Annotated in this window: 102 protein-coding genes, 4 tRNA genes and 2 pseudogenes (2 of these 108 running past the window's edge); 54 read left to right on the top strand and 54 right to left on the bottom strand. The window is 66.4% G+C overall.

Annotation, left to right across the window (positions count from 1 at the left end; translation table 11 throughout):
• The 5 genes in view from B9C43_RS03730 to B9C43_RS03710 are tightly spaced (at most 2 nt apart) and all read left to right on the top strand, a layout consistent with a single transcriptional unit that may run on beyond the window.
• On the top strand, positions 1-544 hold the final stretch of the coding sequence (locus B9C43_RS03730) for an ABC transporter substrate-binding protein (protein ID WP_084424591.1). Its footprint begins 674 nt before the window's first position; the window shows 544 of its 1218 coding nt (coding positions 675-1218); the start codon falls outside the window, past its left edge; it ends in the stop codon at positions 542-544.
• 2 nt (positions 545-546) lie between these two features.
• Positions 547-1437, top strand: a complete 891-nt coding sequence (locus tag B9C43_RS03725) for a branched-chain amino acid ABC transporter permease (RefSeq protein ID WP_084424590.1) — start codon at positions 547-549, stop codon at positions 1435-1437.
• Positions 1434-2414, top strand: a complete 981-nt coding sequence (locus B9C43_RS03720) for a branched-chain amino acid ABC transporter permease (protein ID WP_084424588.1) — start codon at positions 1434-1436, stop codon at positions 2412-2414. The genes B9C43_RS03725 and B9C43_RS03720 overlap by 4 nt, the downstream gene beginning before the upstream one ends.
• Positions 2411-3160, top strand: a complete 750-nt coding sequence (locus B9C43_RS03715; RefSeq protein ID WP_084424587.1) for an ABC transporter ATP-binding protein — start codon at positions 2411-2413, stop codon at positions 3158-3160. The genes B9C43_RS03720 and B9C43_RS03715 overlap by 4 nt, the downstream gene beginning before the upstream one ends.
• Positions 3157-3861, top strand: coding sequence for an ABC transporter ATP-binding protein (locus B9C43_RS03710; protein ID WP_051897658.1), 705 nt, complete (start codon positions 3157-3159; stop codon positions 3859-3861). Before B9C43_RS03715 ends, B9C43_RS03710 begins: the two co-directional genes overlap by 4 nt.
• On the opposite strand, the gene B9C43_RS03705 is transcribed toward B9C43_RS03710, so the two are convergent.
• The 5 genes from B9C43_RS03705 to B9C43_RS03685 all read right to left on the bottom strand — a co-directional run bounded on the left by B9C43_RS03705 (position 3858) and on the right by B9C43_RS03685 (position 9972).
• Positions 3858-4676 carry an amidohydrolase family protein gene (locus B9C43_RS03705; protein WP_235038419.1) on the bottom strand — a complete coding sequence of 273 codons (819 nt, stop codon included), beginning with the start codon at positions 4674-4676 and terminating at the stop codon, positions 3858-3860. The genes B9C43_RS03710 and B9C43_RS03705 overlap by 4 nt on opposite strands.
• A gap of 7 nt (positions 4677-4683) precedes the next feature.
• Positions 4684-6252, bottom strand: a complete 1569-nt coding sequence (locus tag B9C43_RS03700) for a benzoate-CoA ligase family protein (RefSeq protein ID WP_235038418.1) — start codon at positions 6250-6252, stop codon at positions 4684-4686.
• Positions 6253-6311: 59 nt separating this feature from the next.
• Positions 6312-7733, bottom strand: a complete 1422-nt coding sequence (gene boxB / locus B9C43_RS03695) for a benzoyl-CoA 2,3-epoxidase subunit BoxB (protein WP_033392831.1) — start codon at positions 7731-7733, stop codon at positions 6312-6314.
• 1 nt (position 7734) lies between these two features.
• Positions 7735-9390 (bottom strand): 2,3-epoxybenzoyl-CoA dihydrolase, encoded by a 1656-nt coding sequence (gene boxC, locus B9C43_RS03690; RefSeq protein ID WP_143446092.1) that lies wholly within the window; start codon positions 9388-9390, stop codon positions 7735-7737.
• 63 nt (positions 9391-9453) lie between these two features.
• Complete coding sequence (locus B9C43_RS03685; RefSeq protein WP_160096299.1) at positions 9454-9972, bottom strand: YceI family protein; 519 nt, start codon at positions 9970-9972, stop codon at positions 9454-9456.
• A 108-nt stretch (positions 9973-10080) separates the two neighbouring features.
• Between B9C43_RS03685 and B9C43_RS03680 the strand changes: the two genes are divergently transcribed.
• Together B9C43_RS03680 and B9C43_RS03675 are read left to right on the top strand one after the other, a co-directional pair.
• Positions 10081-11190 (top strand): sensor histidine kinase, encoded by a 1110-nt coding sequence (locus B9C43_RS03680; protein ID WP_033392833.1) that lies wholly within the window; start codon positions 10081-10083, stop codon positions 11188-11190.
• Positions 11187-11831 (top strand): response regulator transcription factor, encoded by a 645-nt coding sequence (locus tag B9C43_RS03675; protein ID WP_084425570.1) that lies wholly within the window; start codon positions 11187-11189, stop codon positions 11829-11831. Before B9C43_RS03680 ends, B9C43_RS03675 begins: the two co-directional genes overlap by 4 nt.
• Positions 11832-12122: 291 nt before the next feature.
• Here the strand turns inward: B9C43_RS03675 and B9C43_RS03670 are convergent, their stop codons facing one another.
• The 3 genes from B9C43_RS03670 to B9C43_RS03660 form a co-directional block, all read right to left on the bottom strand.
• Positions 12123-12491 (bottom strand): YciI family protein, encoded by a 369-nt coding sequence (locus B9C43_RS03670; RefSeq protein WP_033392839.1) that lies wholly within the window; start codon positions 12489-12491, stop codon positions 12123-12125.
• A gap of 124 nt (positions 12492-12615) precedes the next feature.
• The gene (locus B9C43_RS03665; protein WP_084424578.1) at positions 12616-15342 is read right to left on the bottom strand and encodes an ATP-binding protein; all 2727 of its coding nucleotides are present in this window, start codon (positions 15340-15342) and stop codon (positions 12616-12618) included.
• Positions 15343-15436: 94 nt separating this feature from the next.
• Positions 15437-16261 carry a DUF72 domain-containing protein gene (locus B9C43_RS03660; RefSeq protein WP_084424576.1) on the bottom strand — a complete coding sequence of 275 codons (825 nt, stop codon included), beginning with the start codon at positions 16259-16261 and terminating at the stop codon, positions 15437-15439.
• A gap of 200 nt (positions 16262-16461) precedes the next feature.
• On the opposite strand from B9C43_RS03660, the gene B9C43_RS03655 reads away from it, so the two are divergent.
• Positions 16462-17565, top strand: coding sequence for an alpha/beta hydrolase family protein (locus tag B9C43_RS03655; protein ID WP_084425569.1), 1104 nt, complete (start codon positions 16462-16464; stop codon positions 17563-17565).
• 37 nt (positions 17566-17602) lie between these two features.
• Entirely contained in the window at positions 17603-18046 is a 444-nt protein-coding gene (locus tag B9C43_RS03650; protein ID WP_033391345.1) for a GNAT family N-acetyltransferase, read from the top strand.
• Here B9C43_RS03650 and B9C43_RS03645 read toward each other — a convergent pair.
• A complete protein-coding gene (locus B9C43_RS03645; RefSeq protein ID WP_160096297.1) occupies positions 18015-18854 on the bottom strand; it encodes a class I SAM-dependent methyltransferase in 840 nt (279 codons plus the stop codon). The genes B9C43_RS03650 and B9C43_RS03645 overlap by 32 nt on opposite strands.
• A gap of 78 nt (positions 18855-18932) precedes the next feature.
• Between B9C43_RS03645 and B9C43_RS03640 the strand changes: the two genes are divergently transcribed.
• Both B9C43_RS03640 and B9C43_RS03635 read left to right on the top strand, forming a co-directional pair.
• Positions 18933-19517 (top strand): TetR/AcrR family transcriptional regulator, encoded by a 585-nt coding sequence (locus B9C43_RS03640; RefSeq protein ID WP_200825413.1) that lies wholly within the window; start codon positions 18933-18935, stop codon positions 19515-19517.
• 50 nt (positions 19518-19567) lie between these two features.
• Complete coding sequence (locus B9C43_RS03635; RefSeq protein ID WP_235038417.1) at positions 19568-20479, top strand: alpha/beta fold hydrolase; 912 nt, start codon at positions 19568-19570, stop codon at positions 20477-20479.
• On the opposite strand, the gene B9C43_RS03630 is transcribed toward B9C43_RS03635, so the two are convergent.
• The 3 genes from B9C43_RS03630 to B9C43_RS03620 are packed head-to-tail and all read right to left on the bottom strand — an operon-like array spanning position 20468 to position 27450.
• Positions 20468-23521, bottom strand: coding sequence for an ATP-binding protein (locus B9C43_RS03630; RefSeq protein WP_235038416.1), 3054 nt, complete (start codon positions 23519-23521; stop codon positions 20468-20470). The genes B9C43_RS03635 and B9C43_RS03630 overlap by 12 nt on opposite strands.
• Positions 23518-26565, bottom strand: coding sequence for an ATP-binding protein (locus B9C43_RS03625; protein ID WP_084424573.1), 3048 nt, complete (start codon positions 26563-26565; stop codon positions 23518-23520). The genes B9C43_RS03630 and B9C43_RS03625 overlap by 4 nt, the downstream gene beginning before the upstream one ends.
• Before the next feature lie 9 nt (positions 26566-26574).
• A complete protein-coding gene (locus tag B9C43_RS03620; RefSeq protein ID WP_084424571.1) occupies positions 26575-27450 on the bottom strand; it encodes an AraC family transcriptional regulator in 876 nt (291 codons plus the stop codon).
• An 81-nt stretch (positions 27451-27531) separates the two neighbouring features.
• Between B9C43_RS03620 and B9C43_RS03615 the strand changes: the two genes are divergently transcribed.
• Complete coding sequence (locus B9C43_RS03615) at positions 27532-28389, top strand: NAD(P)H-binding protein (protein WP_200825412.1); 858 nt, start codon at positions 27532-27534, stop codon at positions 28387-28389.
• 57 nt (positions 28390-28446) lie between these two features.
• On the opposite strand, the gene B9C43_RS03610 is transcribed toward B9C43_RS03615, so the two are convergent.
• Both B9C43_RS03610 and B9C43_RS03605 read right to left on the bottom strand, forming a co-directional pair.
• A complete protein-coding gene (locus tag B9C43_RS03610; RefSeq protein ID WP_084424568.1) occupies positions 28447-29154 on the bottom strand; it encodes an anti-sigma factor family protein in 708 nt (235 codons plus the stop codon).
• A complete protein-coding gene (locus B9C43_RS03605; RefSeq protein WP_033391328.1) occupies positions 29154-29699 on the bottom strand; it encodes a sigma-70 family RNA polymerase sigma factor in 546 nt (181 codons plus the stop codon). The genes B9C43_RS03610 and B9C43_RS03605 overlap by 1 nt, the downstream gene beginning before the upstream one ends.
• A 152-nt stretch (positions 29700-29851) precedes the next feature.
• Between B9C43_RS03605 and B9C43_RS03600 the strand changes: the two genes are divergently transcribed.
• A complete protein-coding gene (locus B9C43_RS03600; RefSeq protein WP_235038415.1) occupies positions 29852-30733 on the top strand; it encodes a DUF1996 domain-containing protein in 882 nt (293 codons plus the stop codon).
• Between the two features lie 109 nt (positions 30734-30842).
• On the top strand, positions 30843-31679 hold the full coding sequence (locus B9C43_RS03595) for a hypothetical protein (protein WP_033391327.1): 837 nt from the start codon (positions 30843-30845) through the stop codon (positions 31677-31679).
• 18 nt (positions 31680-31697) lie between these two features.
• Here the strand turns inward: B9C43_RS03595 and B9C43_RS03590 are convergent, their stop codons facing one another.
• The 5 genes from B9C43_RS03590 to B9C43_RS03570 are packed head-to-tail and all read right to left on the bottom strand — an operon-like array spanning position 31698 to position 36701.
• Positions 31698-32597 (bottom strand): endonuclease/exonuclease/phosphatase family protein, encoded by a 900-nt coding sequence (locus tag B9C43_RS03590; RefSeq protein WP_235038414.1) that lies wholly within the window; start codon positions 32595-32597, stop codon positions 31698-31700.
• A 19-nt stretch (positions 32598-32616) separates the two neighbouring features.
• A complete protein-coding gene (locus tag B9C43_RS03585) occupies positions 32617-33087 on the bottom strand; it encodes a MarR family winged helix-turn-helix transcriptional regulator (RefSeq protein ID WP_084424566.1) in 471 nt (156 codons plus the stop codon).
• Positions 33088-33122: 35 nt separating this feature from the next.
• The gene (locus tag B9C43_RS03580) at positions 33123-33974 is read right to left on the bottom strand and encodes an LLM class flavin-dependent oxidoreductase (RefSeq protein WP_084425563.1); all 852 of its coding nucleotides are present in this window, start codon (positions 33972-33974) and stop codon (positions 33123-33125) included.
• Between the two features lie 7 nt (positions 33975-33981).
• Positions 33982-35493, bottom strand: coding sequence for an alpha/beta hydrolase (locus B9C43_RS03575; RefSeq protein WP_235038413.1), 1512 nt, complete (start codon positions 35491-35493; stop codon positions 33982-33984).
• Positions 35494-35531: 38 nt separating this feature from the next.
• The gene (locus B9C43_RS03570) at positions 35532-36701 is read right to left on the bottom strand and encodes a cytochrome P450 (RefSeq protein ID WP_235038412.1); all 1170 of its coding nucleotides are present in this window, start codon (positions 36699-36701) and stop codon (positions 35532-35534) included.
• A gap of 71 nt (positions 36702-36772) precedes the next feature.
• On the opposite strand from B9C43_RS03570, the gene B9C43_RS03565 reads away from it, so the two are divergent.
• Positions 36773-37384, top strand: coding sequence for a TetR/AcrR family transcriptional regulator (locus B9C43_RS03565; protein ID WP_084424563.1), 612 nt, complete (start codon positions 36773-36775; stop codon positions 37382-37384).
• Here the strand turns inward: B9C43_RS03565 and B9C43_RS03560 are convergent.
• Together B9C43_RS03560 and B9C43_RS03555 are read right to left on the bottom strand one after the other, a co-directional pair.
• On the bottom strand, positions 37370-38257 hold the full coding sequence (locus B9C43_RS03560) for a hypothetical protein (RefSeq protein WP_084424561.1): 888 nt from the start codon (positions 38255-38257) through the stop codon (positions 37370-37372). The two genes, B9C43_RS03565 and B9C43_RS03560, sit on opposite strands and share 15 nt — an antisense overlap.
• A 10-nt stretch (positions 38258-38267) precedes the next feature.
• Positions 38268-39377, bottom strand: coding sequence for an HAD-IA family hydrolase (locus B9C43_RS03555; RefSeq protein ID WP_084424559.1), 1110 nt, complete (start codon positions 39375-39377; stop codon positions 38268-38270).
• A gap of 285 nt (positions 39378-39662) precedes the next feature.
• Between B9C43_RS03555 and B9C43_RS03550 the strand changes: the two genes are divergently transcribed.
• Genes B9C43_RS03550 through B9C43_RS03540 form a run of 3 tightly spaced genes read left to right on the top strand, consistent with a single transcriptional unit; the run spans position 39663 to position 41525 of the window.
• Positions 39663-40454, top strand: coding sequence for an NAD(P)H-binding protein (locus B9C43_RS03550; protein WP_084424557.1), 792 nt, complete (start codon positions 39663-39665; stop codon positions 40452-40454).
• The gene (locus tag B9C43_RS03545; RefSeq protein WP_200825411.1) at positions 40451-41254 is read left to right on the top strand and encodes an NAD(P)H-binding protein; all 804 of its coding nucleotides are present in this window, start codon (positions 40451-40453) and stop codon (positions 41252-41254) included. The genes B9C43_RS03550 and B9C43_RS03545 overlap by 4 nt, the downstream gene beginning before the upstream one ends.
• A gap of 55 nt (positions 41255-41309) precedes the next feature.
• Positions 41310-41525 carry a putative signal transducing protein gene (locus B9C43_RS03540; protein WP_033391321.1) on the top strand — a complete coding sequence of 72 codons (216 nt, stop codon included), beginning with the start codon at positions 41310-41312 and terminating at the stop codon, positions 41523-41525.
• Between the two features lie 17 nt (positions 41526-41542).
• Here B9C43_RS03540 and B9C43_RS03535 read toward each other — a convergent pair whose 3' ends face one another.
• The 3 genes from B9C43_RS03535 to B9C43_RS03525 all read right to left on the bottom strand — a co-directional run bounded on the left by B9C43_RS03535 (position 41543) and on the right by B9C43_RS03525 (position 43606).
• On the bottom strand, positions 41543-41947 hold the full coding sequence (locus B9C43_RS03535) for an STAS domain-containing protein (protein WP_084424555.1): 405 nt from the start codon (positions 41945-41947) through the stop codon (positions 41543-41545).
• A 173-nt stretch (positions 41948-42120) separates the two neighbouring features.
• Positions 42121-42735 carry a DUF305 domain-containing protein gene (locus B9C43_RS03530; protein WP_084424553.1) on the bottom strand — a complete coding sequence of 205 codons (615 nt, stop codon included), beginning with the start codon at positions 42733-42735 and terminating at the stop codon, positions 42121-42123.
• Between the two features lie 70 nt (positions 42736-42805).
• Complete coding sequence (locus B9C43_RS03525; RefSeq protein WP_084424552.1) at positions 42806-43606, bottom strand: lytic polysaccharide monooxygenase; 801 nt, start codon at positions 43604-43606, stop codon at positions 42806-42808.
• Positions 43607-44224: 618 nt separating this feature from the next.
• Here B9C43_RS03525 and B9C43_RS03520 point away from each other — a divergent pair.
• The 3 genes from B9C43_RS03520 (at position 44225) to B9C43_RS03510 (ending at position 47458) form a co-directional block, all read left to right on the top strand.
• Entirely contained in the window at positions 44225-44851 is a 627-nt protein-coding gene (locus B9C43_RS03520) for a DUF4360 domain-containing protein (RefSeq protein WP_033391315.1), read from the top strand.
• Positions 44852-45078: 227 nt separating this feature from the next.
• Positions 45079-45216, top strand: a complete 138-nt coding sequence (locus B9C43_RS56580; protein WP_160096295.1) for a hypothetical protein — start codon at positions 45079-45081, stop codon at positions 45214-45216.
• 202 nt (positions 45217-45418) lie between these two features.
• Positions 45419-47458, top strand: coding sequence for a peroxidase family protein (locus B9C43_RS03510; protein ID WP_160096293.1), 2040 nt, complete (start codon positions 45419-45421; stop codon positions 47456-47458).
• Between the two features lie 162 nt (positions 47459-47620).
• Here the strand turns inward: B9C43_RS03510 and B9C43_RS03505 are convergent, their stop codons facing one another.
• Positions 47621-48259, bottom strand: a complete 639-nt coding sequence (locus tag B9C43_RS03505) for a response regulator (protein WP_033392332.1) — start codon at positions 48257-48259, stop codon at positions 47621-47623.
• Positions 48256-49341 carry a sensor histidine kinase gene (locus B9C43_RS03500; RefSeq protein WP_143446088.1) on the bottom strand — a complete coding sequence of 362 codons (1086 nt, stop codon included), beginning with the start codon at positions 49339-49341 and terminating at the stop codon, positions 48256-48258. Before B9C43_RS03500 ends, B9C43_RS03505 begins: the two co-directional genes overlap by 4 nt.
• Before the next feature lie 97 nt (positions 49342-49438).
• On the opposite strand from B9C43_RS03500, the pseudogene B9C43_RS03495 reads away from it, so the two are divergent.
• Together B9C43_RS03495 and B9C43_RS03490 are read left to right on the top strand one after the other, a co-directional pair.
• Positions 49439-50104 (top strand): annotated as a pseudogene (locus tag B9C43_RS03495) (ABC transporter ATP-binding protein); the annotation flags it as partial.
• A gap of 41 nt (positions 50105-50145) precedes the next feature.
• Entirely contained in the window at positions 50146-50892 is a 747-nt protein-coding gene (locus B9C43_RS03490; protein WP_084424542.1) for an ABC transporter permease subunit, read from the top strand.
• Between the two features lie 120 nt (positions 50893-51012).
• Here B9C43_RS03490 and B9C43_RS03485 read toward each other — a convergent pair whose 3' ends face one another.
• The 7 genes from B9C43_RS03485 to B9C43_RS03455 form a co-directional block, all read right to left on the bottom strand.
• Positions 51013-53184: a TerD family protein gene (locus tag B9C43_RS03485; RefSeq protein ID WP_084424540.1), complete on the bottom strand. Its 2172-nt coding sequence runs from the start codon at positions 53182-53184 to the stop codon at positions 51013-51015.
• A 30-nt stretch (positions 53185-53214) separates the two neighbouring features.
• A tRNA-Ser gene (locus B9C43_RS03480) sits at positions 53215-53303 on the bottom strand.
• A gap of 11 nt (positions 53304-53314) precedes the next feature.
• Positions 53315-53398, bottom strand: a tRNA-Leu gene (locus B9C43_RS03475).
• A gap of 17 nt (positions 53399-53415) precedes the next feature.
• Positions 53416-53488, bottom strand: a tRNA-Gln gene (locus B9C43_RS03470).
• 12 nt (positions 53489-53500) lie between these two features.
• Positions 53501-53573 (bottom strand) — tRNA-Gly (locus tag B9C43_RS03465).
• A 237-nt stretch (positions 53574-53810) separates the two neighbouring features.
• Positions 53811-54548, bottom strand: a complete 738-nt coding sequence (locus B9C43_RS03460; protein WP_084424538.1) for an endonuclease/exonuclease/phosphatase family protein — start codon at positions 54546-54548, stop codon at positions 53811-53813.
• Positions 54549-54802: 254 nt separating this feature from the next.
• The gene (locus tag B9C43_RS03455) at positions 54803-55570 is read right to left on the bottom strand and encodes a helix-turn-helix domain-containing protein (RefSeq protein WP_160096291.1); all 768 of its coding nucleotides are present in this window, start codon (positions 55568-55570) and stop codon (positions 54803-54805) included.
• 59 nt (positions 55571-55629) lie between these two features.
• On the opposite strand from B9C43_RS03455, the gene B9C43_RS03450 reads away from it, so the two are divergent.
• From B9C43_RS03450 to B9C43_RS03435, 4 genes are all read left to right on the top strand, one after another.
• Entirely contained in the window at positions 55630-56454 is an 825-nt protein-coding gene (locus B9C43_RS03450; RefSeq protein ID WP_084424535.1) for an NAD(P)H-binding protein, read from the top strand.
• A gap of 37 nt (positions 56455-56491) precedes the next feature.
• Complete coding sequence (locus B9C43_RS03445; RefSeq protein ID WP_033392336.1) at positions 56492-57418, top strand: threonine ammonia-lyase; 927 nt, start codon at positions 56492-56494, stop codon at positions 57416-57418.
• Positions 57419-57640: 222 nt separating this feature from the next.
• Entirely contained in the window at positions 57641-58555 is a 915-nt protein-coding gene (locus tag B9C43_RS03440) for a GGDEF domain-containing protein (RefSeq protein ID WP_051897515.1), read from the top strand.
• A 172-nt stretch (positions 58556-58727) separates the two neighbouring features.
• Complete coding sequence (locus B9C43_RS03435) at positions 58728-60446, top strand: coagulation factor 5/8 type domain-containing protein (RefSeq protein WP_235038411.1); 1719 nt, start codon at positions 58728-58730, stop codon at positions 60444-60446.
• Here the strand turns inward: B9C43_RS03435 and B9C43_RS03430 are convergent.
• On the bottom strand, positions 60443-62041 hold the full coding sequence (locus B9C43_RS03430; RefSeq protein ID WP_084424534.1) for an FAD-binding oxidoreductase: 1599 nt from the start codon (positions 62039-62041) through the stop codon (positions 60443-60445). The genes B9C43_RS03435 and B9C43_RS03430 overlap by 4 nt on opposite strands.
• An 11-nt stretch (positions 62042-62052) precedes the next feature.
• Positions 62053-63651 carry an FAD-binding oxidoreductase gene (locus tag B9C43_RS03425; RefSeq protein ID WP_084424533.1) on the bottom strand — a complete coding sequence of 533 codons (1599 nt, stop codon included), beginning with the start codon at positions 63649-63651 and terminating at the stop codon, positions 62053-62055.
• Positions 63652-63751: 100 nt separating this feature from the next.
• On the opposite strand from B9C43_RS03425, the gene B9C43_RS03420 reads away from it, so the two are divergent.
• Together B9C43_RS03420 and B9C43_RS03415 are read left to right on the top strand one after the other, a co-directional pair.
• The gene (locus tag B9C43_RS03420) at positions 63752-66523 is read left to right on the top strand and encodes an AfsR/SARP family transcriptional regulator (RefSeq protein WP_160096289.1); all 2772 of its coding nucleotides are present in this window, start codon (positions 63752-63754) and stop codon (positions 66521-66523) included.
• 114 nt (positions 66524-66637) lie between these two features.
• Positions 66638-67132 (top strand): metallophosphoesterase family protein, encoded by a 495-nt coding sequence (locus B9C43_RS03415; RefSeq protein ID WP_084424531.1) that lies wholly within the window; start codon positions 66638-66640, stop codon positions 67130-67132.
• Here B9C43_RS03415 and B9C43_RS03410 read toward each other — a convergent pair.
• Both B9C43_RS03410 and B9C43_RS03405 read right to left on the bottom strand, forming a co-directional pair.
• On the bottom strand, positions 67113-68297 hold the full coding sequence (locus tag B9C43_RS03410; RefSeq protein ID WP_084424530.1) for a cation:proton antiporter: 1185 nt from the start codon (positions 68295-68297) through the stop codon (positions 67113-67115). The genes B9C43_RS03415 and B9C43_RS03410 overlap by 20 nt on opposite strands.
• Positions 68298-68320: 23 nt before the next feature.
• Positions 68321-68803 (bottom strand): cation:proton antiporter regulatory subunit, encoded by a 483-nt coding sequence (locus tag B9C43_RS03405; protein WP_033392346.1) that lies wholly within the window; start codon positions 68801-68803, stop codon positions 68321-68323.
• Positions 68804-68943: 140 nt separating this feature from the next.
• Here B9C43_RS03405 and B9C43_RS03400 point away from each other — a divergent pair, with 140 nt between their 5' ends.
• The 5 genes from B9C43_RS03400 to B9C43_RS03380 all read left to right on the top strand — a co-directional run bounded on the left by B9C43_RS03400 (position 68944) and on the right by B9C43_RS03380 (position 73520).
• Entirely contained in the window at positions 68944-69711 is a 768-nt protein-coding gene (locus tag B9C43_RS03400; RefSeq protein ID WP_084424529.1) for a siderophore-interacting protein, read from the top strand.
• 38 nt (positions 69712-69749) lie between these two features.
• Complete coding sequence (locus B9C43_RS03395; protein WP_084424528.1) at positions 69750-70169, top strand: TOBE domain-containing protein; 420 nt, start codon at positions 69750-69752, stop codon at positions 70167-70169.
• 47 nt (positions 70170-70216) lie between these two features.
• Positions 70217-70978 carry an AfsR/SARP family transcriptional regulator gene (locus tag B9C43_RS03390; RefSeq protein WP_084424527.1) on the top strand — a complete coding sequence of 254 codons (762 nt, stop codon included), beginning with the start codon at positions 70217-70219 and terminating at the stop codon, positions 70976-70978.
• A 115-nt stretch (positions 70979-71093) separates the two neighbouring features.
• A complete protein-coding gene (locus B9C43_RS03385) occupies positions 71094-72041 on the top strand; it encodes a LysR family transcriptional regulator (RefSeq protein WP_084424526.1) in 948 nt (315 codons plus the stop codon).
• Positions 72042-72137: 96 nt separating this feature from the next.
• Positions 72138-73520 carry a hypothetical protein gene (locus tag B9C43_RS03380; RefSeq protein WP_084424525.1) on the top strand — a complete coding sequence of 461 codons (1383 nt, stop codon included), beginning with the start codon at positions 72138-72140 and terminating at the stop codon, positions 73518-73520.
• 52 nt (positions 73521-73572) lie between these two features.
• Here the strand turns inward: B9C43_RS03380 and B9C43_RS03375 are convergent, their stop codons facing one another.
• Entirely contained in the window at positions 73573-73923 is a 351-nt protein-coding gene (locus tag B9C43_RS03375) for a hypothetical protein (RefSeq protein ID WP_084424524.1), read from the bottom strand.
• Between the two features lie 218 nt (positions 73924-74141).
• On the opposite strand from B9C43_RS03375, the gene B9C43_RS03370 reads away from it, so the two are divergent.
• Positions 74142-74666 (top strand): ATP-binding protein, encoded by a 525-nt coding sequence (locus tag B9C43_RS03370; protein ID WP_143446082.1) that lies wholly within the window; start codon positions 74142-74144, stop codon positions 74664-74666.
• Between the two features lie 49 nt (positions 74667-74715).
• Here B9C43_RS03370 and B9C43_RS03365 read toward each other — a convergent pair whose 3' ends face one another.
• A complete protein-coding gene (locus B9C43_RS03365; protein WP_084424522.1) occupies positions 74716-75648 on the bottom strand; it encodes a sporulation protein in 933 nt (310 codons plus the stop codon).
• 389 nt (positions 75649-76037) lie between these two features.
• On the opposite strand from B9C43_RS03365, the pseudogene B9C43_RS03360 reads away from it, so the two are divergent.
• A pseudogene (locus tag B9C43_RS03360) lies at positions 76038-76620 on the top strand (DUF1684 domain-containing protein).
• Here B9C43_RS03360 and B9C43_RS03355 read toward each other — a convergent pair.
• Positions 76614-79283 (bottom strand): ATP-binding protein, encoded by a 2670-nt coding sequence (locus tag B9C43_RS03355; RefSeq protein WP_160096287.1) that lies wholly within the window; start codon positions 79281-79283, stop codon positions 76614-76616. The pseudogene B9C43_RS03360 and the gene B9C43_RS03355 overlap by 7 nt on opposite strands.
• Before the next feature lie 92 nt (positions 79284-79375).
• Between B9C43_RS03355 and B9C43_RS03350 the strand changes: the two genes are divergently transcribed.
• Both B9C43_RS03350 and B9C43_RS03345 read left to right on the top strand, forming a co-directional pair.
• A complete protein-coding gene (locus B9C43_RS03350) occupies positions 79376-79675 on the top strand; it encodes a hypothetical protein (RefSeq protein ID WP_033392361.1) in 300 nt (99 codons plus the stop codon).
• 10 nt (positions 79676-79685) lie between these two features.
• Positions 79686-80195 (top strand): YceI family protein, encoded by a 510-nt coding sequence (locus B9C43_RS03345; RefSeq protein ID WP_084424520.1) that lies wholly within the window; start codon positions 79686-79688, stop codon positions 80193-80195.
• On the opposite strand, the gene secD is transcribed toward B9C43_RS03345, so the two are convergent.
• Genes secD through B9C43_RS03330 form a run of 3 tightly spaced genes read right to left on the bottom strand, consistent with a single transcriptional unit; the run spans position 80192 to position 83462 of the window.
• The gene (gene secD / locus B9C43_RS03340) at positions 80192-82372 is read right to left on the bottom strand and encodes a protein translocase subunit SecD (protein ID WP_084424519.1); all 2181 of its coding nucleotides are present in this window, start codon (positions 82370-82372) and stop codon (positions 80192-80194) included. The genes B9C43_RS03345 and secD overlap by 4 nt on opposite strands.
• Positions 82373-82408: 36 nt before the next feature.
• Positions 82409-82813 carry a hypothetical protein gene (locus B9C43_RS03335; RefSeq protein WP_084424518.1) on the bottom strand — a complete coding sequence of 135 codons (405 nt, stop codon included), beginning with the start codon at positions 82811-82813 and terminating at the stop codon, positions 82409-82411.
• Between the two features lie 13 nt (positions 82814-82826).
• A complete protein-coding gene (locus B9C43_RS03330) occupies positions 82827-83462 on the bottom strand; it encodes a TetR/AcrR family transcriptional regulator (RefSeq protein WP_084424517.1) in 636 nt (211 codons plus the stop codon).
• An 86-nt stretch (positions 83463-83548) separates the two neighbouring features.
• Between B9C43_RS03330 and B9C43_RS03325 the strand changes: the two genes are divergently transcribed.
• From B9C43_RS03325 to B9C43_RS03290, 8 genes are read left to right on the top strand one after another with little or no spacing between them, the layout of a single operon-like run.
• Positions 83549-84268, top strand: coding sequence for an enoyl-CoA hydratase/isomerase family protein (locus B9C43_RS03325; protein WP_084424516.1), 720 nt, complete (start codon positions 83549-83551; stop codon positions 84266-84268).
• The gene (locus tag B9C43_RS03320) at positions 84261-85649 is read left to right on the top strand and encodes an AMP-binding protein (protein ID WP_084424515.1); all 1389 of its coding nucleotides are present in this window, start codon (positions 84261-84263) and stop codon (positions 85647-85649) included. Before B9C43_RS03325 ends, B9C43_RS03320 begins: the two co-directional genes overlap by 8 nt.
• On the top strand, positions 85646-86038 hold the full coding sequence (locus B9C43_RS03315; RefSeq protein ID WP_033392367.1) for an acyl-CoA thioesterase: 393 nt from the start codon (positions 85646-85648) through the stop codon (positions 86036-86038). The genes B9C43_RS03320 and B9C43_RS03315 overlap by 4 nt, the downstream gene beginning before the upstream one ends.
• Complete coding sequence (locus B9C43_RS03310) at positions 86035-87588, top strand: amidohydrolase (protein ID WP_143446079.1); 1554 nt, start codon at positions 86035-86037, stop codon at positions 87586-87588. Before B9C43_RS03315 ends, B9C43_RS03310 begins: the two co-directional genes overlap by 4 nt.
• Positions 87585-88187: a GNAT family N-acetyltransferase gene (locus B9C43_RS03305; RefSeq protein ID WP_084424513.1), complete on the top strand. Its 603-nt coding sequence runs from the start codon at positions 87585-87587 to the stop codon at positions 88185-88187. Before B9C43_RS03310 ends, B9C43_RS03305 begins: the two co-directional genes overlap by 4 nt.
• A 20-nt stretch (positions 88188-88207) precedes the next feature.
• Positions 88208-88732: a GNAT family N-acetyltransferase gene (locus tag B9C43_RS03300; RefSeq protein ID WP_084424512.1), complete on the top strand. Its 525-nt coding sequence runs from the start codon at positions 88208-88210 to the stop codon at positions 88730-88732.
• Positions 88733-88775: 43 nt separating this feature from the next.
• Positions 88776-90029: a threonine ammonia-lyase IlvA gene (gene ilvA, locus B9C43_RS03295; RefSeq protein WP_084424511.1), complete on the top strand. Its 1254-nt coding sequence runs from the start codon at positions 88776-88778 to the stop codon at positions 90027-90029.
• Positions 90030-90060: 31 nt separating this feature from the next.
• Entirely contained in the window at positions 90061-91821 is a 1761-nt protein-coding gene (locus tag B9C43_RS03290) for an alkaline phosphatase D family protein (protein WP_033392370.1), read from the top strand.
• Here B9C43_RS03290 and B9C43_RS03285 read toward each other — a convergent pair.
• The 3 genes from B9C43_RS03285 to B9C43_RS03275 form a co-directional block, all read right to left on the bottom strand.
• Positions 91818-92222, bottom strand: a complete 405-nt coding sequence (locus B9C43_RS03285; protein ID WP_084424510.1) for a hypothetical protein — start codon at positions 92220-92222, stop codon at positions 91818-91820. The genes B9C43_RS03290 and B9C43_RS03285 overlap by 4 nt on opposite strands.
• Positions 92219-93346 (bottom strand): VanZ family protein, encoded by a 1128-nt coding sequence (locus B9C43_RS03280; protein ID WP_084424509.1) that lies wholly within the window; start codon positions 93344-93346, stop codon positions 92219-92221. Before B9C43_RS03280 ends, B9C43_RS03285 begins: the two co-directional genes overlap by 4 nt.
• Positions 93347-93843: 497 nt before the next feature.
• Complete coding sequence (locus B9C43_RS03275) at positions 93844-95073, bottom strand: styrene monooxygenase/indole monooxygenase family protein (protein ID WP_084424508.1); 1230 nt, start codon at positions 95071-95073, stop codon at positions 93844-93846.
• A 165-nt stretch (positions 95074-95238) separates the two neighbouring features.
• Here B9C43_RS03275 and B9C43_RS03270 point away from each other — a divergent pair, with 165 nt between their 5' ends.
• Positions 95239-98247: a discoidin domain-containing protein gene (locus B9C43_RS03270; RefSeq protein WP_235038410.1), complete on the top strand. Its 3009-nt coding sequence runs from the start codon at positions 95239-95241 to the stop codon at positions 98245-98247.
• 38 nt (positions 98248-98285) lie between these two features.
• On the opposite strand, the gene B9C43_RS03265 is transcribed toward B9C43_RS03270, so the two are convergent.
• On the bottom strand, positions 98286-98813 hold the full coding sequence (locus B9C43_RS03265) for an AMIN-like domain-containing (lipo)protein (protein WP_143446077.1): 528 nt from the start codon (positions 98811-98813) through the stop codon (positions 98286-98288).
• Between the two features lie 101 nt (positions 98814-98914).
• Positions 98915-101665 (bottom strand): AfsR/SARP family transcriptional regulator, encoded by a 2751-nt coding sequence (locus tag B9C43_RS03260; RefSeq protein ID WP_235038520.1) that lies wholly within the window; start codon positions 101663-101665, stop codon positions 98915-98917.
• Between the two features lie 291 nt (positions 101666-101956).
• On the opposite strand from B9C43_RS03260, the gene B9C43_RS03255 reads away from it, so the two are divergent.
• Positions 101957-104086 carry a BTAD domain-containing putative transcriptional regulator gene (locus B9C43_RS03255; RefSeq protein ID WP_084424504.1) on the top strand — a complete coding sequence of 710 codons (2130 nt, stop codon included), beginning with the start codon at positions 101957-101959 and terminating at the stop codon, positions 104084-104086.
• 240 nt (positions 104087-104326) lie between these two features.
• Complete coding sequence (locus tag B9C43_RS03250) at positions 104327-104719, top strand: winged helix-turn-helix transcriptional regulator (RefSeq protein WP_051894676.1); 393 nt, start codon at positions 104327-104329, stop codon at positions 104717-104719.
• On the opposite strand, the gene B9C43_RS03245 is transcribed toward B9C43_RS03250, so the two are convergent.
• Positions 104658-105992: a GGDEF domain-containing protein gene (locus tag B9C43_RS03245; protein ID WP_143446076.1), complete on the bottom strand. Its 1335-nt coding sequence runs from the start codon at positions 105990-105992 to the stop codon at positions 104658-104660. The two genes, B9C43_RS03250 and B9C43_RS03245, sit on opposite strands and share 62 nt — an antisense overlap.
• Positions 105993-106159: 167 nt before the next feature.
• On the bottom strand, positions 106160-107341 hold the full coding sequence (locus B9C43_RS03240; protein ID WP_160096281.1) for an MFS transporter: 1182 nt from the start codon (positions 107339-107341) through the stop codon (positions 106160-106162).
• Between the two features lie 68 nt (positions 107342-107409).
• Here B9C43_RS03240 and B9C43_RS03235 point away from each other — a divergent pair, with 68 nt between their 5' ends.
• Positions 107410-107793 carry a hypothetical protein gene (locus B9C43_RS03235; protein WP_084424501.1) on the top strand — a complete coding sequence of 128 codons (384 nt, stop codon included), beginning with the start codon at positions 107410-107412 and terminating at the stop codon, positions 107791-107793.
• A gap of 70 nt (positions 107794-107863) precedes the next feature.
• A complete protein-coding gene (locus B9C43_RS03230; RefSeq protein ID WP_084425559.1) occupies positions 107864-109597 on the top strand; it encodes a DUF2264 domain-containing protein in 1734 nt (577 codons plus the stop codon).
• Here B9C43_RS03230 and B9C43_RS03225 read toward each other — a convergent pair.
• Positions 109594-110082, bottom strand: a complete 489-nt coding sequence (locus B9C43_RS03225) for a DUF305 domain-containing protein (RefSeq protein WP_084424500.1) — start codon at positions 110080-110082, stop codon at positions 109594-109596. The genes B9C43_RS03230 and B9C43_RS03225 overlap by 4 nt on opposite strands.
• 31 nt (positions 110083-110113) lie before the next feature.
• Positions 110114-110260 (bottom strand): hypothetical protein, encoded by a 147-nt coding sequence (locus B9C43_RS56575; RefSeq protein WP_160096279.1) that lies wholly within the window; start codon positions 110258-110260, stop codon positions 110114-110116.
• Positions 110261-110366: 106 nt separating this feature from the next.
• On the opposite strand from B9C43_RS56575, the gene B9C43_RS58325 reads away from it, so the two are divergent.
• A complete protein-coding gene (locus B9C43_RS58325; RefSeq protein WP_160096277.1) occupies positions 110367-111527 on the top strand; it encodes a GAF domain-containing sensor histidine kinase in 1161 nt (386 codons plus the stop codon).
• Here the strand turns inward: B9C43_RS58325 and B9C43_RS03215 are convergent, their stop codons facing one another.
• Entirely contained in the window at positions 111528-112169 is a 642-nt protein-coding gene (locus B9C43_RS03215; RefSeq protein WP_084424498.1) for a response regulator, read from the bottom strand.
• Positions 112170-112890: 721 nt separating this feature from the next.
• Here B9C43_RS03215 and B9C43_RS03210 point away from each other — a divergent pair.
• Positions 112891-113295, top strand: a complete 405-nt coding sequence (locus B9C43_RS03210; RefSeq protein WP_200825410.1) for a pyridoxamine 5'-phosphate oxidase family protein — start codon at positions 112891-112893, stop codon at positions 113293-113295.
• 36 nt (positions 113296-113331) lie between these two features.
• Here B9C43_RS03210 and B9C43_RS03205 read toward each other — a convergent pair whose 3' ends face one another.
• Positions 113332-115089: a sigma-54-dependent Fis family transcriptional regulator gene (locus B9C43_RS03205; RefSeq protein ID WP_084424497.1), complete on the bottom strand. Its 1758-nt coding sequence runs from the start codon at positions 115087-115089 to the stop codon at positions 113332-113334.
• Between the two features lie 123 nt (positions 115090-115212).
• Here B9C43_RS03205 and B9C43_RS03200 point away from each other — a divergent pair, with 123 nt between their 5' ends.
• Positions 115213-115343: the 5' portion of a hypothetical protein gene (locus B9C43_RS03200; RefSeq protein WP_033379812.1), read on the top strand. It continues 100 nt past the right edge of the window; only the first 131 of its 231 coding nucleotides appear in the window; it begins with the start codon at positions 115213-115215; its stop codon lies beyond the right edge, outside the window.

Raw genomic sequence — 115343 nt, 5'->3', positions numbered from 1 at the left:
CTACCAGCCGTTCCTGTCCGGGATCCGGTCGTCCGGGGCCAAGGCGACCTTCTGCTTCTTCTCCGGCGCCGAGGCGATCGCGTTCGTCAAGCAGTACCAGCAGTTCGGGCTCGCCGGGTCGATCCCGCTCTACGGCTCCGGCTTCCTCACCGAAGGAAAAGTGCTTGAGGCGCAGGGCGACGCCGCGTTGGGCGTGCAGACTTCCTTGCACTACAGCGATCAGCTCGACAATCCGGCCAACAAGGCGTTCGTCGAGGCGTACCGGGCCAAGTACAACGAGTCACCGAGCTGTTTCTCCTTGCAGGCATGGGACTCCGCGAACGTGCTGAGCCGAGCGCTGAAAGCGGCGAACGCTGTGGACGGTGACTCGCTTGCCAAGGCGCTGGGCAGTATCGGGTCCATTGACGAGAGTCCACGCGGGCCGTGGACGTTCGAGAACCAGAACCCCAAGCAGAACATGTACTTGCGGACCGTGCAGCGCAAGGACGGCAAGCTGGTCAACGCGATCACCACCGACCTCGGCCCGACCGGCCAGTTCAGCTGATCATGGGTGCGTGGCTGGACGCCAACCTCGTCGGCGTCATCAACGGGTTCGCCATCGGGTTCCTGCTGTTCATCGTGGCGGTTGGGCTTTCGCTGGTGTTCGGCATGATGGACGTGCTGAACCTGGCACACGGCGCGATCTTCCTTGTCGGGGCGTACGTTGGGGCCGCCCTGATCGGTGGCGATGCCACGTGGGGCAGTTTCCTTGGCGCACTTGGCGTTGCGGCTGTCCTTGGGTTGCTGGGCGGTGGGTTGCTGTCGGCGATGACTGAGCCGCTGCGCAAGCGCTCGCATCTTGACCAAGCTCTGCTGACGCTCGGTGTCACGTTGGTCGTCGCCGAGATCCTCGTGATGGTGTACGGCGACGACCCGCTTCCCGTCGGGGCGCCGCCAGGTCTGGACGACTCCGTGCCGGTGCTCGGTGCCGCTTATCCCACGTACCGCCTGGTGTTGATCGGGATCGGCTTGGTGCTGGCCATCGCCGTGTACTTCACCGTCGAGCGGACGTCGCTCGGTGCGTTGGTCCGTGCGACTGTGGCCGACCGGGAGATGGTTGCCGCGCTAGGCGTGGACAACCGGCTGATCCGCGTTGGCGTTTTCGCCGTTGGTTCGATGCTCGCGGCGGTCGCCGGAGTCTTGGGGGGACCTATCTACGGGGCTCGGCCAGGGCTTGACTCGACCGTGCTGATCCTGGCGCTCGTCGTGGTTGTCATCGGCGGGCTCGGGTCGGTGCGCGGGGCGTTGCTCGGCGCGCTGGTCATCGGTCAGATCGATTCGCTGGGGCGGACGCTGTTCCCCGACGGCGCTTCGTTCATCTTGTTCGGTGCGTTGGCTTTGGTGCTCGTGCTCAGGCCGCAAGGACTCTTCGGTGGCAAGGTTGGGGTGCGGTCATGACTCGGACAGCAGAGGCACCCGTGACCGTCGAGCCCGTCACCGCTCGCCAGCGACGCTGGCTGACTCCGGCGATTCTCGCTTTGGTCGCGGTGGTTCTCGCGTTGGCGCCCATGTTCTTGGCGCCATTCGCTACGAGTACGTTGAGCCGGATCCTCGTGTTCGGCTTGCTCGCGGTGAGCTTGGACTTGTTGGTAGGCGTTTCCGGTCTGCCGTCGCTGGGACATGCGGCGTACTTCGGCATCGGTGCGTACGCCGCCGGATGGGTGTCGATCAACGTCACCAGCGCGATCCCGGTCCCGTTGCTTGTCGGTGCCGTGGCTGGGGCTTTGGGTGCCGCTCTCACCGGGTGGATCACGGTCCGTGCTCACGGTGTGTTCTTTCTGATGCTCACGCTTGCCATCGGCGAGTTGCTGCATCAGCTCGCGCAGACTTGGGAGACCGCGACCGGCGGTGCCAACGGTATGGCCGGGATCCCGCCTGCCCGTGCCGGCGGTGAACCGCTGCTGCTTGCGGGCTATATCTACTGGTACGTGTTCGCGGCCTTCGTTGTGGGCTTCGTGATCGTCTGGATCGTCAGCAGGTCGCCGTTCGGGGCGGCGCTTCGAGGCATCCGCGACAACGAACCTCGCATGCGCGCGCTGGGCTATCCGACGCGGGTCTACAAGTACGCGGTGTTCGTGTTCGCTGGGTCGATCGCGGGGATGGCCGGTGCTTTGCTTGCGGCGCAACAACGTCTCGTCACGCCCGCCGATCTCGGCTTCGCCACGGCCGCGCTGGCATTGCTCGCGGTGATCATCGGCGGTGCCGGAACACTGTGGGGACCCGTGCTCGGAGCAGCGCTCGTGATAATTATCCGAGACGCGATCGGACCCAGTCTCGACGGCCATGGCGCACTCTTGCTCGGCATAGTGTTCATCGCCGTTGTCTACGTCCTGCCGCGTGGCGCTGCGGGAATCTTGAGGAGGCGGCGCAAATGACCCTGCAGTGCCACGGTTTGCGCCGCCAGTTCGGCGCCCTCAAAGCCGTCGATGATGTCTCGCTGGCTGTGTCCGACGGCGCCCGGCACGCGCTGATCGGCCCGAACGGCGCCGGCAAGAGCACACTGTTCAAGCTGATCACCGGTCTGCTGCGAAGCGACGGCGGCCGGGTCGAACTAGCCGGTCAGGACGTCACGAAAGCATCCGAGGTGCGGCGGTGCCGCCTGGGCATCAGCCAGACGTTGCAGCACGCCAGCCTCTTTCCCACGATGTCGGCCGCAGAGAACGTCGTGCTCGCAGTGCAACGGCACGAGAGCCGGATCTCCTGGCTTCCACGCAGGCAACGGTCAGTCCACGACCGCGCCGCGCTGCTTCTTGACCAAGTGGGCCTGGCCAGCCGCGGATCAGTGACCGTCAGTTCGTTGTCACACGGCGAACGTAAGCAACTAGAAGTAGCTCTGGCCTTGGCCTGTAGGCCCAAGCTGTTGTTGCTCGACGAACCAGCGGCCGGGATGTCCGCGGCCGAACGGGCCAGGCTCGTGACACTCATCGCGGGCTTGCCTTCGGAGATAACGGTTTTGTTCGTCGAGCACGACCTTGACCTGGTGTTCGAGCTCGCGGACACCGTGACTGTGTTGAACCTCGGGCGAGTGCTGCTCTCGGGCGAACCGTCCGAGGTACGGGCCAGCGAGGAAGTGCGCCAGGCCTATCTTGGTGCGGGCAGCCGGGAGGAGTTGTTCCGATGAACCCACTGCTCGAAGTCCACCAGCTGCGCTCCGGCTACGCAGGCAGCACAGTGCTCGACGGCGTCGACCTAACCCTGAACGCAGGCGCGACGCTCGGACTGCTCGGCCGAAACGGTGTCGGCAAGTCTACCCTGATCATGACGCTGATGGGCCTCGTCCCGATGAGTTCAGGAACTGTGCGCCTAGACGGATCACCGATGCCGCACCGTCCACATAAGATCGCCCGCGCCGGCGTCGCCCTTGTCCCCCAAGGCCGCCGCGTCTGGCCACCTCTCACAGTCGGCGAACACCTCAAGCTCGCCACCCGCCACGCCCAACCCGGCACATGGACCACCAAGACGGTACTCGAACTCCTCCCCCGGCTCGCCGAACGCATCCGACAACCCGCAGGCTCCTTGTCCGGCGGCGAACAGCAAATGCTCGCCATCGCCCGAGCCCTGCTGACCAACCCACGCCTCGTCCTGCTCGACGAACCTTCCGACGGCCTCGCCCCCGCGATCATCGAGTCCATCATGGACGTCATTCACCGGATGCGAACCGAAGGCGTTGCCGTGCTGTTGGTCGAACAGGACCTGCACTTGGCTTTCTCGGTGTGTGATGAGATCGCGGTGATGGATCGCGGCGTGATAGTCCACCGAACCGACACCGAATCCTTCCGCTCCGACCCAACCACCGCCCACCGATTGCTGGGCGTAGCCTAGAGGCCGGGGAAGACCTTCGTTGCGTTGCCGGACAGGACGCCTTCGAGGACGTCGTTGGGCAGGCCGATCTCGGCGATGGCGTCGGCGTTGCGATTGATGCCGGGGACGCCGGGCCAGTCTGTTCCGAAGATCCACTTGGTGGCGAGTCTTGTCAGGTCGAAGCGGGCGTAGTACTCGGGGAGTTTCTTGGGTGGCAGGCCTGCGAGGTCGAGCCATACGTTGGGTTTGGCCAGTGCGAGGAATGCCGCTGTGTCGTACCACCAGCCTCGACCGCCGTGGGCGAACACGAAGTTCAGGCCGGGGAACTCCTCGACCACGTCCAGCATCAGTTCCGGGTTGCCGTATTTGGACTGCGATCCGGGAAAGCTGGACACTCCGGAATGGATGATCACCGGCACGCCACGTTCGACGCATACGGCGTACGCGGCGCGCATTTGTGGGTCGTCGGGTGAGAACCCGGCGTGCACTGGGTGGATCTTCAGCGCGACCGCGCCTAGGTCAAGCTGTCGTTCTACTTCGGACGCGATGGGGTGGTGCAGGTGTGGGTTGATGTTGGCCACCAGGCGGAACCTGTCCGGGTTGTGGTCCCTGATCGGGAGCAGGTCCTCGATGGTCTGGATTCCCGTCGCGCGTGGGCTGTACTCGCAGAACAACAGCGCTCGGTCGACACCCTCGGTTTCCAGCAACGCATCGAGCTTCGCTGGAATCGGATCACCGGAGTCGTCGTACGTGTCGCGCCACGCGTAGCCGCGGGAGAACTCGGCAGCCCACTCCATCCACGCCGGCTTCAGTGTGGACAGTCTAGGAACGTGCATGTGCGCGTCAACGAGCATGGGCTGGAGCCGTCGTCAGCGTTCCGTACACGTGCTCGCGCAACACATTGCGCCGGATTTTTCCGGTCGCGGTCTTCGGCAACTCCTCGACGTGGACCACCGCGCGCGGCCGCTTGAACGATGCCAGGCCCTCGCGGCACCAGGCGATCAGCTCATCGGCGTCGACCGTGGCCCCGGCGACTGGGACCACGCAGGCGACCGGCTTGTCGAGTCCGTCGGCGTCGGGTGCGGCGACCACGGCGACCTCGGCCACGGCCGGGTGCTCAAGCAGCCGCTCCTCCACCTCGGCGGGCGAAACCCAGATCCCGCCGGCTTTGAGCATGTCGTTGGAGCGTCCGAGACAGCTGTACGTGCCGTCCTCGTTGCGCATGTACGTGTCGCCCGTGCGCAGCCATTCGCCTTGGAACACCTGACGCGTGGTCTCCGCCCGGCACCAATATCCCGACGCCACCGAGGATCCACGCAAGTACAAGTCGCCGGGTTTGCCCGCCTCAGTGATCACCGCGCCCTGCTCGTCGCGCAACTCGACGTCGTAGCCGGGAACCGCGACACCCGACGAGCCGGGGTGTACCGCGCCGGGACGGTTGGACAGGAAGATGTGCAACGCCTCGGTCGAGCCGATCCCGTCGAGAACTTCAAGGCCGAACCGGTCACGGATGCGTTGGTACAGCACGGGCGGGAGCGCCTCGCCCGCCGAGACACCTTGCCGGACACCGGCGAACGTGTCGTCGGGGATGTCGCTGTGCAGCAACGCCGAGTAGAACGTGGGCACCGCGAAGAAAAGAGTCGGCTGCTCGGACTTGACGTGCTCGGCCACGACCTGCGGGGTCGGCCGCGCCCGCTCAAGGATCACACTGGCACCCACCGCGAACGGGAAGAAGCACGAATTGCCGATCCCGTAAGCGAAGAACAGCTTGGCCACGGACAGGCACCGGTCATTCGGCCCCATGTCCAGCACACCCTTGCCGTATGCCTCGGCGACCATCCGGATGCTGGAATGCCGGTGCATAGCGGCTTTCGGCAACCCGGTGGTGCCCGAGGTGTACAGCCAGAGGGCCGGTGAGTCCTGCCAGGTGTCGTACGGCCTGGCCGGGATGTCTCCCTCAAGGTCCAGCCACTGCTGGACGCGCACACCCCGGCGAACGGTGAACGGCACCTCGCCGTCCAGCAGGACATCGGTCACTTCGGGCGCCGCCGCCACGGCTGCCTGTGCTGCCTCGGCGAACTCGGTCGACACCGACAAGACCCTGGCCCGCGAGTCGGCAAGGACCTTACCCAGCTCGGCGCCGGTGAACATGGTCGACGTCGGGACCGGGACCGCCCCGATGTACATCGCACCCAGGATACCTGCCAGCAGCTGGATGTCGTCGGCCATGCAGAGCATCACGCGCTCCTCCGGCCGGACACCGATCGAGCGGAACGCGGCGGCGCTGCGCTTCACTTCCTCGGACAGCTCGCGGTACGTCAGGGTGCCCGAGCGCGCCACGACCGCGAGGCGCTCGCCGCGACCGGCCTTGACGTGCCTGTCCACCAGGTACTCCGCAGCGTTGAACGGCATACTGCTCGGCTTTACTGTTGATACAGCAGCTGGCAAAGCAGTCATGGTCGCCCGTCCTTCTAGTGGAAGTACACGTACTCGTAGTCGAACGGCTTGCCGTTGATCCCGTTGGTCGGCGGCGCGACCCAGCTGGCGATCTTGCCCCGCTCGTACACCGGGTGCATCAACGACCGGACGAACGCGAGGTCCTCGTTGGTCGGCAGCCAGTTCTTGCTGCCTTTCTGCCAGGTGGCCTCGTCCACGATCGACCCGTCGGGGGTGATGTGGAACCCGGCGTGCATGCCGACGTTGCGGTTGAACCCGACGTGCGGCAAGGCGAACCGGTACTCCAAGTCGGCGTCGGCCAGGATCTTGTTCCACCGCTTGATCCCGCTCTGGCAGTCCGAGATGTACTCGCCACGCAGGTCGAGGTTGAGCGCCAGCAGCGCCGAGAGCTCCTCGGTGGTCCACGTGCCGTCGGCGTTCGGCCGGTCCAGCGGCACACCGTGCTCGGTGAGCTGGTGATCGTCCTTGCGGCGCTCCTCCATCCACCGGCCCTTGAGCCCGGCGGTGAAGTAGTTGGCCGCGTTGGTGGACGTCTCGCTGCCGAACAGGTCCAGCGACACCGTGTAGTGGAAGTTGATGTACTTCTGGATGATGTCCAGCGGGATGCCGCCGTGCTTGCCGATGTCGAGGGTGTCGTGCTCGCGGATCAGCTGGGCGCTGCGCGCCACCACGCGGTCGACACCGGTGGTGCCGACGAACATGTGGTGCGCCTCCTCCTTCAGCATGAACTCGCACGTGCGCGACAGCGGGTCGAAGGCGCTCTCCTTCAACGTACCGAGCTGGTACTTGCCATCCCGGTCGGTGAAGTACGTGAACATGTAGAACGCCAGCCAGTCCGCAGTCTCCTCGTTGAACGCACCGAGGATACGCGGCGAGTCCGGACTTCCGGAATTGCGGACCAGCAACGCTTCCGCCTCTTCCCGGCCCTCTCTGCCGAAGTAGGCGTGCAGCAAGTAAACCATCGCCCACAGGTGCCTGCCCTCCTCCACGTTGACCTGGAAGAGGTTGCGCAGGTCGTACAGGCTTGGCGCGGTCAGCCCGAGCAGCTTCTGCTGTTCCACCGACGCGGGTTCGGTGTCGCCCTGGATCACGATCAGCCGCTGCAGGTCCGCGCGGTACTCACCGGGAACCTGTTGCCAGACCGGCTGTCCTTTGTGCTCACCGAACGCGATCCGCCGGTCCGGCTTGGGTTCGGCGAGGAAGATGCCCCACCGGTAGTCCGGCACGTTCACGTGGTCGAAGTGCGCCCAGCCGTCCCTGCCGACGCTGACCGCGGTGCGCAGGTAGACACCGTGGGTCTCCAACGCGGGACCCATCTCGCCCCACCAGTTCATGAACTTCGGCTGCCAGCCCTCCAACGCACGCTGCAGACGGCGGTCGGACGACAGATCGACGTTGTTGGGGATCTTGTCCTCGTAGTTGATCGAGGTGGTCATCTCAGACTCGTTTCCTGTCGAAGATCGCCTTCTGGCCGGTGCCGTAGCGGCGGAGCGCGCCTTCGTCGCCGGACGCGTTCGGCCGGTTGAAGATCCAGTTCTGCCAGGCCGACAGCCTGCCGAAGATCTTGGTCTCGATCGTCTCTGGACCGGTGAACCGCAGGTTGGCCTCAAGGCCGGTGCACGCGTCCGGGGACAGCGACGCCCGGCTCTCGATGGCGATCCGGATCTCGTCCTCCCAGTCGATGTCGTCCGGGATGTCGGTGACCAGGCCGAGCTCGTTGGCCTCCGCAGGGGTGAGCGGCCGATCGGTCTCCTTGCGCAGCCACTCGATGTGGTCCGGGTGGCCGTAGAACCGTGACTCCAGCCGGGAGATTCCGTTGCCCATCGGGAAAAGCCCGAAGTTGGCCTCGGTGAGCCGCAGCTGCGCCCTGAGCGGGCTGTCCTCGTCGTCGATCGGCGGACCGTCCAACATGTACTGGCGGTCGGCCGCGAAGGCGAGCTCGGCGAGCATCCCGGTGAAGCAGCTGCCCGGCTCGATCAGCGCGATCAGGCTCCGGCTGGTGACATCCAGCCGTTTGAGGGTGCGTTTGTAGTAGCGCAGGATCTCGTCGGCCAGCCAGTGGTCCTGGTTGCCGATCAGCAGCTTCTCGTAGGAGTCGACCGTGTCGGCGTCACCCTCGGTCTTGATGATCCACGTACCGAGCGTGCTCTGGTTGGTGCGCAGCCGCAGGATCAGGTCATCCAGTTCACGGGTGACCGCCAGCGGCCAGAAGGAAGCGTCCAGTTCGGACAACCCCAGATCGGGCGACCCGGGCGGCGCTGGTACCCGCGGGGCCCGGACAGTGATGGTCACCGAGGAGGTGGTGGCGTCGAAGTCCGCGGTGACGTGCTCGTAGCCAATCCCGTCCGCGCTGATCTCCCTGTTGAGCGGGGCGAGCTCGACGCCTTTCGCGTCCTTCGGCCGGTTCGACCTGGCTGCCAGTTCGGCCGCACGGGCGCGCGTGGTCTCCTCGAACTGGCGCGGCGCGGCGAGCTCGTCCACCAGGCGCCATTCGAGCGCGGTCTTGCCTTTCACCCCGTCGGGCCGGGTGGAGAAGACATCCGCCAGGTCTTTTCGGACCTTGCGTTTGTCCACCACCCTCGTCAGCCCGCCTGTCCCCGGCAGTACGCCGAGCAGCGGCACCTCCGGCAGCGACACCGCCGAGGAATTGTCGTCGACCAGCAGGATGTGTTCGCACGCCAGCGCCAGCTCGTACCCTCCGCCCGCGCAGGAGCCGTTGACCGCGGCCAGGTAGGTCTGCCCGGCGGAGTCCTCCATGGCATTGCGGGTCTCGTTGGTGAACTTGCAGAAGTTGACCTTCCACTCGTGCGCCGACGCGGCCAGCATCCGGATGTTCGCGCCCGCGCAGAACACCTTGTCCTTCCCACTGGTCACGATGACCGTACGGACCTCGGGATGCTCGAAGCGCAGGCGTTGCGTGGCGTCGTAGAGCTCGATGTCCACGCCGAGGTCGTAGGAGTTGAGCTTCAACTCGTAGCCGGGCACGATGCCGCCGGCCTCGTCGACGTCGAGGACCAGCCAGGCGATGTCCCCTTCGGTACGCATCTTCCAGTGCCGATAGCTGCCCGGGTGCGCATCGAAGGACACGTCCATGTCGCCTCCTCGGCTATGACCGTACCGCACCATTTTCTACAGAACTCAACCTAGTCGTCAATATTATGTAGAAAGATTTGCCACGATCTCGAGAGTGAAGGCCAGCCTGCGCCCGGTCAGTCCCCTCATCTTGGTGATGCCGAACTCGTAGCGGTCGACTACGCACGTGGCCGTGACACGTAGTCCTTCTCCTCCCACGGTAGTGATGTGTAAGTCGACAGGCCGGGTCTGACCGCAGACGGTCAACTGACCGTGCAGAACCCAGCCGTTGCCGGTGTTCTCCATTCCCGTCGACGTGAAGACGATGTCCGGGTGCCGTGCCACGTCCAGGTACTGCTGACAGACTGTCGTGTCTCGCACGGGGTTGCGCGTGTCGATACTGTCCGCCGCGATCGTCGCGCGCGCCGCGGACTCGTCAAGGGAATCGGCTACATAGATGTAGCCCTCGCGTAGTTGGAAGGTGCCGCGGACCTTGCCGAGGCCGAATACGTGCCGGGTGGTGAACTCGATCTTGGATCGGGTGTGGTCGATCCGGTAGTCGCCGACGACAGGAGTGTGGTGTGTGATGCCGCGATTTGTCATGCGACGAGCCTGGCGCCGGATGGCGCTCTGGCACATCGACCACGAGTCTGCCCCCATGTGAACTTTGGTCGGTGTCCCCCCATTGCCGCACGTCCTACGCTCGGTGACGTGGATCTCTGCGCCCGACACATCACCCTGGTCACCATTCTGCTCGGGGTGTGCACGGTGGCGACCGGGTACGGCGAGTACGCGTCCGGTTCTCTTGTCGCCCTCGACATCCCGATCGGGATCATCGCGTGTGCGTTGGTGCCATTGCTGTTCCGCTGGCCCGTCGGTTCCGCGCTCGTGCTCGCCGTGCTCGCGGCCATATCCCCAACGGCCACCCCGCCGTCGACCATAGGCACGCTGCAGGTCGCGTCGGGGCGGCGATTCCCTGTCGCCCTGGGGGTTGCTGCCTTCGGTATCGCCGCGCACGCGCTGAGGTTCATCTGGCATCCGATGCCAGGCCTGTCCTTCACGTGGTGGCTGGTGCTGGTGGTGGTCACCCACCTCGGGTTGCTGGGCTGGGGCGCGTTGGCCCAGGCACGTCGGCAGGTCATCGAGTCGCTGCGGGACCGAGCCGAGCGCGCGGAAGCCGAACAAGGCAGGCGCGTTCTCGAAGCACGAGCGGCGGAACGCACCCGGATCGCACGCGAGATGCACGACGTCCTTGCCCACCGATTGTCCCTACTGGCCACGTACGCGGGAGCGCTGGAGTACCGGCCGGATCTCGCTCCCGAGAAGCTGTCCCACGCCGCTGGTGTCATCCGATCGGGCGTACATCAGGCTCTGAACGAGCTTCGGGACGTGATCGCGGTGTTACGTGATACATCGTCGCCCGAGAACACGGACCGCCCTGTGCCCGTGTTGGACGACTTACCCGTACTGGTCGAGGAATCCCGCGCGGTCGGCACGCCGGTCGACGTCCATGGCGACGTCACCGCGGTCCCCGGCACAACCAGCCGCACGGCGTATCGAGTGCTGCAGGAAGCCTTGACCAATGCGCGCAAACACGCACCGGGCCAACCGGTGAAGATCGACATCAACGGCACCCCAGGACAGAACTTGATCATCGAAGTGACCAACCCCTTGTGCCACAGGGACGCGCCCGCGTTCCCCGGCACAGGCACCGGCCTCATCGGCTTGACCGAACGCGTGCGGCTCGCGGGCGGCAAGCTTGACCATCAACTGACAGCACGGGAATTCCGGCTGCACGCACTACTGCCGTGGCCCGCATGATCCGCGTGCTCATCGTCGACGACGACGCCGTGGTCCGCACCGGACTCACCATGATGCTCGACGGTTTCGAAGACATTTCCGTCGTCGCCGAAGCCGCCGACGGCGTCGACGTGCCTCGCGCGCTGGACGCTCACCCGGTTGACGTCGTGCTGATGGACATCCGGATGCCGAAAGTGAACGGAATCGTTGCCACACACCATGTCCGCGCCCGGCCCAACCCACCCGAAGTGATCGTGCTGACCACGTTCGACACCGACGACAACGTCCTCAGAGCCCTCCGAGCAGGCGCGAGCGGCTTCCTGCTCAAGGATGCGCTGCCGTCAGCCATCATCAACGCCGTCGTGCGCGTGGCGGCAGGCGAGCCGATCCTGTCGCCTCACATCACGCGCCGCCTGATGGACCGCGCCGCCACCTCAGCGGAGACCTACACCAAGGCCCGCACGACGCTGGCCAACCTCAGCCCACGCGAACACGAAGTCGCAGTCGCCGTCGGCCAAGGCAAAACCAACGCCGAAATCGGCGCCGAGCTCAACGTCAGCATCCCGACAGTGAAGGCGCATGTCACCCGGATCCTCACCAAACTGGACCTCGGCAACCGGACCCAGATCGCGCTACTCGCCCACGACGCCGGCCTGTGCTGAGGATGATCAACTAGGGGGACGGTTGCTGCGGGCGGTGGACCGGCGTGACTGCCCAGGTCGCCGAAACCCGGCCCTTGCCAGCGTTCCACGTCCGGTGTGCCGTGCGCGCTGGCACGTCGATCACATCTCCTTCCGTGGACACGCGAGCCGGCTTACCGCCGAGTTCGACGGTCGGAGTCGCTGAACATCCGTTGCCTGCTCCGAGCAGGTCTTCCGGTAGGAAAGCCGATGTGTTGGAGCGGGTGCATGTACTGAATCCGCGCCAACACATAAGGCTGCGAAGACTTGCCTTCAGCCCTGCGGTGCTTCCTGCAGTGCGCGGACCTCGACCCTGCTTCGCAGCGCACGCGAGGCCTGCTTGGCCCATTCGATCGCGACGTCGTCGTTTTCGGCCTCGATGATCCAGAAGCCGCCGAGGTACTCCTTGGCCTCGACGAACGGGCCTGGTGTGAGTACGGGGCTGTCACCGGAGTAGTCCACCGTGGTCGCGCTCGACGGCGGGTGCAGACCGCCAGCGGACACGAACGCGCCCGCCTCCTGAACGGCGGTGTTGAACGCATCGACTGCGGCCATTATCTCCTGCAGCTCCGCGGGGTCCATGCTTTCCATCGTCGGCTCCTCGGCGGAGTCGTGCGGGAGGCTCAGGAAATACTTCGTCATTGTCGTCTCCTCGTCGTACGGCCGACGGCCGCTGCCTGGATGCCGGAAACGCTAGGCGGGGCTCACCGCTGACGTATCAGTCATCGTGACTGGTGTCCGGGAAACCGACGACCGGCGTCGGCCACTAGACGAGGTCGGCCAGCTCGGCGCGACCGGTGACGCCGAGTTTCGGATACGCCTTGTAGAGGTGGTAGCCGACGGTCCGTGGGCTGAGGAAGAGCTGTGCGGCAATCTCCTTGTTCGTGTGACCGGTGGCGGCCAGCCGTACGACCTGCAGCTCCTGCGGGGTCAACAGGGTGAGCGGGCCGCTGCGCCGAGGCTCATCGCCCCGCTCGCCGAAGGCGGCCAGCTCGCCGCGCGCACGCTCGGCCCAGAGCTCCGCGCCGAGGTCCTCGAACGCGGACACCGCCGCCGCAAGATGGGCGCGGGCCTCGGTACGGCGGCGCTGGCGGCGCAGCCACTCGCCGTAGACCAGCTGGGTACGGGCACGCTCATAGGGGCCGCCGTGCCGCTCCTGGACCCGCAGCGCCTCGGCGTACAGCGCGTCGGCGTCGCCGTCATCGGCCAGCAAGGCCCGGCAGCGCAGTACGAGCCCGGTGGCGACCGGGCGGTCGACGTGCTCAGCCCAGTGCTGGAACTCTGCCAGTGGTCCGTGGGCACGATCCGGCTTGCCGCTGCGCACAGCAGCCTCCACCAGATCCGGCACCGCCCGGACCAGGAGGTCGCGGCTCGCAGGTCCCCGGGACACTCTCTCGAGCCGGTCGAATGCTTCCCCGAACCGCCGGGCGGAAAGGTCGAGCATGCCGAGACCCCAGTCCGCGATCTCCGCATTGACTTGGTGCCGGGCTCGGGCTCGTGGGAACACCTCCTCGGCAAGAGCTCGGCAGCGTGGCTCGTCACCCGACACGGCGTGCAACCACACCTCCACCGACCGGTGTGCCAGGCGCTCGGTCGTGTTCCCGAGTTCGGCGCTCACGGATGCGCCTTCCGCCACACACGCGCGGGCGTCCGCGAACTCACCGCGGAACAGCCGCGCCACGGCGAGCACGTTCAGGGTGTACGGGACCCACCCCAACGCCCCGGTAGCCCGCACCTCGGCCAGCATGTCCTCGGTCCCGGCGATGACGCCGTCGTCGTCCGCGATCATGAGCCCGCCGAACCCGGCCGTGATGCGATGCATCAGGTCGTTCCCGCCGCTGCGTGTGGCGGTGTAGAGATCGCGCATCGGGCCGACGGCCAGCTCCGGGCGTCCGGCGAAGAGCTCCACCCACCCGAGAAGGGCGGCGACAACCGGTGCCCAGTGCTCCGGCGGGGTGAACCCGCGCATCAGATCCGCCGCACGCTGCAGCAGGTCGTGCGCCGCTCCGTGCCGGGCGGCGTGCGCAGCCTCGAAGAACGTGAGCGCGGCGCGCTCTGGATCGGTGTCGCGCACCAACGCGGCGGCCTCGATCGTCAGCTCCGCATCGGCCCGCGGGGACGTGCGTTCGTACTCCACAGCGCCACGCGTGTAGATGGCGTCGGCCCGGATGCCGGGGTCGGTGGTGAGCGAGAGCGCTTCGGCCGCCAGCCGGGCGGCGCGGTCGGCCTTGCCGGCATCGAACGCGGCCTGGCTGGCCCGGGCGATACGCCGGGCCTTCAGTTCCCGGTCGGCGCTGAGTCGACCGGCGCGGTCGTAGGCAGCGGACACCGCCATCGCGCCGCCTCGGTGCCAGGCCCGCTCCGCCGCACCTTCGAGTTCGGCGGCCACCGCCTCGTCGGGGGTGGTGGTGGCAGCAGCGAGGTGCCACGCCCGGCGGTCCGCATCGGCCTCCGCACCCAGCGCATCGGCGTACGCGCGATGTACCTCGATCCGCCGGTGCAGCGGCGCGTCCTGGTAGGCGGCTGCTCGTACCAGAGGGTGGCGGAACGTGATCCGGCTGTCGATCCGGAGCAGCCGGTCGCGTTCGGCGGGCGCCAGGTCGCCGGGGGCGCCACCGAGGGCTTCGATCACGTGGAGGATCGTCGCGAGCGGCGCCGCCGTGTCAGCCGCCGCCGCCAGCAGCGCGCGTTGGGTGGGTTCGGGAAGCTCGACGATCTGGCGGCGGAATGCCTCCTGCACGCGGCGGGTCACCGGCAGCGGGCCGACCTGCTCGGCCGGGTCGGACTCGTCGACATCGCGTGCCGCGAGCCGCGACGACCCGAGCTCGATGATCGCCAGGGGATTGCCGCCGGACTCTGCGAGGACCCGGGTCCGCACCGGTTCGATGAGTTCCGGTGCGTGGTCGTCCAGCAGTCGGGCGGCATCGGGCGCGGCGAGGCCGGGCAGATCCACGACGTCGACGCCTGCGATTTCGAACGCCACCGACGTCTCGCGCACCGCGAACAGCATCGCGATCGGGTCGGCCACGAAGCGGCGGGCCGCGAACAACAGCGCCTCCACGGAACCCTGGTCGAGCCATTGCAGGTCATCGACCACGCACAGCAGAGGGGCATCCTCGGCCAGATCGGCGAGCAACGACAGGGTGCCTGCGGAGATCAGGAACCGATTGGCTTCGTCTCCCTCGGCTAGGCCGAAAGCGCACCGCAGTGCCGTGGCCTGGGGAGTGGGCAGGGCGTCCAACCGATCCAAGCGTGGAAACAGCAGTTGGTGCAGACCGCCATACGCCAGCTCGGAGTCGGACTCGACCCCTGCTCCGCGGACCACGCGCATGTTGCCCTCGGCTTCGGCGATCGACACAGCGTGGTCGAGAAGGACCGATTTCCCGATGCCCGCTGCGCCCCGCAGCACCAGCACGCCGCTGCGCGCGTCGCGCGCATTTGTCAGCAGGCGTTGAATCCGCGCTAGCTCGACGCCCCTTCCCACCAGCGACATGCGGTCACCCTAGATGGGCGGTGCGAACTCGGTCCCTGCGCCAGGTCCAGGATGAACCCGGCAGGGGACCTCAAGCCTTCGATCGCGACATCGCTCAGAACAGGGTCGCGGGCTCAACCGGCTCGGGCTCGGGCAGTGGGTCGAGGCCGGGCACGAGCTTTCGCACGTCGTCGTGGAATCGGCGGGCGAGCGCGGGCGCGTCGTCGTTGTCGGGGGTGTGCAGGAAAACCGTCGGCGACCGGCCCTCGCGCAGCCAGCCGGCGACCACCGCGGTCCAGGGCCGCCACCCCTCGACCGTCTCCTCGATCGAGTCCCGGCCCAGGTAGCGGACAATCGGCCGGTTGGTCAGTGCCCGTGTCCGCCGCGGCAGCCGTGGCTTCTTGACCCAGGCGTCCTGTTCAGCTTCGCTGGTCGGCGGGCTCTGGAAGAAGACCGTGGTGTCGAAGGGCAACCATTCGGTGTCCGCGTCAGTGAGAGTCCCCTCCAGCAACGCCGTCGAGCCGGCGTCGGTGAAGAACCCGGGGTGACGCACCTCCACGGCGCGCCGGCGGTCGGCGGGAAGCCTGCGCAGGAAGCGGCCGAGGGCGTCGACGTCCGCAGGGCCGAACGAGCCGGGCAACTGGGTCCACAGGACCGCCCGCTCGCCAAGGGGTTCGACCGCTTCCAGGAACGCCCGCATCTCGGCCTCGACACCGACCAACCGGCGCTCGTGCGTGACGACCTTGGGCAGCTTGACCACGAACCGGAAATCGGGATCGGTCTGCTGCGCCCAAGTCGCGACGGTGGTCCGGGCTGGGGTCGCGTAGAAAGTGGTGTTGCCCTCGACCGCGTTGCACCAGCCGGCATAGGCGCGCAGACGCTCCTTGGCCGGCAGCGACTGCGGCAGGAATCGCCCAGGCCACGCCTTGTGGGTCCACATCGCGCAGCCGACATGAAGACGTGCCACTCCACCAACTCCCATCGATCGTGAGTGAAGATAGCCTGAACGGCGGTAGCCGAACATCCGCCCTTGCCGCTGATCGAGCTTGTACGTAGTCCCAGACCCTGACGAGCCAACTCCGGGTGGCACTCCGGGCGTTGCCTGATGTTTCGGTCGCACGGGCCGGGCACAGTCGCGGCATGCGAAAACCTCGTGCCATGGTCGTTGCCGCAGCCGCCGCGCTGTGTGTGCCCGCGCTATTCATTCCTACAGCTGCTGCGGCCGCAGGAGATCTGTCGCTTCCGGCGCCCACAGGACACAACGCTGTCGGGCGGGCGACGCTCGCCCTCACCGACCGGACCCGGACGGATCCCTGGGTGCCCGAGGCTGGGCCGCGACAGCTCATGGTCACCATGTACTTTCCGGCGGTGCGTGGCACTGGCAGCCAGGCGCCGTACATGGATGTGGCTGAGGCAAGCGCACTCGTCGATCACTACGAGATCCGCGCGCAGCTCCCGCCCGAAAAGCTGGCCAGGGCCAGGACCTGGTCGCGCACCGACGCACGTCCGCTGCCTGGCAAGCGCCCGCTCGTCCTGCTCTCCCCCGGCTACACGGTCTCCCGCTACTCCCTCACAGCCCTGGCCGAGGACCTCGCGTCCCGCGGTTACATCACCGCGGCCGTCGACCATGCCTTCGAGTCGGTCGCTGCGAAGTTCCCTGGCGGAGTGCTTCCCTGCACGGCCTGCGAGCTGCCCGACAAGATCGGCCACGGCCCCATCGCGCTCAACCGGGCCACCGACCTGTCCTTCGTACTCAACGAGCTGCGCCACCACCCGCTGATCGATCAGCGCCACATCGCCGTCGTGGGCCACTCCATGGGTGGGGACGCCGCGGCCACCGTGATGCGCGCTGACTCCCGCGTCGACGCTGGGATCAACATGGACGGGCCGATGCTGCCGCCCGATCCGCTGAACCGCCCGTTCCTCCTGTTCGGCGGCCCTGAGCTGCATGACCCCGGCCATGCCAAGGACACCTCCTGGGACGCGGTGTGGCCACACATGTCCGGCTGGAAGCGCTGGCTGCACGCTCCCGATGCCGACCACTTCTCCTTCACGGACCTGAACCTGCTGATCCAGCAGGCCGGCATCGACCCGCCGACGCCATTGGACCCGGCCAGGGGGATCAGCTTGACCCGTACCTATGCCGCCGCGTTCGTCGACCAGCACCTGCGGGGCATCCCGCAGCGAGTGCTCAGCGGCCCCACGGCCGAGTTCCCCGAGATCAAGTTCCACAATCTGCGATAGCGTCGAAGCCGGAGCGAACACGATCACTGGGGAACGAATGATCACCATCGACGCACTGGCACCAGCCGACCGCCCGGGATGGGAGCGGCTGTTCGCGGGCTACAACGCCTTCTACGGACGCGAGACGATGCCGCCGGGTTTCTACGACAACGCGTGGGCGGAGTTCCAGTCCGGTGAACGGATGCACGCGTTGGGCGCGAAGCTCGACGGGGACCTCGTCGGCATCGTGCACTTCTTCGTCCACCCGAGCACTACCTCAGCGGACGTGTGCTACCTGCAGGACCTGTTCACGTCACCGGAAGCGCGCGGGAAAGGCGTTGCCCGCCAGCTGATCGCCGCGGTCAAGGACTGGGCGACCGGCCAGGGATGCGGACAGCTTTACTGGCACACCAAGCAGGACAACCACACCGCGCGTCTGCTCTACGACAAGGTCGCGGAGAACCGCGGCTTCATCCAGTACTCGATTCCACTCGAGCCGTGATCAGCACGACGTCGGAGCTCCACCGCACGCCTGACGATGTCTCGAGCGGACGGAGCGCCGACGTCACCGCGGCGCGGACTTCCGTTGTGTCACTGACGCAAGCCTGGTCCAACGCGTAACGCACCGGCCCCCACTTGAGGATGAAATCCGTCGCGTCGGCGGCGTTTTCGCCAACCACAGAAACGGTTTCCCGGGTTTGCACGGCAATGGCATCGAACCCCGCTTCGGCGAAGATCTTCCTGGCATACGAAGGATCTGCCAGTGAAGCGGGGTTCGGGCTGGTGTCGCCCGATTCGCGGGCCGGCCGCGGGACGAACTGCGACAACGCCTTGAACGCGACCATGCTGTCGCTGTCCGGTTTGAGTGCACCGCCCGCGATGAAGGCGACGCGCCCAGTGGGGCGCAGCGCGCGGCGGATGTTGCTGAACGCGGCCACCGGGTCGTCGAAGTACATGATTCCGCCACGGCTGATCGCCACGTCGAACTCGTTGTCCGGAATGGGATACGTCTGGGCATCCCCGTGGATGTAGGTGATGTTCGCCAGGTCCGACGAGGCAGCGCGGGCTTGGGCGAGCATCGGCCCGGACAGGTCGATTCCAGTGGCATGCGCGGCCAAGCCGGCGGCGATGCGAGTCGTTTGGCCTGCCCCGCATCCGACGTCCAATACCCGGTCGGTCGCGGTGAGCGCCGCGGCCGGGAACAGGTGCTCGTTCAGATCCGCGATCATCGCGTCGTACCGCGCGTGATGAGAGGCCCAGTGCTCGCCTTCGTAGCCGTTCCACGCCTTCGCTTGGTGTTCGTTCGCCATCAGACCCCCATCTGTATCGCAACTTGAAGTTGCGATAGCGTGGCAGACGATCGCCATCTAACGCAACCGGGAGTTGCAATGGAAGTCATCGGCCGAGGTGAGAAGGTGCGGACCGCGGTACTTGCGGCCACCCTGACCGAGCTCACCGAGAAGGGCTACGCCGGACTGACCGTCGACGAGATCGCGCGCCGGACCGGCGTGCACAAAACCACGATCTACCGGCGGTGGGGCGACCTGCGGACGCTGGTCCTCGACGCGATGACCGAGAACGCCACGATGGACATCCCCATCCCGGACACCGGCGAGATCGAACAGGACCTGCGCAGGCTCGCGGAATCGTTCGTCGACTGGATAACCAGCACGACCGGCCGCGCGATCGTCGCCGTCCTGCTGTCGGACGCGGCCGGCCTCCCCGAGATCGCCGACATCCCCAGGAAGCTGTACGAGGACGGCCCTCGGCGCGTCGCACCCATGATCGCCGCCGCAGTCGACCGGGGCGAACTGCCAGCCGACATCGATCCGGCGGGGCTGGTGAAGACCCTGCTCGCACCGATCTTCTTCGACCTGGTCATCACCGGTGTCGCGGTGGATGAGAAGACCGCGGCGCACGCTGCGGCCGTCGCTCTCGTGGCGGCACGGGAAGGTCTGCTGAAAGCTGTATGAAAGGTGGCGGCGGCACCCTCGTCCCAGTCGATCAGAACCAGGGAGCCGCAGTGCCTACGCCACCGCTTGGCCGGTTGTACGAGGTCAGTGGCCGGATGCTGGCGTTGCACAAGGACGGCGCCGGCGGGCCACCGGTGGTGTTCCTGCCCGGCGCGACCTTGGTCGGCTTGGACTACCTCAACGTCCACCGGCGGGTCAGCCAGTTCACCACCAGCGTGATCTATGACCGCGCGGGTACCGGCTGGAGCGACGCGGTCCGTCTGCCGCGCAACGCCACGGAACCGACCCTTGAGCTACGGACCCTGCTGAAGGCCGCCGAGGTCCGTGGGCCGTACATCTTCGTCGCGCATTCGCTTGGCGGGGTCTACGCACGCCGCTACTCGCAGCTTTTCCCTGACGAGGTCGCGGGTTTGCTCCTTCTCGATGTCCTGCACGAAGACTGGGACACCTACCTGCCCGAAGGGTCGCACCTGGCCGGCGTCCCCGAGCAGGACAGGCATCCGGACTTCGCCCCGGAACTGCTCGACTTCCTGCGAGACGTGCTCCGCCAGCGGCTCGTCGACTGGCCTCCGCGGGTGCGCGACCTGCTCATCGAGAAGCACCTGTCCGACGAGTGGTTCAAGATCGGCGCGACCGAGCGCAGCAACCTCGCGCAGCTCGCCGAGGAGATGCGTGGTCAGGGCGACTTCCCGGACGTTCCGTTGATCGTGATGTCCGCGCTTGGTGCCGACCCGGGACAGGAGCTGTTCGTCACCGAGGAGCAGGTCCAGCAGATCAACGACGGCAAGATGGCGCTCGACGACGCCATCGCCCGGTCAGTTCCACAGGGCGAGCACCGCGTTGTCCAAGCGTCGCAAAGCACGGTCACGATCGACGCCGCGGACGAGGTGGTGACGGCGATCCGCGACCTCGTTGAGCAGAGCCGTACCGTCTGCGCTGGGAACCGCTGCTCAGCGCCTTGAGCTGAGTAACGCCGCAACGGCTGACCGCAGCTCGTCATCCTCCAGCGCCGCGTACTGCTCGACGGCGTCGAGATACGCCGGTTTGTCCACGCGCTCGGCCAGTTCGCGGACCCGATGCGGTGCCATGGTCGGCTGGAAGCCACGGAGGTAACGACACCGTTCGGCCAATGCGATCATCCGGGGCGCGCGCTCAGGGTTGGCGGCGGCCAGCGCGACGAGCAACGCACCGATCACCTGGATGGTCCGGATAACCGGGGACGACGAGGTCGATCGCTCGGTCAGCAACTGGGCCAGGGTGTCCGGCAGACCTGCGGCCAGGTCAGCGACCAGGCCGAGTCTGCCGTGCTGCGCGTGCGCCACCACCGCGACGGCACGGCACTCCAGCACCCACAACTCCAGCCCTGGCGTGGTGGCGAGGAAGCCCTCCCCGCGCCGGCTGCCGAGCTGCTCGATCACGTGCCGCCATCGCCGCAGCCCAGTGTCGATGTCGCCACGGGCGAGCGCTATCTCCGCGCGCAGTCCCGGTCCGGGCAGCAGTTCCCCGGCGAAGTCGTCGACCCCGTTCAGCGCGGTGAGCGCCAGCCAACGCTCGGCCTCGTCGATCTCGTCGAGGCCGAGGCTGATCGCGACCATGGCCCAGCGAATCTGGGCGACGTGCCACGTGGATCCCATCTCCTGGAAGACCGGCAAAGTCTCGCGCATGTACGCCTTCGCCTGCGTCAACTGGCCGCTGTGGAAGTAACTGCTGGCAGCCAATGACAGCGCGGTGACGTGCAACCAGGGGTGGTCGGCCGCGGAGAACGACTCGATCGCGCGGTTCGCCGACGCGAGCACACGGACCGGATCGCTCACGGACCCGTTCCCGTAGCCGAACAGGATGTTGGCGAACCCGGCGATGTACGGATCGGGATCGGTGCACAGCTTCTCCAGTTCGCTGCGCTCGGTGCCCCAGAACTCAGGCGTGGCCGCCAGTACCTTCGCCCACGCTCGGACCAAGTTGTCAGCTGGGGCGCCGACTGACACCCTGCGCAGGGTGTACAGCGAACGTCCTGCGCGCGCACCCTTGGTGGCGAACGAGCCGAGGACGCACAACCCGGAAGCCGCCAACAGGACGTCGACGAATTCCGGCTCGGGCTGGTAATGCGACAACAGCCACGCTGTCTCATCGGTCAGCGCGGTCACTCGCTGATAGCTGGACTCGACCGTCCACAACGCGGCGAGCACAGCAGTTGTCGCGGCGACTGTCGGAGCGTCACCGCGTGTGACGCCTAGGCGCATCGCGTGCACCAGGTTGTCCTGTTCGGCCCGGATGATCTCGACGGCTGTCACGGGGTCGGCGTGGAACGGCAATTGGTAGTGTGCGCTGCCGAAGTCCTTGGCCCAGGCCAGGAAGGACGTGGTGACTGCCGGATCACGGCGCAGCGCACCGAACTCACGGACCGTCTCCAGCATCACGAACCGAGTGCCCGCCTTGGTTTCCCGTACCTTGAGCAGTGAATGGGCCACCAGCTGCTCGATCACGTCGTGCGAGCCGAGCACGTGCCGCGCCGCGGCCGCGGTGAACCCGCCAGGAAACACCGACAGGACCGGCAATGCCGTCTGTCCAGCCGGGTCCAGCAGCTGCCAGCTCCACTCGACGACCGCCTCCAGCGTGTGGTGCCGTTGTGGCAAGTCACGCGCTCCCCCGCGCAGCAACGTGAACCGATCGGCCAGCCGCCGCGCGATCTCCTCGACCGACATGACACGCACCCGCGCCGCAGCCAGTTCCAGAGCGAGTGGCAGGCCGTCGAGCTTGTGACACAACTGTTCCACGACGGCAGCGGGCAGCGTCACATCATGACGCGCGGCGCGTGCCCGCTGCGTGAACAGCTCGACAGCGGTCGGCAAATCCAGTTCCGGCAACGGATACACAGCTTCCGAGGACAACCCGAGCGGCGCGCGGCTGGTGGTCAGGACTCGAACGTCCTCGGTCTGCGTCACCACCGCGTGCACCAGGTCGGCCACCTCGTCCAGGACATGCTCGCAGTTGTCGAGAACCAGCAACGCGCGACTGCTGTCGAGGGTCTGCACCACGTCGAGCGTGTCCAATGTGGATTGGACTTCGGCGACGACTCCTTCGGTGATGCCCGCGAGCGGCACGAAATACACGACTCGCTGCTCGGCATGTCTGCTCACCACGTGCGCGAGCCGGGTCTTGCCCAAGCCGCCTGTGCCGACGATCGACGTCACTCGCGACGCGCTCAACAGCTTCGACACCGCGGTCACATCGTCATCCCTGCCCAGCAGTGGATTCGGATCGTGGAGTACGCCGTGCCGGACAGCCGGTGCCTGCGCTTGCAGCAAGTGCTGGTGCATCTTGCGCAGGGCGTGGCCGGGTTCGGTGCCCAGCTCGTCGCGCAGTGAACGGCGGTAGTCCTCGTACCGCCCGACCGCTGCGGAGGGGCCGATGACTGCGTCCTCGCAACGCAACAGTTCCAGCAGGAGTTCCTCGTCGCGTGGATGGCCGGCGACAAGCTCGGTCAACGGTGACAGGGCTTCGGCGTGACGGCCGAGACGAGCCAGCGACAACGCCCGCACCCGAACGAGCGATTGGTACGTCTGCGTTCGCTCGGCCCGCAGCACGGACAGCGGGTCGTCGGCTAACTCGGCCGGCGGCGGCTCGTCCCAGAAAGCCAGTCCCGCCTTGGCATCGCTCAGGGCGGCGGCGTGATCACCGTTCCGCGAGTGGTGAGCCGCCGCTGCTGCGCTGAGCACGACAGCCGAGGCGTCCACCTCAGTCTCGGGCAACGCCAGCCGGTAGCCCGTCGAAGTGTTGACGATGACGTCCGACCCCAGCTGTGCCCGTGCCCGCGACACCAGGACTTGGACCGCGTTGATCGGATTCTCCGGCCGCTTGTCCCGCCACAGGCCGTCGACCAGCCTGACGATCCCGCATCCGGTCTTCAGATCACCGGCAAGCATGGCGACCAGGCCGATCAACCGTGCGCCACTGAGCGATCTGCCCCGGAACTCCACCCGGGACAGCAGGACCAGGTCAGTCACCGCGCCTCCAACAGGGCCAGCGCGGCCGGGCGCAACTCGACCGTCCGCAAGGTGGCATACCGCGCGACTGCCTCTTCGTATGCCTCCAGGTCCACGCTCTCGGGCAGTTGACGCACGCGCGGGACGGACATCGTCGGCTGAAACCCACCCAGGTAATGGAATCGCTGGGCCAACGCCACTATCCGGGCTGCGTCGTGGCCGTCCACATGGGCCAAAGCGATGAGCATCACGCCGACGAGGGCGTGATCCACAACGTATGGCGAAGGCGCGGTGGCCGGGTTTTTCAGCAACGTCATCAGCTTGCCCGGCAACGCCTCGACTATGTCGGCCACCAGGTCAAGCCTGCCGTGCTGAGCGTGCGCCACGACGGTGATGGCTTCGTGTTCCAGGACCCACGGTTCCAAGCCTGGCGTTTCGACCTTGAAGGTCCGGGACTGGCGGTTGCGCATCTGGTCCACCGCACGCCGCCACTGCCGCAGCCCCGCGTCGATCTCACCGCGGGCCAGTGCGATCTCCGCGCGGGCACCTGCATCGGGTAGCAGCTCGTTCACCACGTCGTCCGCCTTGTTGAGCGCGGTCAGCGCCAGCCACCGTTCGGCTTCGTCGATCTCGCCGAGGTGCAGGTTGACCTGGACCATCCCCCACCGGATCTGAGCGACGTCAGACCAAGCGGCAAGCCCTTCCAGCAACGGCAACGCCATCTGCATGTAGGCCCGTGACTTGGCAGGCAAACCCGCCTGGAAGCACATCCCCGCGGCGATGCCGAGCGCGCCGAGTTGCAACCATGGCGAATCGGTCGTGGAAAGCACCTTGATCGCCCGGTCCACCGCCGTGACCGCGGCGTCGAGGTTGTTCAAGGCTCGGTACACGTAGCTGGCGACCCCGTTGGCGAATCCCGCCACGTACGGATTCACGTCCTCGCACAACGTTTTCAGCGCGGCCTGGTTGTCGCTCCAGTACTCCGGCGCCGCGGCGAACACCAGCGCCGCGGCTCGCAGCGGACTGTCACCCACCGGCTGCGGCGGCGGCAGCCTGCGCAGCGTGAGCAATCCGCGCGAGGGCTGGGGGCCTTCCACTGCGAACACGTTCGACGTGCACAGTACGACAGCCGCCCTGGTGACTTCGACGTAGTCGGGCTCCGGGGCATAGTGCGAAAGAATCCACGCTGTTTCCTTGGTCAGCGTGTACATCCGCGGATAGTTCGACTCGACCGTCCACAGTGCCGCGAGCACGCCTGTCGTCGCCGCGACGGTAGGCCCGTCGTCTGTGGCAAGACCGATGCGCAGCGCGTGCATCAAGTTGTCCTGCTCGGCCCGGATGTGATCAGCCGCGACGAAGGGATCCGCACGGAACAACGACTCGTAGTAGGTGCGCCCGAAGTGCCGTGTCCACGCCAGAAAACCGGCGAGGGCGTCAGGCCCGCGCCGCGCCGCACCGAACTCGCGGACGGTCTCCAGCATCCGCAAACGCGTTCCCGACCTGGTCTCGCTGACCTTGAGCAGCGAATGGTCCACCAGGTGCTCGAGCACGTCGTCCGACCCCAGCAGATGTGCTGCGGCCTGAGCGGTGAACCCGCCGGGAAACACCGACAGCACGGGCAACGCCGCCTGCCCTGCCGGGTCGAGCAGCTGCCAGCTCCACTCGACCACGGACTGCAGAGTCTGGTGCCGTTCGGGCGAGTCCCGAGCTGCCCCGCGCAGCAACGCGAACCGGTCGGTCAGCCGGTCGAGGATCTCCTCGACCGACATCACCCGCACCCGTGCCGCCGCCAGTTCCAGCGCAAGCGGAAGGCAATCGAGCTTGCGGCACAGTCGTTCCACTGCCTCATCCGGCACGCTGACGCCCGAGCGGGCAGCATTTGCGCGCTGCCGGAACAGCTCGACAGCGACGGGCAAGTCCAGTTCTGGCAACAGATAGACGGCCTCGGACGACAGACCGAGCGGCGCACGACTGGTCGTCAGCACACGCACGTCCTCGTTGCGCGAGATCAGCCTCCGCACCAGGTCCGCGACTTCGTCAAGCACATGCTCACAGTTGTCAAGGACCAGCAACGCGCCGCCGAGCACCGCGGCGAGGTCGGTGGTCTCCACTGCGGACTCGACCGCGGCCTCGACACCTTCGGTGAGCCCGACGAGCGGGACGAAATACACCGCGCGGTGCTCGGCGTGCCTGCTGACGACGTGCGCGAGTCTGGTCTTTCCCAATCCGCCAGGCCCGACGATGGATGTCACCCGCGCGGTCCGCAGCAGCGCGGTCACTGCCGCGATGTCGTCATCCCTGCCCAGCAAAGGGTTCGAGTCGTACAGCACTCCATATCGGACAGTGGGCGGCCGTCCGTGCAACAACTGCTCGTACATGGCCACCAACGCGGGGCCAGGGTCGGTGCCCAGCTCGTCCCGCAATGACCGCCGGTACTTCTCATACCGTGTCAAAGCCGCAGCCGCGCCGATCGTGGCATGCTCGCAGCGCAGCAGTTCCAGGAGTAGTTCTTCATCGCGAGGGGACTGAGCCACCAAGGCCGTCAGGTCCGGGAGGGCTGCGGCGTGCCGGCCCAGCCGGGACAGCGTCAGCGCACGAACCCGGACAAGCGAGTGGTACGTCAACGCCCGCTCAGCCCGGAGCGCGGTCAACGGATCGTGGGCCGATTCGACGGCAGGCGGCTCGTCCCACAACGCCAAGCCTGCCTCCGCATGCGCGAGTGCGGCCACGTGATCGCCTGTCCGCGATTCCCGGCTGGCCGCGGACGCGCTGAGCAACACCGCGGAAGAGTCGACCTGGTTCTCGGCGAGCGCGAGCCGGTAGCCCGTCGAGGTGCTGACGATGACCTCCGAGCCGAGCAGTGCCCGGGCGCGGGACACGAGGACCTGCACCGCGTTCGCGGGGTGTTCCGGCTGCTTGTCCGGCCACAGCCCTTCGACCAGCCTGCCGATCCCGCAACCAGTGCGCAGGTCGCCCGCGAGCAGGGCGAGCAGACCGATCAGCCGTGCGCCCTTGATCTGCCGGCCACGGAAGGCCACGCTCGACAGCAGGATCAAGTCGGTCATTGGCAAAGCCTAACCATTACGTACAGTCATCGATCTGACCTCGGACGGTGTCATCCCGCGTAGCCGTTTGAACGCCGCGCTCAGTGCGAAGGCGTTGCCGTATCCGACTTTCCTGGCGATCGCGGCGACTGTGGAGTCCGTGTCACGCAAGAGGTCGGCCGCGAGGGCGATCCGCCAGCTGGTCAGATACGCCATCGGCGGTTCGCCGACCGCCGCGGTGAACCTGCGGGCCAGCGCCGCCCGTGACGTGCCGATCTTGACCGCGAGGCTCACGACGGTCCACGGATGGGCCGGATCCTCGTGCATCAGCCGGAGCGCGTCGCTCACGATCGGATCCGCGGTCCGGTACCAGGCCGGAGCGTCGTGCTCGTCGAACCACGCGCGCAGGCTCGATACGAGCAACAGGTCCAGCATCCGGTCGAGTACCACCCGCTGCCCTTGCCTGGCCAGCGCCATCTCGGCGGTGACCAGGTCGAGCAGCGGGTTCGGCGCCCGCACCACGGTCACCGGCGGGAGCGCGTCGAGCAGGCGCTCGCTGATCGGGCCTTGATACGCGCCGCTCAGCAGCAACGCCGGGCCTTCAGGGAACCTGCACGCCTCGACATTCGATTCGGTGATGCAGTAGTCGTCGCTTTTGACCAGGTACTGCGGCGGCGTGCCCGGATCGTCGGCGATCGTGTACGGCCCTTTGATGATCGCGATCTCGCCCGTGCCCAACGCGACGGGCTGATCGCTGATCACCCACGCCTGCCCGCTCAACATCGCCGCCAGGGTCAACTGCACGCCCAGTTCGAACCGCAAGGACCACGGCGGTTTCATCGACGTCTGGTTGAACAGCGCCCCACGTGCTCGTACGCCGTCCAGCAAGTCCGCGAGCATGTCCACGTGATCAAGGTTAGACGCTCACGTATCGCAGCGAGCGTTTCGGCCATGGCTCGTCTCACCGATCATGGATTGACTGACGGCATGAATCCGATATTGGTGCTCGGCGGGACAGGCAAGGTCGGCAGCCGAGTCGTCGCCAGGCTCACCCAGCAGGCAACAGACGTCCGAATCGGTGCCCGCCGCACCGGCTTCGACTGGCTCGACCAGTCGACGTGGGACCCGGCGCTGGCCGGCGTGCGCGCCGTGTTCGTCGTTCCCCTTGATGGCGCGACGTTGACGGGCGAGTTCGTGACCAAGGCCGTCGAGGCGGGCGTCGAGCGGGTTGTGTTGTTGTCCGGCCGGGGCGTTGATGTCCCCGGTTACGGCAGAGACGACAACACCACCGGGTTGACGCATGTACTGGGCGAGAAAGCCGTGCGGGAGCTGGACATCGCGTGGACCATCCTGCGGCCGGGCTGGTTCGCCCAGAACTTCAGCGAAGGCTTCTTCGCCCCGGCCGTGCAGGCGGGCGAACTCCGGCTGCCCGCTGGGGACGGCGCGGTGACGTTCGTCGACGCGGAGGACATCGCGGACGTCGCCGTGGCCGCACTGACCGAGGAGAAGCACGCAGGCGAAACGTACGAATTATCCGGGCCGCGGGCACTGACGATGGCCGAGGCGATGGACGCGATCTCAGTGGCGAGTGGCCGGGAGGTTCGTTATGTCCCGCTCACGCCAGAGCAGTTCATCGCCGAGTGTGTCCAGGACGGCTGGTCGCAGCAGGACGCGGCCGACTTCGCCGACGTGGTCGGCGCGGTCAGGCGTGGCCTCGACGCGCACGTGTCCGACGGAGTCCAACGCGCACTGGGCCGCGAAGCCCGGGACTTCGCCACGTTCGCGAGCAATACGGTGTGGTCTGCCGTCCCGTCCCCTTGGCGGGACGGCAGACCTTCCACATGACCGGACGTGAAGCAGTGTTCGCCGTCCCGCCCCGACTCGGGACGGCGAACCTCGGGGTCAGACGTTCACGCTGACGTACTGCTTGCCGGTCGTGGTCTCGACGATCACCGCGGTGACGTCCTCGGCGGGGATCAACGCCGAACCGTCCAATGTGGTGCCGTCAGCCTTTTCCTTCGGCGGCACTACCCAACTGCCCGCTGACTCGTGTGTGCCGTCCTTGCTGACGACGATCAGCCGGCATTGCTCCCCCGCGGGGATCCCGCTGACGGCCGCGTTGATCCTGCTCCAGCCGGCGGCCGGCGTGATCCGCGCGGTGATCCGCGCACCGGTCGCGCTGTCCGTGGCGCTGGCGAATCGCACGCCAGGCGGCTGGGTCGTTGTCGGCGTCGGCGTCGGGTCCGCCCTTTGCTCTGTGGTGGAAGTGGATTGACCGAGTACGACGCCTCCACCGACGAGCACGGCGGCGGCTACGACAGCGGCGGCGACGGTCAGTAAGCGGGTACGGCGCTGGGTGGACGACGATTCGTTCCGCATCTGGCGCAGCGTCCGCTGCAGGACCAGGTCCGCGTCCTCCGGGTATCCCTCGAGCAGTGCCTCCGGCGGCACTTCGCCGAGGATGTCCTGCAACTCCCGCAATGTGTCCACCTCCCTACCGCACTCCTCGCATCCGGCGATGTGCTGTTCCACTTCGGCGGCCTGCTCCGGCGTCAGTTCGCCGGCCACAAAGGCGTCGATGTCCACGTGCTGCTGTTCGGACGCACTCATCAGGCCGCTCCTTCCATGCCGGTACCCCGTGCGGTGAACAAGTCACGTAACGCCCGTAGCGCGTAGTGCGAGCGTGACTTCACCGTTCCCGGTGGGATTCCTAGCGTTTCCGCGGTCTCGGTGACGCTCTGACCGCGGACGTAGATCTCGACGAGCACCGACCGGTGCACGTCCGGCAGCTGTTCGAGGGCGTCCAGCACGACCAGCGAGTTGACCACCTTGTCGGCGTGGTCCTTCTCGACCGGCCCGGTGGTCGGCGACTCGGCGACCTCCTTGGGCCGGGCGTTCTTGGCTCGCACCCCGTCCAAGACGAGGTTGCGCACCACAGTCAGCAGCCAGCCACGCACCGAGCCTTTGCCGTTGACCAGCGCCTCGGGGTGTTTCCACGCCCGGATCAGCGCCTCCTGCACGACATCCTCGGCCGTGGCCCGGTCATTGGTCAGCCGGGTCGCGTAGGCGAGCATCGCCCGGCCATGTTCCTCGAACAATGTCCGGACCAGTGCCTCATCTGCGACTTGGCGGTGACGAGTTCTCACCCCGCCCATCCGTTCACACCTCCACGGCCTTAAGTTCTCGACCAACACGCGTTTCGGATCGAAACGGCTCACCAGAATTTATGTGACGCGCGTCACATCCGCCCGTTGTGGGATTATCAGACGTGCCGTTACGGACCACGTTTATAACCACGCTCTGCGCCTTGGCCGCCGTCACGTCCGCTTGCAGTAGCGAGTCAGGCAATTCGGACTACATCGACATCAACCAAGTGTCCGTGCGGCAGCCCCAGCCGAACGTCGGCACGTGGCAGATCGATTGCGGCACCAACGAAAACGAGCACCGCAACGCGGACAACGTGGTCGCCCAGCCCAAGCTGCCCGCCGGCGCCCATCACGTGCACGACTACGTGGGAAATGTGTCCACGAACGCGTTCTCGACCAACGACACGCTTGAAGCGTCGGCGACAACTTGCCAGTTCGATGACAAATCCACGTATTACTGGCCAGTGCTCCGGCTGGTCGACGAACCAGGCCACGACGCGCACTCCCCCGGCGGCGGAATTCACGGCAATCACGGCCGGATCCTGCGGCCGCATTCCGTGGTGATCCAGTTCCGCGGCAACGCCGTGAGCAATGTCGTTGCCATGCCACGGTTTCTGCGCGCGATCACCGGAAATCCGGTTGCGGTGTCCCAGAACGGGGAGCACACCGCACGCGTCCAGTGGACCTGTTCGGGCGACCGGACCAGGGTCACCAACCGCTATCCGCGCTGCGGTGCGGGACAGCAAGTGGTTCGGATCTTCGACTTCCCGAGTTGCTGGGACGGCCTGCAGACCGACAGCGAGCTGCATCGCAGCCACCTCACGTTCCCGAACGGCGACGCGTGCCGTGTGGGTACTTTTCCCGTGCCACAGCTGCACATCGAGGTCTCATACGCGATCCCGCCTGGCGCACGCTACGCGATCGACTCGTTCCCGGAAGAGGGTCGTAAACCCCTCACCGACCACGCCATGTTCATCGGCGTACTGCCCGCACCGCTCATGGCGCGCGTGGTCGAGTGCGTCAACAGCCGCAGGACGTGCTGAAACACCAGGTTCAAGATTTTTTTGAACCTCGGCGAACCCATTTGCGTGTCAGGCCAAAGCGGGTTGGCGACCGACCGCCGGCCCCTGGGCTCGCACTGGAGTGATTCCAATGGCGCGCAAGCAATCCATCGCCCTTGCCGCCCTAGTGGCGCTCGGCCTTACGGCATGCACCGAACAACAACCTGAGCAACAGGACGCCACCGGCTTGGCTGTCGAGGAGCAGGGCGCCGCGCAGAACAACGCGGGTTCCCAATCCCAAGCAGGCCCGTTGCTGTTGTTCGGCACGGCCAAGATGTACAACGTGCCACCCGACTCCACCGGTTGGGCCCAGTTGCAGGCGGGCAAAGCAGGAGCGTTGAACTCGGTGTTGGTCGACGCCAACGGGATGACGCTGTACCGCTTCGACAACGACACCGCAGACCCGCCGCAATCCAACTGCGACGGCGACTGCGCGGCGTCCTGGCCACCGGTGACCGTCGCCCACAACGGCCGGATCTTCCTGACCGGCGTGGAGAAATCCGACGTCGGCGTGGTCCGCAGGGCCGATGGGTTCCTGCAGGTGACCGTCGCGGGCTGGCCGGTCTACCGGCACGTCAACGACAAGAAACCGGGCGACACCAAGGGTCAGGGCGCCGGCCGGACGTGGTTCGGCATCACACCGACCGGCAAGAAAGCCGGAACCGGCACCACCCCGCCGAACCCGGTCGCGGGCGGCGCGACGCTGTTCGACGGCCCGAACTTCAGCGAGTCGTCGCAAGACGCCCGGGGCAAGGGATGCCAGAACCTGCCGCGGCCGAAGGTGACGTCCTCGGTGTCCGCCACCGGATGGGTCACGCTCTGGTCGGAGAAGGGCTGCACCGGCAGGTCGCTGGCAGTCAGCGGCAAGATCCCAGACCTGACCAAGACCCGCTTCGACGACACCGTCGCGTCGGTCTCGTTCGATTAAGGCGCGTCTGACGCGCCCTTAGTTCAGGGTGACCAGCGCGTGGATCGGGAAATGATCCGACGGGATCTGCTTGCCGGAGGCGAACGTGTTGATCGCCGCGTAGGTCGTGGTGGCACCCTTGGTGAGGATCCAGTCGATCCGGCTGCCACCCGGCCGGATCCCGCGATATCCGTGATACGTCGAGTACAACGGGGACAGCCGTTGCCGTGCCGAGACCCACGAGTCGGCGAACCCGCCTTCGGTCACCAGGACGTGGTAGCTGCGCGACCTTGTCGCCGGATCGTTGAAGTCCCCGATCAGCAGGACCGGCAGCCCCGGCGCGAACTGGGTGAGCCGTTCCCGGACCAGGTACGCGCTGCGGATGCTCGCATCCTCGGAGTGGTTGTCGAAGTGGGTGTTGACGGTGACGAACTCGCGGCCGGTGCGCAGGTCCGCGAACCGGGCCCACGTCACCATCCGCGGCACGACGTTGCCCCAGGACTTCGAGCCGGCCACTTCCGGCGTGTCGGACAGCCAGAAGTGGTTCGACGCCAACGCCTTCAACCGCTGGGAGTCGTAGAAGACGGCCGCGAACTCGTCCCGCATGCCACCTTCGCGGCCCACCCCGATCCATTCGTAGTGCGACGGCAGATCGCGGTCGATGTCCAGCAGTTGCGAGTACATGCCTTCCTGCGTGCCGAGAATGGTCGGCAGTTCACCGTTGAGCAGTTCGGCCATCACCGGACGGCGTTGCTCCCAGGAGTTCGGTTTCTTGTCCGACGCGAACCTCAGGTTGTACGACATGATGTGCAACCCGTCGGGTTGAGCGGGACCGATGATCGGTGACGGGTCGGCGTCGGCCGTCCTCATCAGCATCGCGAAGCTGATCCCCAGCGTCGCGACCAAGCCGATCACGCTCTTGCGGACCCTCCTGGACAATCCCCCACCGCCCCACCGGTCAGCCCTGCCGTTTGCATTCCGAATACAGCTTTTCGGCCACGGCGACAAGCTGTTTGCCCACCGGGCCGATCAGGTCTGGGTCCATCAGGTCGATGACGCGCCGCCGCACGCTGGCCAAATGGGTGGGATACGCCGACTCGAGCCGGGCCAGCCCCGCGGGGGTCAGAACGGCGTTGTACCCCCGGCCGTCCGTGCAGGTGCGCTGCTTGTCCACCAGGCCACGAGATTGCAGGTTGTCGACCACCCGGGTAATGCGGCTCGCGGACAACGCGGTTGCCGTCGCCAGGTCCGCCATGCGCAGCTGCCGGTTCTCCGCTTCGGACAGGTGCATGAGCACGGAGTAGTCAGTCAGCGACAGTCCGGTGTTGCGCAGTAGGTCGTCGTCAAGGCCACGGGGAAGCGAGACCATCAACCGCGCGAGCGCCCGCCACAAGGCTTCTTCTCGCGCGGACAACGGTTGATCGCTCATAACGGGGAGTATAGCGGTTTTTGGTAAGCGACCGCTTATATTAGGGGTTTGACCCCGTTCGCCGCGAACCGAACGAAGCCCTCGGGGTCGGGTTCGTCCGCCGTGGGTTGCAGGACAACCGTGTCCGCCCCCGCCTCGGCCAACCGGAGTACGGCGGCCGCGACGTCCTCCGCATTCCCCGCGACTCCCGCCTTGGCTCCTTCGTTGTCGGCCGCGATCCGCTCGGCCGCCCCTTCCCCTGTCGCAGTCAGGAGATAGACCACGATCTCGTGGGGGTCGGACTTGCCCGCGGCGGCTCGGCCCTCATCGATCAACTGGCGTGCCTTCGCCAGGATTTCCGGCGTTGTCGCGGCGGTGAGGATCGTTCCGTCCGCGATCTCGCCGCAGAGACGGATCGAGCGCGGCCCGGTCGCCCCCGCGTAGAGCGGAGGCACGCTCTGCGGCGGCCAATCCAGTGCGACGTCCTGGAGTTTCACGTAGCGGCCCTCGGTCGTCACCCGCTCGCCCGCGAGCAGCGAGCGCATCGCGACCGCGTACTCCCGCAGCAACGTCACCGGGGACTCGGCCCTCGCACCGACTTGCCCCATCCAGTCCTGCACGCCGTGGCCAAGGCCGATCAGCGCGCGGTCGGGAAACATCCGGTGCAGGGTCGCGGTCTCCATTGTGGCCAGTGCGACATTCCTGAGCGGCACCGGGAGCAGGCCGATACCGACCTTCAACCGCTCGGTCCAGGCGAGTGCGGCGGACGCGGTCGCGATGCCACCCTCGAGGAAGCAGTCCTCCCACACCCACAACTGCTCGAGTCCGGCTTCCTCGGCTGCTTCGACGACTCCGCGCAGCCGCTCAGGCGGAAGCTGGGGACGAAAAACCGCACCAAGAGTTGTCACAAGATCTTCATACACCATCGAACGGCGGCCGGTCCGGTTCACACGAAGCGCCTTCGGCCGGCAACCGCAGGTCGATCAGGTAATCGGCGCGGATCTTGTCGGTGCACGTGCCCACGATGGAATGCCCGTGTCCCTCCACCACAACCAGCCGCGCGTTGCCCATTGCCCGCTGTGCCTTGACTGCCATGGTCAACGGGGTCACTGGATCGAAGCGATTGTTGATGAGCAAAGCCGGGACGCCGGACTTCAGCCGCCAAGGCCCGGTGTACCGCTGCTTTGGCTGTGGCCACGTCGCGCACGGCTGCGCCATGTACAACCAGTGTCGTCCGTAGTGCGGCACGTTCGCGTCGGAAGCTCTCGCGAACAGCGGCCATAGTCCCGGCGCCTTCGGCAGATCGACGTCGGCGCAGGTGATGGCGATGAACGAGGACAGGAAGTCCAGCCGGAACCCGGCACCGCCAAGGATGGCGCCCGCGATCTGCGGATCGCCGTCGGGTCCGCGTTCGATGGCATCAAGGATCGCCGCCAACGCGGGCCATCCTTGTTGCGTGTCGTAAAGCATCGACACCTGGGCAGGAACGAGGTCCTGGTAGCGGACCTGCACGGCGGCATCGCCGCGACCGACCGTGATCGGGCCGTTCTTCAGCCGTGCCAGCAAGGAAGCGTTGCGCCCGCTGACATCCGGCCCAGCGAACGCACATGCGGGCTTACCCGCCTCGGTACACAGCCTGGCGAACTCCGCCCACACTCCGGCCGTGCCCTCGGCCCGCTCCCACAAGGCATTGAGCGTCGAGGTCGAGTAGCTCACCGGATCCATCATCGCGTTGAGCTGCAAAGCCCGTACCCGGTCACCGAAGAGTGCACCGTAGACTTCGCCGATGTAGCTCGCGTACGAGCCACCGGTGTAGGTCAGCTTCGCGTCACCGACCGCACGCCGCAACAGGTCCAGGTCTCGCGCGACGTCCACAGTGGTCAGATTGTTGACGAGATCCGCGCTGTGCCGGGCGCATCCGTCGGCGAAGGCCTTGCTCCCCTGCGTGGTCCTCTTCTCCTCGGCAGGTGTTGCGGGCGGCATCGGGATGGTGTCCCAGAAATGCGCCTGTTCCTCGGGCGAGGAGAAGCACTTCACCTGTCGGCTGCGCACGACACCGCGCTGGTCGAAGGTCACGACGTCGAACCGGCGGGCTATTTCCGCCGACGCGAGGCCGTCCTTGGCCGCGTCGATGCCCGATCCACCTGGACCGCCGACCGCGGTGAACAACGTCCCGATCCGATCGCCAGTGGCACGTTGGCGCAGCACGGCGATCCCCAGTGTGGCGCCGCGCGGCTTGGCGTAGTCCAGCGGGACGTCAGCGATCGCGCATTCGTACTGCTGGAGGCCTTCCTCGGTACATCGTGCCCAGTTCAACGCCGGGGTGGGCACGGCATCCGCTTGTGCGACAAGGCTGTTGTCAGCAGCCGCTGCCGGGACCGCTGTACCTGCGACGAGCAAGCCGGCCGTCAGAAGCTTGAGCATCATGCGCCCAAGAGTGGCGTGAATGCCAGCGTGCGCGCGTCCTACTTTTGACCGACATCCCAGGTGACCGGCAGTGCGTGCACACCGAAAATGACCATGTCGTCACGCACCGGCACCTCGTCCGGCGAGACGGCCATGGCCAGGTCGGGAAAACGCCTGAACAGGGCGGGAAACGCGACGCGCATCTCCACTCGTGCCAACTGCTGCCCCAGGCACTGGTGCACACCGTGTCCAAAAGCGACATGGCCGTGGGTGTCCCTGCGCAGGTCCAAAGCGTCTGGATCGGCGAACTTCGCGGTGTCCCGGTTGGCGCCCGGCAACGAGAGCATGACCGTCTCCCCCGCTTTGACCAGCACACCGTCGACCTCGACGTCCTCAAGGGCTGACCGTGCCGTGCCGGGAACCACTGGCAGATAACGGAGCAGTTCTTCAATCGCGTTGTCCACGGTCGCCGGGTCAGTGAGGACCGGGATTTGTGCGCGGTCGAGCAGCAGCGCGAAAGTCCCCAGCCCCAGCACGTTCGCGGTGGTGTCGAGGCCACCTCCGAGCAGCAGGAAGGCGATGTTGGTGACTTCCTCGTCGGTCAGGTCACTGTCGTGGATCAGGCCGCTGAGCAGGTCGTCGGTCGGCGACTTGCGCTTTTCCTTGACCAACGTCCCGAGATAAGCCGACACGGACATCACTGCCGCAGTGACGTCCTGTTTGGGCACGTCGGTCCTGGACATCGTCATGGCCTCCGCCATGAAGCGCTCCCGGTAGTCCAGCGGCGCACCGAGGAGTTCGCAGATCACCTGGGCCGGAATGGGCGCTGCGAAGGACTGTACGAGGTCAGCGACCGGGCCTTCGTCGGCCATTCGATCGAGGTACTGGCCGGTGACCTGTTCGATGTGCTCGGTCAGCTTGCGCATCCGGCGCACGGTGAACTGGCCGGTCAGATGCTTGCGGTACCGGGTGTGATCGGGCGGGTCCATTCCGATGAACATGCCGGGCCGGGCAGGTGGCGTGGTCGCCGCGCTGGAGAAGAACGTGCTGCGCAGCTCCTGGCGCGCGCTGAACCGAGGGTCGGCGAGGATCTCGCGGATCATCGACCGTTTGCTGATCAGCCAGCCCAGCGTGCCATCCGGATAGCGCAGCCGCGACACCGGCGCACGAACCTCCTTGGGCGGGTTGAACGGGCCGTCACTGGTGAGGGGGTACGTGATGGGTTCCATGAGAGCCATGGAACTACATCAAGTGTAAGTTTGCAATGAGAGCAAGATTATCCCTGGTGTAAGGTTCGCGCATGGATTCGCGGCGGGAGCGCAAGAAGCAGCAGACCAGGCGGCTGATCTCGGAGGCCGCGCTGAAGCTGTTCGCCGAGCAGGGCTACGAGCAGACCACCGTCGCGCAGATCGCCGCGGCCGCGGACGTGGCGACCAAGACGTTCTTCAACCACTTCCCGTCCAAAGAGGACGTGTTCTTCACCGACAACATCCACTACGGCAGCAAGATCCCGATCGAGGTGATCGCCACCCGCGGCCCGGACGAGACCATTCCGGACCTGCTGGCCAGGGCCTACGAGGCCGCGATCGGCACGTACCTGTCCGACGGGCCGGGCCTGGACGACCCGGACATGGTGGCGGCGTACATGTCGTTGATCAGGTCGGTGCCCGCGCTGCAGGCCAAGGCACTGCACAAGGCGCACGAGGTCCAGCGCGAGGTGGCCACCGCACTGCTCGCGGCCTACCCGGACGAGCTGGACCCGATCAGTGCCGCCGCGCTCGTCGGTTCCGTGGCCGGCGCCGCCCAGGCCGCGTCGCTGGCGGCGCTGGAACGCGGCGAGGGCCAGGAGAAGATGTGGGAGGCGATGCGACGCGCGATCGACATCGCCTTGCACGGCCTACCGAAGAGCTGAGTTGCGGCGCAGGATCGACACCGCCCAGACAGTCCGGTACCCGCGCCACTCCAGCTCCGCGGCGGGCGAGTAGTTGTGGAAGTCGACCGTCCAGCCGCCGTCTTCCTTTTGCTCGCCGGCCATGCGTTCCAGCTCGGCCGCGATCAGTTCGGGCTTGTACAGCCGCCGCGACGGGCGGTCGGGCAACGGCGAGAAGTCCAGCGGCCGCAGGGTTTCCCCTTCCTTGCCGCCGGCGACCGGCACCAGACCGTCGTCCGGGATGAACTGGCCCAGCTTGTCCAGCAACCCCTGTGCCTCGGAGTACATCGGGTGGGCCGCGTCGAGCATCTGGATGGCGAAGCACATCTCGATCGCGAAGGGCCGCTCGGTGATCGCGTCGATCGCCCGGAAGCAGTAGTCGACCGCCTTGCGCAGCCACGGATGCTCAGCAACGGCCGGATCATGTTCAGCGACGCGCAGGGCGACAGCCGTGACGAACGCCGTGCTCTGCAACGCAGCTTGGCTGGGGTCGACCTGCAACCAGAAGGGAGCACACCCAGCGGGATCGGCGACGGGCAGCGCGAACGGGACTCCGCCGTCCGGCAAGGAGATCCTCTCCAGCCAGTCGCAGAGTTCCACGGCTCGCGGGGTTGCGGTGCCGACCTCGGCGAACACCTCCATGGCGTGCAAGGCACCACCGGGCTGGCTTTCCGGCGCGCGCAGATCCGGCTCCAGACCCCAGCCGTACCCGCCGTCCGGGTTGCGATAGCCGTCGACCGCCGCGAGAACAGCGTTCGCATCGGTCGTACCCATCAGCAGCTCGAAGCGACGACGATCCAGCACCCGGGCATGGGTGGCCATGAAGGACGCGGCCTTGGCGATATCTGCAGTCATGTCCTCACCATCACATGCCCGTCTTGAACGAATCGGACCATGGGCCGTCCGGCGCCAACGTACGCAGCACGTGCACGATATCGACGGGTTCGATCCGCTCGGTCGTGCGGAGCAAGTCCGGCCATGTCCACCACCGGCTGCCGACGAGAGTCTCCACCTCGGTCTCGGTCAGCACGGGCGTGGTGGTGGCCTGATCAGCGGAGATGCGAGCGACGAAGAACTGCTCGACGTTGCGGAACCGCTTCCCGCGCCACAGCTGGTCTCGGCGCACCGGGATGCTCTGCGGCCCGATCCGTACGCCGAGAAAGCCTGTTTCCTCAAGCAGCTCACGGCGAGCGGCCTCGATGTAGCTCTCCCCTGGCTCGACGCCACCTCCGGTGGGTTCCCACAAGTAGGCCCCATTGACCGGGTCACGCCAGTGCAGCAACAGCAACCGGTCCTCGGGGTCGAGGCACAGCACCCGCACAGCTTCGCGATCGAGGACCTCCGGCGATGTCCGGTCGGTCAGGTCGCGGTCCAGCCAGTCATCGACGGCCTTCTTCAGATCCGCGGCCGACGTGAAGGCATGCCCCGTCATGCCGAGCCGCTGCGCCGCTTCGGTGTTCGCAGGCGTGTCGTCGACCACCATGCACCGCTCGGCCGGAACACCGGCGAGCCTTGCCACAGCGGCGAAAACACGCTCGTCCGGCTTGGTCACACCGAGGTCCGCCGACGCGACAGCGTGATCGAACCGGTCGACGATGCCGAGCGCGGCCAGGTCTCGGTGCAGACGGTCGGTCGCGTTGCTGATCAGGCAAATCGTCGTGTGTGGACGGACCGCGTCGACGATCGCCATGACCTCATCGTCGATGTACCCGATTTCCCCGAAGCATTCGGCGACGGCGGTGGCCACATCCGCGTCCGGGTACCGGGCTTGGAGCGTGCTCGCGATCCGGCTTTCCCATTCCTTTTGTGAAATGGCACCTGTGACGGCGGGCGTCAGCAACTCCGGCTCGAACGCGGTCGCCAGCAGAGAGCCTTCAGGCAGTCCAGCGTCACGCTCGCAGCGGACGGCGACGTCCGGGGCGCGGTGGCGTAGCACGCCGTCGAAATCGATCAACAACGCTCGAGTGATGGACACGATCCCCCTCAACAGTTGCGCGCGACAGGCGGCGCGTCCTTTCGAACTCGCCCTGGCACCATCCTAGGCCGACATGGCCTTCGGACTTGGGCGTGAACGTCGACCCAAGCCTGTCCCGGCAAGCGCGTGTTCATCCGTACCCACCGACAGTCCATTGTGGACTAAATACGACAAGATACAAAGTGCCTGAAAAAGCAAGTGTTTTGCTAAAGCAAAGACCTATGTGCGTGTAGTTTCCGAAGTTCGCTAGCGTCGGTGCCGATCCAACGAACCGAAGGATTTCCCTTGAGAATTCTGGTAACCGGCGCAACGGGCACGGTCGGCAGGCACGTCACAGACCAGCTCCTCACGGCGGGTGCGGAGGTCCGCGCTCTGACCAGGAACCCGGAAACCGCCGCACTCCCAAGCACCGTCGAACTCCACCGAGGCGACCTCGACTCCCCCACTGCGGAGATGTTCGAGGGCGTCGACAGGATGTACCTGCTCGCCATCGGCGAGCCGACCCTCGTCACCGACCTGGCCAAACAGGCTGGCGTGCAACGGATCGTGACGTTGACGTCAGCCGCGGAAGACGAGACCTACCAAGCGACCGAGCGAGCCGTCGAGAACTCGGGCCTGGAATGGACACACGTCCGGCCCGGCATGTTCGCGGCCAATCTCCTCGACTGGGCCGAGGACATCAAAACCACCAAGGTGGTCAAGGAGCCCTACCCCAACGCCCGGCAAACCCCGATCCACGAGCAGGACATCGCCGCCGTGGCCGCGACGGCGCTGCTCTTCGACGGCCACAATGGACAGACCTACACCCTTTCCGGCCCGGAGTCGCTGACCAAGAAGGAACAAGCCGAAGCCATCGGGGACGCCATCGGCCTGCAGATCGGCTTCCAGGAGCTGACTGCCGACGAGTGGCGGGCGACGTCCGGCGTGCCCGACTTCGTCGCGGACTGGCTGCTCGACATCTGGCACCAGGCCACCGAGAACCCAGAACCCGTGCTGTCGACGGTCGAAGACGTCCTCGGCCGGCCGGCGCGCACCGTCAGGGAATGGGCAGCAGACCACGTGGGGGACTTCCGATGACCATCCTCATCACCGGCGGGACCGGCAACATCGGCCGTTGTGTGGCGAAGCTCCTGGCCGACCACCACCCGCGCGTCATGACGCGTAAGCCGACAAGCAAGCTCGACGTGTACGGCGACTTCGAACGTCCGGACACCTGGGCCGACGTCCTCAAAGGAGTCACAAGCGTCTACCTCTTCCCCTTCGCCGACGCCAAATTCGTGAGCGCCGCACACGAGGCGGGTGTCCGGAGGTTCGTGGTGCACTCCGCCGCAGCCGCCGCGTTCGCCATCACGGACGACGGCACGGCCCTCGCCGAGCACCTCATTGACGAACGGGATGGCCATCGAGCTGTCGAAGCGATGGTCGAGGCCACCGGTGCCGAATGGACGCACCTCCGCCCCGGCTTGCTCGCGGCCAACGCGCTGGCCTGGGCGGATCAGATCCGGGCAACGGGAGTCGTCAAGGAGCCGTACCCGGACACGGGCTATCCGTGGGTTCACGAGGCCGACGTGGCCGAACTGGCCGTCGAGGCACTGCTCACCGACGAGCACGTCAGCGCCGCGTACACGCTCACCGGCCCGGCCAACGTCTCGCAGATCGACCAGGTCAGGGCGATCAGCGCGGCCATCGGCAGGGAGATCCGGTTCGAGGAGCTCTCGCCCGACCAGATCTCGCCCGAGGAGTACCCGCCATGGCTGCTCGAGCTGCTGGCCGGCACCGACGTGCTCAAGCCGACCGATACTTTCGAGCGGCTCACCGGCCGCGAGCCACGCACATTCGCTCAGTGGGCGCTCGATCACGCGGCCGATTTCCGCTGATGGCACGAACTCGTCACGAGGGGCCCGAATTCACCGTGCCCCGTATCGTGGAGCCATGATCGAGCTGCTTCGTTCCAATGATCCCGTTCTGATGTCGTTCGCCGCTTCCGTGCTCAAGGACGCGGGAATCAACCACAGCCTCACCGACGGCCACATGAGTGTGATCGACGGGTCGATCGGCGCGCTCCAGCAGCGAATCCTCGTCGAGGACGACCAGCGGGACGAAGCTGAGCGGCTGCTGACCGAAGCGGGCGTGCAGCTCACGTCGTAGCGCCTGCGGCGTGACGGCTATCGGTGGTGAGCGTCGCGGACACGGCGGTCGTGGCTGCCGTCTGCAGGATGAGGCAGCCACGACAACGCCGACTGCTCGCTGTCGAAGACATCCAGGACCTGGTCCAGCCCGGCGACCGTGAGCACGCGCTGAGCGAGGGACCCGCCGTGGGCGACGCGCAGCGCCTGTTTGCGGCGACGTGCCTCTTCGTTGGCCTGCAGCAGCACGTGCAGCGCCGCAGAGCCGAGGAACGTCACCTTGGACAGGTTCACGAGCACCACCGGCGTTGGCAACTCCAGCGCGTGCGCCAGCGCCTCGGCGAAGTCTTCTTCGCTCGCCAGGTCGATCTCACCGGCGACGTGCAGGACGACGACGTCGGTGTCTTGCTCGACGTGCCAGTTGAGCAGGCCGTTCTCCGACACCGCTGAGGTCCCTTCATAGGGGTGTTGCCTCGGATGACCTCAACAGTAGTCCCTCGGACACCGCCGTGTCAGTCATCCTCCGGTTACAGCGGACTACTGCGTGTCACCACCGGGCGGCGCCCACCCTCCGGCCCTGTCCCATGTAGACAGTCCATGGCCGCCGCCCGTCGGGCTCACTGCTGTCCGAGCAGGGTGAGCATCTGCTGGATCTGGCCGCTGCGGGACTTCACGATCCGGTCGGCCAGTTCCTTCACCGGCTGGCTGGCCCCCTCCTTGACCTCACGCTGGGCCATTTCCACCGCGGCACCCTGGTGCCCGGTGAACAGGTTGAGGAACTTGCTTTCGAACTCGGCGCCGGACGAACGGGCCAGCTCGGCGATCACCTCGGGGTTGGTTGCGGGCAGTCCACCGTGGTTGACGTGCACGTCCGCGTTCGGGTCGACCGTCGTCGGCTTGCCCCACTGCTGCAGCCACCCGGTCATGTTCTTGGCTTCGTCGGCCTGGGTCAGCTCGATGGCGCTGACCAAGTCCTTGATCTCCGGCCTGCCCGCGTTCGTGGCGGCCAGCCGCACCATCTGCATGCCCTGCTCGTGGTGCGGGATCATCATCTGCAAGAACATCACGTCGACGTCGTTGAAGTCGCCCGTGGACGCTGATTTCGTGCCGGCATCGACGGGCGCCTGCGCGGGCGGCACGGCCGGGGACGCGGAACCCGGATCGGACGAGCTGCACGCGGCGCCAGCCATCAGGGTCACTGTGGCGGCGATGGCTAGGTAGAAGCGCTTCACTTGAGAGGTTCTCCTGATCAGGGGCCCGCGCCCGGGCTACGGAGCGCGGGCCGCCAAAGGGACTACGGGGTCAGAGCTTCTTCCACAGCGCAGGCGTGGCAGGCGGTTCCCAGCCCGGCAACGACGTGTGGCGCTGGATGATGCGATACCGCGCACCTTGGAACGTGACCTCGGCACCCGCCAGGTAAGCGGTGTTCGGCTTCCACTCGGCACCATTCGCTGGCGGCGCCTGGGTGCTGGTGGTCGGCTTCGTCGGCTGGGTCGTCGGCTGGCTGGTGGTCGGCTTCGGCGTGGTCGGCTGCGTCGTTGGCGGAGTCGTTGGTGGGGTCGTTGGTGGGGTCGTGCCACCACCGCCACCGATCTGAAGGTCGACGCACGAGTAGAAGGCGTTCGGCGTGTCGGCGATGTTCCACACTGCCAACAACTTCTGCCTGCCGGTCGCGCCACCGAGGTCGACCGAGTGCGTGACGGTCGGCGCGGGCTGCCTGCCCGCGCCGGCGATGTCGGCGATCTTGCGGCCGTTGAGGTAGTACTCATAGTTCGTGGTGGCGTGCCGCGCGGTGAAGGTCCACGTGAAGTTGACCGAACCACCGACGGACGAGGCGCGCCACGGCTTGCTGTCGTCGTCGAGTTCGGCGAACCGGCCGACGCCACCGCTGCAGCTGGTCAGCCCTTTGGGGCCTTCGACGCTCTGCGGCTCGAACTTGATGTCACCGCAGGACACGGTGCCTGCCGCGCACTGGGCCTGCCTGCTGCCCGGGGACGAGACATAGCCGTGCGCACTGGCCTGCCCGAACGGCACGACGACGAGCAAAGCGGGGGCGAGTCCGGCCGCGGCCGCGGTCACGGACAATTTGCGTTTCAGGGACATGGAAAAACACCTCGCAGAGCAGCGAACATGTGGTACTGACGGCGGCAGCTCGCGCCGTGCTGCCCCTGAACCAAGATCGAATGATTGGTCTAGACCATATAAACCGTTGCGGTACCCGTCAAGCGGCGGCACGTGCCGTCCACTGTGGTCACCTCCGGGTTGACAGTTCTTGCCTTATCGATGAGTACGAGGCATAAGCGCAGACGGTTCAGCTATGCGCGCACCGAATATCGCGATCAACGACCAGCGGCCGACCTGGCGGTTCGCCGCGATGAAATGGTTTACACCAGTCAAGACCCACTGCGCGCCAACGGGTTGGCGGCACTTGGTTCAAGTCCCGATCCCAGCAAGGCCGCCACCGCGAGTGTGCTCCCGGCCACAACCACGGGCACCACACCTCCCGAGTGGACGGCCGGAATTCTGGGTAAATCTGTTATGGACTGTGCCGGAGAATGGGATTGATGCTGTCGTCGGATCATAATCCTGAATACATGGGGAATTGTCCGGAATCAGGTCGAGCAACGTATTGCTCCATCCGTCGGCTTTTCTTATGCGGCGACGGGGCTACCCTGCGTGCAGGGCCCGCTACCGGAATGGTTTGCATTCGAAAGGTGCCTCATGATCAGTACGTTGCTTGCCCTTGTTGTGGCGTTATCCGTCAATGCGCCGACGGTGACGGCCGCGGACGATGTCCCGGTCGGGCGGGTCACCGTGGATGTCGTGACCGCCAACGGCTCCGGCTGCCCGGCCGGGACCACCGAGGTGGCGGTCGCCGACGACAATTCCGAGTTCATCCTCATCCACCGCAGTTACGTCGCCAGGGTCGGTGTCGGCGCGGACCCGACCGACATCAGGAAGAATTGCCAGCTCAGCCTGGATGTCCGGGTTCCGGGCGGATTCACGTTCGGCATCGTGCGCGCGGACTACTCCGGCCGGATCAACCTCGCCGCGGGCGCACAGGCGTGGCAGAGCGCGAACTACTACTTCCAAGGCAATTCGAGCACAGCGCGGCGTGTGCACCAGTTCAACGGCCCGATGCGCGACGAGTGGGCCACCACGGACATGACCGATCCCGGCTCGGTCGTGTTCGCGCCGTGCGGTGACCACCGCTACCTCAACATCAACACCGCGCTGCGGGTGAGCGCGGGAACGTCCAACCCCCAGGTCACATCGAGCTGGATCTCGATGGACTCGCCCGACCGCAATCCCAACAACCGCTACCGGTTCATCTGGAAGCGCTGCTGAGCGGACCTCCAGCAGGGGCCGCCGTCCGCCCTCGCACGGCGGCCCGTCCGCATCAGTATGATGATTGGGCCACAATGGCTTGGGTATCCCAGTGTCGACATTTTCCTTGGCAGACACTGGGAGGACCGTTGTCTCAAACAGCCAGTCCGCAACCGGTTACCGGCGCCCGGGTGTGCGCCATCATTTCCTTCGTCCTGTCCGCTATCGCGATACTCTTCCTTCCCATCGTGTTCGGACTCGCGGCGATCGCACTCGCCATCGTCGCTTACGCGACAGGTGACAAAGTGCTTGGTAAATGGGCCATACCGGTCTCGGTGGTGGCGACCGTACTGGGGTTCGTGCTCGGGTATCTCGCCGTGAGCTGACCCGCCCAGTAGCAGGAAAACCCCCTTCCTTTGCCGGGAAGGGGGTTTCGCACGTGAGGGAAGACCATCAGTCCTAAGGCAAGCTTGTCATGTCGGGAGCCGATGAAGCGGGTCTACGCTTGATCGTTACTGGCCCCGCCGCCTGCTGCCCGGCCAGCTCACCCGCCTTGCGAAAGGTCTCCCGATGCGAAGATGCCGGCCTGTGGCGCTGGTCGGAGCGATTCTCGTCGTTTTCCCGCTGACAGCCACAATAGCACCTGCCCAAGAAGGATGCTCGACGATCGCCATCCGCACCCTGGATGGCAGTTGCAACAACCTGACCAACCCGGTCTGGGGGCGTACCAACACTCCCTACACCAGGGTGGCGCCGGCGAACTACGCCGACGGGATCGCACGTCCCGTCGGCGGGCCGGAACCACGCGCCGTCAGCAACCGGGTTTTCAGCGACGTGGCGCAGAATCTGTTCTCCGAAAGCAGAGTCACCCAATGGGGATTCGCATGGGGACAGTTCATGGACCACACTTTCGGCCTGCGTCAGGAAGCGGGCGGGGAGAACGCGCCGATCCGGTTCAACGGCAACGATCCGCTCGAGCAGTTCACCAACGACCTCGGCTCCATTGGCTTCGTGCGCACCCCGGCTGCGCCCGGAACCGGAGCGGGCACTGTAGTCCGCCAGCAGATCAACACGGTCTCCAGCTACATCGACGGGTTCTCGGTCTACAGTGGAACGTCGCAGCGGCTCGAGTGGCTACGGGAAGGCCCAGTCGACGGCACCATGGCCAACAACGGTGTCAGGCTCCTGCTGGACAACGGTTTGCTGCCACGTCGTGACGCACGCGGCAACATCAGCACCGCACCGCCGATGGACGCGGCCGGGCACCTGCGGCCCAACCCTGGGCGTGCGATGGTCGCCGGTGACGTCCGAGCGAACGAGAACTGGGGACTGACCGCGACGCACACACTGTTCGCGTTGGAGCACAACAGGATCGTCAACCGGCTGCCCAACACGTTGTCGCAGCAGGAGAAGTTCGAGATCGCCCGCCGGGTGGTCGGCGCGGAGCAGCAGTACATCACGTACAACGAGTTCCTGCCGGCTGTGGGCGTCACGCTGTCGCCCTACCGCGGCTACAACCGCAACGTGAACTCCGCACTGTCCAATGAGTTCGCGGTGGTCGGTTATCGCGCGCACAGCATGATCCACGGTGAACTCGAACCGATTGCCCCGGCGGATCAGTACACCGAGCAGCAGCTCGCCGAGTTCGAGGCGGCGGGGATCGAGGTTGAGCACGAAGGTGACGAGATCGCCCTCGTCGTTCCGCTGAACATCGCGTTCTTCAACCCGGACCTGATGGCAGAAGTCGGCATCGGCCCGGTGCTCAAGGGCCTTGGCGGCGAAGCGCAGTACAAGAACGACGAGCAGATCGACAACCAGCTGCGCAGTGTGCTGTTCCAGATCCCGGTGCCCGGCAACCCGGACTGCCTTGACGGGCCCGAACTGCCCAAGTGCTTCCGTGGCGTCAGCGACCTCGGCGCGATCGACATCGCCCGGGGCCGTGACCACGGGCTGCCGCTGTACAACGATCTGCGGCGGGCATACGGCCTGGCGCCCAAGACCAGCTTCACCGCGATCACGGGCGAATCGACCAGCCAGTTCCCGCGTGACCCGGAAATCGACCCGGCCAACCCGAACAACGACCCGGACATCATGGACTTCACCAGGCTGTCCGACATCCGCGGCCGCGACATCCTGCTGGGCAGCCCGGCGGCCGACAGCCATGGCGTCTCAGGCGTCCGGCGCAGCACGCTGGCCGCGAGGCTGAGTGCGACGCACGGCGGAAACGTGAACACGCTCGACGCGTTCACCGGGATGATCGCTGAACGCCATGTGCCGGGCAAGGAATTCGGCGAGCTGCAACACGCCATCTGGCGCAAGCAGTTCGAGGCGCTGAGGGACGGCGACCGGTTCTTCTACCTGAACGACCCGGTCTTGGGCGAGATCGAGCGCCGGTACGGCATCACCTACCGGCAGACGCTCGGCCAGATCATCCGTACCAACACCGGTGTGCAGACACAGGACAACGTGTTCCTGACCGATCCGACGCCGGACTGGGCCGTGGGCATCGCGTACGCCATCGGCGACACCGTCACCGTGGAAAATGTGGCCTACCGCTGCCGTCAGGCTCACAGGTCCCAAGAGGACTGGGCACCGCCTACCACACTCGCGCTGTGGCAGCCTGTTTAGTGTCGTGTGGCCCCGCTCCCTTTCGCCTTGCTGGGAGATCAAATTGTTCCTGGTGGTGACGCCGGGACGCCTGGAATACTGGTTGTCTTTCGGCGTTCCGGTCGGTGCCGCCAGGGACGATTTGAGCCCCAGCAAGGCCAAGGGAGCGGGGCCACGCGGCACTTAGCCTACTAGTCCTCTCCTGAATGCGTACGTGACCGCTTGGGCGCGGTCACGTACGCCTATTTTGGCGAAGAGGTTGTTGATGTGGGTCTTCACGGTCGCCTCGGTGATCACCAGCTGGCCGGCGATCTCGGTGTTCGAGCGGCCTTCCGCGATCAGCCGCAGCACGTCGGCTTCCCGTGGCGTCAGGCCGTCCGGCAGGCCTTCGGTGGACACCGCCCTGCTGGTGACGGTCTCGGCGAGGCGGCGTTGGATGGCCGGGTCGAACTGGGCCTCGCCCCGCTGGACCGCGGCGATGGCTTCCGCGATCTCGCCCGCCCGGGCGTCTTTCGTCAGATATCCCCGCGCCCCGGCCCTGAGCGCGGCGAACACCGATTCGTCGTCGGAATACGTGGTGAGCACGACAACCTGGGTGTCCGGATGCTCAGCACGAACGCGTTTCGTCGCCTCGACACCATCCATTTTGGGCATGCGGAGGTCCATCAGCACCACATCCGGCCGTTCGGTGGCAACCAGCCGAAGCGCTTCCTCCCCACCGGCCGCGGCACCGACGACCTGGATGTCCGGCAACAGCTGCAACAGCAGCACAAGGCCTTCCCGCACGACTGTTTGATCGTCCACAACGATCACGCGGGTCATGCGGGCACCCGCAACCGCACCCGGAAGCCGTCATCGACAGGCCCCGCGTCGAGTGTGCCGCCGATCAGTTCGGCTCGTTCCCGCATTCCCACCAACCCGTAACCGTTCCCTGTGGACTCGACCGGCTTACCGCCAGTGTCCCGGACTTCGAGTTCGCACCACTCCTCCGCGCACCGCAAGTCCATCATGACTTGCGCTTCGGGCGCGTGCTTGTGCGCGTTCGTCAACGCTTCCTGTGCGGTACGAACCACGGCCAGCCAAGCCTCCGGAGCGAGCTGTCCGGCGTCACCGGTTACCGAGACCTCGCATGACCGGCCAGTGGTGGACCGGAACTGCTTTGCCAACTCCTCCAATTGCTCCACGAGCGGCGTCTGGTCGCCGCGCAGTGCCGTGACGGCTCGTTTGGAGTCCTCAAGACCGGACCGCGCGAGATCTCCCGCCCGGATGACCCGGTCGAGGATGACGTCACGGTCTCCGCCTTGCTCCAGCAGCAACCGGGCGCCTTCCAGGTGGACGACCTGTGCGGACAAGGAATGCGCGAGGATGTCGTGGATCTCGCGGGCGAGCCGTTGCCGCTCGCCCAGTACCGCGGTCTTGGCCTGCGCCTCGGCAACGGCTTTCGATTCCCGGCGGGTGACCGCGAGCTGGTTCAGGATCGCGGCGAGGAAACCGGCCCAGCCAAGGGCGAAGCCGATGCCGATGATGGCGTTCTCCTCCAGGTCGATGGCCAAGGATGTCCTGAGGAAACCCACGGTGGTCGCGGTGGTCAGGATGATCGCGGGCCAGAGCCGCGCCCGGAACGGCGCGAGCCAGACCGCGAGGAACATCAGGCTGGTGCCGAGGTACGGCGTGTGGAAATGCAGATACAGACCGAGTGCCGCGGCGGCGGCCAGCCACCAGATGGCGTTCTTCTCATAGCGGTATGCGATGTAACAGAACCCTGTGGCAACGCAGTAGAGCGCTGCATCGAGGACGGCTCCCGGCCAGCCGTGCAGTTCGACTGCGTGAACCAGGGACGTGACCGCTGTCCAGCCCATGTACGCCACGACCACGGCCCACACCGCGTACCGCCATCTACCCACGCCGGTCACCGTACCTGCGATCCCAGGCTGGGTCCTCCACCTCGGGTTGGAGCCGTCTCCACCTGCGCAAGACCCAGCCCTGGGCCCATGCCCCGCAGTGCGCCCGAGCGGCAGGCTCACTGGCGTGATAGCAGTCGAAAAGCTGAGCAAGAGGTTCGGCGACGTCCACGCGGTGGACGACTTGTCGTTCACGGTCCGGCCGGGTTCGGTCACCGGGTTCCTCGGGCCGAACGGTGCGGGCAAGACCACCACGTTACGAATGCTCCTTGGCCTGGTCAGCCCGTCCTCGGGCACGGCGACCATCGACGGCAAGCGGTACGTGGACCTGGAGACGCCGATCAAATCGGTGGGTGCCGTGCTGGAGTCGACCGCGTTCCACCCCGGCCACACCGCGCGCGTCCATCTCCGGGTCCTGTGCACCGCAGCGGGCATTTCGCCGAACCGGGTGGACGAAGTGCTTGAACTGGTGGATCTGCGATCGGCCGGGACTCGCCGGATCGGCGGTTTCTCGCTGGGGATGCGCCAGCGGCTGGCCGTCGCCAGTGCGCTACTGGGCGATCCAGCCGTGCTTATCCTCGACGAACCTGCCAACGGCCTTGATCCCGAAGGAATCCATTGGCTACGCGGGTTCCTGCGCGCGCTCGCCGTTGACGGCCGGACAGTCTTGGTGTCAAGCCACGTCCTCACCGAGATGGCCAAGACCATCGACGACGTGATCGTCATCAACCACGGCAAGCTGGTCGCCACGGGTCCGTTGAGCGAGTTCGGCAGCCTGGAGGACACCTACCTCGAGCTGGTGAGGTCATGATCAACCTGGTCAGGGCGGAACTCCAGCGGCTGACCCGGTCGACATGGCTGCTGGCCGCGATCTCCGTGGTGGCCTGCATCGGCTGGGCGATCGTGCAGGTGGTCGTGTTCATGACCCCGGAAACCGCGAACGAGCGCTCGGTCAACGCCGCTTACAGCATGGCGCAACAGGGCTACATGTTCGTGATGATCATCGGCATCATCGTGGTGACCAGTGAGTACCGGCACCGCACGATCACGTGGGCGCTGCTCGTCACTCCCCGCCGCGGGCATGTGATCACGGCGAAACTGTTGGCCAGCAGTCTGATCGGCTTCGTCCTCGGCGTGGCGGCCGCCGCGGTGACGACCCCGGCCGTGGCTATCCTGCTGTCGGGCTACGAGTATCCAGTGTGGACACCGGATGTGCCGGGAGTCCTGCTGGGGTCGATCGTGAGCGTCGCACTCTGGTGCCTGCTCGGAGCCGCTGTGGGTGCGTTGATCCGCAATATGGTCGCCGCGATCACGATCGCGTTCGTGTGGGTCTTCTACATCGAGTGGGCACTGGTGATGATGGTCCCGGATGTCGGCCGCTGGACGCCGACCGGTGTCGCGAAAGCCGTCAGCGGGTGGACACGGGATGGCTTGTCGTCGTTCGCGACCGGGGACCTGTTGCCGGTGTGGGCAGGCGGTTTGCTCATGATCGGCTACGCCGTCACCGCGGCCGTCGCGGCCAGACTGATCAGCGTGCGGCGGGACGTGACATAAGAAGACGGGGCCCGCGGGGCCCGCGGGCCCCGTCTCATGTCGACGCGAGGAAAGTGGAGAAACTAAATCCATGAATGTGAGAAGGAAGCTCCTCCATGGCCTCGCTTCCGCGAGCCTGCCTCACGCTGGGATCAGCTGGTTGAGCCGTTCCCTGGTGAACACCTCGGAGCCGTCCGGCAGGCCTTCCGGCCGGTCGAGTCCCACGAACACGACCGGCTCGGTCAGCCGCAGACCCGGCTCCCACATGGTCACCGATCCTGCCTTGGCCGACAGCATGTCGACCAGGTACGACATCGTCAGGTAGTCGCGCTCGACCAGGCCACGCGCGATCATGCTGGTGCTGACCTGGTTACCCTCAACCACGTTGAAGTTCACGCCCCCACTCAGGTAGAGGTGCGTCCAGTTCGCGGTCCACGCACCCTTGTCGTCCCGGGCGAACATGATCGGCAACGCGACTCGGCCGGAGCCACGCATGTCCGAACGCGTCCGCACGGTCCGCGCTTCGAACGGGGCGCCTTGCTGCCCGCGGTCCCGGGTCATCCAGCCGAACATCGACTCCGCGACCTCGTCGAACCCCTCCCCTGCGTAGATGTTCACCTGCGGCACGATGTACGCGGCGGTCACCGTGTCCAGCGTGATGTCGATGAACTCCGTCGCGCCGTGGTTCGACTCGGTGATGTCACCGGAGTAGACCGCGCCGTCGGTACTGTAGTTCGTCCACGACACATGCCCTGCGTACTGGAAGTCCTTATCCAGCAACAGGACCGACAAGTCGTAGTCGGTACGACGCTTACTCTCACGCCAGTACACGAAGAACCGCAACACATCGCCGTCCACCGGAGTCCGGGTACCGCGCGGCAGCACGGCGAAACCGTCTTCCGTCGCCTTGCCCGTCAGCGGCAACGCCACGTCGAGCACGGCCGGATCGACCACGAGCCGCTCGTACACAGGCATGCGGTTGAGCAACTCGATGTCAAGCGTCGTGTTCATACGATCGATCACCTTGCGCGACAACGGCTTCCTGCTGTCCGAAGTCACCCACGCACGACGTCCACGAGTCGTGAACACGCGTGCAGCATCTGGCGTGCGACGGTTGCCCAGGTGCTCACGCAACGAGCACAGCACCCGCCCTGACGTCGACTCGAACGCCTTCGTAGCCGCGTCAGCCACAACTTCGACGTCGTCCGGCTCGGCCGCACGCAGCAACCGATCCAGCGACCGGACCAGCAGACCCGGCGCGTTGGCCAGGACCGACACCGCCTTCGTGACCCCTTCCGTCATGAACGCCAGCTCCGCACGACCCGCCAGCGTCCGGACCTTCCGCTCGCCACGGGCAACCGCGAACATGTCCTGCGCCTGCGGGAACTGCGGGTACTCGTGCGGGTGCAGGAACTCACCCAGCCGCTTCCACGGCCCGATGTACTGCGCCACATCACCGAGCTTGCCACTGTTGCCAGCGATGACCGCGTCCAACGCCGCGAGCAACACACGACGCTCACGCCGCTTGAAGCTGCGGAACTTGGTGCGCTCCTGCAGTGTCACATCGCCGCCGCTCGCCTGGCAGGCCACACGCAGTACGTCGGTGACCGTGTCCACGAACACCAACGGCAGGCCGGCTTCCAACCGGACAGCGTTGATGACAGCGCGGTTCTCCCTGACCGCAACGGCGTCCGGCAGTACAGCGGACTCCGCTGCCAAGTCCTTGAGCAGCACGAGATCCGCCTCGCCGAGCGGCGTCACACTGCTCGCGAGGTCCAGGTAGAGCCGGTTGACCTCGTCCGGGAGCGTGCCGCCCAGGTGCAGGACAGTCACGCGGTCCTTCACCGACGGGATCAGCTCGTCGTGCGCGGCCAGCAGTTCCTCGTACGTGTGCTGGTAGCGGCCGTAGCGCGGCAGCTTCAGCAGGTCGACCCAGCCCTCGGTCAGCACTTCGAGCAGGTCGCGGTCGCCAGGGAACCACTTGCGGCGCGTCGGCGTGAACGCCTCACGCAGGCACTTCACCCAGAACTCGACCGTGTCCGGGACACCGTCCGGGAACTTGATGAAGTACGAGTTGTGCGGAACGTGGTCGCCGAGCAGTTCGCGTACCGCACCGATCACCTCGACCGCGAGGTCCATCGCCGCGCCGGGCTCCAGCTCGGAGACGTGGCCGAGCAGCTCACCGCTCGCCTTGAAACCGACGCCCGTCAGCGCGGCATCCATCTGCCGCGCCACCCGTGCGCCGTCGCCCGGCTGGCCCGCACTTCGCGGCACCCGCAAAGTCTTGCGGATGAGGACCTTCACGTCGGTCATGGTGATTCCTCTGACGATGGTGAACTTCTGCGGAGGGCGCGCGATTCGAACGCGCGCCGGGTGTTACCCCGGACCACGGCTTAGCAGGCCGGTGCCTTACCAGACTCGGCCAGCCCTCCACTGTGGAACGTACCCCTGGCAGGACTTGAACCTGCACGCCCTAGCGGGCCCGCGAGTTTGAGTCGCGTGCGTCTGCCATTTCCGCCACAGGGGCCTTTTGTGCGTACAACGCTGCCCGTCAAGGGATCGAACCTCGGTCTCCGGAGTCAGAGTCCGGCATCCATGCCAGCTGGACCAACGGGCAAAAAGAAAAGAGAACGGCCGGCGGGAATTGAACCCGCTTCTCCAGGGTGGAAGCCTGGCGCGTTAGCCGATTACGCCACGACCGCATGTTTTATTCGTCCCCGCATAGCAAAAGCCGCCCTGATCGGTGCTCCGATGGGCGGCTCTCGCGACGTGACAAGTTAGGTCATGTCACTACGGAGAGCCGGGCACGACTTTTCCGCCGCAGACCTCGCAAGCAGGGCGAAGGCAGCTGGGCGGAGTATCCCCGCTGTCGCATGTTCGCCATCGCTGCTCTCCTTGCTCGGTGTGTAGCTGAATCATGCCGGGCTCGCAAACTCCGGTCAACCCATATTTACCGTGACGAGCCAGCCGGGGTGATCTGTCGTTCCGGACATGTCTATCTTCGTACCGCTGACGAATGCGAGATCGGCACTGGCGAAGATATGTTGCACGCTGCCGTCACCCTTGCGGTAGAAGCCGCTGGGATTGCAGTCCTGTACGTTCGGCGAGCCTTGATAACGCAGGTTCATGTCCCCGGCGACCACAGTCGGCCGGGTGTAGCCGACCGCCTTGACCATCAGTTCCTTGCACTGCGCCAACGCCGTCGACCCGCTACGCGCGGACAGATGCGTCGTGCATGCGCTGATCCGCCCACCGGGTAGGCAAGCCCATACGCGCTGCTCGGTGCTGGTGTCCTGCGCGCTGTACTTGCCTGTCGCCGTGGTTGAACCGGCCAGCGATTCGGTGACCATGACAATGTTTCCGTAGTGCTGCCCGTTCGTGCACAACACCGGCGATCCGTCGGGTCTTTGTGCGGCAACGAATGCGACCCGCGCCGCGCCCATCGCCTGCCGGAGTGGTTCGACGTCACCGGAACAGGATTCGTTGACCGACAAGACTTGCGGCTTGGTCGACGTGATCACAGAGACCGCTTTGGACACCGCTCTGCCCGTGTAGCACCCGGCCACACCGCTGTTGCAGATGTTGAGCTGAAGAACTTTGACCTGTGTCGCCGCTGCCGCCGCAGGTGCCATTCCCACCAGAGCGAGTGCGACTGCCAGAACAACCCGGACCTTCATGGTCACCTCCCAGTGAGGTGAGACAAACAGACCCGCGTGCGGACGCGCAAGGGCTCGCCACCCTCCCCCTGCGTGGCGAGCCCGAAGTCTTGAGGCGAGGAAAGCGAAGGAACTACGTGGATTCGATTTAGAGTCGAGTGAGTAGGAAGTTCCCTCATGGCCTCGCGGTACGAGGAGAGCGACCGGACTAGCTCCAAGCGCCTCGCGGCACTCTTGGTCCCGTAGCAGGAAGTCCGGTCATTGCCTCGCAGGGATCAGGTTACGGCCTCGCCGGCCGTGAGCTCAACGGATTTAAACGGCCCCACACAGCGGACGTTCGGCGAGGCACGCCCGCCGAAGAACACCGTCGGCGCAACACCCATGATCGCGCGGAACTCGGCTGTCATGTGTGAGTGGTCGTAGAAGCCGGCTTCCTGTGCGAGTTCGGACAAAGGCCTGGTCGCGCCGTGCTCGATGACAGCCCGGACCCTGGCGATCCGTGCGAACCGCTTGGGCGGCATGCCAACACCGTCGACGAAGACGTTGCGCAGGTGCCGTTCGCTGACGTGCAGGCGTTTCGCGCTCGTCTTGATGTCACTTGTGGACAGCATGTCCATCGCCCGCATGACCAGGTCACCATCGGCGTCCCGGTCCGGCAAGCCTGCGACCAGGGCTTCGACGAACGTGCCTGGGTCGTCGACGAGATCGGCCATCTGCCCGGCTGAGTGCCACACGTCGCTCAACGGGACGACCTCGTCAACGAGGTCACGCATGGAACGTCCGAACAGCGCCTTCCCTGTACCAGGCCGCAGGCGGACCTGCAGACACGACGGCCCTGGAGCGCCCCGGTAGTAGAGCGCCCGCGTCCGCGGCCCCCTCACCATCAGCTGCGGCTTCTCCCCTGGCGCGAAACGCACGGTCAACGTCGTGGAATGGTCAGGCTTGTGCACGACAACCGCGTCGGCCGTGGCCTCGGACATGATGATGTCGGAGATCCAGCCGCGGAGGTCGGGTGCCACCTCGAGCGCACGTTCCTTCAGCACTCCACAACTGTGCCGGAACTTCATAGCGACGTACACGCGCGACTGCGAACGTTGCGGTCATGATCCTGGTCACGGGTGCCACGGGCACCACCGGAAGTGAAGTCGTCAAGCAACTCTTGGACATGGGCGAGAAGGTCCGTGCGATGAGCCGCAGGGATACCGCGATCCACGGCGTCGAGGTGGTCAAAGCCGACTTCGACGATCCGGAATCACTGGGCAGAGCGGTTGACGGGGTGACGGCAGTCTACTTGGTGACCGCACCGGCCAAGCCGATCGTCGACCACGACGTCGCGCTGGTCGAAGCCGCCAAGACCGCGGGCGTGCAACGGATCGTCAAGCTGAGCGCGATCAGCGGCGACGAGCCTGGGTCGTGGCATCTGCGCAGCGAACAGCCCACCCGGGACAGTGGTCTCGGCTGGACGATCCTGCGGCCTGGCACGTTCGCGTCGAACATGATGCGATACGCCCCGATGATCAAAGCCGGGATCCCGCTGCAGAACTGGACCAAGGGCGGAGCCGTCGGCGTCATCGACCCCAGAGACATCGCCGCGGTCGCCGTGCGAGCACTCACCACCGATGAACACAGTGGACGCGAGTACGTGTTGACCGGGCCGGAGCTGATGACGTTCACCCAACAGGTCGCCGTGCTCGAACTGGTGCTGGGTACCCGGATCGCGACCGAAGAGGGGTCCATCGACGCCGCCCGCGAGGCGATGCTCAACCACGGAATGCACCCGGACAGCGCCGATGAGGCCGTCGCCGGGATGACCCGGCTGGCCGAAGGGAAGTACGCGGTGCTGACCGAGCACGTGGCGCAGATCCTCGGCCGCGCCCCGATCGACTTCACCACCTGGGCCAACGACCACCGGGCCGCGTTTCGTTGATCTGTGTGCACATTCTGGGTGTGACTAGGCTGGACGCATGATCCGCACGGTCCGTGTCCCTGACGTCGACGATCTGGGCAAGGCGTGGAAGCAGGTGTCGGCGGTACTGCGGCCGACACCGGTGGACACCACCGGGAACATCTGGCTGAAGCTGGAGACCACGCAGCCGAGCGGTTCCTTCAAGGTCCGCGGCGCCATCGCCGCCATGCGGGACCTCGCCCCCGACGTCGAGGTAGTGACCGCGTCCGCGGGGAATCACGGGTTGGGAGTCGCAACGGCCACGGCGTTGCTGGGCGCGCGAGCCACGGTTGTGGTTCCTGGCAACGCTTCGCCCGCCAAGGTGTCGAAGTTGCAGGCGTTCGGCAGCGTCGAGCTGATCCAGGTCGGCACGACCTACGACGAGGCCGAACAGCACGCCCTGAGCCTGACGCACGGGGTTTACGTCTCGCCGTACAACGACCCAGCCGTGATCGCCGGCCAGGGCACCATCGGCTACGAACTCGACGCTCAGGTCGACGGACCGATGACGGTCGTGTGCGCTGTCGGAGGCGGCGGGTTGGCTTCCGGTCTGGGGTTGTGGGCGTCGCAGCGGTCTGACGTGCGGATCGTCGGAGTCGAGTCGGCCGAGTCGGTCGCGATGTCGGAAACCATCAAGGCAGGCCACGACGTGGAGATAACCGTCGGCGAGACCATCGCCGACGGCATCACCGGCAACCTCGAGCCCGGTTCGGTGACCGTGGGTCTGATCCGGGATCACGTTCACTCGCTGGTCAGGGTGACCGAAGCGGAACTGCGGCAGGCCATCCGCTATCTCGCGGGCAACCACGGCGTGATCGCGGAGGGCGCTGGCGCCGCGCCGCTCGCCGCCTTGCTGGCGGGAAAGGTCGATGTGGCAGGTCAGCCGGTCGCCGTGATCTCCGGACGCAACATCGCACTGCCGATCTTGGCGAACGTCCTCGCCTGACGGTTCACACGCTGGTGGGTTCTCGGGCTGTCCGGACTGGCGTGGGCATGGCCGGCGGTGACAGGTTTCGGTGGCGCGATTGTCATGTGGGGCACAGTTATCGCGAGCCTGCGGGACTCCTCACGCAGAGATCACCCGACAGGTCAGCGGTTCACCCCTATGAACGCTGCGTCACGGGCAGTCAACCGATAGTCTCTCCGGCCGAAGGGAGACTGCCCCAAGATGACCAATTCGTCCAGCTGCGATTCGTGCGGTTACCCGCACGGGCCATGGGCTACCGACCGCCTGACGATGTTGCTGGACAGGTGGGGATGGGACGCGCAGGCGCCACGTCTGCTCGCGGCGTCCTCATCGACCGCGTTGGTCGTCGTCGATCTCGACAACTTCAAGCGCGTCAACGACAAGTACGGCCACGTCGCCGGGGATGCGGTGCTCAAGGCGGTGGCCGACACGTTGAGGCACAGCACACGAAAGGGTGATCTTCTCGGGCGGTACGGCGGGCACGGCGGCGACGAGTTCCTGCTCCTCCTCCCCGAGACCACCCTTGGCGAGGCCGTGGTCGTGACCGAGCGGGTCAGGCAGGACGTGCGCTCGTTGATCGTGCACGCCCCCACCGAGGGCGGAACAGTCCGGATCGAGTCGATCACGGCCTCTTTCGGCGTCGCGATCGGGCATCCGGACAGTGACCTTGAGGCGTTGATCGTCGAAGCCGACGCAGCGCTTCGACGGGCGAAGAAGAACGGGCGAGACCGAGTCAAGGCGCCTGGACGACGGTCTCTGCGAGTGCCGCTGGCGATTGCCGGGGCGTGCGCGGCATGCCTTGCTGTGGTGGCAATGGTGGGCGACGCGCCGTCCGCAGGCCAGGTCACCGCCTCCGGTCCGGCACCGTCCCTGCCGACAGTCACGCTTCCTCCGGTGACCGTGCCGACGACCGTCACCATGACTGCGACTGTGCAGCCTCCGAAACCTGCGCCCCCGACGCACAAGCCGCGGAGCACGGCTCAGGCTCCTACTTCCACCCCAACGCAGGAGCCCTCCGCCCGGGCCGTCGAACGTCCGCCCACGACGACAACGACTCGGGCTTGTCCCTTGTGTGACATGGTCAACGAGGCCGTCCGCTTCCTCGACGCGCGCTAAGCACAGCTGTTCCGGTCAGCGCTACTTCGTCGCGTCACCGCCGTGAGAGCGCTACCATGGCCCTGCTCCACGTCGCGCACATGAGCGTGTCGCCGCCAGGTGGATGGGACGCCGTTGCGCGCTCGGCCCTGCCCTGATGGCGAGCGGTAGCGGCCGACGTTAGGAGATTCTGGTGATCTCACGGCGACTTCTTCGGCTGGGTGTGCTCGCCTCGCTCACCGGCGCACTCATCGTCACGCCGCAGGCGATCGCGGCACCGCCCGACCTTGGGCCGAACGTCATCATCTTCACGCCGGGCACCCCGCAGGCCACCATCCAGCAGCGCGTGAACCAGGTGTTCACGCAACAAGAGCGCAGCCAGTTCGGTTCGAACCGGTACGCGTTCCTGTTCGAGCCCGGTTCGTACAACGTCAACATCAATGTCGGCTACTACACCCAGGTCCTCGGTCTGGGCATGTCACCGGACAACACCAACATCAACGGCGCGGTGCATGTGGAGGCCGACTGGTTCGGCGGCAACGCCACGCACAACTTCTGGCGTGGCGCGGAAAACCTCGCGGTCGCACCCAGTGGTGGCACCGACCGGTGGGCCGTCTCGCAGGCCGCTCCCTATCGCCGGATGCATCTGAAGGGCAACCTCCAGCTCGATGACGGCGGGTGGTCCAGCGGCGGGTTCATCGCCGACAGCAAGATCGACGGACAGATCCGGTCCGGCTCGCAACAGCAGTGGTACACCCGCGACTCCCAGATCGGCAGCTGGTCCGGCGCGAACTGGAACATGGTGTTCACCGGTGTCGCCGGTGCTCCGGCGAACACGTTCCCCAGCCCGCCGCACACCACGGTGGCCAACACCCCGGTCATCCGGGAGAAGCCGTTCCTCTACGCCGATTCGAGCCGCAACTACCACGTCTTCGTCCCTGGCCTGCGCAACAACGCCCGTGGCACGACGTGGCAGAGCGGGGCTCCGGCAGGCACTTCGATTCCCGTCTCCCAGTTCTTCATCGTCAAGCCCGGTACCACCGCCGCGCAGATCAACGCGGCACTCGCCCAGGGCCAGCATCTGCTTGTCACGCCCGGCATCTACCGGCTCAACCAGACCATCCAGGTCACCCGGCCGAACACCGTCGTACTCGGGCTCGGGCTGGCGACCTTCATCCCGGAGAACGGCATCACCGCGCTGTCAGTGGCCGATGTGGACGGTGTGAAGATCGCCGGGATCCTGGTTGACGCGGGCGCAACCAACTCCAACACGCTCGTCCAAATCGGACCGAACGGGTCGAGCGCCAACCACGCCGCCAACCCGACTTCGTTGCACGACCTGTTCATCCGGGTCGGCGGTGCGGGTGTCGGCCGGGCCACCAACAGCCTGGTGATCAACAGCAACAACGTCATCTCCGACCACTCGTGGATCTGGCGTGGCGACCACGGTTCCGGTGTCGGCTGGAACACCAACACCGCGGATGTGGGCCTGATCGTGAACGGCAACGACGTGACCGCGTACGGCTTGTTCGTCGAGCACTACCAGAAGTACCAGACCATCTGGAACGGCAACCGCGGCCGGACGTACTTCTACCAGAACGAAATGCCGTACGACCCGCCCAACCAGGCAGCCTGGATGAACGGGTCGACACGGGGTTACGCGGCCTACAAGGTGGCCAACAACGTCACCGACCACGAGGCGTGGGGCCTGGGCAGCTACTGCAACTTCAATGTCAACCGCAGTGTTGTCGGTGAACGGGCCTTCGAGGTGCCCAACGTCCCCGGCGTCCGGTTCCACAGCATGGTGACCGTGTCTCTCGGTGGCGCGGGCACGATCAACCGGATCATCAACAACACCGGCGGACCGTCCAACCCCCAGCGGAACGTGGCCAACCTGGCCAATTACCCCTAGGCAGGACGGATGCCCAGCTTGTGCGTGAACACGTCACGCGGATCGTATTTCGCCTTGATCCGTTGCAGGCGTGGGTAGTTTCCCTTGTAGTACAAGGTGGACCACGGCACACCGGAGGTGTTCCACGCCGGATCGGCCAGGTCGATGTCCGGGTAGTTGATGTACGACCCGCCGTTGACCTCGTTCGGCACCGGAACACCTCCGGTCTGCGCGTACACGTCCTTGTAGAACTGGCGAATCCACTTGATGTGCGCGTCGTCCGCAGCCGGGTCCTCCCACGCCGCGATGTAGACGGTTTTGAGCAACGAGTCGCGGTCGGCCAAGGCGGTCGCCGCCGGGTCGACGGTGTTCACTTTGCCGCCGTAGGACACTAGCCACAGCATGGTGACAGCCAGCGAAGGATCCACATTGGACAAGTGCGCGTACAGGGTGTCGAGCTGGTGATCGTTGTAGCGCCTGCGCAAATAGGCTGCCTTGTTCTTCTGCCTGCCGATCTCTCCGACACCCTGCACCGAGCGCTGCACGGAAGTCAGCCACGGTGCCGGTTGGGGGGAGATGATCGGAGTGCCACCGACTCCGTCGCTGATGGCGTCGAGGTACCCGCGCAGAAAACGCTCGGCATTCGGCGCACCCGCGTCGATCTGGGCGGTCAGGAACAGGTCGCCGGCCAGCGGCGGGGGCGGCGGCTGGCCCTCCTTGTGCCCGTTGATCATGAAGACGCTGGCCAGCGTGTCCGGCGCGGTGTTGCGCTCATACCACTGCCCGTGGTTGGTCAGCAGGCGGCGGAAACTGTCCTTCGTCAGATCACGCCAGTTCCAGACCATGAAACCGCCGAGGATCGCACTCGGCGGTTTCGGCAGCAGCTTCGACGGATCGTTCCCGGTCGCGCCCGGCGAACGCATCCAGTACTTCGTCACCACCCCGAAGTTCCCGCCACCGCCACCGGCGTGCGCCCACCACAGGTCGTGGTTCGGATCGTCCGGCTCGCGTGTGGCCACGATCGCCCGCGCATGACCATGACGGTCCACCACAACGACTTCGACCGCGTACAGGTAGTCCACAACGGACCCGTCACGCCGGGACAGCGGACCGTAGCCGCCGCCGAGGATATGCCCGCCAGCGGCCACCGTCCCGCACTGACCGCCTGGAATCGTCACACCCCAACCGAAGTAGAGCGTCTGGAACACTTCGGACAGCAACGCACCCGGCTGGATCACGAACGCACGACGCTCCTGGTCGTAGTACACGTCGTTCATCTCGACCATGTCGATGATCACGCCAGGCTGCGGATCTCCCACGAAGTTCTCGTAGCAGTGGCCCCCGCTGCGGACGCTGACCCGCTTCCCCGCGCGGACGGCCTCGCCGACCACGCGGACGACCTGGTCGGTCGACCCGACCACGCGGAACGACTCGGGCCTCGGGGTGAACCGATCGTTCTGACCACGCAGGACGAGGTCCTCGAAGCGCGGGTCGGCCGGCGTGATCGTGACCGGTCCCAAAGCTGGCTGGCCTTCGGCCGACGCCACCGCGGGCATCGCCATGGCCGCGCCGATGGTGGCCGACGAGGCGAGGAAGGCACGTCGATTCACTGACATCTTCATTCCCCCTAGGCAGGACGGATTCCCAGCGCGTGGCTGAACACGTCACGCGGGTCGTACCTGGCCTTGATCCGTTGCAAGCGTGGATAATTCCCCTTGTAGTACAACGTGTACCACGGCACACCCGAGGTGTTCAGCTGCGGATCGGCCAGATCCGCGTCCGGGTAGTTGATGTACGACCCATCACTGACCTCGTTCGGCACCGGGACGCCGCCGGTCTGTTCGTACACCTTCTTGTAGAACCCGCGTACCCACTCGATGTGCGCGTTGTCCTGGGTGGCGTCCTGCCATGCCGAGATGTACAGCACCTTGAGCATCGAGTCTCGTTGGACTGACGCCGTTGCCGCCGGCGCGATCTCGTTCACCTTGCCGCCGTAGGACATCATCCACAGCATCCTGGTGACCAAGTCCGTTCTCTCCACGGACAGCGTGTCGTAGATGGCGTCGAGCTGGCTGTCGGGGAATCGCCGCCTCAGGTAGGCCGCTTTCTGCTTCTGCCTGCCGATCTCACCGATGCTGGCGACAGCTCCCTTCACCGCGGCGTGCCACGGCGACGGCTGCGTCCACACTTCCGAATGGCCGCCGACTCCGTCGGTCATGGCCGCGAAGAAGTCCCTCAGCTGCTTTTCCGCATCCGGCAGGTAGGCATCCGCTTGTGCGCTCAGGAACATGTCCCCTGGCATCGGGCCTGTGGCCGCGGATTTCCCGCCGATCATGAAGACGCTGTACACGTTGACGCCAGGCGCGTCCGGCGTGCTGTTGCGCTCGTGCCAGGCGGCGTGATTGGTCATCAGCCGTCGGAACTTCTCCCGGTCGAGATCCGCCCACCGCCAGACCGCATAGCCGCCGATGATCCCGCGCGGCGGTTTGGGCAGCAGCTTCGTGGGATCGTTGCCCTGCGCCCCCGGTGTACGCAGCCAATACCGTGTCACCACACCGAAATTGCCACCACCGCCGCCGGTGTGCGCCCACCACAGGTCATGGTTCGGGTCCTTGGGATCACGGGAACCGACCACCGCACGGGCGCGCCCGTCCCGGTCGACCACGACGACTTCCACGGCCTCCAGATAGTCCACAACGGACCCGAGCCTGCGCGACAGCGGCCCGTAGCCGCCGCCTTGGATCTGCCCGCCTGCGGCGACGGTGCCGCATTGCCCTGCGGGGATCGTCACGCCCCAGCCGTAGTACAGCCTCTCGTAGACCTCGGAGAGCAACGCACCTGGTTCGACCGCGAACGCGCGACGCCGGGCGTCGAAGTACACCTGGTCCATCTCGACCATGTCGATGATCACGCCAGGCGTCGGCTCGCCGACGAAGTTCTCGTAGCAATGCCCACCACTGCGAACGGTGATCCGCTTGCCGGTCCGGACGGCCTCGTTGACCACTCGGACCACCTGGTCGGTCGTCTTGACGATCCGGAACGACTCCGGCAGCGTGACGAACCGGTCGTTCTGTCCCCGCACCGCAAGGTCCGCGTAGCGGGGATCGTCCGGCCCGATCGCTGCTGGTCCGATCACGTTCTCGCCCGGCGCCGCGACCGCCTCGCCCGGTAGCGCCATCGCCGCACCGACCGTGGCCGTGGTCGCCAGAAAGCCTCGCCGGTCCATCAGCTACCCCCTCGCACATCCGCCATGAGCGGCACGCTAGCCAGACCGGCAGGACGCAAACCGGATTCTTGACACGTCAAGAACACATAGAATGGCGTGCGTGACCCGGCAGGTGGGGGTGCTCGGCCCACTCACGATCCATGTCGCCGGCCAGGAAGTCCACGTGGCCGCGACCAAACAGCGCTGCCTGCTCGGCTTGCTCGCGTTGCACGCCGGCCAGGTGGTCAGCAGGGACGAGATCATCGAGGTGCTGTGGCCAGGCAAAGTGCCGCACAGCTGCTCGGAGCTGGTCACCGGGTACGTGTCCCGGTTGCGGCGGGCGGGCCTGGAGATCGAGCTGGTCGGCACGGGATACCGGCTGGTCGCGGATACCGACCTGCACGCCTTCGACGCGCTGGCCGACCGCGATCTGCTCGCCGACGCGTTGGCGTGCTGGCGTGGACCGGTACTGGCCGACTTGCCCGACCAGGTCCGCGCCCATCCCCTCGCCGTGGCCGCCGCCCAGCGCCGCCTTGATGTCACGCTCAAGTTCGCCGACACGGCCATCCAGTCGGGACGGCATGCCGACGCGGTCACTCAGTTGCGTCAGCTCGACGAGCCGCTGCACGAAGGTTTGCACGCCAGGCTCGGGCTGGCCTTGGCCGGTAGCGGGCAACAGGCGGCGGCCTTGCAGCTGTTCACCGACATCCGGCGCAGGCTGGTCGACGAGCTGGGCGTCGAGCCGTCCCACGAGTTGCAGACGGCCCACCAGCAGGTGCTTCGCCAGGACATCAGCCGTCCGGCGACCAAACCCGCCCAGCTCACCGCCGACGTCCGCGGGTTCACCGGCCGCGCGGACTATCTGTCCGAACTGGACAGACTACGAACCGCTCCCGCGGTCGTCATCGCCGGCATGCCAGGCGTCGGCAAGACGGCGTTGGCCGTCCACTGGGGACATCGGGCGCGTGAGCATTTCCCTGACGGGCAGTTACAAGCTGACTTGCGTGGGCAGAACGTCCTTGGCCGGTTCTTGCGCGCACTTGGTGTGCCACCCGAGGGCGTTCCGGCCGACGCGGACGAAGCCGCGGCGTTGTACCGGACGTTGTTGAGCGGCAAGCGAATGCTCGTCCTGCTGGACAACGCCACCGACGTACAGCAGGTCCGCCCCTTTCTGCCAGGGACTTCCGGCAGCCTTGTGCTGGTCACCAGCCGCAACCGGCTGGACGGACTGGTCGTGAAGGACGGCGCGCGGCAGGTCATCCTGAACAGCCTTCCGGTCGCCGAATCGCACGAACTGCTTGGCGCGCTGGGCGTACCGGACGAAGGAATCGCCGAACTCGCGCAGCTGTGCGCACACCTCCCGCTCGCGTTGCGGATCACTGCCGCAGACCTCGCCGCGCATCCGCACCGCCCGCTGACCGAGCACATCTCGCTGCTGCGCAACGGAAACCGTCTGGCCGCATTGGAGGTTCACGGCGACGAGGAGTCCGCGGTGCGGGCCGCGTTCGCCACCTCGTACCAAACCCTCGACGACCAGGCCGCTGCGCTTTTCCGGCTACTGGCCTGGATTCCCGGGCCGGACTTCGCCGCGGGCGTGGCGTCGTACCTGCTGGAGTCCCCGGCCGAACGCTCGCTCGAGACGCTAGCCGCCGCGCACCTGATCCAGCCGACTTCCGGCGGCCGGTACACGTTCCACGACCTGCTTCGGCTGTACGGCCGCGAGCTCGGCCCGAGCCCGGTCGACCGGTTCCACGACTGGTGCCTGGGCAACCTCTGCTCGGCGACGGAGATGTTGTACGCGGCCGAATATCCCGCACACGTCGCCCATCCGGGCACACCGGTCGCGTTCACCGAGCCGCACGGCGCGTTGGCCTGGCTGGATGCCGAACGCCCCACCCTGGTCGCCACCATCTCGCAAGCACCTGACGCGTTGGCGTGGCAACTGGCCGCCTTGATGCGTGGGTACTTCTCCATCCATCCGCACGTGATCGACTGGGAGATCATCGTCACCAGGGCTCTGCGGGCGGCTCGTGCCGTCAACGACGTCCGAGGCGAGATCATCGGCCTGCACAGCCTGGCCGATCTGCGGATGCGGCAGTGCCGGTCGCGGGAAGCGTTGACGCACGCCGCCCGTGCTTTGGCAATGAGCCGGGACACCGGATGGGGCGTCGGAGAAACGACCGCGTTGACCCAACTCGCCTTCGGCCACGCCGCCGTCGGCGACCTCGATGAGGCCGTCAGGCATGCGAACCACCTGGTCGAGATGCACGAGGTCGGTCGCATGCTGGGACTGATGGCCATCGGCATGGTCTCCGGGTGGCGCGGCGACACACAGACAGCGACCGAGTCCTACACGGTCACACTCGCACTGGCCGAGAAATTCGGCGAGCCCAACTGTGCGGTGGCGTCCTTGGCCGCACTCGCCTACATCCACCGCGAGTCCGGTGACATCGACCAGGCCGGTGCCCTGCTCGCCGAGACCTCGCGCTTCACCGACGTCCCCTTGAAACGCCCGGTCCAGTCATTACTGCTGTGCGAGTACGCCGAGCTGCACAGCCATCTCGGCGAGCACGAAACCGCTTTGGAATACGCACATTCCGCCATCACCATCGCGGCAACGCTCGGCGACCCGAGCTTCGAAAGCGGCACGCTGGAAACCCTCGGCGCGGTCTGCCATCGCCGGGGAGATCACCGCGAGGCGATCAGGCACTACTTCCGTGCCCTTGATCTGGCCGTCCGCGGCGGCCAGCGGCACACCGAAGCCCGGATCCACCTCGGCCTTGCCGCCGCGTTGACAAGCCTGAACGACCACACCCAAGCCGCCGCGCACACCGCGCACGCCGAGGAGATCGCCCGCGAAGCCGGGTTCCACGGCCTTTACGCCAGAAGCTGATCTCGATGATCACCCGCAGTTCACCGGCCAGCTCGTGCGAATGCTTGGCCAGAACGGCGACCCCGGAGTCTGCGTTCACCGGCCGTTGCAGAAGCTTTGCAGCACAATGGCCGGATGAGAGTGGTGGTACTCGCCGACACGCACTCGCCCCGGCGCTGGAAGTCCTGCCCGCCCAGAGTGGCTTCGTACTTGCGGGACGCCGACGTGATCCTGCACGCGGGCGACGTGTGCACACCGGATGTCCTGGACGAGCTGGAGCGGTTCGCGCCGGTGCATGTCGTACTGGGCAACAATGACGGCCCGGACGTGGCCGCGTGGGGTGCTCCGGAGACGCTCGAGCTCGACCTGGCGGGTCTGCGGGTCGCGATGATCCACGACAGCGGCCAGGCCACCGGCCGCGCCGCACGGATGCGCCGCCGGTTCCCGGACGCGGACCTGGTGGTGTTCGGCCATTCGCACATCCCGATGGACCAGACCGGCGACGGCGTAAGGATTTTCAACCCCGGCTCGCCGACCGACCGCCGCCGTCAGCCCCACGGCACCATCGGGATCCTGACCATCGCGGACGGCGAACTCCTCGACGCCCAGATCATCCCGGTGACGGATTAGGCCGCAACCTCCGCTGCATACCGCGGGCCACTGGTTCCACGACGCGGGCGGCGACCGGGCCAAGCACGGCCATCAGCAGCACGTACGCCGTTGCCAGTGCGGCGAGCTGTTCGTCCACGGCGCCCGCGGTCACCGCCAGACCCGCGATGACGATCGAGAATTCGCCCCGGGCGACCAGCGCGGCGCCTGCCCGAGCCCGGCCCATCCGGCCGATTCCCTGCTGCTGTGCGGCGAACCAGCCCGTGGCGACCTTCGTCAACGCGGTGACAATGGCCAGCAGGACGGCGTAGCCGAGTACCGGCGGGATGCTCGTCGGGTTCGTGTTGAGCCCGAAGACCACGAAGAACATCGCGGCGAACAGGTCCCGCAACGGTTCCAGCAGCTTGGTCGCGTTCTCGGCGGTCGATCCGGAGATCGCGATGCCCAGCAGGAACGCGCCAACCGCGGCGGAAACCTGCAGCTGTGAGGCGATTCCGGCGACCAGCAGCGCCGCGCCGAGCACGCGCAGCAGGAACACTTCCGGCAATTGGCTGTCGACCAGCATCGACACGTACCGGCCGAATTTCAGGGCGACGATCAGCACCACAGTGATCACGATCAGCGAGATCCCGACCGCGGTCAGCCCGCCTGCCAGCGTCGCACCGGCCAGCAGTGCGGTGAGGATCGGCAGGTACACGGCCATCGCCAGGTCCTCGAACACCAGGATCGACAGCACCACCGGCGTTTCGCGGTTACCGAGCCTGCCGAGGTCGCCGAGGACTTTCGCGACGATCCCCGACGACGAGATGTACGTGACCCCCGCCATCGCGATCGCCCCGACCAGGCCCCAGCCCAGCCACAGCGCCACCAACGCGCCCGGCAGGGCGTTGAGCACGATGTCGAGCACACCCGCCAGCCAAGACCGGCGCATCCCGGTGACGAGTTCGTCCGCCGAATACTCCAGGCCCAGCAGCAACAACAGCAGGATCACGCCGATTTCGGCGGCCAGCGAGGCGAACTCCTCGATGCCGTGCAATGGGACGAGCCCGCCAGAGCCGAACGCGAGGCCGCCGATCAGGTACAGCGGGATCGGCGATATCCCGATTTTCCACGCGATGCGTCCGAGTAATCCCAGGCCGAAGAAAACCGCTCCCAGTTCGATCAGGGAGATGGCGGTGTCGTGCACTTGTCCCCTTGTGGTGGTTCAGATCAGCCGGACTCGAGAACGTCGGCGGCGTTGCTCAGCCCGTCGGGCGTGCCAACTGTCACGAGCATGTCGCCGCCGACGAGCCGGAAGTCCGGCCGGGGCGAGGGGTGGACGGTGCCGTTACGCACCACCGCGACGACGGACACCGCTGTCCTCGTACGCAACGCCGTGTCACCGAGGGTCTTGCCGTCGTAGGGCGACCCCGGCGCGAGCGGGAGCTGCCGGGTGTTGATCCCGGTGACTTCCCTGTGCTGGTCGCGCAGCTGTGAGACCAGCTGTGGCGCACCGAGCAATGTAGCCAGGGTCGCGCCCTCCTCGGTGGTCAGCGGGATCGACGCGACGCACGAGTCCGTGTCGTCCTGTTTGGAGACGATCATCTCCATCTTGCCGTCCCGGTAGGTGATCACCCCGATCCTCCGGCCGGCGCGTGAGACGAAGTCCTGGCGTGTGCCCAAACCCGGCAGGGGTGTCACCTCGACGTTCACAATTCCGACTTTAGCTCGCCAGCATGGTCAACACCGCACCGAACCCCTGCACCCGGCACTCACAGCGCTTCCGCCCTCCCCATCCCGCCGATGATCGAGTTAGGTTAGGCTAACCGACAAAAGCCTGGGAGGAGCGCGCAATGTCCGTGAAGAGCCAGCAGCGGCCGATGTTCGTGACCGTCACGGCCGTGCGGAAGCTGTCCGAGCACATGGCCCGGATCACGCTGGCCGGTGACGACGTCCCGAACTTCGCGTACACCGGACCCGATCACCTGGCCAGGGTGTTTTTCCCGGTCGCTGAGGACTTCCGGCTGCCGGTCACCGAGGACTGGTGGCCCGAGCTGCAGGCCATGCCCGCCGAACGCCGTCCGGTGATGCGCAACTACACGGTCCGCCGGATCGACCACGCGCGTGGCGAACTGGACATCGACTTCGTCCTGCACGGCGACACCGGTCCGGCTTCGAAATGGGCGTGCGCGGCCAGTCCCGGCGACCGGATCGGCGTGCTGTCCGACCGCTCGGAGTACGAGCCGCAGGACGCGGACTGGCAACTGCTGGTCGGCGACGAGACGGCGCTGCCCGCGATCGCCGGGATCCTGGAAAGCCTTGCGCCGCAGACGAACGCGACCGTGTTGCTGGAGGTCGCCGACTCGTTCACCCGGCTTGAGCTGGCGATTCCGGACGGTGTCGAGGTGTCGTGGCTCAACCGCGGCGCGCACCGCGGCGCCGAGGTGATCAACGTCCTGCGGTCGGTGACGTTGCCCGAGGGCAAGCCGTACGCATGGGTGGCCGGTGAGCAGAAGCTCGCCACATCGATCCGGCGCTACCTGGTCAACGAGCGTGGCATCGACAAGAAGCAGATCTACTTCTGCGGCTACTGGAGCGCCAACCGCCCCGCTTACGACTGAGTCGCGGGGCAGCCGGACCAGCATTACAGTCCGCGCTCATGGCACTGAGCATCCGTAACAAGCTCACCGGCACAGTGAGCGCGGTCCAGTCCGGCGAGGTCATAGCCACGGTCAAGACCCGCCTCACGGGCGGGCAGGAGATCACCGCGGCGATCACCCGTGAGGCCGTTGACGAGCTGGGTCTCACCAATGGCACGCAGGTGAACGCGCTGATCAAGTCAACTGAGGTGGCACTGTCCACCCAGCCCGTCCCTGGCATCAGCATCCGCAACCAGTTGCGTGGCGAGGTCACCAGCGTCACCACCGGCGCGGCGATGGCCACCGTCAAGATCTCGGTCGACGGCGGCGAGCTGACCGCCGCGATCACTCGCGACGCGGTGAACGAGCTCGGTCTGGCCGCCGGTGCCCAGGTCGTCGCCCTGATCAAGTCCACTGAGGTCTCGCTGACAACTGTTTAGAAACTGTGTGGCACACCCGTGGCACGCGGACGTCACGCCGTAGGGGTATGAGCTGGAACTTGCGGCTGGTCGGCGTGGTCAGGGTTTCCAACACAGCGGACGCATGGGAGACCCGTGCGGTCGGTAGCCGCAAAGCGCGAACTCTGCTCGCGCTGCTCGGCGCGCAATGCGACCGCACGGTACCGATGTCCTACGTGGTCGACGCATTGTGGGAAGGCGCGCCGCCGCGTGAACCCGAGGCGAACGTGGCAACGCTCGTCAGCCGGTTACGGGGGCGGTTCGGTCAGGACGCCATCGTCGGCGGCAGACGCGGCTACCAGTTGGGCGAGTCGGTCCATGTGGATCTGCACGAGGCGGCCACCCACGTCCTCAAAGCGGAACGCCTGTTGAAGGACGCCCAACCCGCGCATGGCCTGCTCATCGCGGAAAAGGCCATGCGGCTGCTCGACGACGGGCCGGTGCTGACCGATCATCGGACCGCTCCGTGGGCGGAGCAGGCCCGTGACGCACAGAAAGCCTTGCTGCGGCGGTCTCGGCACGTGGCCGCGGAGTGTTCATTGCGGACGAACGCGCCGCGCCTGGCGCAAGTTCTCGCCGAAACACTCGTCGCGACCGATCCCCTCGACGAGCCCGCGTACCGCATGCTGATGCGGGCCTGTGTCCTGGCCAATCAGCCAGCCCGGGCCGTCGCGGCGTATCAACGGCTGCGGATGACGCTGGTCTCCTCGGCCAACCGAGGGCCCGACCAAGCAAGCCGTGACCTGATCTGCCGGATCCTGCGGCCAGGGGTCAGGCATGCTACCGGCTGACGTCTGTCCTCTTCGGACAGAATCGACAGCAGAAGCTGCAATCGGATGCATACGGAATTGGCGCTAACCTGACCATGAGCGTCGTCGTCGACCGGGTTGAGCGCGAGGGGCCGCAGTGGAGCTACGGGAAGTGGAGACCTTCCTGGTCCTTGCCGACGAGTTGCACATCGGCCGGACCGCGGACCGCTTGCACATCACGCAGGGCCGCGTGAGCCAGCTGATCCGTGCCCTCGAACGCGAGATCGGCGGGCCGCTGTTCGAACGGTCCAGCCGGACCGTGCGGCTGACCCCGCTCGGCGAGAAGTTCCACGACGGCGCACGACGTGGATTCGGCGCGCTGGCTTCGGCTTTGACCGACTGCCAGGCAGTCGCGCACGACGTCCAGGTCGAACTGTCGGTCGGCTACATGCCGTCCATCGGCGCCAAAGCCGTCACCCGCATCGTGACCGCCTTCGAACACCGCCATCCTGGGTTCACAGTCAAACTCCGGGCGATGGTCAACTTCGACATCGGATCACACGGCCCGTTCCGGCCAGAGGACACCGACGTTCAACTGGTCTGGAGCCCAGGCGGCGACGGCAAAGCCGTCGAGGCACCCGGACTGACCGTGGGTCCGGTGCTGCATCAGGTGCGCCGGGGCGTGATCGTCCCGTCCGGGCACCCACTGGCCGAATTCACGTCGATCAGCGTCGAGCGGCTCGCCGGTCATCCGCTGCTGAGCCCGAGCAATTCCTGGCCGCGCGAGCTGCAGAACGCGTGGATACCGCCGGTCACGCCGTCCGGTGTCCCGCTCAACCGGCTGGCCGAGGACATCCCGTCAATGGCCGGCCGCTCAGTGCTGATCGTCGAAGACGCCCTGACTTCCGTCGCGCGTGGCCACGGACTGCATGTCACGGTCAGCACGGCACTCGATCGAATGGCTTTTCCCGGCCTCGCGGTGGTGCCGATCCACGACATGCCGCCGATGGTCGTCGTGCCGATCTGGCGCACTTCCGCCCGCAACACCGCGATCCGCTCCTTCATCGAGACCGCACGGGATGTTTCCTTCAACGTGGACGATTAATTCGCCACGTGAACTCAATGAACGCAACCTCTGCGGGCCGCGGCCGGTGTGTCTACCGTCACCCCAGCGCGACGGTGCGCAGCTCGCGGAGGACTCATGAAGACGGTTTCACTCATCGCCGCCTTACTGGTGGGACTGACGGCGGTTCCTGCCGCGGCTGCGGCTGCGGACCAGTTGCCGGCCGTGGCGTGCCCGGACACCATTCCCGCCGAAACCACGTGCTACGGCGGCAAAGACAGCAACGGGGCGTACTACTCGATCGCCGTCCCTCGCAATTGGAACGGCACTTTGGTGCTGCACGCCCATGGTGGCCCGGATCTGGGTGCGCCGACTCAGGAGCGCAGCGTCGACGACCTCAAGCGTTGGTCGGTCATGGTGAGCGAGGGCTACGCGTGGGCCGGTTCCTCGTACCGCCGCGGCGGTTACGGCACTCAAATGGCCATTCTGGACACTGAGAACCTCCGTGCTCAGTTCACCCGCAGCTTCGGCAAGCCGAAGACCACGCTGCTGCACGGGCAGTCCTGGGGCGGCAACATCGCCGCGAAGGCCGCCGAACAGTACAAATACGACGGTGTGCTGCTCACCAACGGTGTGCTGGCCGGTGCCACCCGCGGCTACAACTACCGCGTCGACCTGCGCGTGGTCTATCAGTACTACTGCGGCAACCACCCGCGGCCGACCGAGCCGCAGTATCCACTGTGGATGGGGCTGCGCAAGGACTCCACCATGACCAGCAGCGGCCTGCGGGCCAGGCTGCAGGAATGCACCGGGATCGAGTCGCAGCCGCAGGAACGCACCGCTCAGCAGGCGCAGAACCTCAAGGACATCCTCGCGGTGACCGGGGTTCCGGAGCGGACGCTGGCGTCGCACCTGAACTTCGCGACGTTCACCTTCCGCGACATCGTGCACAACCGGCTGGGCGGCCGTAACCCCTTCACCAACCTGGGCGTCTGGTACTCCGGCTCGCACGACGATGTGGCGCTGAACCTTGGCGTGGAACGGTTCCTGGCCGACCAGTCAGCCGTTCGTGATCTCTCGTACGACAGCGATCTGACCGGCGAGATCAAGGTGCCGGTGCTGACCATGCACGCGATCAACGATCCGACGGCGTTCGTCGAGCACGAGTCCGCATACAAGGCTTCAGTGACCAATGCCGGCAAGGCGCGCTACCTCGTACAAACTTTCACCCAGGAGAGCGAGCACAGCTCCCTGAGTAACTCTGAGTACGCCGCGGCCGTTTCGGCCCTGTCGACCTGGGTGCACACCGGCCGCAAGCCCACGCCCGCCTCCATTGCGGCGGCGTGCCCGGCGTTCGACGAGAAGTACCTCAAGGGCTGCTTCTTCGAGCCTGGCTTCCAGCCGAACAGCTACGAGTCGAGGGTGCGCCCGCGGATAGGCGCGTACGGCTGGCCCGCGTTGACCGAGTTCCAGGCGAAGATCTGGCAGCGGTTCTACCCGAACGTCGGCATCGCCCCGTAAGACCCCGTGGACGCCGGACCACCCCGACCGGCCCGGCGTCCGCGGTCTCCAGTCACAGCATCCGCGCCAGTACCGGCGTGGCTTCCTGGTGCGGGCTCAACGCTCGCAGCGCCTCGGTCAGCGACGAGCACGCGGACGTGACGAGTCCGGCGTCCAGTCTGCTGATGGCCAAGCGAACGTCCTCGCAGGCCTTGGCGACCATGGCGGTCTCGCCGATCGCCGCCGTGTAGGCCAGTGCCCCTCGAAGGTTGTCCAGAACAGTTCTCACGTCACCTGCCTGCGACAGGTCGTGGAGTGCGACTCCGACCTCGGTCCGCAGCCGCAGGCCGGGAGTGAGTGTGACGGTTGGCTTTGGCCGCTCGACCTTCGCGGTGGTCGGAGCCGCGTGCTGGCTGATGCTCAAGGCCGCTCTCCCCTGGTGGACGGCGGACCCCGTTGTCCGCCTTGATCAATCTTCCCGCACGAATCGCGGCCGAAACGATGATCCCCTGACCGTGATCACCGGCCGGTCGGCATCACGCTGCGTGACAGTCCATTGCGGCTGAACGGTGGAATAGATCTGCGACGAATTGGGTACGCAGTTAGCGGACTTGTCAGCGAGTCGAGGGTGTGTTGGCCACGATGCGCAAAAAGGCAGCGCTTCCACTACAGGACTGGGGCGCGACGCTGCCCAAGGTGGCGGCGAAGGTGGTAGCGGATGTGGACGTCACACAGCCGCACGTTTACCTGCGGTTTTCCGCCGACCCCGGCAAGCTCGGCACCGCACGGCGGGAGATCACCCGGTGGGCGGCCGAGCTGGACCTCGGAGCGAGCCTCACGCAGGACATCGTGCTCGCACTCGACGAGGCGACAACCAACTCGGTCGAGCACGCGTACCTGAACAGAGCTGGGCCGGTGACGTTGTTCGCAGGCTGTGACCAGTCGGGGCATTGCGCGTGGACCGTGGTGTCCGACTGCGGCCGGTGGCGCACACCGCGATCCGAGCCATCCGCCAGAGGCCGGGGGCTGCTGCTGATGGCCGCCCTCGCCGACGAGTTCGACGTGACCTCGACCGCGAGCGGCACGACGGTGGTACTCGGCTGGCCGATCGCGGAGTTGCGCCCGGTCGGTGGCGGCGGCGTGCAGACCATCAGCAGGGTTTCCTGAGCCGGTTCCGCCCGGGCACGCGGCGCGCCCGGGCGGTTCACCGTGACTGTCAGCCTTCTTCGCCGCCGCCTTCGTCCTCGCCGAAGCCGTCCATCATCTCGCCGATCATCATGCCGCCGACGACACCAGCCGCGGCGCCGGCGACCATGCCGCCCATCCCGCCGCCGCGGTGTCCACCGTGGCCGCCGTAGTGACCGCCGTGCCCACCGAACATGCTGGCGCGACGGCTGGCCACGCGCTCAAGCCACTCGTGGAACATCCGCGCCCAGTCCATTTCGAGCGCCTCGCGGTGGGACGCCTCGAAACGGCCGATCACATCCTGGCCACCGCCGAAGCCACCGCGCTTGTCGGCTTCCAGGACGACGACAAGGCCCTCGCGCGAGGCGACCAGGGTCAGCTCGACCTCGTTGATCCGCCCGGCGAACTGCTGCGGCGGGTAGAACTCGATCTCCTGGAAGAACGGCAGCTCCTGGCGGATGCCGTAGATCCGGCCCGCCTCAAGATCGGCCGACTTGAAGTGGAAACCCAGCTGCCCGAAGGCTTCCAGCACAGCGTCCTGCGATTCGAGCGGCACGACGTACACCGGGTCGAGGTCGCCCTTGTCCACCGCCTTCGCGATGGACAGCTCGGTGCGCAACCCGAGATCCATTCGCGGCAGGCGCTGCCCGCCGACCTCGGTGATCGGCGTCTCGAACGGCACAGGGATGCCGAAGGGGATGGTGCGTTCCTGCTTGGCCGCGAGTTTGGTGGGGCCGGCGACGACGACACGGTGGAACTCCACCATGCCCTGCCCGTGGTCCCCGCGCTCGACCCGGGTGACCAGTGACAACGCGATGTGCTCGATCTCGGCCTCGCTTTCCCCGCCGAGGATCCGCACCTCGCCGGTCAGCGTCCCGCCAGGCATGACCCTGGGGTCGGCCAGCACAGTGTCGACGGACGGCCCGCCGACGCCGAGCTTCTGCAACATCTTCTTGAACACCATCCGGAGGTCTTCTCCTTCGCTTCACGGCAGGGGCGGACATAATGCCAACGCAACTCTAGGGGTCCGAAGTTCCGGACAAATCGCCCACCTGGTCGACACGTGCAAAATCCCCGCACCGGCACCAGTGGCAGATACCGCGGAGTGGTCCCGAAATGTGGACAGTGGAATAGCGGCCTGGGGTGTTCGTTGCACCTGTCATGTCGAATTTCGTTGCCGAGTGGCAGGACTGGCACACCCGCCGCGAGCAGGCTCTCGCTGATCCGTACGGCTGGCTGGCGTTGGTTTCGCTCGACTGGCTCGACGAAACGCCCCGCACCTACGGCAACCTGCCTGGGGTCTGGTGGCAGGACCAGAACGCGGCCTACGTCGACCCGCAGGGCGCGGACCTGGTGTACGAGGGCAAGCCGGTGACCGGCGTCCAGCGGTTCGAGCTGGTCAACAGCGGGCCGGGAACCCGGGTCATCGCCGGTGACGTCGAGATCGAGGTCGCCAGGCGGTCCGGGTACCTGATCCGCGCGCACGACCCGAAAGCCAAGGCGCTACAGGACTTCCGCGGTGTACCGAGCTACGAACCGTCGCCTGAATGGGTGTTGCAGGGCCGGTACGAGCCGTTCGACGAACCGCGTCCGACGACGGTCGGCGCAGTTGTCGAAGGCCTCAGCCACGTCTACACCGCACCCGGGAATCGTGCGTTTCGAGTACGACGGCAAGGAGCACACGCTGACCGCGTTCAACGGCAGGACAGGTGGACTCACCATTCTGTTCACCGATGCGACAAGTGGTGTCACCACTTACGCGGCCAACCGGGAAGTGTCCATTCCGGACATCGCCGAGGACGGCACCGTCGTCCTCGACTTCACGCGTGCGTTGAACCTGCCGTGTGCGTTCACTGAGTTCGCCACGTGCCCGTTGCCGCCCGCTGGCAACGATCTGCCGTTCGCGGTGGAGGCCGGGGAGAAGATTCCTTACTGAGACCGGATGTTCCAGGTCGCGATCTCGGTCCGGGTGGTGTACCCGAGCTTGCTCAGGATGCTGCGCACGTGGGATTCCACGGTCCGCTCGGACAGCACCAGCCGTTCGGCGATCTGCTTGTTCGACAGCGCTTGCCCGATGAGTTCGGCTACTTCCGACTCGCGGCGGGACAACGGGCTCGCGCTGCCCGCCTCGCGAAGCAGCGCATCGGCGGTGGCGAGTGGTCGGGGCATGTCGAGGCGACGGAACTCGGCTGCCGCCTCGGCCGCCAGCCTGCGGACCTCGGGCACGTCGGTGTGCTCGCCTCGCCGAAGCAACGCCTGCGCCAGGCCGAGTTTGCTCAAGGCAAGGAACGGACGCGCGCCTATTCGGCTGTTCATCTCGATGCCCAACCGGAACTGGTCGATCGCCTCCGTCACCCGGCCGGTGGCCAATGCGAGCTCGCCCACCAATCGCGGTGACGCACCGGCGCAGAACACCGCGCCCCCGCCGTCGGTCATGTAGTCCGGTTCGAGGGTGCTGAACACGCGGTACACCGCGTCCGCGGTCTCGGTGTCGTCGAGCATGATCGCGGCGCCCCCGATCATCTGCAACGCCGCCGACCATTGGGGCGCGATCTGCAGTTTCGCGGGCAGGTGCCGGAACTCCTCGAACGTCGCCCGTGCCGACGCGAGGTCACCGATCAGCGCGTACGTCATCGGGATGCAGATGCGGGCCAGCAGGACTTCGCGGACCTCGGCGAGTATCCGCAGCATCAGTTGGGCCTCGTCCTTGTCCAGCACCCCGCGCAGGATCGCGATCTGGTGCCGGTAGGCGTAGTACAGGCCGCCTTCGGCATGGATGTCGATCCGCGTTGCGATCTTCCTCGTCGCCTCGTTGAGCTGCAGTCCGCGTTCGATGTCCCCGATCAGCGCGGCGTGGGTGGCGCGCAGCCGTGTGGCGTGCCACCACGCGAGGGCGTGCTGCCGGGTGGCCGCGAACCGTTCGATCTGGCGGATCTCCCGTTCCACCCCGTCCAGGTCACCACTCTGGAAGGCGGCGTCGACCAGCCACACGTGTCCCCACAACGCGGCAAGCGGCTGCTCGGGCGTCTCGCCGAGGTCGCACGCACGGCGCGCTATTTCCCGCCGCTCAGCCAGGAACTGCGGTGCGGACAACGTGAAATGCCTGGCGTGCAGGCCGTCCATCAACGCGTCCGGGTCGCCGCTGGCTTCGGCGAGCGCCAGCGCCTGCGCGGACAGTTCCCGTGACAAGGCAGGCGAGTTGCCCGGTCCGACCATCGCGATCGCACGCTGGGCGAGCAGCCGGGCCCTGATCGCGCCGGGTTGTTCCCGCCGCAACGCCTCCGCACACATTCTGTCCACTGTGGAAATCGTGGTCAGGTCACCGAGACCGGTGTTCACCAGTGCCGCTTCGGCGACCAGGTCCGGATCAAGCCTTGCCGCCTGCTCGCAGTGCGCGAGGCTCGCGTTGATGTTCCCGGCGAGGTACTCCGCCTTGGCCAGTTCCAGCGTCAGTCGCGCGTCCGGGAACTGCAGGGCCAGCCTGGCGAACTCGACTGCTTCGTCGTACGCCAGCTCCTCGATCGCCGATGCGGCGGCTTTCCGGGCCCAGTGCACGGTTTTCTCCACGTTGCCGGCAAGCCGCCAGTGGTTGGCGACCGGGCCGGGCGGTCCGGTCTCGGCCAGCGCCTCGGCCGCCCGTTGGTGCAAGGCCATCCGCTGCGACGGGGGTAGCTGCTCGTACAGCGCGTCCCGCACCAGTGCGTGCACGAACGAAATGGACGGACGCGCACGGAGGATCCCTGCACGCACGGCCGCGTCAAGCAATTCCCCCACGCACTCCTCGCGTACTCCGGAAACCTTTGTCAGCAGCGGGAGATCGATCTCCTCCCCCAGCACGCTGGCCGCGCCGAGCAGCTCCTTCGCCTCTTCGGGCACGCGGGCGAGCACCAGCCTGCGTAGCTCGGGGTGCCCGCTGAGGTCAGGTCCACAGTCGACGAGCATGCGCACGTACAGCGGGTTGCCGTTGGTCTTGGCCTCCAGCTGCTCGGCGATGTCCACGTCCATCGCCGCGAGCCGCAGCCAGTGCGCGATGTCCTGGGTGGACAGCCCGGCCAGCCGGATGGACTTGGTCATGGTGGCGCGCAGCAAATCCGGCAGGTACTCGGCCAATGGTGTGCCATCGGCGTCACGGAAGGTGCCGAGCACAAGCAACTTCGTCCCGGCCAACTCGCTGGCGAGGTGCGTGAGCAGGCGCAATGACGTCCGGTCTGCCCAGTGCAGGTCTTCGAGGACGACGACCAACCCCGCCTTGGCGGCATCGGCCAAGGCGTCGGTCACGTCGGTGAACATCGCGAACCTGGCCGACGCCGATCCCAGCGCCGCGTCCGCTGCCAAAGCTCCGGCCAAAGAGGGCACGTCGCGGGCGAGTCTCCGCCACGGCCAGAGCGGTGGCATCCCGGGATCGTCCACTGCGTACCCACGGGCGACGGGTACGTCGTACTCGGCCGCCATCTCGGCGACAGCCGTGGCCAGTCGTGTCTTGCCGATCCCGGCATCGCCGCTGACCAGCACCAACCTGCCCGACCCTGCGGACGCGGCCAGCAAAGCGGCTCGTAGCTGGGCGAGCTCGTCCGCGCGTCCCACGATCGGCAGATCCACGCCCTCAGTATCGCCCCCGGACCGAAGTTCAGTACCAGTCCTCGGTACTGACACTGATCCGGTCAGTGCCGCGCCGCCAGAGACTTCGTGGCATGCACGCACAAATCACTTACTTCGACGGCCCCCGCAGTCCGGAAGAGATCGCCGCGGCCGAGTACGCCGGAACCCACCGCATCGCGCCCCTGGTCGCGACCTTCGGCAACGTCCAGACCTACGTCCTGCAGCGCGACGACGGATCGTGGTTCACGGTCACCTTCGCCGACAGCGAGCAGACCCTGCGCGACATCCAGAAAGCCATCATGAGCACCGAACTGCTGCCCGGAGAGGACCCTGCGCTGCTGCGCGGACCCGACCGGGTCGAGCTGTTCCCCGTGGTCGCGATGCACGACTAAGGAGCATGACATGACCACCGCACTCACCATGCCCACGGGCACTTGGATCATCGCCCCGGGCAGCAGCGTGGCCACGTTCGTCGTCGGCAACCTCGGCCGGTCCGTGCACGGCACCGTGCCCATCAAGGAAGGAACGGTCGAGGTCGGTCCCGACGGCTCACCAACGGCGGTGCGCGGCACGCTCGACCTGAGCGCGATCAGCACCGGCCACAGCCGCCGGGACAAGGACCTGCGCAAGCCGAGCCTGCTCGACCTGGACGCGTACCCGACAATGACGTTCAAGTCCCACACGGTCACCGCGACCGACGCGGGCTGGCACGTCACCGGTGAGCTCGGTGTGCGTGGCATGCTCGCGCCGATCGAAGGCGACGTCCGTTCGTCCATCGCGGACGACGGCACGGTGCTGATGGTCGCGTCCGCCAAGTTCGACCGCAGGCACATCGCGCTGCGCGCGCCCCGGTTCCTGATCGGCCGGATCATCGACATCACGATCACCGCGAGCGTGCGCCGTGTTCCCTAGACCACTGCCCCGCTTCCTGCCCGGCCTCGCTGGGCCGGCCGCCTGGGTGCGCGCGCTGCGCCTGGGTAACGCCGGTCCAGCAGGATGGCCACGGGCCCAGCAGTGGCTACTGTGGACACCGTACCTGCGACCAAGCCGAGCAGCAGGGCCAATGCGAAGTCCGCAAGGGAACCATCACCGAGGATGAGCAGCGCCCCGAGGACGAACAGGACACCGATGCCGGTGTTCACCGTGCGCGGCAACGTCTGCAGCACAGCCGAACCGACGGTCTTCGCGAACGGGTCCTTCGGGCGCTTGCCTCTCAGCTCACGGACCCGGTCGAACACGACCACCGAGTCGTTGACCGAGTAGCCGATCACCGTGAGCAAGGCGGCGAGGAACACGCCGTCCATCGTTTTGCCCAGCCACGTGAAGATGCCCAGGATGATCACCACGTCCTGGGCAAGGGCCACAACCGTTGCCACGCCAAGCCGCCAGTCGAACCGGACGGCCAGGTAGATCAACTGGGCTGCGACCGCGAGTCCCAGTGCGATCAACGCCTTGGTCCGCAACTCGGCGCCGAGGCTCGGACCGATCTGTTCGTCGCGGATCTGCGTCGCCTGGCTGACCTGGGAGATCGCGTCCCGGATCCGTTCGGTCGCCGCTTGGTCGACCGGTTCGGTGCGTACCGATACGACGTTGTTGCCGGTGGACTGCACGACCGCTCTCGGGAAACCAGCTTCCGCCACCGCTTCGCGAACCTGGTTGACGTCAGCGGAGGTGCTGTATTCGAGGACCCGGCCGCCGGTGAACTCGACGCCGAGCTTGGGACCGGCGAAAACCATGCCCGCCAACGCGATCATCACCACCGCGGCGGCCGCGACCAACCATCTGCGTGGCCTGGCCAGGAAGTTCGGACTCCGCCGGTTCACCCACTGCCGGACCCGGCCGTCCCTGGTCAGGCCGGAGATCTTGGGCGATCGCACGGCGAAGTGCATGAGCAGACGGGTCAGCACCAACGTGGTGAACATCGCCGCGAGGACACCGATCGTCAGCGTCACGCCGAACCCTTGCACCGGACCGGATGCCAGCAGGAACAGCAGCCCGGCGGCGAGCAGGGTCGTCACGTTCGAGTCGACGATGGCCGACAACGCACCCTTGAACCCCTTCTCGATAGCTCTCGGCAGCGGGCTGTCCCGTTCCTCTCTGGCCCGTTCGAACACCAGAACCGTCGCGTCGACTGCCATCCCGATCGCCAGGACGAACCCGGCAAGACCGGGCAAGGTCAACGTCGCCCCGATCGCCAGCAAGGCCGCGTAGGAAACCAAGGCGTAGCACAGCAATGCCAGCACCGCGATGAAACCGGAGAACCAGTACACCACCATCAGGAACGCCGCGGTGAGGGCCAGCCCGATGACCGCGGCCCGGGCACTGTCCTCGATCGCGGCCGCACCCAGCGTCGGGCCGACTGTCCGCTGCTCGATGATCTCCACGGGGACAGGCAGTGCGCCCGCGTTGATCAGCAGTGCCAGGTCCTTGGCTTCGGCCTGGCCGAACTGGCCGGTGATCCGGATCCGGTCGCCGATCATCCCGGTGTCGCAGCGCGCCTGCACGTCGACCTGGGGTGCCGAGATCACCTTGCCGTCCAGCACAATCGCCACCTGCCGCCGCGGGTCGCCGGGCGGGAAGCACGCCGCCTGCCCGGTCAACTGCTCCCATTTGGCTGCGGCATCGCTGCGGAAGTCGATGCTGACGAACCACGCGGGTCCTTCCTGCGGGTTCGTTTCGTGCCGGGCTTCCTCGACACCTTCACCGGTGAGCGCGACCGGCCCGAGTTGCTCGGCCGCACCGGTCACGGAATGGAACGCCAGTTGAGCCGTCTTGCCAATGGTCTCGACGGCCTGCTTGGGGTCTTGCAGGCCGGGAAGCTCGATGATGATCCGGTTGTCCCCGGACCTGGCCAGCATCGGTTCGGCCACGCCGAGCGCATCGACGCGGCGCCGCAACACTTCCAGCGTCCGCTCGGTGGCTTCGTCATCGGCCTCGGCCTTGGTCTCCAGCACGACCTGCGTACCGCCACGCAGGTCCAACCCCAATCGGGGCGCGGTGGTGAGCAGAAGATAGACAGCCGCGGCAAGGACGACCAGGCACGTGATCACGCGCCCAGTCATCCGTTGCCGCGCTTGAACGCGCGACAAAAGAGTCTCCTATGTGGTTGTCCGGACAGGGGTTCTTCAGAACACCTGCCGGACCGGAGGACCACGATCGTCCGCGACCGCAAGTGCGGCGACACGGGAAACCCGCAGCACGTCTTCATTCTGGCCACCGAGGCGCACCAGTTCGGGCTCGGTGGACGGCGCATCAGCCATCTCGGCGACGCTGTGCACCTTCAGCAGTCCCGGATCGGCGGCGAGCCTGCCGACCTCCCGCACCGGCGGGACCGCGTTGACGACCGACTGCTCAAGCGCGACGGTCTCGGTGCCGGATTGACGTTCCGCGGGCGCGCTGGCCGCAGGATGGCCCGTTTCCTGTGCTGGCGGCGGCACCGCACCGACCACAGACTCAGTCTCGTTCGCCGCGAAACCCAGCGACACAAGGACAGCAGCGACCAGCAGCAGAAGCAGTCGCCGGGCTGTCATGCCGCCACTGTACTCAATCGCCCCAGACCGCGGCCATGACCGCGTGCACCGGTCCCAGTTCCCGCTTCGGCAACGGATCCGTCGCACCGAGCAGACCGAGTGCCATCTCGACGTACCGGCAGGCCAAGTCGTCCAAAGTGAACGGTCCATCCGGCGAGTACCACCGGGAGATCCCGCTGCACATCTCCAGCAACGCCAGCCGGGCCACCCGACGGGAACTCGGGCGCAACGAACCACGCGAACACCCGTCGTCGATCGCCGACTGCCAGAAGGCCTCGTACTCGTCGCGCAACGCGATGATCTCGGACCGTCGGGCGTCCGACAGGGCACGGATCTCGCCGTCGACAACCCTGGTCTCCAGTTGCTGTGACGCGTGCGTCAATACGTGCAGCGCGACGAGACGGGACACGCGGTCCAGCGGGTCCGGCACATCCGACGTGACCTGCTTGGCCGCGGTGACCAGGCGTTCAAGGCTCGTCCGCATGATCGAGACGAGCAGGTCTTCCTTCGTGCCCATGTAGTGGTAGAGGGTCGCGGAGGACAGTCCCGCGGCCTCGGCGAGGTCGCGGATACCCGTGCCGTGGAAGCCCCGGGTCGCGAACAGTTCGATCGCCGCCTGCCGCACCCGGCGCGCTGTGGTTTGCGACATCACTACCCCGCTCTCTTGACCGGGCCGCACCCGTCGTCGCATTCTATCGATCGATCGATCGAACGAAAGCTACGGGAGGAAACGCGGTGGTCGTCGACTACGAATGCCGGGACGGCGTCGCCCGTATCCATCTCAACCGGCCCGAGCGGCTGAACGCGGTCGTGCCCGCGTTGACCGAAGGCTTGCTCCACGCCTTCGACCAGGCCGCGGACGCCAGGGTGATCGTGCTGGCCGGACGTGGCCGGGCGTTCTGTTCGGGCCATGACCTCAAGGAACCCACGCCGGAAGAGACCAGTCTGGAAACGCGGCAGCGTCTCGAGCAGATCCAGGACGTCACTCGGCGGATCAGGGCGTTCCCCGGAATCGTGATCGCCGCGGTGCACGGCTACGCGCTCGGCGCGGGCTGCGAGTTCGCGCTGGGCTGCGACCTGATCGTTGCCGACGAGCACGCTCAGTTCGGCTTTCCCGAGGTCGAGGTCGGGCTGAGCGTCACCGGCGGCATCTCCGCACTCCTGCCCAAGATCGTCGGACCCGCTCGCGCCAAGGAACTCCTGGTCCTGGGTGAGCGGATCACCGCTGCGAAGGCAGCGGCGCTGGGCCTGATCAACCGGGTGGTGCCCGCGGGCGAGCACGAGAAGGTCGCGCTCGAACTGGCCGCCCGGATCGCGGCACGCCCGCCCGTGGCCACCAGTTTGGCCAAGCAAGCTCTCGACCGAGGGCTGGACGCGACGCTCGACGAGGCACTGGCCACCGAGGTCGACCACGCCATCCTGACCAGCGTGTCCGGCGAGTACCGCCATGGCTGACCTGGTCGAGGTCGTCGCCAGGGCGGCGCGGAAGTGGCCGGCGAAGATCGCGTGGACGTTCGATCCGGGCCGCCGGTTCACCTTCGCCGAGGTGCACGAGCTGTCATCGGGATACGCCCAAGCGCTGCGGGACAAGGGAATTCGCCAGGGCGACCGGGTCGCGGTGTTGCTGCGCAACCAGCCGGAGTTCCCGCTGATCTGGCTCGCGCTGATCAAACTCGGCGCGGCGATGGTCCCGGTCAACGTCAAGTACCGGTCTGTGGACACGTCCCACCTGCTGCGGTCGTCGGCAGCCGTCGCTGTGGTGACGACCGGGGAATTCCGGACGCTGCTGGAAACCGTCGACCCACCGGCGGTGCACTACGTCGAAACCTTGACACCCCGGCCAAGTTTCGCCCAAGGGCCGACGAGCCGAGTCGTGAACATCCAGTACACGTCCGGCACCACCGGGAACCCCAAGGGGTGCGTGCTGTCCCATGACTACTGGCTGCACCTCTGCCAGAGCCTCGTGTCGCACTTCCCCTATCTGACCGAGAACGACGTCATGCTGACGGCGCAACCGTTCCACTACATAGATCCACAGTGGAACATGGTCGCCGCGTTGCTGGCCGGAGCCGAACTGGTCGTACTGGACGGGTTCCACCCGTCGACGTTCTGGGCCAAGGTCCGCGAACACCACGTGACGTACTTCTACTGCCTCGGCGCCATGCCGGCCCTGTTGCTGAAGATGGCGCCGGATCCGGCGGACCGCGATCACCGGGTGCGGGTCGTGCAGTCCTCGGCCATCCCGCCGGCACTGCACAAGGCACTGGAGGACCGGTGGGGCGTCGGCTGGTACGAGGCGTTCGGGATGACTGAGACCGGTGCGGACATCCGGATCACGGACGAGGACCACGACGCCTTCGTCGCGACCGGCTGCCTGGGCAGACCCGCGCCACACCGGGAGGCCAAGATCGTCAACGGTGAACTGCTGTTGCGAGGTCCCGGAATGATGGACGGCTACCTCGGCAAGCCGGACGTGTTCGACGACGGCTGGTTGCGCACCGGCGACCTCGCGCGCATCGACGAGGACGGACGGGTGTACCACCTCGGCCGGATCAAGGACATGATCCGGCGCAGCGGCGAGAACATCGCCGCACACGAGGTCGAAGAGGTCTTGATGAGCCACCCCGAAGTGCGGCTGGCCGCGGTGATCGGCGTGCCGGACGAGATCCGTGGCGAGGAGGTCAAGGCGTTCGTCGTCGGCGACGTCACCGAGACGGAACTCGCCGAGTTCTGCTCCGACCGGCTGGCCTCGTTCAAAGTCCCGCGGTTCTGGGAATTCCGCGTGGACCTGCCGCGCACGGCGTCCGAACGCGTGGCGAAGGAGCAGTTGCGGTGAGCTTCAAGTGGGACAGCCCGGTGTTCTTCGACGAACTGGACCTCAACGGGACGCTGCACAACTCGCGGTTCGCCGTGCACGTCGAACGCGCCCAGTCGGCGTTGTTCGAACAGCTCGGCAAGGGCTGGTCCGAGTTAGCCGACCGCGACGAGGATTTGCGTTACGTGGTCAGGGAACTGCACATCGAGTTCCTTACCGCCTTCACCTCGCCGGGGATCCTGCCGATCGAGCTGACCGCCGACAAGATCGGCACGACCAGCGCGGTATACGGATTCCAGTGTGGACACTACGCGCGCGGGTACCGCGTGATCGTCAAGGTCGACGCCGACGGCAAGCCCAGCCCCTGGAGTGACTGGTACCGGGATATGTTCGCGGGGATGCAGCAATGATCAAGGCCGATCTCCTGCTCAAGAACGCCAACGTGATCACGCTGGACGGCCCGGACACGCGGGCGGTGGCCATCCTCGGCGACCGGATCGCCGCCCTTGAGGAAGTCCCGGCGCACCAAGTGATCGATCTTGACGGTGCCACGGTCACCCCAGGCTTCCACGACGCCCACAACCACATGAGCTGGTACGGACTCACACTGTCCGAAGTGGACGTCCGGGTGACCAGCCTCGACGCGTTGTACGCCGCGATCGCCGCCGCGCCCGAGGGTGAGTGGATCATCGCGTCCGGCTACGACCAGAACAAATGCGGCGGGCACCCGACCCGCGACGGCCTCGACCGTGCCGCACAGGGCCGCAAGGTGCTGGTGAAGCACACGTCCGGGCACATGTGCGTGGTCAACTCCCCTGTCCTGCGAGAACTCGGGATCTCGGAGCACGCCGTCGACGTGGACGGTGGCCTGGTCGTCGCAGACGCGGACGGCAGGCCCACCGGCTTGCTCCAGGAACAGGCCCAGCAGCTGGTGAATCCGTTGATCCTGCCGTATCCGGTGGACACCTTGGTCGACGCGATCGACCGTGCCGGGCAGCGGTACCTGCGCGAAGGCATCACCAGCTGCGTGGAGGCCGGGATCGGCGGCGGCTGGATCGGCAAGACCCCGGTCGAGCTCGAGGCGTATCACCGCGCTCGTGAGCAGGGCAGACTCCACGTCCGGGTGGAGCTGATGGTGGCCGCGGACGTGCTGCACCCGATAACCGAGCTCGGGCTCGGCCTCGACTTGGGGATCCGCACCGGCTTCGGCGACGACTGGCTGAGCATCGGCCCGGTCAAGGTCTTCTCGGACGGCTCGCTGATCGGCCACACCGCCGCGATGTGCCACGACTTCTCCGACACGCCCGGCGAACGCGGCTACCTGCAAGGCGATCCGGACGCGCTGACGTCCACGATCCTGGCGGCGCACAAGGCGGGCTGGCGCGTGGCAACGCATGCGATCGGGGACGCGGCCATCGACCTCGTCCTCGACGCCTACGAGTCCGCCGGTGACCCGTCCAGGCGGCATCGGATCGAGCACTTCGGTGTCGCCCGGCCGGATCAGGTGTCGCGGGCGCGCGATCTTGGAGTCATTCCTGTGCCACAAGGCAGGTTCGCCAACGAGATCGGCGACGGAATGCTGCGTGCGCTCGGCCCGGAACGCACGCGATGGGCGTACCGGCAAAGGTCCTTGCTGGACGCCGGGATCGTCGTGCCGGGCAGCTCGGACCGGCCGGTGGTCACCGGCGCTCCCCTGCTGGGCATGCACGACATGGTCAACCAACAGACCGCGTCGGGGGTGCCGTTCAACCCGCCGGAGGCGATCACCGGCCTGGAGGCGTTGCGTGCCTTCACGTACGGCTCGGCGTACGCGTCCAAACAGGAATACCGGAAGGGCACGATCACTGTGGGCAAGCTGGCGGATCTCGTGGTGTTGTCGGACAGTCCGGCCACCGTGGAACCCGGCCGCATCAAGGACATCGAGGTACTGCGGACCATGGTCGGCGGGGTGTTCCGGTGAAGCTCGTCCCCGCCACGTCATTGCCCGACCTGGCGCAGGTCCGCAAGATCTACGAGGACGGCTTCAGCGCGCGGCTGCGTACACCCTTCGAAGACCTGCTCACCGATCGCGCACTGGTGCTGACCGACGGCTCTCCACGCGGCCTCGCTGTGCTGCGCGAACTCGGCCCGACGGACTGGGTGTTCCTGCGGTATTTCGTCGTCGGGGATCGTGGCCGCGGCCTCGGCGCGATCCTGTGGTCCGAAGTACGCCGTGAGATGGCCGACGCCGGGTTCACGCGGATCGTCTACGACGTCGAAGACCCCGCCGAGGAAGGAATCGAGGAGGCTGAGGAGACCGTCCGCAGCCGCCGGATCGCCTTCTACACCCGACTCGGCGCGGTCTTGTTGCCTATCAACGGGTATCACCAGCCCAATGAGGACGAGCCGCACCCGATGCTGCTGATGGCCGCGGACCTGACGCAGGCCCAGACGGCTCCGATCACCGGCGACGACCTGCGCGACACGATGCTGGCGGTGTACCGGTACCGCTATGGCCTGACGGACGCCGATCCCCTGGTGGAGAGCACTCTGCGGACAAGCGGCCTCTTATTGCAATAGTCTTGCATTAAGATCGGGTCATGCGGATCGACAGCGTGGACGCGACCCAGCTCGGCGACTTACGCGAGCCATTGCACGAGCTGTATCGCCAGTGCTTCGCGGATCCGCCGTGGAACGAGCCGCAGGAGATGCTCGACGACTACGTCAACGTCCTGGCCAAGCACCTGGAACGGCCGGGTTTGTCCGGATCCGTCGCGGTCGGCGACGCGGGCCTGCTGGGCGTGGTGTACGGCTGGCCGATGCCGCCCGAGCTGCCGGATGACACGCTCCACCGCGCCGTCGCCCGGGTGGTGCCGACCGAACGCTTGGTCGCGCCCGCGGTGGCGGTGGTAGAGCTCATGGTCAACCCTGTGTCGCGGGGTCGCGGGGTTGGCCGTGCACTGCTTGACCACTTTGTGTGTGCCCGCGACGCCTGGCTGGTCACCCATCCGGACGCCCTGGCCTGCCGACTGTACAAATCGGCCGGTTGGCGGCCATCCGCCCAGTTCAGGAACCAATATGGTGATCGACGGGTGGCTTATGTGCTGAGCTCCGGCGCGACGTAGACTGCCGGGTCTAGCCCGAATAGAGCAGGACAGGAGCGGCGGTTTGTCCGCACAACGCCCGGACGCGGCGGATGTCGTCGCGGCGGCACGCCGGTTCGCCGGAGTCATCCAACCAAGCCCATTGCAGCGCAACGAGCGGTTGTCGCAACGGTACGACTTGGACGTCTGGCTCAAACGGGAGGATCTGCACAAAGTCCGCTCCTACAAGGGCCGTGGCGCGTACAACCTGCTCAGCAACCTGTCGGCCGAGGAGCGCGAGCGCGGCGTGGTGTGCGCCAGCGCGGGCAACCACGGCCAGGGCGTGGCGTTCGCGTGCGCGTCGCTGGGGATCTCCGCCCGGGTGTATCTCCCCCGGACCACGCCCCGGCAGAAGCGGGAGCGCGTCGCGAGCCTCGGCGGCAAGTTCGTGCACATCGTTGTCGAAGGTGAGACGTACGACGAGGCGGCAGCCGCTGCCTACACGCACGCGCAGGCGACCGGGATGACGTTGGTTCCGGCCTTCGACGACCCGCGCACCATCGCCGGCCAGGGCACGGTCATCAAGGAAGTCATCGAACAGCTCGGCCACGCGCCTGACGCCGTGATCGTGCCGGTCGGCGGTGGCGGGCTGCTCGCCGGGACGTTGGTCTGGCTGCGCGAGACCCACCCCGAGGTCACCGTGATCGGGGCCGAACCGCTCGGCGCCACCAGCATGGCCGCCGCGCTGGAGCACGGCGAACCGGTCGACCTGGACCACCTCGATCCCTTTGTCGACGGCGCCGCGGTCCGCAAGGTCGGGCAGCACACGTTCGCCGTGGTCAACGACCAGCGGCCACGGCTTGTCGCCGTGCCGGAAGGCCAGATCTGCGTCGAGATGCTCGACCTGTACCAGTCCGACGGGATCATCAGCGAGCCCGCTGGTGCGCTCGCGACGACGACCCTTGGCCTGCCGCTCGGCCTCAAGCCGGGCTCGACCGTGGTGTGCATTCTGTCCGGCGGCAACAACGACGTCAGCCGGTACGCCGAGATCGTCGAGCGGGCGTTGGTGTTCGAGGGTCGCAAGCACTACTTCCTGGTCGAGTTCCCGCAGGAGCCTGGCGCGCTGCGCCGGTTCCTCGACGACATCCTCGGGCCGGACGACGACATCACGCTGTTCGAATACGTCAAGCGCAACAACCGGGAGACCGGTCCCGCGCTGGTCGGCATCGAGCTCGGTGCGCCGGAGAACCTCGAGGCGATGCTCAAGCGGATGAGCGCGGTCCCCCACCGGATCGAACGAGTCCCGCCGGACAGCCCACTTTTCACGTTCGTCGTCTGAGATTCAGCTCAGATCACTAGGGTGTGTGCGCATGAACGCAACGCCCAGCCGTAGGTCGATTCTGAAAGGCGCCGCGCTTGGTGCGGCCGCCATCGCCGGATCCATCCGGGTGTTCGACTTCGAAGCCGCCGCCGCACCCGCTGCCAGGGGGATATTCGGGTACGGCGTGGCCAGTGGCGATCCACTGGGGACCGCCGTGGTGATCTGGACAAGAGCCACACCACCTTGTGAAGGCAGACAAATCGCGACGCCCGGCAGCGGGCTCGGCCGCCCGATCTTCGTGCGTTGGGAGGTCGCACGGGACGAGGCGTTCCGGCATGTGGTCAAGCGGGGCGGGGTGCTGACGTCCGCGGCTTCCGACCACACCGTGAAGGTCGATGTCACCGGCCTGCAGCCGTACACGCGCTACTACTACCGATTCCACGCCGAGGGTGAGACGAGCCCGGTCGGCCGCACACAGACCGCACCCGATGACGGCGATCGCTTGCACGCCTTGCGATTCGGGCTCGTGTCGTGCAGCAACTACACCGGCGGTTACTTCGCCGCGTACCGCGCTCTGGGGCAGCGCACGGATCTCGACTTCGTCCTGCACCTCGGCGACTACTTCTACGAGTACGGCAACGGCGCGGACCGCTCCGGACCGCCGGAGCTGATCGGCATCCGCGACCACAAGCCGGAGACCGAGACCCTCGACCTGACCGGGTACCGGCTGCGGCACGCGTTGCACAAAGCCGACCCTGATCTGGCGCTGGCCCACCGGCAGCACCCGTTCATCACGATCTTCGACGACCACGAGGTCGCCGACAACGCGTGGAAAGACGGTGCCAACAACCACTCGCCGGACACCGAGGGCTCGTTCCTCGCCAGGCGCAAGGTGGCGTACCAGGCGTATCTGGAGTGGATGCCGTTCCGGCTGCCTGAGCAGCGGGTTGTGCCGCACCAGGGCACCAGGTTCTTCCGCGGCTTCAGCTTCGGGCCGCTCGGCGACCTGTCCGTTCTGGAGAGTCGGCAGAACCGGACCGCGCAGGTGGACGTGCCGCCGTACACCACACGTGGCGGTGGTTTCATCCCGATCGGTACGCCCGAAGTGGACGCCCAGCTCAACGATCCGGCGCGGCAGATGATCGAGCCGGAACAGATGGCGTGGCTGAAGAACTCGTCCCGCGGCAAGCCGTGGCACCTGATCGGCAACCAGGTGGTGCTCAGCCCGTTGATGATCCCCGGCCCGCTGCTGAACCTGCCGCCGACCATGACGTTGATCAACTCCGACCAGTGGGACGGTTACCGCGCGCAGCAAGCGGATCTGGTCAACCACATCGCGGGCGTGTCGAACAACGTGGTCGTGCTGACCGGTGACATCCATTCGTCGTGGGCGGTGGAGATCCCGTCGAAGGCGGGCGCGGACTACACGCCCGTCGGTGTCGAGTTCGTCTGCCCTTCGGTGACGAGTGACGGTTTCTACGAACTGGCCAGGGCACGGCTGCCAGTCGGGACACCTGCCGAGGCTGTGGTCACGGCGACTCGGCAGATCACTGGCACACTGGCCGGACGCAACCCGTGGATCAAGTATCTCGACGGTATCGGCCACGGTTACGCGTTGATCGACGTGACTCCGGATCGGGTGCAGGCGGACTTCCACCACACGCCCGTGCCAACGAGCGCTCAGCCTGACCCGCGCGTGGTTCAGAGCGTCACGACAGCGCACACGACCAGCTGGCAAACCCTTGCCGGGTCACGGAAAGTCAGCCCGGCGACTGGCCCGGTCGGTGCCAGGTCCGACGAACCGGCCTAGTTTTCCTTACGCCTGAACAGCAACAGTGCTGACACCACTGCCAGCACTGTTGCTGCGGCGACCAACCAAGTCGACCAGGTCAACCACTGCAACGTCCGCGTTATCTGGTCCGCCATGTTCAGCGGCACATACCCGGACCAGCCCACGTCTTCGGGAGTCTCGGAGAACAGCGCCGCCACGACGAACACCACAGGCACAAGCTGGACGATCCCTGCAGGGACGTAGCCTTTGCGCCGCTTGAGCGCGATCAGGCCCATCACCGGGCCAATGATCAGCACGAATGGCGTCAGACTCATGCCCAACGCCACCACCGTACCGTCCGGTTGCATGTAGATCGCTATGGCACCAATGGTCAAGGCCGCCAACACCACGACGAGTTGGGCCCATAACAGCCACTTCATCGGGCGACCTTATCGCTCGCCCTTTCTCGCACGACCGCGACGTTGACTGTCCGGGAAAGCCGCTCGTAAGGAGCCGATTCGTCGCCGAAGAAGACGGCGAGCGGCGTCCAGATGCCCACGATGAGGAGGGAGATCACCGCACCCGCGGGGATGAGCAACTGTTCGGGGTTGGCGAAGATGTCCCAATCGTCGACGGACAACGCGATCCACAGCAACCACAACGGGGACAACAGGATCCCGTAGCGCACCGCCAAGGAGATCGGGCCTGCGCGGTGGCCGTTGGTGCGCTCGATGCGCAGGAGCATCGCCCGTTTGCCTGGGGTCGCGCCTGTCAGCGTTGGGATCAGCAGGAACCAGACTCCGCCCAGGATCACGATGACCGGGCCTTGGGGTGAACCGCCGAACAGCGTCATGATGCCGAGGACGAACGCTGTCAGGGTGGCGAATCCGATGGCGTCGGCGAGGAAGGCGAAGACTCGGCGGCTCGGGGTTACCCGGCCCGCGTAACGCTTTCGGTCTCGGTCAGGTTCGAGGTTGGGCAGCCAGCGGGTCAACGGGCCCGCGATCAGCCAGCCGATCGCCGCGCCGGTTGTGTTGAGGATCAGGTCGTCCACACTGAACAGCCGGTACGCGCAGGGATACACGAACCAGAGGCCGGTGAGCTGGGTGAGTTCGAACAGCAGGGACGTGCCGAAGCCGATCGCGATGGCCGCTACGAAGCGGGTTTTCGCCATGTAGCGCAGGAAGAAGCCGAGCGGGGCGAGCAGGACGACGTTGAGGGCGGTGCTCCAGAGGGCAGGGTTGCGGAGCATCGCTCCCGGGGTCCAGCGGCCCCTGGCACGCTGCTCGATGACTTCGATGAAGTAGAAGGGCCGGAGTTGAGGTGTGCTCGCGTAGTTTTGGGTTGCGCAGTACCACTCCGGGTTTCGCGGGAGGGGCATGATCGTCTGCATTACGGCGGCGAGGAGGTAGAAGAGGAAGGCGTAGAAGATGACGTTCGCCCAGCCTCCTGCGCGTCCTCTGCGGCGGTAGCTCACTACTGCTACCGGCAACATGACTACCAGGACGACTATCGGGAACAGCAGCAACGCCGTCTGGACCGGGAGCAGGTAGGTTGCGACCACGTCGGATTGTTACCCCGGTGGGGGTGGCTTCATTCCTCGGGGTCTTTGTTGGTCGCTGCGGGGCGCTCTTGGGTTGGGTCGGCGCGCTCTGGCTCACCGCGGCGCGCTCTGTGGTCGCCTTCGGCGCGCTCCTGTGAGAGGTCGGCGCGATTTGGTGTGGAGCCTCTGCGCCGCAAAAGGCAGGGAAAGCGGGCAGGACCTGCGGCCCTGCCCCGCCGACAAGCTTATTTGCGGCGCCACTCCACACAAAATCGCGCCGACTACCACTTTTGGCGCGCCTCTTTCGTGGCTTGGGCGCGCCTCCACTTGGGCCAGGGCGCGCCTTCGCTGTTGGTTGGGGCGCACCCTTTTCTGTGGCTCGCGCTGCCTCCGCTTTGGCTTCGGGCCCGCTTCCGCTCGCTGCCCCTTCTGGCGCGCCTCCGCTGTGGCTTGATGCCCGACTCCGCTGTTCCCTCAACTCGTGGTGGGTTCGGTGTTTCGGTTGTCGCCCTTGAGGTTCAGGCCCGGGCCGTTGCCTCCTGTAGGTAACGCATCGACACCTCCCGGTCTGTCAGCCATCCGGTGTAGCCGACCGGGTTCTCAAACAGGTGCGCGAACCGGTGGGCAACCTCCGGTACCCGCTGCGCCGTGTCCAAGGTTGCGAGTACGTGCTCTGGTGGTGGGGCGAGTAGGGCGTTGTTGAACGCGGTCGCGTGTTGTGCTACCGCCCAGTACTTCGCGAAGGCGTCGTGCATGAACTTCTCGTCGAAGTCCCTGTCTTCTTGGGCCAGGATTGCTTCCTGATAGGACTTTGCCGCGCGGGCTGCCATGTTCGCGCCTTGGCCGCCGACCGGGTCGTTGGTTACCGCTGTATCGCCCATGGCCAGGACCAGTTTGCCTGAGGGGAGCTTGCCGACTGGGTGGCGGACTGTCGGGGTTATTGCTCCGTGCAGCATCTCCAATGGGCCTGCGGGTTCTGCTTCCTCCAGGATTCCTTTGTTCCATGGGAAATGGGCGCGCAGGAGTTCTACTCCGATCTCCAGGTGTTGGTCGATGTCCGTCACGTCGTGCCAGACGTCCATCGGGCCGCCGGGGATGCCGAAGAAGCCTATTCCGTGGACCTTTCCCTGTACCGAAAGCACTGGCAGGATGAAGTTCTCGCCGTGCGGGCCGAGGTTGAATATCAGGCCGGGTGGCATCGGGTGCTTTGTGCGGACGTAGGCGATCCCGATCGCTCGCTGTGGCTCCGCGTAGGGCGAGAATTCGGGGTTACGGGGGAACAGTGCGTCGAATTGGGGTCCGCGGCCTGCCGCTACGATCACCAGTTCGAACTCGGCCGCGTAGGCGTCGAGGTCGTTGGGGGTGACCTTGTGGTGGCGGATTTCGCCACCTTGTGCCTCGAACAAGGTCATCCAGTCGGAGACCTTCACCCGTTGATCCACTGATTGGGCTGGGTGGTCGAATTTCTGGCGCCATGCGATCGCTGGTTCCGTCCCGGCGGGGCCGCCTGCGGCGTTGAACGCGACCTCTTCGACTGGTTGGACTTCGTCGTCCCAGAGGTTGATGCCGAGTTCGCGTTCTCGTTCCAGTGCTGGGTGGAAGACGCACTGGTTGGAGATCAGCCTTCCGTACCTGACCTCGTCCGCTGTCTTCTCCGCGACGACCGTCACGTCGTAACCGCGTTTCTGCAAGCCCAGTGCCAGCACGAGGCCGGCTTGGCCGGCTCCAATGATCACAATTCGGCGCATGGTCCCCACATTCCCAACGCTTCTCCGGCCATGGATAGGCCCACATGGCTTGACTTAAGGGCGATTCGTCGGACACGCTAAGTCTCGGAGAGCGCTCTCCCAGACGCCCGCACGACACCGGCGCCCCTGCCTCGTCGGTGCCGGTCACCCTGCATGGAGCTGTGTATGCGCCGAGTTCTGGGTTTGGCGCTCGCTTTCGTCTTGCTGCTGTCCTTGGTTGTGACGGCACAGGCGGCGAGTGTTCTGCTGTCTCAAGGCAAAACGACTACCGCGTCGTCGATCGAGAACGACGCGACCACCGCCGCCAGCGCCACTGACGGCAATCCAGCCACCCGTTGGTCCAGCCAGTTCAGCGATCCGCAGTGGATCCAGGTCGATCTTGGTGGCACCGCGCGGATCGACGGGATCATCCTCTCCTGGGAGGCCGCGTACGCCAGCGCCTTCCGGATCCAGACCTCCGGCGACGGGTCGAGCTGGTCGGACATCTATTCGACTGCCACCGGCACTGGCGGCACGCAAACCCTTGCGGTGAACGGGAACGGCCGTCACGTCCGGGTGCTCGCCACCACCCGGGCCACTGGGTGGGGCTACTCGTTGTGGGAGTTCCAGGTCTTCGGCGAACTCACCACCGCTCCCCCGACAGGCACGCCCATCTCCGAGTTCAAGCAAGTGACCGCTTCGTCGTGGGAGGGCGGGAACGCACCTGCCGCCGCACTCGACGGCCGGACGACGACCCGGTGGTCCAGCCAATTCAGTGACCCGCAGTGGATCCGGGTCGACCTCGGCGGCCCGGCGGCCATCAACCAGGTCAAGCTGGTCTGGGAAGGCGCGTACGCCAAGGGCTACCGGATCGAGACGTCCAACGACACCACAACCTGGACACCGATCCACACCACGACGAACGGCACTGGCGGCACCGAAACACTCAACATCAGCGGCACCGGACGGTACATCCGGATGCTGGGCACGGCCCGTGCCACGGGTTACGGCTACTCGCTCTGGGAGTTCCAGGTCTTCGGCACGGTCGACACCACGACGACCAAGCCGCCTTTGCTGTCCCCGCCGACCAAAGCGCCTGGCAACACCGGCCGGTTCGCGCTGACCGCACCGGCCGACGGCGCGATGATCACGACCACCCGGCGTCCGGCGCTGTCGTGGAACGCCATGCCCGGCGCGACCCGCTACCAGGTGTGGATCAACGTCAGCCGGGAGGACTACGACTTCGCCGCCTCCGGCAACCTGATCGACCTGTACACGAAGGTCGCCGAACTCGGCGGCACGAGCTACACACCCACGTGGGACATCTCCGATCGGTGGACCTACAAGTGGTTCGTGGTGGCCAGCGACGGCAGCGCGTCGAACATCTGGCAGTTCAGCGTGTACCTGCCGACGCCTGAGAACGTTGCCGACGGCGTGTCGATCGTCAACGGTGCCAGGGACTTGAACCGCAACGGCGCGATCGAGCCGTACGAGGACTGGCGTCAACCGGTCGAGACCCGCGTGAACGATCTCCTCGGCCGGATGACCGCCGAGGAGAAGGCGTACCAGATGTTCTACAACGCCCAGGCCTTCCCGCAGGCCGGGTGGCATTTCGGTCCTGCGGAGGCGCAGGACCTGCACAACATCCTGCTGGCGTCCTCCGGCACCCGGCTCGGCATCCCGTTCGTCTCGGCCGGTGACACGATCAGCGGGTACAAGACGACGTACCCGCTGCAGAGTGCTTTGGCAGCGGCCAAGAACTACCCGCTCGACTACAAACTCGGCGACATGCAACGCCGTGAGCAACTCGAAGTCGGCACGCGCGGCGTGCTCGGCCCGCTGGCCGAGGTGGGCACGAAGGTGCTCTACCCCCGCATCCAGGAAGGCAACGGCGAGAACGCGGAGGTCGCGGCGGCACAGGTGCGGGCTCTGGTCGCCGGGTTGCAAGGCGGGCCCGAGCTCAACCCGTCGTCCGTGCTCGCCACGGTCAAGCACTGGCCAGGCGAAGGCGCCGGTGGCGAGGCCTTGATCGTCTTCGACGCGGTGACCATCAAGTACCACATGGTGCCGTTCCGTGCGGCGATGGAAGCCGGTGCGGTCAACATCATGCCGGGTTACGCGGGCAGCTCCTTCCTCGATCCCGGCGGGCCCGGAGCGGGTGACAGCGCGAAGATCCTCGCGTACCTGCGGCAGAACCTCGGGTTCACCGGTCTGATCACGACCGACTGGCTGCCGTCTGGCTCGTGGATCGGCGCGGCCAACGCCGGGTCCGACGTGATGGGCGGCGCGGACCCGGGCGCGGCCGGGTTCAGCATCGGGTCGTTCGTCGCCAATGTGCCTGCGGCTCGGATCAACGACGCCGTGCGGCGTGTGCTCCGGCTGAAGTTCCAAATGGGACTGTTCGAGAATCCGTACGGTGATCCGGTCAACGGGCCATATCGGTTCCATACACCGGCGTACACGGCTCTGGCCAACCAAGCGGCACGCGAGTCGATGACGTTGCTGAAGAACAACGGTGTCTTGCCGCTTCGGCTGAACCGAGGCGACAACATCGTGGTGGCCGGGCCGCGGGCCGCGGACTCGAATGCTTGCTGTGTCTGGACAAGCTACTTCCACCAGGAATACGGCTCGTTGAACATCCTCGACGCGATCAAGGCACGGGCGTCCCAGGCAGGCGTCAACGTCTACCAGGACACTGGCCCCGCCCCGAAGCTCGCCGTGGTCGCCGTCGGCGAGGCGTCGTACACCCACGGCACGAACTGGGTGAAGGAACAGCCTTACCTGCCACCGGATCAGCTCTCGATCATCCAGAACTTCCAACGCCAGGGGATCCCGGTGGTAGTCGCTTTGGTCATGCCTCGGCCGTACGTCATTACCGAATGGCATGACCTCGCGAGCGCCATCGTGGTCACGTACCGCGGCGGCGAGGAAATGGGCCCGGCACTGGCCAGCCTGCTGTTCGGCGATTACACCGCTCGCGGCAGGCTGCCTTGGCAACTGCCGCGAGCGCTGGGTGACGTCCTACGGCCAGGCGGCAGCGACATCCCCGCCGACGCGACCGAGCAATGGGACCTGCCTTACGACCTCGCCGCAACACCCGCTCAACGCAACGAGATCCGGGCCCGGATCGACGCAGGACAACAACCACCGAGTACCTACGGCAATCCGCTTTATCCCTATGGCGCGGGACTCTGACAGGACACGGGCCCTCGGACACCCGAGGGCCCACCCGGTCACCAGGTGTGGGCGACGTCCACGATGACCTTGTTGTCCCACGTGAACACGCGGAACGGCAGCCGCGCACGGACACCAAGCCCGACCGTGGTGATCGCCTCGAACGAACCGGCCCATGCCAGTTGGCGGAACGTCTGATACCCGGTGAGGTCGACGAGCTCGTTGCGGTTCTGGAACGTGTAAGTCGGCTGACCGTTGTCGTTGTACGCGGGTCCGTGCGCGGCAACCGACAGCCTTGCCTCGCCGCGCAGCGGGATCGGCACACCGGTCGGGTCCTCGACCAGCTGATCCACATAGGACACCACGAATCCGTCGACGTGCGAAGTGAAGCCCAGCACCAGCCGGTCGTAGCAGTCATGCCTGCCTGTGCGGATGTCCACGAGTTCGCCGAACATCGTGGACGGTGCCATCTTCTTCTGTGAACCCCACGTGACGCCGCAGGCCGCTGGTGCGGCTGGTGCGGCTGGTGGTGTCGGTGCCGCCGCCGCGGACAGTGGCACCAGCAACGCGGCCACTGTTACGATCAAGAGCAGCAATGTCCTGCGTGACATCGTTCTCGACTCCCCTCGAGAATGCACCGGAAAATCCGGCTTCTCTGCAGGACGTTCGATCACCGGCGCAGGTTGCGTCAGAGCATCATGGCCAGGTCTGCCTCGATGTCCTTGGCTCGGGGGTCGGCCAGCTCCAGCATGATGTTCATCGCCGAAGTCAGCACGCTGCGCGCGATCCGGGGATGCCCGGCGGCTTTGATGACTTTCCCCAGATCGGCCATGGTGACGGCTTCCCAGCGGCGGTTGGCGGTCGCGCGCTGGAAGGAAATCGACGTCCGCAAGGCCCGGATGGCCCGTGGGATGTCACCGAGTGCCGCGTAGGCCAGGCCTAGGTTGTGCTGGTTGAACGCCTCGGTCATCACGTCACCCGACCGCAGGAACCGTTGGTGGGCTTGCAGATGGCTCTCCACCGCTGCGGCGTAGTCACCGGCCACCCGCAGTGCGATGCCGAGGTTGTCCAGGTTCTGCGTGATTCCGCGCGGGTAGTCGACATCCTCGTACAGGTCCAGCGCGGCTCGCGCGTAGTCGCGGGCGATCTCGCCGTCGCCGAGGTTGGCGTGTGTCATCGACAGGTTCCCCAGCGTCATGCCGAGGCCGCGGGCGATGTCCAGCTCGCGGAAACGAGCGAGCGACCGCTCGAAGTAGGACTTGGCTTTGTGGTATTCCTCCTTGTCCAAGTGAATACAGCCGACAGAATTCAGCAGGTACGCCTCGCCCGCGCGCTCCCCCGCGGCCTTGGCACCGTCCAGTGCGGACTGGAAGAACTTGAGGCCTTCCCGCCACGGCACCGCACTGTCGAACAACGTCGTCAACGCCATCGCGATGCGCCACGCGTGACCGTCCCAGCCGTTGGTCGCCGCCCACGCGGTGATCGAACGCAGCGACTCGTACTCATCCTCGAACCAGGCGGTGACTTCCTTGGCATCGACGAAGACCGGCGGCGGGATCCGCGCCTTGTGCGGCGCTACGAAGTCCCGGTTGCGGTGCGGGATCAGCACTTTGTCCGCGGCCACCGCGGCGTGCAGGTACCAGTCGAGCACGCGCTCGATCGCCTCGTCCCGCTCAGCCTGCACCTCGTGAATCATCACCATCTTGGTGGCGTACAAGCGAATCAGGTCGTGCAGCTGGTATCGGCCAGGGCGTGGTTGTTCGAGCAGGTTGGTCGCGATCAGCTGGTCCAGCGCGTCCTTCGCTTGCCCGCGCGGCATTCCGCTCAACGCCGCGGCGGCGTCAAGGCCGATGTCGTTGGCGGGCAACAAGCCGAGCTTGCGGAACATCAACGCCGCGGACTTGCGCAAGGCGCGGTAGGACCACGACAGTGCCGCGCGCAGGTCGGTATGCGGATCGTCGTCGCCGCTACCGAGGTTGTCCAGCCGCGCCTTCTCGTCTTCCAACGCCAGCACCACGTCCGCCAGCGAATCGGTGCGGTGGGCGCGTTCGGCCACGATCGCCAGCGCCAGCGGCAGGTAGTCGCACAACCTCACCAGTCGTGCCGCCGCCGTGGGCTCTTCGGCCACGCGGTGTGGCCCGATGGCCGACGACAGCAAGTCGATGGCCTGCCGATGGGACATCGGGTTCAGCGTCACGCGGTGGGCGCCGTCCCGAACCGACAGTCCGCGCAGCTGGTTGCGGCTCGTGACGATCACCAGCGCGGACGAACCCGGCAGCAACGGCCGCACTTGGCCCGCGTCCCGCGCGTTGTCCAACAGGATCAACGGCCGCCGGTCGGACAGCTTGCTCCGCAGCAGTGCCGACCGTTCGTCCACATCAGACGGAATGGCATCGCCGGAGACCCCGAGCTCACGCAACAGCGCCTCGGCCGCCGCGTCCGGCGGCACGGGCTCGCCCGGGCCGTAACCGCGCAGGTTGAGGTAGAGCTGGACATCGGAGTACTTGTCGGCGACCCGGTGCGCCCAGTGCAGGGCCAGCGCGGTCTTGCCCATCCCTGGCGCACCGTCGATCGAGACGATGATCGGCGCGCCGTCGAGGTTGGTCAGCAGTGAGTCGAGTTTGGTCAGTTCCTCCTGCCTGCCGGTGAACTTGGCGATGTCATGCGGCAGCTGGCGTGGCGCTGGCGCCCGGAGCACCGCCGTGGGGTGCCCTTGCAGCACCTCACGGCGCAACCGCTGCAGCTCCGCGCCGGGATCGATGCCGAACTCGTCACTGAGCACCCGGAAGACCTGGGCGTACGCGACCAGCGCGTCCTCACGCCTGCCAGCCCGGTGCAACGCCAAGATCAGCCGGACCCACAGCGACTCCCTGGTCGGGTATTGGCCGGTCAGCTCGTGCAGCTCGGCGATGATGGACTCGGGTTGCCGGACGTCCATCTCGATGTCGATCCGCCGCTCGGTCGCGGCGAACCACTCCTCGGTCAGCCTCGGCACGACGTCCCTGTCCACCCAGGACGAGGCGACATCGGAGAACGGCCTGCCGCGCCAGAGCCGCAACGCCTCGTACAACAGCGCCAGTTCCTGGTGCGGGCTCAGCTGCGTGCGAGATTGCCGCAGCAGCTCGCGGAACCGGTAGAGGTCGACTCGATCCGGCTCGACGCTGAGCTGATAACGGCCGGCGGAGACGCGCCGGATGACGTCGTGGCCGAGCAACTGCCGCACGCGGCCGACATACGTGTGCAACGACCCACGTGCGTTGCCGGGCTGCTCCTCTGGCCAAAGCCGTTCGGCCAGCGTGTCGGTGGTGACTGGTTGGCCGACCGAGATCACCAGTGCGGCCAGCAGAACGCGCAACTGCCCCGGCGGGATCGCCACGATCTCGCCGTCCCGCCGGATCTCCCACGGCCCGAGCACGTGGATGTCGATTTCGGGCCGCATCACGCCGCGCTCCCCCGAATGGCGGATACGCGTGGAAAATCTGGCGTCCACACTTCGGGATAAACCGAGTCGAAACCCGCCCGATGCAAATACCGCATTGCACTCCCGTCCCCTGGCCACTGCAGGATAACCAGCGCCGCTGGACCGGACCTGTACTGGATAAGCGCAGGTCGCAGGCCCTGGACCAGCAGTTATCGGCATCGCGGGGACAAGATCGGTATCTTTACCGCGTATCTGGCACGCAGTTGCCAGGCGCGGGGTGGGCGAGTGTGCGACAACCGGGGGGTTGTGATGCGTGGTACCGCATTCGGGACGGTGGTTCGGCGACGGCGCGTGGAGTTGGGATTGACGCAACGTGATTTGGCCGAACTGGCGGACCTGAGCGTCCGGACGATCGGCAAAATCGAACAAGGCCGGCTACCCGACACGCTGTCCAAGTCGATCGACCGGGTGATCAGCACGCTGGGGATTGACCCGGAGATCGCGTGCTGCTGTTCGGACTCGGCCATTCGAGTGAGCGTGCTCGGGCCGTTGGCCGTCCAGCTGGGCGGTGTGGTGCAGGAACTGGGCGCACAAAAGCAACGGTGCCTGCTCGGATTGCTCGCGCTGCGGTACGGCACGACCGTTTCCCGTGACGAGATCGTGGAGCTGCTGTGGGGCACCACACCGCCCCCGACCTGGCAGAACCTCATTCACACGTACGTCACCCGGCTACGGAAAGCGCTCGGAAATGGTGGCTCCCACGGCCACAACGCCATCGTCACGGCGCCGAGCGGCTACCGTTTGACCCTCGGTGCGCAGGAACTCGATATCGCGGAATTCGACGCACTGCTCCAGCAAGGTGAAAATCCGGAGAAACTGGCAGCCGCATTGGACCAGTGGCGTGGCCCGGTCCTCGCGGATCTGCCGGACCGGTTGCGGTGGCATCCGGCCGCCGTCTCGGCGCAGGAACGCCGGATCAGTGCGGCGATGGCCTACGCGGACGCGGTTGTCGAGCCGAGCAGGCAGGACGACGTGATCCGCAGGCTGCAGGCGTTGATCGTGGAAGCGCCGATGCACGAGGGCCTGCTGGCACGAGTCATGCTCGCGCTGGCCGCCGCGGGCAGGCAGGCGGACGCGATCAGCCTGTACGCGGGCGCACGGCAGCTGCTGGGCAACGAACTCGGCGTCGACCCGAGCGCCGAGTTGCGCAGTGCGCACGAACGTGTGCTGCGCCAGGACGTTCCGGCCAAGGCGAGCCGGTTCGTGCCCGCACAGTTGCCCGCCGACGTGGTGTGTTTCTCCGGCCGCCGTCACCAGCTGGCCGCGCTGGACTCGCTGCTGGCCGAGGTCCGCGGCGGCAACTCAGCCGCCATGGTGATCGCCGCGATCGCGGGCTCCGCGGGCGTCGGCAAGACAGCGTTGGCCCTGCACTGGGGGCACAAGAACAAGCACCACTTCCCGGACGGCCAGCTGTACGTCAACCTGCGTGGCTACGACCCCGACGAGCCGGTCGATCCGGCCGATGCCCTGGCCGCGTTCCTGCGTGCGCTGGGCGTCGAGACCCATTCCATACCGCGTGACGTCAACGAGCGCTCGGCGCTGTTCCGCACGGTGGTCGCCGACCGGCGCATGCTGATGATCCTGGACAACGCTCAGGCCGCCAGCGTCGTACGGCCGTTGCTGCCGGGCACGTCCGAGGCGTTCGTGGTGATCACGAGTCGCGACTCGCTGCGTGGCCTCGCCGTCCGGGAAGGCGCGCGGCTGATCGACCTCGGGGTGCTGAGCCTGGCCGAGTCCCGTGCACTGATGACGACCCTGATCGGCGACCGGGTCACCAGTGCGCCTGAGGCCTCCGACGCACTGGTCGAGCAGTGCGGCCACCTGCCGTTGGCGATCCGGCTGGTCGCGGACCTCGCAGCCCGCAAGCCCGACGTCGACCTCGTGGAACTGGCTGAGGAGCTCGCCGACGAGCAGCACCGGCTGCGGCTGCTCGACGCGGGCGACGATCCGTATGCCTCGATCGGTGCGGTGTTCTCGTGGTCGTACAACAAGTTGTCCGCTGAAGGCGCCCGGCTGTTCCGATTGCTCGGGTTGCTGCCGGGAAACACTTTGGACGTGTACGCCGCAGCCGTCCTGCTGAACACGTCACGCGAAAAAGCCGGCGCGCTGCTCGACGAACTGGCCGACGCGCATCTGCTCGACCGGGACGTCAACGGCCGATTCCGGTTCCACGACCTGTTGCGTGCCTATGCCAGGCAGAAAGCCGGACAAGAAATCCAGGAACCCGCCCAGAACCTGATCGATTTCTACCGCGCGGCGCGATCACGCGCGGCGAGCGTGCTGGCCGGAAACGGCCGGGTGTCCCGAGCGAATCTGCTCGGCGCATTCCCTGCGGTTCCGATCCCGACATTCGCACACTTTGTCAGGGACGCCCGTTAGATCATCATCGGACGGAAGCGGCCATGACTCCAGATCCGCTGGAACACCACATGCGCGGATGGCCTCCCAGTAATGGATCGAGTCATGGCCGCTTGTGCCCCCCTTGCCCTCGCCCTATTCGTTCCTACCCCGGTGGCGCCGTGTTACCGCAAGGTGAGTGCCCGTGACACCTTGAGGTAACACGGCGATGTTCACTCATTCGGAGGTACGCTGAAGCCCGGTGTCGGAGGGGGTGGCGTGATGGCAGGCGAAAATGTCCCATATCGACAAAGCCTGCTGGACGCCATGGCGGTGCTCAACGGGCAATGGGTTCCCGCTGTGCTCGCGTCATTGGCGCCCGGCCCGCTGAACTTCACCGATCTGCTGAATGCGATCAATGCCGTTGAAGAACGGTCCGGCTGGGTCAACCACGTCCGCCCGTTGACCAGGAAAGTGCTTACCGAAACGCTGTCGAGGCTGCAGCGGGACGGCATTGTGCAACGGCAGAGCACGCCGGACGCGCTGTTCCAGCCGGTGTACTACGAACTCACGCCGATGGGCAGCTCGCTGCTCAGGTCGGTGCGCCCGTTGATCAAGTGGGCTCAGGACCACCAGGCTGAGCTCGAGTCCGCGCGGCAGCGCCGCGGCCCTTAGCCTGCGGCCTGCTCACCACGACCTGGTCGCGGCCGGCGTCCTTGGCGCCGAACGCGGCGAGGTCGGCCGCGAGCAGCAACTGGTCGAGGCCGCCCCGGGTAGCCGGGTAGGCGGCCGCGCCGATGGACACGGTCAGGCCGTCGACCACTTCGTTGTCGTTGACCGTGACCCGGAGTTTCCTGATCCGCTCGCAGATGCGTTCGCCGATCTCGATGAGCTCCTTGTCCTCGACCTCGGGCAGGCCGATCACGAACTCCTCACCGCCGAACCGGCCGACCACGTCGTACCGGCGGGTCTCGGCCCGCAGCGCGTTGGCGACCGCTTCGAGGACCTGGTCGCCCGCCAGATGGCCGTAACCGTCGTTGACCTGCTTGAAGTGGTCGAGGTCGATCATCAGGACACCGAGCGTCGTGCCTTCCCGCTTGGCGCGGTCGTACTCCTTGGTGATGACGGTGTGCCAGGCCGCGGCATTCAGCAGCCCGGTCTTCGGGTCGGTCGCGGCGGCCTGCTCGAACTGGCGGATCAACAGGCTGCGGTGCAGCACGTGCAAAGCCGGGATGAACAACGCGACCAGCAACGGTTTCCAGGCCAGCAGGATCGCGGCGAGCGCGCCGAGGCAGATGGTCGCGAATTCCAGTGCGTTGGCGTGCCAGCTGCCCAGAATCCGCACGGGTTTCAGCGTGCGCTCGGACAAAGCGATGGCCCCGGCGATCAGCCCGGTGTTCACCGCCGAGAACGCGGCGATGGCGAGTGGAATACCCCAGAGCGCTTCCGGGAATACTGCTTTGACGAGGGTTTCCGGTCCGAGCAGCTGCTGGATTCCGGTGGCCGCGTGGCAGGCGAGAACAATGGTGGCCGCGCTGAACGTGAGGCGATAGGCGTGCACACCACGGACGCGATACCAGCTACGAATCCACAAGTGCAGATACAGCGCCGCGACAACCCCGGCCGCGAGTCCCGGCGACAGAACCAATGCGGCGGCGACGGTCCAGATCGAAGTGAGATTGACGTGCGGGGTGTCGGAGAACCTCCTGCGCATGCGCTCGACATGCCGGGATATCTCGGCGTTCACCAAGCCTAGGCCGATGATCGCGCCGCCCATGACAAGATCGCGCGTTGTCGGCGGGTTGGTGCTCAGCAGAACAGCGGTGATGATGACCGCGAAAGCGTCGACGCCGAGGACATAACAGACAAGGTGGCGCGGGAGCGACCACACCGACCAGCTCGCCGGGTTCGCGAGCCCTTTGTGTCGTCGGCTTCGGAAGCGGAACATGGTCACGACTTCTTCTCACCTCCCGCCCGATCGAACAGTGTAACTGCCCGGACACAAACCGTACTAGCTGCAGAACGGAGGTGACAGGAGATGCGCGGAAAGGACTGGTGAGCACCGACCGTGTGCCTCGCGCTCGCCAGACATCTATCGTCGCGAGGCCAGAATCATTACCGCTGGCGGGCGCGAAGCCACGAGACACCGACAAGGGCGGCAAATCCCGCACCACTGAGACCGGCCAACGCGACGGCGGTACTCGGGCTGACGGCGTCGGCGACAACGCCGCCCAACGCGATCGCGACACCTTGTGATGCCTGGACACCCGCACTGCCCAAGCCCACAGCGGTGCCCCGGCAATACTCGGGTACCCGCTTGACAAAAGCGGCCTGGGTTTCGATGAGGTACGCGGTCGACGCGACACCGGAAATCCCCCACAGCACGACGGAAATCAGCACACCGGGTTGCAGAAAGCAGAGGATGAGGGGAACCCCGGCGAGAATCGCGAACGGAACGAGCATGCGCTCCCGCGCCTGCTCGGTCATGCGGCCGGACAGCCACGCGCCAATAATGCTGCCCGCCGGATCGGCGGCCATCAGAAACCCGACGGCGGCAACCCCGGCCATGAGCTCGTCAGCGTAGGGCGCGGCAAGCCCCTCGGGCACAACGAAGAGACCGACCATCCACGCCAACACGATCAAGCTACGCAGCACAGGATCGCGCCAGATCATCCGTGCGACACCCGTCGTGCTTCTCGTGCGATCCGTCCCAGGACGACTGTTCACCGTCAGCCAGACCATGACCGCGGCCATCACGAACGTCGCCGCGTTGAACGCCAACACCGCGTAGGGACTCACGATGGTGAGCACCGCTCCCCCGGCCGCAAACCCCACGAGCTGAGCCAGCTGCGTGGAGATCGTCCGGATGGAGAGGCCTTGCACGTAATGCTGACCAAGCACTTGGTACATCAAGGAAAGCTGCGCGGCCTTGAACGGCCCACCCGCGAACGACAACAAGGCGACGAGGACACCGAGAACCGGCAACGGCAACCCCGGCACCGCCATGACAGCAGCCAAGAGCGCCCGGCACAGGTCGGTCGCAACGATCAACTCCCGCCTTCTGAACCGGTCGGCAAGACTCGCCAGGAACACGCTGCCCAACAGATTCGGCAGGAACGTCATCGCATAGCTGAGCGTCGTCCACGTCGCCGACCCCGTCTGCCGGTAGACAAGGACAGCGACAGCGACTCGCGCGAGCTGATCCCCACCGACCGACAACAGCTCGGCGAGCCACAACCCCCGGAACTCCCGCACGCGCAGCACAGCCGTCAACCGCACCCCACTGTCACCGCGCACAGTTTTGCACTGTAAACGGCGGACCGTGTTGCGTCGACTACCTACCGTGATAGATCTAAGGTCACCGCATGGACCTGGGGTGCGAGAGGTGCTACGGCGAGGACGCGGCGACTGTGATGGAGTACTGCGTCAAGAATCTCCAGACGACGCAGCGCATCGTGTCGGATTCGCACTTCGGCGTGTCGGTGCGGAAGTGTCCGGAGTGCGGGCAGCAGTTCGTGGCGATCTTCACCGAGTTCGTGGACTGGCAGGGCGGTGACGACGCGCAGTACTTCGACGTCGTGCCTGTCACGCCCATCGAGGCGAAGTACATTGTCGACGCCAAGGACCTGCTACGAGACCTCGGGACGCTCGGCAACCGCCGTCGGCGGGTCTCCTCCGACTGGCCGACGGGCGGCACCGAGCGGATCTCGTGGAAACGCGGCGAGTTCTACGTCCGTGAAGGTGATTAGGTTCCGTTGATCAGCCGGATCACTATGTCCAGGTCGAACTGTCCGGCTGTGCGAAGGGGTGGCGTTCCGGATGAGTACCCGCGAACACTGGATCTCGACGGCGGATCGGCTGCTCGAGGCGGCATGGCGGTGGGCGACGCCGGACAGCGCCCTGCTTGATCTGCCGGGGCGGCCGTCTAAGAGCGGTGTGCTGTCGGACGGGTTGGAAGGTTATGCCCGGACTTTCCTCGCTGCCGCGTTCCGGGCCGCGGGTACCCAGGACGACCGCTGGCTCGAGAGGTATGCGGAAGGCTTGCAGGCCGGGATGGGCGGTGCCTGGCCGAGGATCCAAGGTCACGATGTCTTCGGCCAGCCGATGGTGGAGTCCGCCTCGATTGCCTTGGGGCTCCGGCTTACCCGGCCGTGGCTGTGGGACAGGCTCGACGAAGCCACAAAAGACCAGGCTGAGGCCTGGTTGCGGGACGCGCTGACGAACGTCCCCGCGCCGAACAACTGGTACCTCTTCCCCTACACCGTCGCCGGGTTCCTGGAATCCGTTGGACGGGGCGACGCAGTCACGAAGCGCGCACGGGAGCGGGCGCTGGACCTGCTGGAGAGCTGGTACCGCGGGCAAGGTTGGTACTCCGACGGTGACGGACGGGCGTTCGACCACTACAACGGTTGGGCCCTGCACCTCTACCCCGTGCTCGACGCCTACCTGAACAACGAGGAAACCCATCACGGGGAACGGCTCAAGGAGCACCTGGAGAGCTTTTCCCTGCTGTTCGGGAAAGATGGCGCTCCGATCCACTTCGGACGTTCTCTCACCTACCGGTTCGCGGCCGCATCAGCGGTGGCGCTCGGTGCCGTCACCGGCCACACTCCCTTGACGCCCGGGCAGTCCCAAGGTCTGATCAACCGGTCGCTGAACTATTTCGAACGCTACGGCTCCATCGGCCAAGACGGTCTGCTCAGCCTCGGCTGGCACGGCCCGCACGAGCCCACGCTGCAGAACTACTCGGGTCCTGCCTCGCCGTACTGGGCATCGAAGGCCTTCGTGTGCCTGCTCGCCGCCGAAGACCATCCACTATGGACTGAGCAGGAGGAACCAATACCCGAGAAGACCCTGGCTGTTCCGGCTCCTGGGTTCCTGATCCAAGTGGCCGACGGGATCGCAAGGCTGCACAACCACGGCAGTGACCACGTCAAACCGCACGAAGGCGAGTCAGCCGCGGACGACGACCCACACTACTCAAGGCTGGCGTACTCCACGAAAACCGGACCGACAGCCAAGACCAACGTCGCGGACAACCACTTCAGTGTCGTGATCAACGGTGTCCACAGTGTCCGCAGGCGAATTCACCCCATCAACGCCAAGAGCAACTGGGCCGCCTCGTGGTATCGGCCGGTCTTTCCCAGCGGCCCGCCCATGGTTCCGGGCCTCAAGGTGGAAAGCGTCACCATCGCCCACGGCCGTTACGAACTACGGGTGCATCGGGTCCACAAAGCACCGCACCTCGCGAAAGTCCAGGAAACCGGCTGGGCCACCGAACTGCATTCCCAGCTCGTCCCCCTCCACGGCTGGACCGGCAAGGACGAAGTCCGCGCACCCCAAGGCACCGCCTACACACCGTGGGTACGAGTCCCGAGGCTGACCGCCGACGTCGAAGGCACTGCCATCTTCGCCGCCCTCGCCCTGCTCAGCGACAACGAAGAACCACCGCTGCAAGCAAGCGCACAAGCGACGCCGAACGGCCTTGAAGTCCACTGGTTCGGCCAGACCACAAGGATCACGTTCGGGGACAACGACATCCACGTGACCTAGCCGCCGGTCATTCCCTGCATCTCGGCCAGCCGAGGCTGCCGGGAGTCGAGCACCTGCTGGGCGAACGCCTTCGCCGCGGCGTTCTTGCCGTGGCTGAGTTCGTTCTCTGCCATGGTGATCGCGCCGCGGTGGTGCACGATCATCGTGTCCAGCCAGCGACTGGTGAACGCGTGTCCCGACAACCCGGTCAGCTCGTCCAGGTTCTTGATCTCGCCGGGCACCGAGCCCGCGTCGTCCGGCGATGATTCCCAGCGGCTCGCCCATTCGGCGAGCTGTGGGTTGAGTGCGCCTTGCTCGATCTGCGTGGCCAGCTTGATGACTTTGGCGTTGACCGTCCGGCCTTGGACAAGCCGTGCCGCCTCCACCGACTGGGCGTTGTGCGCGATCATCCGATGGGTGAAAAGCACGTCCGTCGAATTGTGGTCGACGGGCTCAGCGGCGCAGCCGGTCAGCACCAGTCCGAGGAGGACAAGGAGAACACGCACACCTCAAACACGGCCGGAACACGCGCTCGGTTCACGCCTGTACGGTCGGCGCGGGCTCTGGCGGCGGCGGTGCAGGTGTCTGCGTCGAGCCGTTGTTGCTCAGCATCACGAACAGAATGAACGACACCACCAGAACCGTGGCCACGAGTCGCACCAACGTGCCGAACTTGATCGCCATCCACATTTCCTCTGTCCCTCCTCGAATGCGGATACCACATCCCTCTAAGGCAACAACTCTCGTCCGTTCGAGGTGTGGACGACAGAGTCCAATTACTCTGTGTGTTGTGGGCCAGAAGACACCGGACGAGTACGCCCGGCTCTTGGATGAGTCGCGGCGCCGGGAGGCGTGGCTGCGTGCGTCCAATGAGATCACTGCTGCCTTGCTGGCCGGCAACGGATCTGACCTCGAACTGATCACGTCGCACGCCCGTAAGGTCGCGGGGGCACCGCTGGCCGCCATCGCGGTCGCCGACGAGGCGCACCCCGGCACTCTGGTCTTCCACGTGGTCGAGGGCGCCGAGCACCTGACCGGGACGTCGATCACCATCGAGGGCACGGCATCCGGCCTGGTCTTCGCCTCAGGCGAGGCGCTGTTGATCGACAACTACGGTGACGCTGCCGCGACCTTCCAGGGCGACAGCGGTTCGGTCGCGCCGTCGGATCTCAAAGGGCTCGGTTCGGCCGCGATCGTCCCGCTCAAAGCCGGTGAGGATGTCCTCGGCGTGCTGTTGTTGTGCCGGTTGCGGGACGAACCGCTGTTCGGTCAGTCCGACCTGGACTTGCTGGAGAACTTCGCCGCGCACGCGGCACTGGCGCTGCAGTACGCCGCCGCACGCGCCGACCAGCAGCGGCTCGTCGTGCTCGAGGATCGTGACCGGATCGCCAGGGACCTGCACGACCTGGTGATCCAGCGGATCTTCGCGACCGGGATGGCGTTGGAGGCGGCGGCTGCGGTGATCCCGGCTGATCCCGCGAACGCGACGGACCGCATCCGGCTGGCGGTCGACGATCTGGACATGACGATCCAGGAGATCCGCACGACCGTCTTCGCCCTGCAGCACCCGCCCACCGAGGGCCTGCGGTCGTTGGTCCTCCAGGCTGTCGAAGCCGCGGTGCCCGTACTCGGGTTCAAGGCGTCGGTGCGCTTCCGCGGCCCAGTGGACACATCGGTGCCCAGCGACGCAGTCGAGCAGATACTGCCCGTCCTCCGGGAAGCTTTGTCCAATGTGGCCAGGCATGCCCGGGCGACCACGGTGGCCATCGAGATCACAGCTGGTGACGAGCTGTCCCTGCGCGTGACAGACAACGGCGTCGGGATTCCCAAGGGCGGCCGTCGCAGCGGACTGAGCAATATGGCTTTCCGCGCACGTCGCCTAGGTGGCACCTTCTCCGTGACGCCTACCAACCCGGGTACGGCACTGCATTGGTGCGTGCCGCTCAGGTAATCAGGGTCGGCGACGGTTCTGGCGCAGCTCCGTGGCCAGTACAGCGGCTTGGGTACGGCGTCGCATGCCGAGCTTGGCCAGCAGGTTCGACACGTAGTTCTTCACGGTCTTCTCCGCGAGGAACAGCCGCTCGGCGATCTGCCGGTTCGTCATTCCCTCACCGATCAGCTCCAGCACCCTGCGTTCCTGCTCGGTGAGCTCGGCCAGCTTGTCGGTCGGCCCTTTGCGCAGCCGGGTCAGCACCTGGGTGGTGGCAGTGGGGTCGAGCAGCGAGCCGCCTTGCGCCACTGTCCGGATGGCGCGCACGAGGTCGCCACCGCGGACCTCCTTGAGCACGTATCCCGCCGCGCCCGCCATCACGGACTCGAACAAGGCCTCATCGTCGGAGTACGAGGTCAGCATCAGGCACTTCAGGTCGGGCATGTCCGCGCGCAGGTCACGGCACACCTGGACGCCGTCACCGTCCGGTAGCCGGACGTCGAGCACCGCGACATCCGGCTTCAGCAACGGCACCTTGGCCAGCGCTTCCGCCGCTGTCGACGCCTCGCCGACCACCGAGATATCCGGATTGGTGCCGAGTAGGGCGGCCACGCCCTTGCGGACTACTTCATGGTCGTCGAGCAGAAAAACCCGGATTGCCACCCGCCCACGGTAGTAGCCGAGGCTGCGTCAACGGAACTACGTTTGTCACACGAGTGGGGGGATCTGCGGCGAAGTCCCAGATAAATCGGATACAACACGCTGACAACAAGCGTGCGTCGCCAAGACTCCGCACCGAACCGGGCGCGGTGCACCAAGCCCCATACCAATCCGGGACCAGCAGTGCGGCGAGCCAGACATACGTTCCGGTCAGCAGCGTGACCGCGACGAGAGTACCGCTTATCACCGCGGGTGCGGACGCGGCATTGCACCGCACCCACGTTGCGTCCGCCGAAATAGCGGGCAACAAGGACCCTTACCGGATACTCCGGTGAGTCCAGCGCGAGAACCGATTCGAGCAGTGCGGGTTTCTGCTCGTGCGACGCCGGAATGACGATCCAGAAATGCAGGCCCGTGGTGTGTTCGGGCTGCCTTGGGCGTGGCCGCCGCCAGGCGAACACCGCCAGGACGACGTTGTACAGCGGCCATGCCAGCAGCAGGGCGACGGCGACGATTGTCATGGCCTTCATCGTGGGCGCAGGCGTGTCATCTGCGCCCGAGGCGATGTCCTCTAACCAATTAGGGACTTTCGACTCGGTTGCCACGGCCGTCGACCAGGCAAGATCTTGCGCAGCCGGCTGCTGACCTGCGCCGTGCGCCCGCGAGCGACAGCGCGGACGCCAGGCCTGGTCGGCCTTGAGAAAGGAATAGGAGGTGGGTCATCGTGGACTCCGCGGGACTGGAACTGCTCTCGGGGCAGGAGTGCTTCCGTTTGTTGGCAAAAGTCCCTGTCGGACGGGTCGTGTACACCGACCGCGCGCTGCCCGCCGTGCAGCCGGTCACGTTCGCACTGCGCGAGCAGGCCGTGATCATCCGCACGTCGGCACACAGCCGGCTCGCGCTCGCGACGCCCGGGAAGGTCGTCGCGTTCGAGGCAGACGAGTTCAAGGACAACGGTGTCCGTTGTGGATGGAGCGTTGTCGCGATCGGACACGCGGTGAAGGTCACCGACCCCGTGGAACTCGAAGCGGTCAGGCAGCTGGGGTTACGGGCGTGGGCCCCGGACGCTGAGGACTGCTACTTACGCATATCCGTCGAGATCGTCTCCGGCCGGAGGCTGCCCTCGTGAGTGACCGCCAGGCCCCGGCGTCAACTCACGAGGGCCTCACTTGACCGGCGCCACGATCCCGTACTCGTGGATCTTGCGGTACAGGGTGGCCCGTGACATGCCGAGCAGCCGGGCCGCCCTGTTCTTGTTGCCGTCCGCGTCCTCGAGGCTGTGCACGATCGCGTCCCGCTCGATCGACTCCAGCCGGTTCAGCGGCCGTCTGGCCACGGCACGGTATTCCGCTGGAAGGTCCGAAGGTTGGATGACCCCTGAGCGCTTGCGCCTGGCCACGTACTTCAGTACCTGGTAGAGCTGGGGAACGTTGCCCTGCCACGAAGAACGCATCAGCAGGTGCATCGCGGCCGGTGAGCAGGTCAGCTGCCCGCCTCGGCTGAGCCTGCTCAGCAACAGCGGCACGAGCTCGCGCAGGTCGTCGATGTGCCTGCGCAGCGGTGGGATCTGGACGGTCCGGGGGAAGAAGCCGAGCACGTCGCCGAGATCCACCGAGTCGTCGTCCACAGTGACCGCGACCCACATCCGGCTGCCCGAGGCACGCACTTGCGCCAGAACCGCGGCCAGATCACGCAGCGCCTGCGGTTCCAAGTGGTCCACGTGCCGGATGATCAACGAATCGACGGGGTCGTCCAGCAGATCGTGCCGGATCTGGGACACGCCGTCGACCACGTGCAGCCTGCCGGTGGGATTGCGGCGCTGGTGCACACACCGGGCCAAAGTGGACTTGCCGACGCCCCGCTCGCCTTCCAACGCAAGCCATTCCCCACGGGCGTAGGCCGCGTCGACCTCGTGGCAGGCCCGCAACCACAGCGTCGCCGAGCCGACCACGCCGGGCAGGAACATCGGCAACGGCACTGCGGAGATCCCCTCATCCTCCGTCTCAAGAAGCCGGACCCGCACGACATTGCCCGCGTCTCCGCCACGTGGTCCAGGAACCGCGCGGCACTCCATCCGGACCTTCGATCCCGTTGGCAGCACGACAGTCGCGCGACTCCGGCCGTCTGCCAACGCCTGGCTGGCGTGACCCAGCAACACCGCTTGGTCAGCCGGATCCAGCAGCCTGCGGGCCCGGTCGTTCATCATCACGACTTCTTCGTTGAACGCCAGCAAGATACCGGTCGTCCGGCGGCAGGCACGCAGATACGCCTGGAACAACGCCAGTTCCCTGATGTCGCTGTTGCCCAGCAAGGCCTGCCGGATCTGCTCGGCGGTGGTCCGCGCCAGCGCGATCAGCAACTGCCCGGCGTCCTTGCGCCAGCACGTCAGGTCGACCGCGCCGATTGTCTTGCCGGAGATCGGATCCTGGATCGGTACACCCGCGCACGCCAGGTTTTCCAGGTTCTCCGCGTAGTGCTCATGTCCGAACACGTGTGTGGGACGGCCGTCCTCCAACGCTGTACCGATTCCGTTCGTGCCCACGAATTGCTCGCCGTAGCTGAAACCCGGCGCCAGTTCGACGCTCTGCAGATGGCGGTGCAGATCAGGATCCCCAGTACGTTGCGTGAGCACCACACCGCGGGGATCGGTCAGAATCAGGCTCACCGGCTGGCCGTCGAGCTGCTCGCCGAGCCGTTCCAGCACCGGTTCGGCGGCCCGGATCAACGGCGTGTCGAGGTTCTGATCGGGGACGTACGGCAGATCGATCCGGTCCGCTGGCACGTGACTGTGCCTGGATCGCAGCCATGAAGCCAGTATCGGATCCCGCACCCGGTCCCGCTCGATTGACTCGGAGGTCAAGAACTGAACCCGGGTACGGGCGAGCCCATTCTCGTCGGCCGGCACTGGCCGTGCTTTCTCCACGCGAGTCCTCCTGCCCGCCGCCGCGAGCACGCTGCGTCCTCGACACAGAGTAATCCCAACCCGCCCGGCGAAGTGTCTCAAATTGAGACACCCGCCTCACGCGCGCGGGCGTGTGATGGGCAGATGGCCGAGGAGACCTACAACCCGTGGACCGTGGTCAACGTCGTCTTCCACCACCTCGTCGAGCAGGGTCTGCACCCCACGCTCGGCGAGTCCGGCCATCCGGGTGAACCTGCCGCGGCCTTGTTGCGTGC

This window comes from Kibdelosporangium aridum (assembly GCF_900176515.1).
GTDB lineage: Bacteria > Actinomycetota > Actinomycetes > Mycobacteriales > Pseudonocardiaceae > Kibdelosporangium > Kibdelosporangium aridum.
The sequence above is the reverse complement of the archived record's forward strand: the minus strand, read 5'-3'. Positions and strand labels throughout refer to the sequence as shown.

Bases quoted from the DNA above. Each gene is read 5' to 3' on its own strand.
- B9C43_RS03725 (WP_084424590.1), top strand. From the start codon at position 547: ATGGGTGCGTGGCTGGACGCCAACCTCGTCGGCGTCATCAACGGGTTC.
- B9C43_RS03720 (WP_084424588.1), top strand. From the start codon at position 1,434: ATGACTCGGACAGCAGAGGCACCCGTGACCGTCGAGCCCGTCACCGCT.
- B9C43_RS03715 (WP_084424587.1), top strand. From the start codon at position 2,411: ATGACCCTGCAGTGCCACGGTTTGCGCCGCCAGTTCGGCGCCCTCAAA.
- B9C43_RS03710 (WP_051897658.1), top strand. From the start codon at position 3,157: ATGAACCCACTGCTCGAAGTCCACCAGCTGCGCTCCGGCTACGCAGGC.
- B9C43_RS03705 (WP_235038419.1), bottom strand. From the start codon at position 4,676: ATGCACGTTCCTAGACTGTCCACACTGAAGCCGGCGTGGATGGAGTGG.
- B9C43_RS03700 (WP_235038418.1), bottom strand. From the start codon at position 6,252: ATGCCGTTCAACGCTGCGGAGTACCTGGTGGACAGGCACGTCAAGGCC.
- boxB (WP_033392831.1), bottom strand. From the start codon at position 7,733: ATGACCACCTCGATCAACTACGAGGACAAGATCCCCAACAACGTCGAT.
- boxC (WP_143446092.1), bottom strand. From the start codon at position 9,390: ATGGACGTGTCCTTCGATGCGCACCCGGGCAGCTATCGGCACTGGAAG.
- B9C43_RS03685 (WP_160096299.1), bottom strand. From the start codon at position 9,972: ATGACAAATCGCGGCATCACACACCACACTCCTGTCGTCGGCGACTAC.
- B9C43_RS03675 (WP_084425570.1), top strand. From the start codon at position 11,187: ATGATCCGCGTGCTCATCGTCGACGACGACGCCGTGGTCCGCACCGGA.
- B9C43_RS03670 (WP_033392839.1), bottom strand. From the start codon at position 12,491: ATGACGAAGTATTTCCTGAGCCTCCCGCACGACTCCGCCGAGGAGCCG.
- B9C43_RS03665 (WP_084424578.1), bottom strand. From the start codon at position 15,342: ATGTCGCTGGTGGGAAGGGGCGTCGAGCTAGCGCGGATTCAACGCCTG.
- B9C43_RS03660 (WP_084424576.1), bottom strand. From the start codon at position 16,261: ATGTGGACCCACAAGGCGTGGCCTGGGCGATTCCTGCCGCAGTCGCTG.
- B9C43_RS03655 (WP_084425569.1), top strand. From the start codon at position 16,462: ATGCGAAAACCTCGTGCCATGGTCGTTGCCGCAGCCGCCGCGCTGTGT.
- B9C43_RS03650 (WP_033391345.1), top strand. From the start codon at position 17,603: ATGATCACCATCGACGCACTGGCACCAGCCGACCGCCCGGGATGGGAG.
- B9C43_RS03645 (WP_160096297.1), bottom strand. From the start codon at position 18,854: ATGGCGAACGAACACCAAGCGAAGGCGTGGAACGGCTACGAAGGCGAG.
- B9C43_RS03640 (WP_200825413.1), top strand. From the start codon at position 18,933: ATGGAAGTCATCGGCCGAGGTGAGAAGGTGCGGACCGCGGTACTTGCG.
- B9C43_RS03625 (WP_084424573.1), bottom strand. From the start codon at position 26,565: ATGACCGACTTGATCCTGCTGTCGAGCGTGGCCTTCCGTGGCCGGCAG.
- B9C43_RS03615 (WP_200825412.1), top strand. From the start codon at position 27,532: ATGAATCCGATATTGGTGCTCGGCGGGACAGGCAAGGTCGGCAGCCGA.
- B9C43_RS03610 (WP_084424568.1), bottom strand. From the start codon at position 29,154: ATGAGTGCGTCCGAACAGCAGCACGTGGACATCGACGCCTTTGTGGCC.
- B9C43_RS03605 (WP_033391328.1), bottom strand. From the start codon at position 29,699: ATGGGCGGGGTGAGAACTCGTCACCGCCAAGTCGCAGATGAGGCACTG.
- B9C43_RS03595 (WP_033391327.1), top strand. From the start codon at position 30,843: ATGGCGCGCAAGCAATCCATCGCCCTTGCCGCCCTAGTGGCGCTCGGC.
- B9C43_RS03585 (WP_084424566.1), bottom strand. From the start codon at position 33,087: ATGAGCGATCAACCGTTGTCCGCGCGAGAAGAAGCCTTGTGGCGGGCG.
- B9C43_RS03575 (WP_235038413.1), bottom strand. From the start codon at position 35,493: ATGATGCTCAAGCTTCTGACGGCCGGCTTGCTCGTCGCAGGTACAGCG.
- B9C43_RS03570 (WP_235038412.1), bottom strand. From the start codon at position 36,701: ATGGAACCCATCACGTACCCCCTCACCAGTGACGGCCCGTTCAACCCG.
- B9C43_RS03565 (WP_084424563.1), top strand. From the start codon at position 36,773: ATGGATTCGCGGCGGGAGCGCAAGAAGCAGCAGACCAGGCGGCTGATC.
- B9C43_RS03560 (WP_084424561.1), bottom strand. From the start codon at position 38,257: ATGACTGCAGATATCGCCAAGGCCGCGTCCTTCATGGCCACCCATGCC.
- B9C43_RS03545 (WP_200825411.1), top strand. From the start codon at position 40,451: ATGACCATCCTCATCACCGGCGGGACCGGCAACATCGGCCGTTGTGTG.
- B9C43_RS03540 (WP_033391321.1), top strand. From the start codon at position 41,310: ATGATCGAGCTGCTTCGTTCCAATGATCCCGTTCTGATGTCGTTCGCC.
- B9C43_RS03525 (WP_084424552.1), bottom strand. From the start codon at position 43,606: ATGTCCCTGAAACGCAAATTGTCCGTGACCGCGGCCGCGGCCGGACTC.
- B9C43_RS03520 (WP_033391315.1), top strand. From the start codon at position 44,225: ATGATCAGTACGTTGCTTGCCCTTGTTGTGGCGTTATCCGTCAATGCG.
- B9C43_RS03505 (WP_033392332.1), bottom strand. From the start codon at position 48,259: ATGACCCGCGTGATCGTTGTGGACGATCAAACAGTCGTGCGGGAAGGC.
- B9C43_RS03490 (WP_084424542.1), top strand. From the start codon at position 50,146: ATGATCAACCTGGTCAGGGCGGAACTCCAGCGGCTGACCCGGTCGACA.
- B9C43_RS03485 (WP_084424540.1), bottom strand. From the start codon at position 53,184: ATGACCGACGTGAAGGTCCTCATCCGCAAGACTTTGCGGGTGCCGCGA.
- B9C43_RS03460 (WP_084424538.1), bottom strand. From the start codon at position 54,548: ATGAAGGTCCGGGTTGTTCTGGCAGTCGCACTCGCTCTGGTGGGAATG.
- B9C43_RS03450 (WP_084424535.1), top strand. From the start codon at position 55,630: ATGATCCTGGTCACGGGTGCCACGGGCACCACCGGAAGTGAAGTCGTC.
- B9C43_RS03445 (WP_033392336.1), top strand. From the start codon at position 56,492: ATGATCCGCACGGTCCGTGTCCCTGACGTCGACGATCTGGGCAAGGCG.
- B9C43_RS03440 (WP_051897515.1), top strand. From the start codon at position 57,641: ATGACCAATTCGTCCAGCTGCGATTCGTGCGGTTACCCGCACGGGCCA.
- B9C43_RS03430 (WP_084424534.1), bottom strand. From the start codon at position 62,041: ATGTCAGTGAATCGACGTGCCTTCCTCGCCTCGTCGGCCACCATCGGC.
- B9C43_RS03425 (WP_084424533.1), bottom strand. From the start codon at position 63,651: ATGGACCGGCGAGGCTTTCTGGCGACCACGGCCACGGTCGGTGCGGCG.
- B9C43_RS03415 (WP_084424531.1), top strand. From the start codon at position 66,638: ATGAGAGTGGTGGTACTCGCCGACACGCACTCGCCCCGGCGCTGGAAG.
- B9C43_RS03400 (WP_084424529.1), top strand. From the start codon at position 68,944: ATGTCCGTGAAGAGCCAGCAGCGGCCGATGTTCGTGACCGTCACGGCC.
- B9C43_RS03395 (WP_084424528.1), top strand. From the start codon at position 69,750: ATGGCACTGAGCATCCGTAACAAGCTCACCGGCACAGTGAGCGCGGTC.
- B9C43_RS03390 (WP_084424527.1), top strand. From the start codon at position 70,217: ATGAGCTGGAACTTGCGGCTGGTCGGCGTGGTCAGGGTTTCCAACACA.
- B9C43_RS03380 (WP_084424525.1), top strand. From the start codon at position 72,138: ATGAAGACGGTTTCACTCATCGCCGCCTTACTGGTGGGACTGACGGCG.
- B9C43_RS03370 (WP_143446082.1), top strand. From the start codon at position 74,142: ATGCGCAAAAAGGCAGCGCTTCCACTACAGGACTGGGGCGCGACGCTG.
- B9C43_RS03365 (WP_084424522.1), bottom strand. From the start codon at position 75,648: ATGGTGTTCAAGAAGATGTTGCAGAAGCTCGGCGTCGGCGGGCCGTCC.
- B9C43_RS03350 (WP_033392361.1), top strand. From the start codon at position 79,376: ATGCACGCACAAATCACTTACTTCGACGGCCCCCGCAGTCCGGAAGAG.
- B9C43_RS03345 (WP_084424520.1), top strand. From the start codon at position 79,686: ATGACCACCGCACTCACCATGCCCACGGGCACTTGGATCATCGCCCCG.
- B9C43_RS03335 (WP_084424518.1), bottom strand. From the start codon at position 82,813: ATGACAGCCCGGCGACTGCTTCTGCTGCTGGTCGCTGCTGTCCTTGTG.
- B9C43_RS03330 (WP_084424517.1), bottom strand. From the start codon at position 83,462: ATGTCGCAAACCACAGCGCGCCGGGTGCGGCAGGCGGCGATCGAACTG.
- B9C43_RS03320 (WP_084424515.1), top strand. From the start codon at position 84,261: ATGGCTGACCTGGTCGAGGTCGTCGCCAGGGCGGCGCGGAAGTGGCCG.
- B9C43_RS03310 (WP_143446079.1), top strand. From the start codon at position 86,035: ATGATCAAGGCCGATCTCCTGCTCAAGAACGCCAACGTGATCACGCTG.
- B9C43_RS03300 (WP_084424512.1), top strand. From the start codon at position 88,208: ATGCGGATCGACAGCGTGGACGCGACCCAGCTCGGCGACTTACGCGAG.
- B9C43_RS03290 (WP_033392370.1), top strand. From the start codon at position 90,061: ATGAACGCAACGCCCAGCCGTAGGTCGATTCTGAAAGGCGCCGCGCTT.
- B9C43_RS03285 (WP_084424510.1), bottom strand. From the start codon at position 92,222: ATGAAGTGGCTGTTATGGGCCCAACTCGTCGTGGTGTTGGCGGCCTTG.
- B9C43_RS03275 (WP_084424508.1), bottom strand. From the start codon at position 95,073: ATGCGCCGAATTGTGATCATTGGAGCCGGCCAAGCCGGCCTCGTGCTG.
- B9C43_RS03270 (WP_235038410.1), top strand. From the start codon at position 95,239: ATGCGCCGAGTTCTGGGTTTGGCGCTCGCTTTCGTCTTGCTGCTGTCC.
- B9C43_RS03260 (WP_235038520.1), bottom strand. From the start codon at position 101,665: ATGCGGCCCGAAATCGACATCCACGTGCTCGGGCCGTGGGAGATCCGG.
- B9C43_RS03255 (WP_084424504.1), top strand. From the start codon at position 101,957: ATGCGTGGTACCGCATTCGGGACGGTGGTTCGGCGACGGCGCGTGGAG.
- B9C43_RS03250 (WP_051894676.1), top strand. From the start codon at position 104,327: ATGGCAGGCGAAAATGTCCCATATCGACAAAGCCTGCTGGACGCCATG.
- B9C43_RS03245 (WP_143446076.1), bottom strand. From the start codon at position 105,992: ATGTTCCGCTTCCGAAGCCGACGACACAAAGGGCTCGCGAACCCGGCG.
- B9C43_RS03235 (WP_084424501.1), top strand. From the start codon at position 107,410: ATGGACCTGGGGTGCGAGAGGTGCTACGGCGAGGACGCGGCGACTGTG.
- B9C43_RS03230 (WP_084425559.1), top strand. From the start codon at position 107,864: ATGAGTACCCGCGAACACTGGATCTCGACGGCGGATCGGCTGCTCGAG.
- B9C43_RS56575 (WP_160096279.1), bottom strand. From the start codon at position 110,260: ATGGCGATCAAGTTCGGCACGTTGGTGCGACTCGTGGCCACGGTTCTG.